Annotated in this window: 89 protein-coding genes, 5 tRNA genes and 5 pseudogenes (2 of these 99 cut by a window edge); 36 read left to right on the top strand and 63 right to left on the bottom strand. The window is 63.5% G+C overall.

Annotated features, from left to right (window positions below; all coding sequences use genetic code 11):
- The 3 genes from K8374_RS16380 to K8374_RS16390 form a co-directional block, all read left to right on the top strand.
- On the top strand, positions 1–154 hold the 3' portion of the coding sequence (locus K8374_RS16380; RefSeq protein ID WP_224456411.1) for a GAD-like domain-containing protein. It extends 464 nt beyond the left edge of the window; only the last 154 of its 618 coding nucleotides appear in the window; the start codon falls outside the window, past its left edge; its stop codon occupies positions 152–154.
- Positions 155–301: 147 nt separating this feature from the next.
- Complete coding sequence (locus tag K8374_RS16385; RefSeq protein ID WP_224459337.1) at positions 302–925, top strand: GAD-like domain-containing protein; 624 nt, start codon at positions 302–304, stop codon at positions 923–925.
- 159 nt (positions 926–1,084) lie between these two features.
- A complete protein-coding gene (locus K8374_RS16390) occupies positions 1,085–1,708 on the top strand; it encodes a GAD-like domain-containing protein (protein ID WP_224459338.1) in 624 nt (207 codons plus the stop codon).
- A gap of 329 nt (positions 1,709–2,037) precedes the next feature.
- Here the strand turns inward: K8374_RS16390 and K8374_RS26460 are convergent, their stop codons facing one another.
- On the bottom strand, positions 2,038–2,214 hold the full coding sequence (locus K8374_RS26460; RefSeq protein WP_411969538.1) for a hypothetical protein: 177 nt from the start codon (positions 2,212–2,214) through the stop codon (positions 2,038–2,040).
- 193 nt (positions 2,215–2,407) lie between these two features.
- Here K8374_RS26460 and K8374_RS26465 point away from each other — a divergent pair, with 193 nt between their 5' ends.
- Positions 2,408–2,701, top strand: a complete 294-nt coding sequence (locus K8374_RS26465; RefSeq protein ID WP_411969645.1) for a DUF6861 domain-containing protein — start codon at positions 2,408–2,410, stop codon at positions 2,699–2,701.
- A gap of 52 nt (positions 2,702–2,753) precedes the next feature.
- The gene (locus K8374_RS16400) at positions 2,754–3,371 is read left to right on the top strand and encodes a GAD-like domain-containing protein (RefSeq protein WP_224456412.1); all 618 of its coding nucleotides are present in this window, start codon (positions 2,754–2,756) and stop codon (positions 3,369–3,371) included.
- A 27-nt stretch (positions 3,372–3,398) separates the two neighbouring features.
- Here K8374_RS16400 and cheR read toward each other — a convergent pair whose 3' ends face one another.
- Positions 3,399–4,226 carry a protein-glutamate O-methyltransferase CheR gene (gene cheR / locus K8374_RS16405; RefSeq protein WP_084858256.1) on the bottom strand — a complete coding sequence of 276 codons (828 nt, stop codon included), beginning with the start codon at positions 4,224–4,226 and terminating at the stop codon, positions 3,399–3,401.
- A 52-nt stretch (positions 4,227–4,278) separates the two neighbouring features.
- Positions 4,279–5,208: a chemotaxis protein CheV gene (locus K8374_RS16410; protein ID WP_224456413.1), complete on the bottom strand. Its 930-nt coding sequence runs from the start codon at positions 5,206–5,208 to the stop codon at positions 4,279–4,281.
- A 63-nt stretch (positions 5,209–5,271) separates the two neighbouring features.
- On the opposite strand from K8374_RS16410, the gene flgA reads away from it, so the two are divergent.
- The 4 genes from flgA (at position 5,272) to K8374_RS16430 (ending at position 7,910) form a co-directional block, all read left to right on the top strand.
- Positions 5,272–6,024 (top strand): flagellar basal body P-ring formation chaperone FlgA, encoded by a 753-nt coding sequence (flgA, locus tag K8374_RS16415; protein ID WP_224456414.1) that lies wholly within the window; start codon positions 5,272–5,274, stop codon positions 6,022–6,024.
- Positions 6,025–6,258: 234 nt separating this feature from the next.
- The gene (gene flgM / locus K8374_RS16420) at positions 6,259–6,570 is read left to right on the top strand and encodes a flagellar biosynthesis anti-sigma factor FlgM (protein ID WP_224456415.1); all 312 of its coding nucleotides are present in this window, start codon (positions 6,259–6,261) and stop codon (positions 6,568–6,570) included.
- Positions 6,571–6,618: 48 nt separating this feature from the next.
- On the top strand, positions 6,619–7,086 hold the full coding sequence (locus K8374_RS16425; RefSeq protein ID WP_084858260.1) for a flagella synthesis protein FlgN: 468 nt from the start codon (positions 6,619–6,621) through the stop codon (positions 7,084–7,086).
- Between the two features lie 80 nt (positions 7,087–7,166).
- Entirely contained in the window at positions 7,167–7,910 is a 744-nt protein-coding gene (locus tag K8374_RS16430) for a flagellar brake protein (protein WP_224456416.1), read from the top strand.
- Positions 7,911–8,017: 107 nt separating this feature from the next.
- Here the strand turns inward: K8374_RS16430 and K8374_RS16435 are convergent, their stop codons facing one another.
- From K8374_RS16435 to bkdR, 3 genes are all read right to left on the bottom strand, one after another.
- Positions 8,018–9,361 (bottom strand): MFS transporter, encoded by a 1,344-nt coding sequence (locus tag K8374_RS16435; RefSeq protein ID WP_224456417.1) that lies wholly within the window; start codon positions 9,359–9,361, stop codon positions 8,018–8,020.
- A 131-nt stretch (positions 9,362–9,492) separates the two neighbouring features.
- Complete coding sequence (locus tag K8374_RS16440; RefSeq protein ID WP_224459339.1) at positions 9,493–10,734, bottom strand: glutamine synthetase family protein; 1,242 nt, start codon at positions 10,732–10,734, stop codon at positions 9,493–9,495.
- 414 nt (positions 10,735–11,148) lie between these two features.
- Positions 11,149–11,637, bottom strand: a complete 489-nt coding sequence (bkdR, locus tag K8374_RS16445) for a Bkd operon transcriptional regulator BkdR (protein ID WP_196146849.1) — start codon at positions 11,635–11,637, stop codon at positions 11,149–11,151.
- A 197-nt stretch (positions 11,638–11,834) separates the two neighbouring features.
- Here bkdR and K8374_RS16450 point away from each other — a divergent pair, with 197 nt between their 5' ends.
- Genes K8374_RS16450 through lpdA form a run of 4 tightly spaced genes read left to right on the top strand, consistent with a single transcriptional unit; the run spans position 11,835 to position 16,787 of the window.
- Entirely contained in the window at positions 11,835–13,067 is a 1,233-nt protein-coding gene (locus K8374_RS16450; RefSeq protein WP_084858264.1) for a 3-methyl-2-oxobutanoate dehydrogenase (2-methylpropanoyl-transferring) subunit alpha, read from the top strand.
- A 1-nt stretch (position 13,068) separates the two neighbouring features.
- Positions 13,069–14,127 carry an alpha-ketoacid dehydrogenase subunit beta gene (locus tag K8374_RS16455; RefSeq protein WP_084858265.1) on the top strand — a complete coding sequence of 353 codons (1,059 nt, stop codon included), beginning with the start codon at positions 13,069–13,071 and terminating at the stop codon, positions 14,125–14,127.
- Positions 14,128–15,405 (top strand): dihydrolipoamide acetyltransferase family protein, encoded by a 1,278-nt coding sequence (locus K8374_RS16460; RefSeq protein WP_224456418.1) that lies wholly within the window; start codon positions 14,128–14,130, stop codon positions 15,403–15,405.
- A 2-nt stretch (positions 15,406–15,407) separates the two neighbouring features.
- The gene (gene lpdA, locus K8374_RS16465; protein WP_224456419.1) at positions 15,408–16,787 is read left to right on the top strand and encodes a dihydrolipoyl dehydrogenase; all 1,380 of its coding nucleotides are present in this window, start codon (positions 15,408–15,410) and stop codon (positions 16,785–16,787) included.
- A 130-nt stretch (positions 16,788–16,917) separates the two neighbouring features.
- Here lpdA and K8374_RS16470 read toward each other — a convergent pair whose 3' ends face one another.
- From K8374_RS16470 to phnN, 19 genes and pseudogenes are all read right to left on the bottom strand, one after another.
- Positions 16,918–17,916, bottom strand: coding sequence for a sensor domain-containing diguanylate cyclase (locus tag K8374_RS16470; RefSeq protein WP_224456420.1), 999 nt, complete (start codon positions 17,914–17,916; stop codon positions 16,918–16,920).
- Positions 17,917–18,118: 202 nt separating this feature from the next.
- Positions 18,119–19,432 carry a cytochrome c gene (locus K8374_RS16475; protein ID WP_224456421.1) on the bottom strand — a complete coding sequence of 438 codons (1,314 nt, stop codon included), beginning with the start codon at positions 19,430–19,432 and terminating at the stop codon, positions 18,119–18,121.
- 10 nt (positions 19,433–19,442) lie between these two features.
- Entirely contained in the window at positions 19,443–19,922 is a 480-nt protein-coding gene (locus tag K8374_RS26470; protein WP_411969646.1) for a GMC oxidoreductase, read from the bottom strand.
- A gap of 242 nt (positions 19,923–20,164) precedes the next feature.
- Positions 20,165–20,209 (bottom strand): annotated as a pseudogene (locus tag K8374_RS26475) (hypothetical protein); the annotation flags it as partial.
- A 37-nt stretch (positions 20,210–20,246) separates the two neighbouring features.
- A pseudogene (locus K8374_RS26480) lies at positions 20,247–21,230 on the bottom strand (GMC family oxidoreductase); the annotation flags it as partial.
- 3 nt (positions 21,231–21,233) lie between these two features.
- On the bottom strand, positions 21,234–21,986 hold the full coding sequence (locus tag K8374_RS16495) for a gluconate 2-dehydrogenase subunit 3 family protein (RefSeq protein WP_224456422.1): 753 nt from the start codon (positions 21,984–21,986) through the stop codon (positions 21,234–21,236).
- Positions 21,987–22,175: 189 nt separating this feature from the next.
- Positions 22,176–23,162, bottom strand: a complete 987-nt coding sequence (locus K8374_RS16500) for a 2-hydroxyacid dehydrogenase (RefSeq protein ID WP_224456423.1) — start codon at positions 23,160–23,162, stop codon at positions 22,176–22,178.
- A 9-nt stretch (positions 23,163–23,171) separates the two neighbouring features.
- Positions 23,172–24,449 (bottom strand): MFS transporter, encoded by a 1,278-nt coding sequence (locus K8374_RS16505; RefSeq protein ID WP_224456424.1) that lies wholly within the window; start codon positions 24,447–24,449, stop codon positions 23,172–23,174.
- A 64-nt stretch (positions 24,450–24,513) separates the two neighbouring features.
- Positions 24,514–25,467 (bottom strand): sugar kinase, encoded by a 954-nt coding sequence (locus K8374_RS16510; protein ID WP_224456425.1) that lies wholly within the window; start codon positions 25,465–25,467, stop codon positions 24,514–24,516.
- Complete coding sequence (locus K8374_RS16515; protein WP_224456426.1) at positions 25,460–26,230, bottom strand: sugar phosphate isomerase/epimerase family protein; 771 nt, start codon at positions 26,228–26,230, stop codon at positions 25,460–25,462. The genes K8374_RS16510 and K8374_RS16515 overlap by 8 nt, the downstream gene beginning before the upstream one ends.
- An 81-nt stretch (positions 26,231–26,311) precedes the next feature.
- Positions 26,312–27,334, bottom strand: a complete 1,023-nt coding sequence (locus K8374_RS16520; RefSeq protein WP_224456427.1) for a LacI family DNA-binding transcriptional regulator — start codon at positions 27,332–27,334, stop codon at positions 26,312–26,314.
- 157 nt (positions 27,335–27,491) lie between these two features.
- Complete coding sequence (locus K8374_RS16525; RefSeq protein WP_224456428.1) at positions 27,492–28,679, bottom strand: HlyD family efflux transporter periplasmic adaptor subunit; 1,188 nt, start codon at positions 28,677–28,679, stop codon at positions 27,492–27,494.
- Positions 28,669–30,840, bottom strand: a complete 2,172-nt coding sequence (locus K8374_RS16530; protein WP_224456429.1) for a type I secretion system permease/ATPase — start codon at positions 30,838–30,840, stop codon at positions 28,669–28,671. The genes K8374_RS16525 and K8374_RS16530 overlap by 11 nt, the downstream gene beginning before the upstream one ends.
- Positions 30,836–32,104 (bottom strand): annotated as a pseudogene (locus K8374_RS16535) (TolC family protein); the annotation flags it as partial. The pseudogene K8374_RS16535 and the gene K8374_RS16530, both read right to left, overlap by 5 nt.
- Positions 32,104–37,980, bottom strand: coding sequence for an Ig-like domain-containing protein (locus tag K8374_RS16540; RefSeq protein ID WP_411969647.1), 5,877 nt, complete (start codon positions 37,978–37,980; stop codon positions 32,104–32,106). The pseudogene K8374_RS16535 and the gene K8374_RS16540, both read right to left, overlap by 1 nt.
- Positions 37,963–40,224 (bottom strand): annotated as a pseudogene (locus tag K8374_RS26485) (Ig-like domain-containing protein); the annotation flags it as partial. The pseudogene K8374_RS26485 and the gene K8374_RS16540, both read right to left, overlap by 18 nt.
- 216 nt (positions 40,225–40,440) lie before the next feature.
- A pseudogene (locus tag K8374_RS26490) lies at positions 40,441–40,716 on the bottom strand (BapA prefix-like domain-containing protein); the annotation flags it as partial.
- Between the two features lie 879 nt (positions 40,717–41,595).
- Positions 41,596–41,670, bottom strand: a tRNA-Arg gene (locus K8374_RS16545).
- A 176-nt stretch (positions 41,671–41,846) separates the two neighbouring features.
- Positions 41,847–42,458 (bottom strand): phosphonate metabolism protein/1,5-bisphosphokinase (PRPP-forming) PhnN, encoded by a 612-nt coding sequence (gene phnN / locus K8374_RS16550; protein ID WP_224456431.1) that lies wholly within the window; start codon positions 42,456–42,458, stop codon positions 41,847–41,849.
- Between the two features lie 347 nt (positions 42,459–42,805).
- Between phnN and K8374_RS16555 the strand changes: the two genes are divergently transcribed.
- On the top strand, positions 42,806–43,132 hold the full coding sequence (locus tag K8374_RS16555; protein ID WP_003254499.1) for an Arc family DNA-binding protein: 327 nt from the start codon (positions 42,806–42,808) through the stop codon (positions 43,130–43,132).
- Positions 43,133–43,229: 97 nt separating this feature from the next.
- Here K8374_RS16555 and mgtE read toward each other — a convergent pair whose 3' ends face one another.
- The 8 genes from mgtE to alaS form a co-directional block, all read right to left on the bottom strand.
- Complete coding sequence (mgtE, locus tag K8374_RS16560; RefSeq protein ID WP_084858280.1) at positions 43,230–44,672, bottom strand: magnesium transporter; 1,443 nt, start codon at positions 44,670–44,672, stop codon at positions 43,230–43,232.
- Between the two features lie 378 nt (positions 44,673–45,050).
- Positions 45,051–45,127: transfer RNA gene (locus tag K8374_RS16565), tRNA-Arg, on the bottom strand.
- A gap of 74 nt (positions 45,128–45,201) precedes the next feature.
- Positions 45,202–45,278: transfer RNA gene (locus K8374_RS16570), tRNA-Arg, on the bottom strand.
- Between the two features lie 73 nt (positions 45,279–45,351).
- Positions 45,352–45,428 (bottom strand) — tRNA-Arg (locus tag K8374_RS16575).
- Between the two features lie 107 nt (positions 45,429–45,535).
- Positions 45,536–45,626 (bottom strand) — tRNA-Ser (locus K8374_RS16580).
- 72 nt (positions 45,627–45,698) lie between these two features.
- On the bottom strand, positions 45,699–45,887 hold the full coding sequence (gene csrA / locus K8374_RS16585) for a carbon storage regulator CsrA (RefSeq protein WP_003254503.1): 189 nt from the start codon (positions 45,885–45,887) through the stop codon (positions 45,699–45,701).
- A gap of 167 nt (positions 45,888–46,054) precedes the next feature.
- Complete coding sequence (locus K8374_RS16590) at positions 46,055–47,290, bottom strand: aspartate kinase (RefSeq protein ID WP_084858281.1); 1,236 nt, start codon at positions 47,288–47,290, stop codon at positions 46,055–46,057.
- Positions 47,291–47,371: 81 nt separating this feature from the next.
- The gene (gene alaS, locus K8374_RS16595; protein ID WP_224456432.1) at positions 47,372–49,996 is read right to left on the bottom strand and encodes an alanine--tRNA ligase; all 2,625 of its coding nucleotides are present in this window, start codon (positions 49,994–49,996) and stop codon (positions 47,372–47,374) included.
- 302 nt (positions 49,997–50,298) lie between these two features.
- Between alaS and K8374_RS16600 the strand changes: the two genes are divergently transcribed.
- On the top strand, positions 50,299–51,471 hold the full coding sequence (locus tag K8374_RS16600) for a M91 family zinc metallopeptidase (protein WP_224456433.1): 1,173 nt from the start codon (positions 50,299–50,301) through the stop codon (positions 51,469–51,471).
- 49 nt (positions 51,472–51,520) lie between these two features.
- On the opposite strand, the gene astE is transcribed toward K8374_RS16600, so the two are convergent.
- The 13 genes from astE to acs form a co-directional block, all read right to left on the bottom strand.
- Positions 51,521–52,531, bottom strand: coding sequence for a succinylglutamate desuccinylase (gene astE / locus K8374_RS16605; protein WP_224456434.1), 1,011 nt, complete (start codon positions 52,529–52,531; stop codon positions 51,521–51,523).
- Positions 52,532–52,542: 11 nt separating this feature from the next.
- The gene (locus K8374_RS16610; protein ID WP_224456435.1) at positions 52,543–52,830 is read right to left on the bottom strand and encodes a topoisomerase II; all 288 of its coding nucleotides are present in this window, start codon (positions 52,828–52,830) and stop codon (positions 52,543–52,545) included.
- 14 nt (positions 52,831–52,844) lie between these two features.
- Positions 52,845–54,194 carry an N-succinylarginine dihydrolase gene (astB, locus tag K8374_RS16615; protein WP_224456436.1) on the bottom strand — a complete coding sequence of 450 codons (1,350 nt, stop codon included), beginning with the start codon at positions 54,192–54,194 and terminating at the stop codon, positions 52,845–52,847.
- 23 nt (positions 54,195–54,217) lie between these two features.
- Positions 54,218–55,681, bottom strand: a complete 1,464-nt coding sequence (gene astD / locus K8374_RS16620; RefSeq protein WP_224456437.1) for a succinylglutamate-semialdehyde dehydrogenase — start codon at positions 55,679–55,681, stop codon at positions 54,218–54,220.
- Positions 55,682–56,707: an arginine N-succinyltransferase gene (gene astA, locus K8374_RS16625; RefSeq protein ID WP_084858288.1), complete on the bottom strand. Its 1,026-nt coding sequence runs from the start codon at positions 56,705–56,707 to the stop codon at positions 55,682–55,684.
- A gap of 60 nt (positions 56,708–56,767) precedes the next feature.
- Positions 56,768–57,787 carry an arginine/ornithine succinyltransferase subunit alpha gene (aruF, locus tag K8374_RS16630; RefSeq protein WP_224456438.1) on the bottom strand — a complete coding sequence of 340 codons (1,020 nt, stop codon included), beginning with the start codon at positions 57,785–57,787 and terminating at the stop codon, positions 56,768–56,770.
- 140 nt (positions 57,788–57,927) lie between these two features.
- Positions 57,928–59,148, bottom strand: a complete 1,221-nt coding sequence (locus K8374_RS16635; RefSeq protein WP_224456439.1) for an aspartate aminotransferase family protein — start codon at positions 59,146–59,148, stop codon at positions 57,928–57,930.
- A 529-nt stretch (positions 59,149–59,677) separates the two neighbouring features.
- A complete protein-coding gene (gene argR, locus K8374_RS16640; RefSeq protein WP_224456440.1) occupies positions 59,678–60,658 on the bottom strand; it encodes a transcriptional regulator ArgR in 981 nt (326 codons plus the stop codon).
- A 100-nt stretch (positions 60,659–60,758) separates the two neighbouring features.
- A complete protein-coding gene (locus K8374_RS16645; protein WP_084858292.1) occupies positions 60,759–61,523 on the bottom strand; it encodes an ABC transporter ATP-binding protein in 765 nt (254 codons plus the stop codon).
- 22 nt (positions 61,524–61,545) lie between these two features.
- Positions 61,546–62,244 carry an ABC transporter permease gene (locus K8374_RS16650; RefSeq protein ID WP_224456441.1) on the bottom strand — a complete coding sequence of 233 codons (699 nt, stop codon included), beginning with the start codon at positions 62,242–62,244 and terminating at the stop codon, positions 61,546–61,548.
- Complete coding sequence (locus K8374_RS16655; protein WP_084858294.1) at positions 62,241–62,930, bottom strand: ABC transporter permease; 690 nt, start codon at positions 62,928–62,930, stop codon at positions 62,241–62,243. The genes K8374_RS16650 and K8374_RS16655 overlap by 4 nt, the downstream gene beginning before the upstream one ends.
- 90 nt (positions 62,931–63,020) lie before the next feature.
- A complete protein-coding gene (locus K8374_RS16660) occupies positions 63,021–63,806 on the bottom strand; it encodes an ABC transporter substrate-binding protein (RefSeq protein WP_224456442.1) in 786 nt (261 codons plus the stop codon).
- 586 nt (positions 63,807–64,392) lie between these two features.
- Positions 64,393–66,354 carry an acetate--CoA ligase gene (gene acs / locus K8374_RS16665; protein WP_196156393.1) on the bottom strand — a complete coding sequence of 654 codons (1,962 nt, stop codon included), beginning with the start codon at positions 66,352–66,354 and terminating at the stop codon, positions 64,393–64,395.
- 421 nt (positions 66,355–66,775) lie between these two features.
- Here acs and K8374_RS16670 point away from each other — a divergent pair, with 421 nt between their 5' ends.
- On the top strand, positions 66,776–67,033 hold the full coding sequence (locus K8374_RS16670; protein WP_224456443.1) for a DUF2790 domain-containing protein: 258 nt from the start codon (positions 66,776–66,778) through the stop codon (positions 67,031–67,033).
- 47 nt (positions 67,034–67,080) lie between these two features.
- Here the strand turns inward: K8374_RS16670 and K8374_RS16675 are convergent, their stop codons facing one another.
- Positions 67,081–68,640 carry a sigma-54-dependent transcriptional regulator gene (locus K8374_RS16675; RefSeq protein ID WP_224456444.1) on the bottom strand — a complete coding sequence of 520 codons (1,560 nt, stop codon included), beginning with the start codon at positions 68,638–68,640 and terminating at the stop codon, positions 67,081–67,083.
- Between the two features lie 258 nt (positions 68,641–68,898).
- Between K8374_RS16675 and phhA the strand changes: the two genes are divergently transcribed.
- From phhA to K8374_RS26245, 4 genes are all read left to right on the top strand, one after another.
- On the top strand, positions 68,899–69,687 hold the full coding sequence (gene phhA, locus K8374_RS16680) for a phenylalanine 4-monooxygenase (RefSeq protein WP_084858299.1): 789 nt from the start codon (positions 68,899–68,901) through the stop codon (positions 69,685–69,687).
- A 41-nt stretch (positions 69,688–69,728) separates the two neighbouring features.
- The gene (locus tag K8374_RS16685) at positions 69,729–70,085 is read left to right on the top strand and encodes a 4a-hydroxytetrahydrobiopterin dehydratase (RefSeq protein WP_196145548.1); all 357 of its coding nucleotides are present in this window, start codon (positions 69,729–69,731) and stop codon (positions 70,083–70,085) included.
- Entirely contained in the window at positions 70,082–71,278 is a 1,197-nt protein-coding gene (locus K8374_RS16690) for an amino acid aminotransferase (protein ID WP_224456445.1), read from the top strand. Before K8374_RS16685 ends, K8374_RS16690 begins: the two co-directional genes overlap by 4 nt.
- A gap of 237 nt (positions 71,279–71,515) precedes the next feature.
- On the top strand, positions 71,516–71,644 hold the full coding sequence (locus tag K8374_RS26245; RefSeq protein ID WP_263498516.1) for a hypothetical protein: 129 nt from the start codon (positions 71,516–71,518) through the stop codon (positions 71,642–71,644).
- Positions 71,645–71,737: 93 nt separating this feature from the next.
- Here K8374_RS26245 and K8374_RS16695 read toward each other — a convergent pair whose 3' ends face one another.
- Positions 71,738–74,758 (bottom strand): FAD-binding and (Fe-S)-binding domain-containing protein, encoded by a 3,021-nt coding sequence (locus K8374_RS16695; protein WP_224456446.1) that lies wholly within the window; start codon positions 74,756–74,758, stop codon positions 71,738–71,740.
- A gap of 150 nt (positions 74,759–74,908) precedes the next feature.
- On the opposite strand from K8374_RS16695, the gene K8374_RS16700 reads away from it, so the two are divergent.
- Positions 74,909–75,793, top strand: a complete 885-nt coding sequence (locus K8374_RS16700) for a LysR substrate-binding domain-containing protein (RefSeq protein ID WP_224456447.1) — start codon at positions 74,909–74,911, stop codon at positions 75,791–75,793.
- Positions 75,794–75,909: 116 nt separating this feature from the next.
- Here the strand turns inward: K8374_RS16700 and K8374_RS16705 are convergent, their stop codons facing one another.
- The 6 genes from K8374_RS16705 to K8374_RS16730 form a co-directional block, all read right to left on the bottom strand.
- Positions 75,910–77,328 (bottom strand): amino acid permease, encoded by a 1,419-nt coding sequence (locus tag K8374_RS16705; RefSeq protein WP_224456448.1) that lies wholly within the window; start codon positions 77,326–77,328, stop codon positions 75,910–75,912.
- A gap of 703 nt (positions 77,329–78,031) precedes the next feature.
- Positions 78,032–79,087: a 23S rRNA pseudouridine(2605) synthase RluB gene (gene rluB / locus K8374_RS16710; protein ID WP_224456449.1), complete on the bottom strand. Its 1,056-nt coding sequence runs from the start codon at positions 79,085–79,087 to the stop codon at positions 78,032–78,034.
- Positions 79,088–79,263: 176 nt separating this feature from the next.
- Positions 79,264–80,028, bottom strand: coding sequence for an SMC-Scp complex subunit ScpB (scpB, locus tag K8374_RS16715; RefSeq protein WP_224456450.1), 765 nt, complete (start codon positions 80,026–80,028; stop codon positions 79,264–79,266).
- A gap of 23 nt (positions 80,029–80,051) precedes the next feature.
- Entirely contained in the window at positions 80,052–80,750 is a 699-nt protein-coding gene (locus K8374_RS16720) for a segregation and condensation protein A (RefSeq protein ID WP_224459341.1), read from the bottom strand.
- Between the two features lie 125 nt (positions 80,751–80,875).
- Positions 80,876–81,505, bottom strand: coding sequence for an L-threonylcarbamoyladenylate synthase (locus K8374_RS16725; protein ID WP_224456451.1), 630 nt, complete (start codon positions 81,503–81,505; stop codon positions 80,876–80,878).
- Positions 81,506–81,518: 13 nt separating this feature from the next.
- Positions 81,519–82,379, bottom strand: a complete 861-nt coding sequence (locus tag K8374_RS16730; RefSeq protein ID WP_224456452.1) for a PHP domain-containing protein — start codon at positions 82,377–82,379, stop codon at positions 81,519–81,521.
- A 67-nt stretch (positions 82,380–82,446) separates the two neighbouring features.
- On the opposite strand from K8374_RS16730, the gene K8374_RS16735 reads away from it, so the two are divergent.
- The 5 genes from K8374_RS16735 (at position 82,447) to K8374_RS16755 (ending at position 86,120) form a co-directional block, all read left to right on the top strand.
- Complete coding sequence (locus tag K8374_RS16735; protein ID WP_084858307.1) at positions 82,447–83,043, top strand: septation protein A; 597 nt, start codon at positions 82,447–82,449, stop codon at positions 83,041–83,043.
- 1 nt (position 83,044) lies between these two features.
- A complete protein-coding gene (locus K8374_RS16740; RefSeq protein WP_070092114.1) occupies positions 83,045–83,344 on the top strand; it encodes a YciI family protein in 300 nt (99 codons plus the stop codon).
- 149 nt (positions 83,345–83,493) lie between these two features.
- Positions 83,494–84,171, top strand: coding sequence for a response regulator transcription factor (locus K8374_RS16745; protein ID WP_084858308.1), 678 nt, complete (start codon positions 83,494–83,496; stop codon positions 84,169–84,171).
- A 132-nt stretch (positions 84,172–84,303) separates the two neighbouring features.
- Positions 84,304–84,720 (top strand): Spy/CpxP family protein refolding chaperone, encoded by a 417-nt coding sequence (locus K8374_RS16750; RefSeq protein WP_084858309.1) that lies wholly within the window; start codon positions 84,304–84,306, stop codon positions 84,718–84,720.
- A gap of 62 nt (positions 84,721–84,782) precedes the next feature.
- Complete coding sequence (locus K8374_RS16755; protein ID WP_224456453.1) at positions 84,783–86,120, top strand: sensor histidine kinase; 1,338 nt, start codon at positions 84,783–84,785, stop codon at positions 86,118–86,120.
- Positions 86,121–86,205: 85 nt separating this feature from the next.
- On the opposite strand, the gene K8374_RS16760 is transcribed toward K8374_RS16755, so the two are convergent.
- Positions 86,206–86,763: an NAD(P)H nitroreductase gene (locus K8374_RS16760; RefSeq protein ID WP_224456454.1), complete on the bottom strand. Its 558-nt coding sequence runs from the start codon at positions 86,761–86,763 to the stop codon at positions 86,206–86,208.
- A gap of 165 nt (positions 86,764–86,928) precedes the next feature.
- On the opposite strand from K8374_RS16760, the gene K8374_RS16765 reads away from it, so the two are divergent.
- On the top strand, positions 86,929–88,383 hold the full coding sequence (locus K8374_RS16765) for a TrkH family potassium uptake protein (RefSeq protein WP_084858312.1): 1,455 nt from the start codon (positions 86,929–86,931) through the stop codon (positions 88,381–88,383).
- Here K8374_RS16765 and K8374_RS16770 read toward each other — a convergent pair.
- Positions 88,340–89,395 (bottom strand): AraC family transcriptional regulator, encoded by a 1,056-nt coding sequence (locus tag K8374_RS16770; RefSeq protein ID WP_224456455.1) that lies wholly within the window; start codon positions 89,393–89,395, stop codon positions 88,340–88,342. The two genes, K8374_RS16765 and K8374_RS16770, sit on opposite strands and share 44 nt — an antisense overlap.
- A gap of 156 nt (positions 89,396–89,551) precedes the next feature.
- On the opposite strand from K8374_RS16770, the gene K8374_RS16775 reads away from it, so the two are divergent.
- The gene (locus tag K8374_RS16775; protein ID WP_084858314.1) at positions 89,552–89,863 is read left to right on the top strand and encodes a DUF962 domain-containing protein; all 312 of its coding nucleotides are present in this window, start codon (positions 89,552–89,554) and stop codon (positions 89,861–89,863) included.
- Positions 89,864–89,870: 7 nt separating this feature from the next.
- Here K8374_RS16775 and K8374_RS16780 read toward each other — a convergent pair whose 3' ends face one another.
- On the bottom strand, positions 89,871–90,683 hold the full coding sequence (locus tag K8374_RS16780; RefSeq protein ID WP_084858315.1) for a UDP-2,3-diacylglucosamine diphosphatase: 813 nt from the start codon (positions 90,681–90,683) through the stop codon (positions 89,871–89,873).
- 217 nt (positions 90,684–90,900) lie between these two features.
- Here K8374_RS16780 and K8374_RS16785 point away from each other — a divergent pair, with 217 nt between their 5' ends.
- Together K8374_RS16785 and K8374_RS16790 are read left to right on the top strand one after the other, a co-directional pair.
- Entirely contained in the window at positions 90,901–91,662 is a 762-nt protein-coding gene (locus K8374_RS16785) for an AraC family transcriptional regulator (RefSeq protein ID WP_224456456.1), read from the top strand.
- Between the two features lie 206 nt (positions 91,663–91,868).
- Positions 91,869–92,759 carry a DMT family transporter gene (locus tag K8374_RS16790; protein ID WP_224456457.1) on the top strand — a complete coding sequence of 297 codons (891 nt, stop codon included), beginning with the start codon at positions 91,869–91,871 and terminating at the stop codon, positions 92,757–92,759.
- Here the strand turns inward: K8374_RS16790 and K8374_RS16795 are convergent, their stop codons facing one another.
- Entirely contained in the window at positions 92,760–93,041 is a 282-nt protein-coding gene (locus K8374_RS16795; protein WP_224456458.1) for a SelT/SelW/SelH family protein, read from the bottom strand.
- Between the two features lie 69 nt (positions 93,042–93,110).
- Between K8374_RS16795 and K8374_RS16800 the strand changes: the two genes are divergently transcribed.
- A complete protein-coding gene (locus K8374_RS16800; protein ID WP_224456459.1) occupies positions 93,111–95,297 on the top strand; it encodes a patatin-like phospholipase family protein in 2,187 nt (728 codons plus the stop codon).
- Between the two features lie 39 nt (positions 95,298–95,336).
- Here K8374_RS16800 and K8374_RS16805 read toward each other — a convergent pair whose 3' ends face one another.
- Positions 95,337–95,774 (bottom strand): MarR family transcriptional regulator, encoded by a 438-nt coding sequence (locus K8374_RS16805; protein ID WP_084858319.1) that lies wholly within the window; start codon positions 95,772–95,774, stop codon positions 95,337–95,339.
- A 116-nt stretch (positions 95,775–95,890) separates the two neighbouring features.
- A complete protein-coding gene (gene recQ, locus K8374_RS16810; RefSeq protein ID WP_224456460.1) occupies positions 95,891–98,029 on the bottom strand; it encodes a DNA helicase RecQ in 2,139 nt (712 codons plus the stop codon).
- Between the two features lie 255 nt (positions 98,030–98,284).
- On the opposite strand from recQ, the gene K8374_RS16815 reads away from it, so the two are divergent.
- Together K8374_RS16815 and K8374_RS16820 are read left to right on the top strand one after the other, a co-directional pair.
- Complete coding sequence (locus K8374_RS16815; protein WP_224456461.1) at positions 98,285–98,872, top strand: YecA family protein; 588 nt, start codon at positions 98,285–98,287, stop codon at positions 98,870–98,872.
- Between the two features lie 7 nt (positions 98,873–98,879).
- Positions 98,880–99,245, top strand: coding sequence for a YbaN family protein (locus K8374_RS16820; protein WP_224456462.1), 366 nt, complete (start codon positions 98,880–98,882; stop codon positions 99,243–99,245).
- A gap of 3 nt (positions 99,246–99,248) precedes the next feature.
- Here K8374_RS16820 and K8374_RS16825 read toward each other — a convergent pair whose 3' ends face one another.
- Together K8374_RS16825 and K8374_RS16830 are read right to left on the bottom strand one after the other, a co-directional pair.
- Positions 99,249–99,590 carry a cupin domain-containing protein gene (locus K8374_RS16825; RefSeq protein ID WP_224456463.1) on the bottom strand — a complete coding sequence of 114 codons (342 nt, stop codon included), beginning with the start codon at positions 99,588–99,590 and terminating at the stop codon, positions 99,249–99,251.
- 191 nt (positions 99,591–99,781) lie between these two features.
- Positions 99,782–108,370: a retention module-containing protein gene (locus K8374_RS16830; protein ID WP_224456464.1), complete on the bottom strand. Its 8,589-nt coding sequence runs from the start codon at positions 108,368–108,370 to the stop codon at positions 99,782–99,784.
- Between the two features lie 484 nt (positions 108,371–108,854).
- Here K8374_RS16830 and K8374_RS16835 point away from each other — a divergent pair, with 484 nt between their 5' ends.
- The 3 genes from K8374_RS16835 (at position 108,855) to K8374_RS16845 (ending at position 113,803) form a co-directional block, all read left to right on the top strand.
- Complete coding sequence (locus tag K8374_RS16835; protein ID WP_084857438.1) at positions 108,855–110,228, top strand: TolC family outer membrane protein; 1,374 nt, start codon at positions 108,855–108,857, stop codon at positions 110,226–110,228.
- Positions 110,229–110,302: 74 nt separating this feature from the next.
- The gene (locus K8374_RS16840) at positions 110,303–112,438 is read left to right on the top strand and encodes a type I secretion system permease/ATPase (protein WP_224459342.1); all 2,136 of its coding nucleotides are present in this window, start codon (positions 110,303–110,305) and stop codon (positions 112,436–112,438) included.
- Positions 112,439–112,447: 9 nt separating this feature from the next.
- The gene (locus tag K8374_RS16845) at positions 112,448–113,803 is read left to right on the top strand and encodes an HlyD family type I secretion periplasmic adaptor subunit (protein ID WP_224456465.1); all 1,356 of its coding nucleotides are present in this window, start codon (positions 112,448–112,450) and stop codon (positions 113,801–113,803) included.
- Positions 113,804–113,933: 130 nt separating this feature from the next.
- Here K8374_RS16845 and K8374_RS16850 read toward each other — a convergent pair.
- Positions 113,934–115,343, bottom strand: a protein-coding gene (locus K8374_RS16850) for an IS3 family transposase (protein WP_411969648.1) whose coding sequence is annotated in 2 segments (ribosomal slippage) — positions 113,934–115,006 and positions 115,006–115,343 — 1,479 coding nt in all; it runs 68 nt beyond the window's last position. Because the reading frame shifts where the segments join, the coding sequence is not laid out codon by codon here.

Consider the following 115,343-nt stretch of genomic DNA (forward strand, 5'->3'; position numbering starts at 1 on the left):
GCTAGGCCCTGACGAGATGTATGGTTTCATCCCCGCTATCATGCTTGGCGGCCCTGATAATCTTGAACACTTGGCGAAAGTAAAAATTGTGGAGCACTTGATGCTTCTATCGCAAATATCCGAACTCAAGCCATTCGCCCTTCCCGACTTTTAGGCAATTTATCTTCAAGCACAGCCTTCCCGTATCGACCAACAATGGACCAAGCGCCATCAGGCGCTTGGCACCTATACATGACGGGATTCCCCCCTGCACATGCTGCCAGGGAGGCACCTCATGTACCGCTAACGCGAGGCAACCAAAATAGATAGAATATTTGCCAAATTCATTAAAAACTTCGGCCTACCGATTGACCGCCGGGAAGTACCTACCTCCACAATCGAAAGATACAGAGACAAGCTTCCTCCCAAGCTTCTGGAGTACTGGTCCGAACATGGATGGTCGGGCTATGGCGAAGGTATATTCTGGCTGGTCAATCCACAAGAATATGACGCCGTGGTCTCCTACTGGATCGCAGGCACGACACTTGACTCGTACGACAACTACCACTTGATTGCACGGAGCGCGTTCGGCGACCTGTATCTATGGGGCGAAAAGTCTGGCTTTTCATTAAAAATCACGAGCATTAGCTCTCGATACGTTTTTCATAAGACCGACTTTACAAAAGAACAGCTCAACACTGAACTTCAAGGCTTTATCCTATCAAGAAAGGTCGACTCAAATGATTTCAACGACCTTTTCAAACCCGCCAAAAAGAAGCTTGGCAGACTTAGACATGACGAAATGTACGGCTTTTTCCCCGCGCTCACGCTGGGTGGCTCCGACTCCCTGCAGCACCTTCAAAAGGTCAGTGCTGTTGAGCACTTGGTCTTTCTCGCCCAGCTGACAGATCTGCAACCTTACTCCTTCTCCAAGCAACCAGATTGATGCTGCAGCCATTCACTTATCCTTTCTCAACGAACAATGAAGTAGCACCATCACGGACCAAGCGCCGCCAGGCGCTTGGGACCTATGCATGATGGGATCCCCCCCCTGCACACGCTACCAGGGAGGCACCTCATGTACCGCTAACGCGAGGCAACCAAAATAGATAGAATATTTGCCAAATTCATTAAAAACTTCGGCCTACCGATTGACCGCCGGGAAGTACCTACCTCCACAATCGAAAGATACAGAGACAAGCTTCCTTCCAAGCTCTTGGAATATTGGTCCGAACATGGATGGGGAGGCTATGGAGAGGGCATATTCTGGCTGGTCAACCCACAAGAGTATGACGCCGTAGTTTCCTGCTGGATTGCAGGCACCGCATTTGACTCACATGACAACTATCACTTGATTGCAAGAAGCGCTTTTGGAGACTTATATCTATGGGGCGAAAAAACCGGATTTTCACTGGAAATAGCAAGCTTTAGCTCTCAGTACGTCTTCTATAAAACTGATTTTACAAAAGAACAGCTCAACTCCGAACTTCAAGGTTTTATCCTGTCAAGAAATATCGACTCAAATGATTTCAATGACCTTTTCAATCCCGCCAGAGAAAAGCTTGGCAGACTTAAACATGATGAGATGTACGGCTTTTTCCCCGCACTCATGCTGGGTGGCTCCGACTCCCTGCAGCACCTTCAAAAAGTCAGCGCCATTGAGCACTTGGTCTTTCTTGCACAACTAGCAGACCTGCAACCTTATCCCTTCTCCGAGCAACCCGATTGATGCTGCAGCCATTCACTTATCTTTTCTCAATGAACAATGAAGTAGCACTATCACGGACCAAGCGCCGTCAGGCGCTTGGTACCTGCGAGCATCGAGGAGAATCATGTCGCGACTATTCAATCATTACCCTCCATTGACGCCGCCCCACTTATTCGCCGCCATGCTCACATGAACTTCGCCGAACATGCCGGAAACAAAGTCGCTTTTTCCTACGGCTGACTCAGAAACCTCCGATCCGGATCCATGATGGGATTTCCCCCTGAAGCACGCTGTCAGGGAGACACCTCATGTACCTGGATTACCTCGTGCCCTCCTGGCACGAGATCGAGTCACGTGTCATCGCCATGATGGGCTACCAAAGCGGTGACCAGTTCCGCACCAACCTCAATGAAGAAGTCGCCTCGCGGGGCCTCAACCTGCGCCGGATCGAAGCCGTCCGTACCGCCTTTTACCACGCCGAATGGCAGGCCGCGCACGTGCTGCGCCAGCGCTTCGCTACCCTCCATCGCCGAGTTTCTTCATCGGGGGCTTGCCGCGTATCGGCGAGTACTACGTCGACGGCATTCGCTTCGCCTGGGAAGGCACCTGCGGCAATGAAGGCACAGGCCCGTTCTGCCGGGACGCCCCCCTATGCGATAGGCCACGCATCAGATTGCCCAAGGCCACGTGGAAGTCGTGCTGCTGTTGTTGGGGGCAATCGTGTCGTACCTCACCCGCGGCCGTGGCGACGCCCGAGTGCTGGCGCAGGAGATGGCGGCGAGCAGCAAGGGGGCGAGACTGGGGCAATGGATGCTCAAGCATGAGGAGGGATTGAAGCTGCGGCCGGATCTACACGCTCCAGAACGACGCAAAGGAGCATCGATCGCTCAAGAGCCGGGGCAACCCAATCTCCCCCCCCGAAAGACAAGGAGCCTTCCTCGCGCAAGCCCGATGGAAAAGCAAAACAGGAAACCTCACTCGCGCAGCAGAGTCCGTACCCAAAGCTATGCGTGACACTACTTTTATCAACGTAAAGCTCCACAAATGCTAGGTGATGGAAAACACGATGGACAAGATCTTTGCAAGATTCATAGAGAAAGTTGGACCACCCCATGACCGCCAAGAGGTTCCCTTCTCTAGCATTGAGCGCTACACAGGAAGGCTACCCCGCTTACTTCTCGAATACTGGAAAGAGCACGGCTGGTGCGGTTATGGCGATGGTATTTTTTGGATGGTCAACCCCCAGGAGTTCGAACCGGTCATATCATCTTGGTTGGAGAACACGAAATATTCGAACATTGACACCTACCACTTGATTGGTCGGAGCGCATTTGGCGACCTGTACCTGTGGGGAGAAAGAACAGGGGCCTCCCTAGAGATCTGCAGCATTCTATCTAGAAGCGTAACCCGCACATCGATATTCACAGGAGATCAGCTGGAAAAAGGCTTCCCAACCTTCCTTCTCTCCATCGACTATGACACCAATGACTATGGCGAGCTCTTCAAACCGGCCAAGAAAAAACTTGGCACTCTCCGTCATGATGAAATGTATGGATTCGTGCCCGCCCTAATGCTGGGCGGGCCTAGCCAAGTGGAGCATCTCGAAAAGGTCAAGGCCGTAGAGCACCTACTTTTCCTTTCACAACTCACTGAACTCGAGCCTTACAGCTTCTCTGACTTCTGAAGCTGAACCTCACAGCCTCCACCTACCTCACTTGGCCTGGTAGATGATCCCCGGGCTGCACTGGACCATCTGGTAGTGGTCCGGCAAGCCGTTGAGCGCCTCGGATGCGCCGAGGAACAGGTAGCCACCGGGCTTGAGGGTGCTGTGGATGCGCAGCAGGATGTCCTTCTTGACCTGGGCCGAGAAGTAGATCAGCACGTTGCGGCAGAACACGATGTCGAACTTGCCCAACGCCGCGTAGCTGTCGAGCAGGTTGAAGGAGCGGAACTCCACCCGACTGCGGATCGGCGCCTTGACCGCCCAGCGCCCCGGGCCCTTGGTGTCGAAGTAGCGCTGCAGGCGCTCCTGGGACAGGCCACGGCCGATGGCCAGGCTGTCGTATTCGCCGGTCTTGCAGTTGGTCAGCATCGACCCGGACAGGTCGGTGGCGACAATCTGCGCGCCCATCTTCAACTGGCCCAGGTTGCTGCGCTCGAACTCATCGATGGCCATGGAGATCGAGTACGGCTCCTGCCCTGAGGAGCAGGCCGCCGACCAGATGCGCAGGCGCTGGCCGGGGTTGTTCTTGATGAACTCCGGAATGACCTTGTTCTTGAGCACCTCGAAGGGGTAAGTGTCGCGGAACCACAGGGTTTCGTTGGTCGTCATGGCGTCGACCACCTGCTCGCGCAAACCGCCCCGTGGCTGGCTCTGGATACGCTGCACCAGTTCGCCCAACGACTTGATGCCCTGCTGCTCCATCAACTTGTTGAGACGGCTGGAGACCAGGTACTGCTTATTCTCGCCCAGCAAGATGCCACAGGCTTTCTCCAGGAAGACCCGGAACTGTTCGAAATCCAAATTACCCGTAGACAATGCTGCCGCCTCTTTCCAATCACTGGTGCCGGGGGGCAGGCCCCCGGCGGTTTCAATGCGTCGCCTTGATCCGGTCGACCACCCGCTGGGCCAGGTCGTCCGGCTTGAACTTGGCCAGGAAGTCGTCGGCACCGACCTTCTTGACCATCGCCTGGTTGAAGACGCCGGACAGCGAAGTATGCAGCACGATGTGCAACTTTTGCATGCGTGGATCGCTGCGAATCTCCGCGGTCAGGGTATAGCCGTCCATCTCCGGCATTTCAATGTCGGAGATCATCATCAGGAATTCTTCATCCGGGCGCTTGCCCTCTTCCAACAGCCTGTGCAGGTAATCCAGGGCCTGGCGACCGTCGTTGAGCGCCACCACCTCGACACCCACCGCCTGCAGGCAGCGGCTGACCTGCTTGCGCGCAACCGACGAGTCGTCGACCGTTAGCACCCGCAGCATCACTGCCTTGTCTTGCACTTCGGCATCGATCACCCCGGCAGAAATGGTCTCCGAGGCCGGCGACACCTCGGCCAGCACCTTCTCTACGTCGACGATCTCCACCATGCGGTTGTCCACGCGGGTGACCGCCGTCAGGTAATGATCGCGGCCGGTACCCTTGGGTGGCGGGTGGATCTCTTCCCAGTTCATGTTGACGATGCGTTCGACCGAATGCACCAGAAAGCCCTGGGTCTTGGTGTTGTACTCGGTGATGATCACGAAGCTGTTGCGTGTTTCTTCCCGCAGGCCGGGCAAGCCGGTCGCCATCGACAGGTCGAGGATGGGAATGGTCGCCCCGCGGATGTTCGCCACGCCACGCACCACCGGGTGGGACTTGGGCATCACGGTCAGCTCCGGGCACTGCAGCACTTCCCGCACCTTGAATACGTTGATGCCATACAGCTGTTCGCCATTGAGGCGGAACAGCAACAGCTCCAGGCGATTCTGCCCCACCAGCTGCGTACGCTGGTTGACCGAATCCATGACTCCAGCCATGCCAGACTCCTCTAGTTCTCGCCTATGTACCGAATCGGCACGGGCTTTGCTTTTTTGAGCGCCATGTATATGAAAACGACATTTTTCCGACGTCTGACGCGCCTGCTGGGCGGCTCGCTGGCCATGATCTGCCTGCTGGCCCCCGGCAACCGAGCGCTGGCCGATGCGGTTACCTTGCCTGAACAGCTTATCGGCGTCACCCAAGGGTTTCTTGAATTCACCGTGGAGGACTACCTGGCCACCAGCCAGACACCGGGCCGCTACGAGATCCAGGTCAACACCCTCGACCCGCGCCTGCGCATGCCGGCATGCAGCCAACCGCTGGACGCTTCGCTGGAGAGCCCGGCACAGCCGCTGGGCAGGGTCACGGTACGGGTGCGCTGCGCCGGCAGCGCGCCGTGGACGGTATTCGTGCCGGCCCAGGTGCGCTTGTTCCGCGACGTGGTGGTGATGGCGCGCCCGCTCAAGCGCGAAAGCGTCATCGGCGAAGGCGATGTGAGCCTGCGGGAACGGGACGTGGGCACGCTCAACCAAGGCTTTCTCACCGACCTGGACCAGGCCGTGGGCATGAAGCTGCTGCGCCCGACCGTGCTCGACCAGGTGCTCACGCCACAGCACCTGGAACAAGCCGAGGTGGTGCGCAAGGGCGACCACGTGGTGATCATCGCCCGCAGCGGCAGCCTGAGCGTGCGCATGCCGGGCGAAGCCTTGAGCAAAGGCGGCCTGTCGGAGCAGATCCGCGTGCGCAACCTCAACTCCAAGCGGGTGGTCAAGGCACGGGTGACCGGGCCAGGCCAGGTCGAGGTGGCCATGTAGTAGCTGCAGTGCCTGCCAGTGCCCCAATCCTTGTAGGAGCGGGCTTGCCCCGCGATTAGGCCCTGACAGGAAAACACCATGAAAGCTGGCGACAAGGAACTGCTTTTCCTAGACTGTGTCAGAAAACGGGTTATGTGAACTTGCGCACAGGCGCCGACAAATTCGCGCCTAAAGTTTTTTTCGGGTTGGCCGAAAACAAGGCAAGCGTCCAAATTCCCAGAGGTTTCTACAATCATGGTCATCGACTTCAGTCGTTTGAATAACTCTCCGTCCATCACGGGCGGCGTTCGCGGCAATGCCGCGGCCGGTGATGCCGAGAAAACCGGCGAAACCAGCCAGGCAGCCAAGCCCAGCGCCAGCGGAGAAGCGGTACACCTCAGCCAAGAGGCCCAGCAGTTGCAGAAGATCAGCGACAAGCTGCGCGACCAGCCAGCAGTCGACAGCGCTCGCGTGGCGCAGTTGAAGCAGGCCATCGCAGACGGCAGCTACAAGGTCGATGCCGAGCGGGTCGCCAGCAAACTGCTTGATTTCGAAGCCCAGCGCTAACCCTTTGGGGCGCTGACTTCAAAAGACGTAACGAGCCAAGAGCCAGCCATGCACGACACTACCCTGCTGCAATTGATCGAAAACGACATCGCGCCCACCCAGGAGCTGCTCGAACTGCTCCAGAAGGAAGCCGTCGCCCTGCATGGCCGTGACATGGCACTGCTGGAGCATATCCTGGCGCGCAAACAGTCGTTGATCGTCTTGCTCGAGCAGCAGGGCATGCGACGCAACCAGCTGCTCACCGGGCTCGGCCTTTCCGCTGACCGCGAAGGCGTGAAGGCCTTGGCGGAACAATCAACGGTAGGCGAGGTCTTGCTGCAACGTTTGGACGCGCTCTCCCAATTGATGGATGCCTGCCAGGCCGCCAACGCGACCAACGGCCGGATCATCCAGGTGCAACAGCTCGCCACCGCCAACCAGATCCGCATCCTCAACGGCGGCGACTCTCCCTCGCTCTACGACAGCCGTGGCACCACCTCGCCCATGGCCAAGGCACGGGCTATCAGCCAAGTGTGATTACCGCTATCAAGGCACGGAACATACTGGCAAAATGCCGTTACTTGCGTGTGTCGTTTTTGCCTGGAGATTGAAAACCCGTGTTCAATGAAACCGATGCCCCGCAACCGCCGAAGGTGCTGACCACGCCTTTGGAGATCGCGGCCAACCTGCGCCAGCTGCAAGATAGCCATGATCCCTTGATTATCACCTTCCACGAGCGCAGCCAGCGGTTCCAGAGCTACGTGGTACACGTGGACCGTGACAGCAATACCCTGGCGCTGGACGAGATGATTCCGCGCGACGGGGAAAAATACATCGAGAACGGCGAACCGTTCCGCATCGAAGGTTTCCATGACGGGGTGCGCATCGCCTGGGATTGCGATGACGCACCGACCATCACCGAGATCAACGGCCACCGCTGCTACCGCAGCGCCCTGCCCAGCGAAGTGACCTACCACCAACGGCGCAACGCCTTCCGCGCCGCGCTCAAGCTGTCGCAGCTGGTCGATATCGTGCTCGACGGCGAAAAGCTCAAGGGCAAGGGCGCCCTGCGCGGCAAGCTGCTGGACATCTCCGCCACCGGTTGCAAGCTGCGCTTCGAGGGCAATGTCGAAGAGCGCCTGCAACTGGGCCAGGTCTACGAGCGCTTTGCCGCCGCGGCCCCGCTGAGTATCCCGCAAGCGATGGTGGAGCTGCGCCACCTGCACTTCGAGGAGCGCGCCAATACCACGTTCGCCGGGGTACGCTTTCACAACCTCAACGGCCAACTGCAGCGCAAGGTCGAGAGCTTCGTGTACCAATTGCAGCGTGAGGCACGGCGGTTCGACAAAGACGACTATTGAGCCTTGCTGGGCCATGAAAAACGCCACCCGACCGGGTGGCGTTTTCGTTTTTACAGCTCCAGGGGAAGAATCGCGGGACAAGCCCGCGATGAGGCCGACCCTGCCACCTAGATCGACTTATCGACCTCCGCCTGCGGCTCGACCTCTTCGGCCTTGGCCTTCTGTTCCTCAGCCTCGGTATCCTCTGCGGCCACCGGCGCCTGCATCACCTCCTGCACCGTCTGCTCATCCACCCGCGGGTCGAGCGCCGCCGACAACGGCGAACCGGCCGCTGGCATGGCCACGTGGCCCAGTGGCGCGTCCTGCACCTGGTGCAACCCGGTGACCGCCTTCGGCCGGATACGCCACACCAGCACCAAGGCGAAGAACAGGAAGAAGGCGTACAGCATCTGCGGCCCCAACGCTTTCATCAGCACGCCAGCCGCCAACGGCCCGATACAGGCCCCCACGCCGTAGGTCACCAGCAACATGGCCGTCAGCGAGACACGCCGCTCGCTTTCGACATGGTCGTTGGAAAACGCGACCGCCAGCGGATACAGGCAGAACTGCAGCAGCGAAATCACGAAACCGATGGCGAACAGCAACTCCAGCGGCACGCTGGACAGCACCGCCAGCGGCAATGCAGCCAGCGCCAGGCCGATCGAGACGCTACGGATCAGCACAGCTCGGTCGTAGCGGTCCGACAGCCAACCCAGCGGCCACTGCACCACCAACCCCGCGAAAATGCAGCTACCCATGAACAGACCGATCTGCTCGGTGGTCAGCCCCTGTTTGGCCGCATACAACGGCGCCAGGCCGTAGAACGAACCCACGATCAGGCCCGAGCCCAGCACCGTGGACAGGGACTGGGGTACCCGTTTGAGGAAGAACTTCGGCTCCATCGGCGCCGGACGCAACGGTGCCGGGTGGATGCGCCGGGTCATCGCCACCGGCACCAGGCATAAGGCAAAACACATGGCCACCAGCATAAGCAGTTCAGGGCCGAGCTCCGGATGTACCACCAGGATCAACTGGCCGAGCACCAGGCCCAGGTAGGAGGCGATCATGTAGCCACTGAACACCGCCCCGCGGTGCTTCACATCGGCCTGCTCGTTGAGCCAGCTCTCGATGACCATGTACTGGCACATCATCCCCAGGCCGACGATCATCCGCAGCCCTACCCAGACCGGCAACCAGTTGGTCATGCCATGCCCGAGCACGGCGGCGCACACAATGCCGGCGCATGTGGCATAGGCGCGGATGTGCCCGACCCGGCCGATCAGCCGGTGGCCGATTTTGCCGCCCACCGCCAGGCCGAAATAGTTGGCGGCCATCAAGGCGCCGACCCAGAGGCTGTCCACATGGTCGGCGGCCAGGCGCAGGGCCAGGTAGGTACTGAGCAGGCCCGAGCCGATCAGCATCATCAAGGCAGCGAAATACAGCGACTGAAACGGCTTCCAGATGTTGCGCATACGTCCCGTCGAACTCCTTGGGTCAGATGGCGTTGGCTTGCAGGCAAGCATAAAAGCAAAATTGCCGCGGCGCAGGCCCCTGGCAGCGAAATAGCGCAACAGGGGCGCGTCCAGTGCCGGTCGTGTCGCGATCAGGCCTGTGCCGCCAGCACCCGTCGTTCCCAGGGTGTGATTTCGTCGAGGAAATCGGTCAGCTCCAGGGCCTTGGTGGCAATGTAGCCTTCGATGAACTCGCCGCCGAACAGTTCCCGCGCCAATGCGCTGCGCTTGAGCCGCTCCAGCGCGGCGTGCAGCGTGCACGGCAGGCTCAGGTGCTCCGGCACGTCGAACTCGCCCTGGATCGCGGGCGTTGGCTGCAGGCCTTGCTCGATGCCGTGCAGGCCAGCAGCCAGGCTCGCGGCGATGGCCAGGTACGGGTTGGCATCGGCGCCTGGCAAGCGGTTCTCCACCCGCCGCGCCACAGGCGAACTGGCCGGGATGCGCAGGCCGGCTGCACGGTTGTCTTCGGACCAGCAGGCATTGTTGGGCGAGGCGTATGGGTGACACAGGCGCTGATAGGAATTGACGTTGGGGGCGAACAACGCGGTGAAGTCGGCCATGCACGCCTGAAGTCCGCCGATGAACTGATAGAAGGTCGCCGTTGGCTGCCCCGCTTCGTCGCTGAACACGTTCCGGCCGCTGCCGATCTCCACCAGGCTCTGGTGGATGTGCATGGAGCTGCCCGGGGTCCGCGCCAGCGGCTTGGCCATGCACACCACCGTCAGGCCGTGCCTGAGCGCCACCTCCTTGAGCAGGTGCTTGAACAGGAAGGTCTGGTCGGCCAGCAACAGCGGGTCGCCATGCAACAGGTTGATCTCGAACTGGCTGACACCCATCTCGTGCATGAAGGTGTCACGGGGCAGGCCAAGCGCGGCCATGCACTGGTAGACCTCGCTGAAGAACGGGCGCAGGCCATTGTTGGAGCTGACGCTGAAGGCCGAGTGGCCGAGCTCGCGGCGGCCGTCCTTGCCCACCGGCGGCTGGAACGCCTGGCCTGGGTCGGCATTGGGCGCGAAGACAAAGAATTCGAGCTCCGTGGCCACCACCGGGGCCAGGCCAAGGGCAGCATAGCGGGCGATCACCGCCTTGAGTTGGCCGCGGGTGGAAAGCCCGGATGGCACGCCATCGAGCTCGACCGCATCGCAGATGGCCAGGGCCCGGGGCTCGTCGCTCCAGGGCAGGCGGTGAATCTGCGCAGGGTCGGCCACCAGGGCCAGGTCGCCGTCGTCGCTGCCATAGAAGCGCGCCGGCGGGTAGCCGCCCATGATGCATTGCAGCAATACACCCCGCGCCATCTGCAGGCGACGCCCCTCGAGAAAGCCTTCGGCGGTCATCACCTTGCCGCGGGGTACGCCGTTGAGGTCGGGGGTGACGCATTCGATCTCATCGATGCCGGTCAAGCGCTCGGCGAATGAGCGCGGGGCTTCGGTCTTCATGACGCTGTCCTTGTTGTTGTGTGCTCGTCGGGCACAACATAGGCGCTGGATGTTGAAAATATCAAGCAAGGCGCAGCATCAATGTAGAAATTTATTAACACCTCACGATGTTCGCTGCCTGCGCGGACCACTCGCGGGGCAAGCCCGCCCACAGGGATTTCGCAAGTCTTGAGGCGGCGCAATCTCGGTGGGGGCGACAGCCTGCGATGGGCCGCAAAGCGGCCCCTTAAGTCTGGAGGGCTCCACCGTTTGAAGGCTTGGGGCTGCTTTGCAGCCCATCGCAGGCTGTCGCCACACAGGCCGGTGCAGATCTCACGACTCGCGCAAGGTCATGCCATTGGCCGGCAGCGGCAGCGCGGTCTTGTAGCGCACCTGCTTGAGGGCGAAGCTCGAGCGGATATTGGCTACCCCTGGCAGCCGCGTCAGGTAGTCGAGGAACCGCTCCAGCGCCTGGATGCTCGGCAGCAGCACGCGCAGCAGGTAGTCGGGGTCACCGGTCATCAGGTAGCACTCCATCACCTCGGGCCGCTCGGCAATTTCTTCCTCGAAGCGGTGCAGCGATTGCTCCACCTGCTTCTCCAGGCTCACATGGATGAACACGTTCACGTCCAGCCCCAGCACCTCGGGCGCCAGCAGGGTCACTTGCTGACGGATCACCCCCAGCTCCTCCATGGCCTTGACCCGGTTGAAGCAAGGCGTCGGCGACAGGTTCACCGAGCGGGCCAGCTCTGCGTTGGTGATGCGGGCGTTTTCCTGAAGGCTGTTGAGAATGCCGATATCCGTACGATCGAGTTTGCGCATGAGACAAATTCACCGGTTTTTTGTGTTTATGCGGAATGTTTATCTGGCCCGTCAGGCAAAGGCAATCAACTTGAGAGAAAAATTCTCTGGCCATCCCCCTATGATGTATTTAGCGCTGACTTACCAGTCACAAGCCGGTACTCAGCGGCGACCGCTTCAAAGCTCACAAAAACAACATTCGAGCGAGCGTAAAAGGCATGAACGAGTACGCCCCCCTGCAGCTGCATGTGCCCGAGCCTACCGGCCGGCCAGGCTGCCAGACCGATTTTTCCTACCTGCGTCTGAACGACGCCGGTCTTGTCCGTAAACCTCCTGTCGATGTGGAGCCCGCCGACACCGCGGACCTCTCCTATAGCCTGATTCGCGTCCTGGACGAGCATGGCAACGCCGTCGGTCCCTGGGCCGAGGACATCGACCCGCAGGTCCTGCGCCAAGGCATGCGCGCCATGCTCAAGACGCGGATCTTCGACAACCGCATGGTCGTCGCCCAGCGCCAGAAGAAGATGTCCTTCTACATGCAGAGCCTGGGCGAGGAAGCCATCGGCAGTGCCCAGGCCCTGGCGCTGCAATACACCGACATGTGCTTCCCGACCTACCGCCAGCAGAGCATCCTGATGGCCCGGGACGTCTCCCTGGTCGAGATGATCTGCCAGCTGCTGTCCAACGAGCGCGACCCGCTCAAGGGCCGCCAGTTGCCGATCATGTACTCGGTGCGCGAAGCCGGCTTCTTCACCATCAGCGGCAACCTGGCCACCCAATTCGTCCAGGCGGTCGGCTGGGCCATGGCCTCGGCGATCAAGGGCGACACCAAGATCGCCTCGGCCTGGATCGGCGATGGCGCCACCGCCGAGTCGGACTTCCACACCGCCCTGACCTTCGCCCACGTCTACCGCGCCCCGGTGATCCTCAACGTGGTCAACAACCAATGGGCCATCTCCACCTTCCAGGCCATCGCCGGTGGTGAGTCGACCACCTTCGCCGGCCGTGGCGTGGGGTGCGGCATCGCCTCGCTGCGGGTCGACGGCAACGACTTCATCGCCGTCTACGCCGCCTCGCGCTGGGCCGCCGAACGCGCCCGTCGAGGCCTGGGCCCGACCTTGATCGAATGGGTCACCTACCGCGCAGGCCCGCACTCGACCTCCGACGACCCGTCCAAGTACCGCCCGGCCGATGACTGGAGCCACTTCCCGCTGGGCGACCCGATCGCGCGCCTGAAGCAGCACCTGATCGCCAGCGGCCATTGGTCCGAGGAAGAACACCAGGCGGTCACTGCCGAGCTCGAGGCCGAGATCCTCAAGGCCCAGAAGGAAGCCGAGCAGTACGGCACCCTGGGCAATGGCCACATCCCGAGTGCCGCCTCGATGTTCGAGGACGTGTACAAGGAAATGCCCGAACACCTGCGCCGCCAGCGCCAGGAACTGGGGGTCTGAGATGAACGATCACAACAACAGCATCCATCTGGAATCCGCCATGTCCACCACCACCATGACCATGATCCAGGCCCTGCGCTCGGCCATGGACATCATGCTCGAGCGCGACGACAACGTGGTGATTTACGGCCAGGACGTCGGCTACTTCGGCGGCGTGTTCCGTTGCACCGAAGGCCTGCAGGCCAAGTACGGCAAGTCGCGGGTGTTCGACGCGCCGATTTCCGAGAGCGGTATCGTCGGCACCGCCGTGGGCATGGGCGCCTATGGCCTGCGCCCGGTGGTGGAGATCCAGTTCGCCGACTACTTCTACCCGGCCTCCGACCAGATCGTCTCGGAGATGGCCCGCTTGCGCTACCGCTCGGCCGGCCAGTTCACCGCCCCGCTGACCCTGCGCATGCCCTGTGGCGGCGGTATCTACGGCGGCCAGACCCACAGCCAGAGCCCGGAGGCGATGTTCACCCAGGTTTGCGGCCTGCGTACGGTGATGCCATCCAATCCTTATGACGCCAAGGGCTTGCTGATCGCCGCCATCGAATGCGACGACCCGGTGATCTTCCTGGAGCCCAAGCGCCTGTACAACGGCCCGTTCGACGGCCACCACGATCGCCCGGTGACGCCGTGGTCCAAGCACCCGCAGAGCGCGGTGCCCGACGGCTACTACCAGGTCCCGCTGGACAAGGCGGCCATTGCCCGCCCGGGCAACGACGTAACCGTGCTCACCTACGGCACCACGGTGTACGTGTCCCAGGTGGCTGCCGAGGAAACCGGCGTCGACGCCGAGGTCATCGACTTGCGCAGCCTATGGCCGCTGGACCTGGATACCATCGTCGAGTCGGTCAAGAAGACCGGCCGCTGCGTGGTGGTCCACGAGGCCACCCGTACCTGCGGCTTCGGCGCCGAACTGGTGTCGCTGGTCCAGGAGCATTGCTTCCATCACCTCGAGGCGCCCATCGAGCGCGTCACCGGCTGGGACACCCCCTACCCTCACGCACAGGAATGGGCCTACTTCCCCGGCCCTTCGCGGGTAGGTGCGGCATTGAAACGGGTCATGGAGGTCTGAATGGGCACGCACGTCATCAAGATGCCGGACATCGGCGAAGGCATCGCACAGGTCGAGTTGGTGGAGTGGTTCGTCAAGGTCGGCGATGTGATCGCCGAGGACCAGGTGGTGGCCGATGTCATGACCGACAAAGCCACCGTGGAAATCCCTTCGCCGGTCAGCGGCAAGGTGTTGGCCCTGGGCGGCCAGCCAGGTGAGGTGATGGCGGTCGGCAGCGAGCTGATCCGCATCGAAGTCGAAGGCGGCGGCAACCACGTGGATGCGCCGCAGGCCAAGCCGGTCGAAGCCGTCGCGGCCCCTGCGCCGGCGCCGGTCGTCGAGCCACCGCGCAGCGAACCTCAAGTGGTGGCCAGCCAGCCTGCCAGCACCAGCGCCGCCGCGCCTATCGTGCCGCGCCAGGCCAGCGATAAGCCGCTGGCCTCCCCGGCCGTGCGCAAGCGCGCCCTGGATGCCGGTATCGAGCTGCGCTACGTGCATGGCAGCGGCCCGGCCGGGCGCATCCTGCATGAAGACCTCGATGCCTTCATCAGCAAGCCCCACAGCAGCGCCGGCCAGGCGCCGAGCGGCTACGCCAGGCGTACCGACAGCGAGCAGGTCCCGGTCATCGGCCTGCGCCGCAAGATCGCCCAGCGCATGCAGGACGCCAAGCGCCGCGTCGCCCATTTCAGCTACGTCGAGGAAATCGACGTCACCGCCCTGGAAGCCCTGCGCCAACAGCTCAACCAGAAGTACGGCGAAAGCCGCGGCAAGCTGACCCTGCTGCCGTTCATCGTGCGCGCCATGGTCGTGGCCCTGCGCGATTTCCCGCAGATCAACGCCACCTATGACGACGAAGCCCAGGTCATCACCCGCCATGGTGCGGTGCATGTAGGCATCGCCACCCAGGGCGACAATGGCCTGATGGTGCCGGTGCTGCGCCATGCCGAAGCCGGCAGCCTGTGGAGCAACGCCGCCGAGATCGCCCGCCTGGCCAACGCCGCGCGCACCAACAAGGCCAGCCGCGACGAGCTGTCGGGCTCGACTATCACCTTGACCAGCCTCGGCGCACTGGGCGGTATCGCCAGCACGCCAGTGGTCAACACGCCGGAAGTGGCCATCGTCGGGGTCAACCGCATGGTCGAACGGCCGGTGGTGATCGACGGCCAGATCGTCGTGCGCAAGATGATGAACCTGTCCAGTTCCTTCGACCACCGTGTGGTCGATGGCATGGATGCCGCCCTGTTCATCCAGGCCGTACGTGGCCTGCTGGAACAGCCCGCCTGCCTGTTCGTGGAGTGAGCATGCAACAGATCCTCAATACCACCCTGCTGATCATCGGTGGCGGCCCTGGCGGCTACATCGCCGCCATTCGCGCCGGCCAGCTGGGCATCCCCACCGTGCTGGTCGAAGGCCAGGCGCTGGGCGGCACCTGCCTGAACATCGGCTGCATCCCGTCCAAGGCGCTGATCCATGTGGCCGAGCAGTACCATCAGGCCAGCCGCCTCGATGACACCTCGCCCCTGGGCATCAGCGTGTCCGCACCGCGCCTGGACATCACCCGCAGCGTGGCCTGGAAGGACGGCATCGTCGATCGCCTGACCAGCGGCGTCGCTGCGCTGCTGAAGAAGAACGGCGTGAAGGTGATCCACGGCTGGGCCAGGATTCTCGACGGCAAGAACGTCGAGGTCGATGGCCAGCGTATCCAGTGCGAACACCTGCTGCTGGCCACCGGCTCCACCAGCGTGGAACTGCCGATGCTGCCGTTGGGCGGCCCGGTGATCTCCTCCACCGAGGCCCTGGCGCCCAAAGCCCTGCCCCAGCATCTGGTGGTGGTTGGCGGCGGCTATATCGGCCTGGAGCTGGGCATTGCCTACCGCAAGCTGGGTGTACAGGTCAGCGTGGTGGAAGCCCGCGAGCGCATCCTGCCGACCTACGACGCCGAGCTGACCCAGCCGGTGGCCGAGTCGGTGAAGAAACTGGGCATCGCCCTGTACCTGGGCCACAGCGTCGAAGGCTACGAGAACGGTTGCCTGCTGGCCAACGACGGCCAGGGCGGGCAACTGCGCCTGGAGGCCGACCAGGTGCTGGTCGCGGTCGGCCGCCGTCCGCGCACCCAGGGCTTCAACCTCGAATGCCTGGACCTGAAGATGAACGGCGCGGCAGTGGCCATCGATGAACGCTGCCAGACCAGCATGCGCAACGTCTGGGCCATTGGCGATGTGGCCGGCGAGCCGATGCTGGCCCACCGGGCCATGGCCCAGGGCGAAATGGTGGCGGAAATCATCGCCGGCAAGGCGCGGCGTTTCGAGCCGGCCGCAATTGCCGCGGTGTGCTTCACCGACCCGGAAGTGGTGGTAGTCGGCAAGACCCCGGAGCAAGCCAGCCAGCAAGGCCTGGACTGCATCGTCGCGCAGTTCCCCTTCGCCGCCAATGGCCGGGCCATGACCCTGGAAGCGAAAAGCGGCTTCGTGCGCGTGGTGGCCCGTCGTGACAACCACTTGATCCTCGGCTGGCAGGCCGTAGGGGTGGCGGTTTCGGAGCTGTCCACTGCCTTTGCCCAGTCCCTGGAGATGGGCGCACGGCTGGAGGATGTCGCCGGCACCATCCATGCCCACCCGACCCTGGGCGAAACGGTCCAGGAGGCGGCCCTGCGAGCCCTGGGCCACGCCCTGCATATCTGACACTGAAGCGGCGACGGCCGATTTTACCCGCTGCGCCCCAGGCGCCGCGGGTCTTTTTTGTCCGGCTTTGCAAGGCTTGCCCCCCCTGTAGGAGCGGGCTTGCCCCGCTCCTACAGGGGCCGCCTGCAGCTCATTCGAAAATGGTGTTCTTGCCCGCCGCCTTGGCCCGGTACAGCGCCTGGTCGGCCCGCGCCAGCAGGTCGTGCTGGTCTTCATCGTCCTGCCAGCGCACCACCCCGAAACTCATGGTCAGCCGGCAGTCGCCGATCGGCTCTACCGCCTCCATGGCCTGGCGGATCGCGCCTGAAATCTCCAATGCCTGCTCCACCGGCGTTTGCGGCAACACGGCGACGAATTCGTCGCCTCCCCAGCGCGCCAGCAGGTCCTGGGGGCGCAGACAACCCCGGATGCATTCGACCACCTCCACCAGCGCCGCATCGCCCCGGGCATGGCCGTGGCGGTCGTTGATCGGCTTGAAGTCGTCCACGTCCATGACGATCAGCGACAACGGCTGGCGGAAACGCCGGGCCCGTTCGCATTCCTGCTGCAGGGTCTTCTCCAGGCGATAGCGGTTGGCAGTGCGGGTCAGCGCGTCGCGCTCAGCCAGCTCCAGGTTCTCCTCGAGCTGGCGTTGCAGTTGCTGGTTGACCCACGACAGCTCCCGGGTGCGCTCGGCCACCAGGGTTTCCAGGGACTGGTTCTTCTGCTGCAGCTCGATCACCAGGCGCTTGCCGGCATCGATGTTGCGGTGCGCGCCGAGCATGCGCGCCACCGAACCATCCTCGTTGCGGGCGATGATATGGCCGCTGTCCTCGATCCACAGGTAACTGCCGTCCTGGCAACGGCAACGGTATTCGATGCGGTAGCGCTCGTTGCGCTGGTTGATGTAGGCCTCGAAGTGGGCCATTACCCGGGGGTAGTCCTCCGGGTGGATGACGCTTTCCCAGGTGAGCACGGTGTTGGCCATGGAATGGCTTTCGTAGCCGAGCATGGCGTACCAGCCGGGGTTGCGGTAGACGTACCCGGAATTGGCATGCCAATCCCAGATACCGTCGCTGATCAGCTCGAACAAGGTATGCAGCTGCTGCTCGCTGAAACCGGCGGGCACCGGCTTGGACTCCTGACTCATGACGCGCTCCCTTGGGCTCCCCTCGGTGGCAAGCATAGCTGCACTGCACAGCCCTGCGGATAGCCCAGCAGGCCGCTTTCGTGCCTTTGCAAGCCCAAGCCTGTACACCTGTAACGTTCATGGAACTGCGGCCCAGGCCACTCCCCACCCTGTGTAGGAGCGGCCTTGTGCCGCGAAAGGGCCGCGCAGCGGCCCTCAAGGTTCAAGGTTCCTCGATCCCCGTGGTATCACCGATCAACGACTCGGCCTTGAGCACAGGCGCCGGCTGCTTGCGCAGGCTCGCCACCTGGGCTGCGGTCACCGCACCGGCCTGGTTGCCCCAGCTGCTGCGGATGAAGTTGACCACATCGGCCACTTGCTGGTCGTTCATCCGCCAGGCGAAGGCCGGCATGGTGAAGGTCGACGGCGCCGTCTGCGTGGCAGGCAGGGTGCCGCCTTCGAGGACGATGTGGATCAGCGAGGTGGCATCTTCGCCCTGCAACACCGGGTTGCCGGCAAGGGCCGGGAACACCCGCGCGTAACCTTTGCCATCGGTGCGGTGGCAGGCGGCGCAGTTGTCCACGTAGAGCGCGGCACCGGGCTTGGCGTCGTCGCCCTTCCACAACGCATCGGCGACCTGGCGGTCCTCCTGGAACGGCTTGTCGTCCGGGTTCACCGGCGGCAAGGTCTTCAAGTAGCGGGCGATGGCGCTGAGGTCGGCGTCGCTCATGTACTGCATGCTGTGCTCGACCACATCGCTCATGCCGCCGAAGACCGCCGTGCGCTCGTTGCGCCCGGTCTTGAGGAAGGCCACGATCTGCGCCTCGCTCCAGCTGCCCAGGCCATCTTTGTGATCGCCCCGCAGGCTCTTGGCGATCCAGCCTTCCAGCGGCGCACTGCCGGCCAGGTAGGCATCGCCGTCGTCGGCATCCAGCGCTTTTTCCTGCATGGTCAGCGCTCGCGGCGTATGGCAGGCGCCACAGTGGCCCAGGCCCTCGACCAAGTAGGCCCCACGGGCCACCACCGGGTCGCGCCCACCGGCCTCGAACGGCTTGACCTCAGGCGCGAACAGCCCGCGCCAGAACGCCAGCGGCCAGCGCATGCTCAGCGGCCAGGGGATGTCGCTGTCCTTGTTGGCCTGCTCCACCGGCTGCACGCCATGCATGAAGTAGGCATAGAGCGCCTGCATGTCCTCGTCGCTGACCCGCGCATAGGATGGGTATGGCATGGCCGGATACAGAGTGCTCCCATCGAGCCCGATGCCCTGGCGTACGGCACGCTCGAAGTCCTCGTAGCTGTAGTCGCCGATGCCGCTCGGGTCCGGGGTGATGTTGGTCGAATAGAGCGTGCCGATGGGCGTCTCCATGGGCAGGCCGCCGGCGAACGGCTTGCCGCCCTTGGCGGTATGGCAGGCCACGCAGTCGCCGGCGCGAGCCAGGTATTCGCCCTTCTTGACCAGGGCCGGGTCAGCCGCATCGGCGGCGTGCAACAGGGTACTGGCGCCCAGGCAGAGGGCGGCGGTCAACAGTCGTTTCATGGTCGGCCTCCTATGCCTGCACCAGTGGACCTGGGTTCTTCAGGTACTGCTCGCGAATGGCCCGTGCCGACCAGTAGGTCAGCGCCGCCACCAACCCGGTGGGGTTGTAGCCCAGCCCCTGGGGAAACGCCGAGGCGCCTGGCACGAAGACGTTGTGCACGTCCCAGCTCTGCAGGTAGCGGTTGATGGCACTGGTCTTGGGGTCGGTGCCCATGATCGCGCCGCCGTTGAGGTGGGTGGTCTGGTACACGGTGGCATCGAAGTGCTGACCGAACGCCTTCATCGACGCGGCGATCGCCTTGGGCCCCATGGCCTCGGCGATCTTGCGCATCTGTTCGACCATGAAGCGGTTCATCTTCACGTCGTTGTCCTTCCAGTCGAAGGTCATGCGCAGCAGCGGCAGGCCATAGGCGTCCTTGTACACCGGGTCCAGGTCCAGGTAGTTGTCGCGGTAGGACTGGTGCGCGCCATGGGCATCCATCGACAGCATATGACTGTAGCTGTCAGCCACCGCGGCCTTCCAGGCACTGCCCCACTTGGGCGTGCCCGGCGGCGTCTTGGTGCCGGAGATGGGCTTGGTGCCCGCCTGGTTGACCCAGAACGGCGAGCCGCCAACGAAGCCGAGCGGGCCATGGTCGAAGTTGTCGGCGTTGAAGTCGTCCACCGCCACGCCATTGCCGCCAGCGCCAATGAAGGGGTTGGTGTGGTGGCTGTTCTTGTCGAAGAAGGCGCTCACCGTGGACAGGTTCTGGAAGGCGAAGTTACGCCCCACCACGCCCTGGTTGCTGACCGGGTCGTAGGGTTTGCCGATGCCCGAGAGCAGCATCAGGCGCACGTTGTTGAACTGGAAGGCACCGAGGATCACCAGGTCCGCCGGCTGTTCCACCTCGCGTCCCTGGGCATCGACGTAGGTCACGCCGGTGGCCAGGTTCTTCTCGGCATTGAGGTTGACCCGCAACACATGGGCATTGTTGCGCAGCTCGAAGTTCGGCACCTGGCGCAGGGCCGGCAGGATGTTCACGTTGGGCGAGGCCTTGGAGTACATGTAGCAGGCATAGCCGCTGCAGTAGCCGCAGAAATTGCACGGGCCCATCTGTGCCCCGTAGGGGTTGGTGTAGGGCCCGGAGGTGTTGGCCGACGGTAAATTGTAGGGGTGGTAGCCGACCTCGCGGGCCGCCTTTTCGAACAGCTGCGCCGAGACGGTGTTCTTCTGCGCCGGCAACGGGAAGTCATCGGAGCGGTCCGGGGAGAACGGGTTGCCGCCCTTGTCGCGGCCCACCACCTGCCCCTTGATCGACCAGGCGGTGCCGGAGGTGCCGAAGACCTTTTCGGCAAAATCGAAGTAGGGCTCCAGCTCTTCGTAGCTGACGCCGAAATCCTGGATGGTCATGCCTTCGGGGATGAAGGCCTTGCCATAGCGCTCTTCATAGTGGCTGCGCATGCGCAGCTCCATCGGGTCGACGCGAAAATGCACGCCCGACCAATGCAGCCCGGCCCCGCCGGTACCCGTGCCGGGCAGGAAGGCACCGAACTGGCGGTACGGCACGGCCACATCGTTCAGGCTGTGGCGCAGGGTCACGGTCTCGCGGGAGATGTCCATGAACAGTTTCTTGCGCGAGTTATAGGTCAGTTCGTCCATGGTCTGCGGGTAGACACCGTCCGGGTAGGTGTCACGCGCCGGGCCTCGCTCCAGGGCGACCACCTGCAGGCCTGCCTCGGTCAGTTCCTTGGCCATGATCGCGCCGGTCCAGCCGAACCCGACGATGACCGCATCGACTTTCTTCATCACCTGGGCCATCGCTCAACCTCGCTCGCCACTGATGGATACCGGAGGGAAGGGATAGCGCTCGTCGCGTTCCACCCAATCCATGAAATCGGCGCGCGCGCCGGGGAAGCCGATCAGCTTCCAGCCGGCCAGGCCTTGGTTGCCGCCGTGCAGCGGGTCGCTGAAGAACCCTTCGCGGGTGTTGAGCCAGAGCATGGCGAAGAAGGTGACGGCAGGCACCGAGGCCAGGGCCGCCTTGCCGCTGTCCAGGGCCTCCAGGGCTTGCTGCTGCTGGGCTGGGTCCAGCTGGGCGAACGGCTTGCTCCACTGCGCCTTGCACCAGGCGTCGGTTTCCTGGATGCCCAGCCGGTAGATCTCCTGGGGGCTGAGCTTGAGCTGGTAGCCGAGCTCGGCCGGTGCGTCTGGATGGAAGGGACCCTGCATGTACCACAGGCCGCCGCTGCCATAGCGGGTATTGAGCTGGCGGTCGATGAATTCGGGGACACCGGCTTCGACCGCGCCAGGGCCGAGTGCATCGGCGGGAATGAGCACCGCCACCGCAGCCGAGATGAACGCCCATTCTTCGGCGGTGAAGAAGGTCGGCTGGTAGGCTCGGGCAGGCGCCCTGCCCTGTTCAGGGTCCTTGGCAGGTGCGGGGGTGGTGGTTTCGGCAAGCACCGCGCTGCCCATACCGGTGCTGGCGAGGGTCGCCACCGGAATGAGGGTCAGTGACTTGCGCAGGAACTCGCGGCGCGCCGGGTGCGCGAAGGCAGGTTCGTCGTTGGACATGGTTTTGGCCTCTTCTTTGACAGGTCAATCAGGTCATACATGGCATTCGCTCCGTTCGTGCGGGGCTGTTGTTGTAATGTCGGAAAGCATAGACAGCGCTGCCTCCATCGCGGGACAAGCCCGCTGCCACAGGACGGCGCATCGAGACTTGTGGGAGCGGGCTTGTCCCGCGATGGCGTCTGGCGCGGCTTAACTGGCCCTGCGCTCCCAAGCAATGGGATTGACCAGGTTGGCCGGTTTTTCACCCGCCAGGGCGGCGAGCAGGTTGTCCACCGCGCAACGGGCCATGGCCTCACGGGTTTCGTGGGTGGCCGAGCCGATGTGCGGGGTTACCACCAGGTTGTCCAGTTGCAGCAGTGGCGAGTTGGCCGGCAGCGGTTCCTGGACGAACACGTCCAGGGCCGCGCCACGGATACGCCGCTCGCGCAAGGCCTGCAACAAGGCCGGCTCGTCCACCACACGGCCCCGGGAGATGTTCACCAGGATGGCGCTGGGTTTCATCAGCGCCAGTTCAGGCGCGCCGATGAGGTTTTGTGTCTGCGCGCTCAGGGGCACGCACAGGCAGACGAAATCGGACTCGGCCAGCAAGGCCTCGAGGCTGCGGTGACGCGCCCCGTAGCGAGCTTCCACTTCAGGCCGTGGCTGGCGCGTGTGATACAGCACCTGCATGCCGAACCCTGCGTGGGCCCGACGGGCCAGGGCCTCGCCGATGCGCCCCAGGCCGACGATGCCCAGCGTCTTGCCGTGCACATCGCAACCGAACTGGGCCGGGCCGATGCCGGCCTGCCAGTGGCCGTTGCGAATCCAGCCGTCGAGTTCCACCACCCGCCGGGCACAGGCCATCAGCAGGGCGAATCCGGTGTCGGCAGTGGTTTCGGTGAGCACGTCGGGGGTATTGGTCAGCAGCACACCGCGGCGGTCGAATTCGCCGATGTCGTAGTTGTCCACGCCCACCGAGACACTGGAGACCACCTCCAGCTGCGGCGCCAGGCCCAGCAGCTCACCATCCAGACGCAGGCTGGCGCCGAGCAGGCCATGGGCGCCCGGCAGTGCCGCACGCAGGCGCGCCAGGCCATCGGCCGCTGGCGCCTCGACCAGGGTCACCTCGGCATGGGCTTGCAGGCGCTGCATGAGTTCATCGGACAAACGTTTGTAGAGGACGATGCGTTTTTTCATGGTCGATACCTATTGGCTCGGCGCCAGATGTTGGCGCCGCGCCTGTTGCGAAGGATTGAGCACGGCAGTCAGGGCCACCGCCACCAGCAGCGCGCCGGACATGAACAAGTAGGAAGCGCCCGGGCCGCCGGTGGCACCGTTGAGGTAGCCCACCAGCCAGGAGCCGGAGAACGAGCCCAGCGCGCCCATGCTGTTGATCAGGGCCATGGCGCCGCCGGCGACGTTGCTGGGCAGCAGCTCAGGCACGATGGCGAAGAACGGGCCATAGGGGGCGTACATGCAGGCGCCGGCGATCACCAGCAGGGTGTATGACCACCAGAAGTGCTCGGTGCCCAGGACGTAGGAGCCGTAGAAAGCCAACGCGGCGATCAGCAGGGGCGGCCAGACGAAGCGCTTGCGCTTTTGCATCCGGTCGGACGCCCAGGACACCCCGAGCATGGCCAGCACCGCGCCCAGGTACGGCACCGCCGACAGCCAGCCGGCGGTGACGATGTCCAGCGCCGCGGCCTGCTTGAGGATCGACGGCAGCCAGAGCACGAAGCCGTAGACCCCGATGCTCCAGCAGAAGTACTGCAGCGAGAGGATGATTACTTTGGGCGAACGGAACGCCTCGCGGTAGTTCTTCACCGGCTTGATGCCCTGTTGCTCGGCGGCCAGGGCCTCGCGCAGTGCGGTTTTCTCCTGTGCCTTGAGCCAGGTGGCCTGCTCCGGACGGTCATCGACCAGGCGCCACCAGATGAATGCCCACAGCACCGCCGGCAGGCCTTCGATGATGAACATCCAGCGCCAGTCGAAATGCTTGACCAGGTACCCGGACACCACTGACATCCACAGGATGGTCACCGGGTTGCCAAGGATCAGGAAGGTGTTGGCCCGCGAGCGCTCGGCGCGGGTGAACCAGTGGCAGAGGTAGATCAGCATGGCCGGCATCACTGCAGCCTCCACCACCCCCAGCAGGAAGCGGATGGCGATCAGCAGCGACACGTTCTGCACCATGCCGGTGAGCGTGGCCAGGCCGCCCCAGAGGATCAGGCTGACGAAGATCAGCTTCTTGACGCTGCGTTTTTCGGCATAGATGGCACCGGGTACCTGGAAGAAGAAATAGCCCAGGAAGAACAGCGCCCCGAGCAGGGACGACAGGGCCGGGGTGATGTGCAGGTCATCGGCCATGCCCGAAGCGGCGGCAAAGCCGTAGTTGGCACGGTCGAGGTAGGCCAGGCTGTAGGTGATGAAGACGATGGGCATGATGTACCACCAGCGTCTTGGGGCAAGTCGGTCGATCTGCATGGTTGAATCTCCTGAGCTTGTTGTTCTTGTTGCAACAGGTACCGGCCAGGCCGGCAGGTTCGGTTCAACCGCCGAAGCGGTCTTCGTAGGCATCCAATTCATGGCGCTGCGGCAGGCCTTCCATGTCGCCGCGCGATTGCACCGCGCGGCTGCCGCACCAGTTGCCGCGAGCCACGGCGCGGCGCAGGTCGTGGCCTTCGAGCAAGGCGCTGACCACGCCCACGGCGAAGGCATCGCCCGCCCCTACCGTGTCCACCACCTGTGCCACGGGACAGGGCGCGACCACCCCTTCGGCACCGCGGGCATCACGCAGGTACGCCCCCTCGGCGCCCAGCTTGATGGCCACGCATTGCACGCCGTGCTCCAGGTAGAAGCCGGCAATGGCTTCAGGGGTTTGCCGGCCGGTGAGCAGGCGCCCCTCTTCCAGCCCTGGCAGCACCCAGTCGGCCTTGACCGCCAGGGCATTGATTTCCTGGACCATGGTTTGCCGGTTGGGCCACAGCGACGGGCGCAGGTTGGGGTCGAAGGAGATGCTGCGGCCGTTGGCGCGCATGGCCTCGAGCAACTGCAGAGAAAGGTCGCGGCACGATGCCGACAAGGCCGGCACGATGCCTGTGGCATGCAGGTGGCGGGCATCCAGCAACTCCGGGCACAGCTGCGCCGGTGACAGGCGGCTGGCGGCCGAGCCTCGGCGGAAGTATTCCACTTGCGGGTCGCTGCCATCGTCGCAACGTGCCTTGAGCTGGAAGCCCGTGGGGTATGCGGGGTCGATTTCGACACGGGAACAGTCCAGGCCTTCGCCACGCAGGCTGGCGAGCACGAAGGCACCCAGCGAATCGTCGCCCACCCGGCTCAGCCAGTTCACCCGCAGGCCCAGGCGGGCCAGGCCAATGGCCACATTGCTGTCGGCACCAGCGATACGTTTGCCGAAACCGGCCACCTGGGCCAGGTCGCCGCACTGCTCGGCCACGAACATGGCCATGGTTTCGCCGAAGCAGAGCACGTCATGTTCAGCCATGATGGACCTCCGCCTCGAGCACAGCCAGGTGCTGGACCTGCTGGCGGGTATAGGCCAGCAAATCGTCGTCGACCAGGGGATATTCGATGGCACGCGGCACGCCGGATACGAAGTGGGTCATCAGTCGTCGCCAGAACACCAGGTCCGATGCCTGAGGCGGCACCGCCACCAGGCGCCCGTCATCACGGCGGGTGACGGCCTTGCAATGCACGTAACGCACCCAGCGGCCCAGCGCTTGTGCGGCCTGTACCGGCGACTCGTCCTGCCAGTACCAGTTGCCGATGTCGAAGGTCATGCCCGGCGCCAGGTCGAGGGCGGCGGCACGCTGGAAGAAACGCAGCATCGGCTCCAGGCGGCCGCCCTGGGCAGTCTGGTCGTTCTCCACGAACAATGCCGCCCTACGCCCGAGCAACGGCCGCAGGGCCTGGAGGTCGCAGGTGTCGCGATAATGGCCAAGGGATACCTTCAGGGCCACCGCACCGATCTGCTCAGCCAGTTGCAGCCGCTCGGCCACCGCCGGCTCCAGGCTACCGTCCTCGCGCCACAACTCCAGGGGCGTCGAGAACAGGCTTTCCAGCCCCAGTTCATCACTGGCCTTGGCCAGGGTGGCAGCATCGGGCCAAGCCTCGAACAGCTCTTCGCGCCATTCCACGCGACGCGCCCCGGCTTGCGCCAACAGCGGCAGGTAGGCGATCTGGCCACGGCGCTTCACAGTATCGGCGCCGAAGCTCGACAGGCTGATGGAAACAGGGTTCGCATGCATCGTCGTTGTCCTTGTTCTTGTCAGGTGAAACCGGTTTCATTTCCGCGCAAAAAACAGCGCGACTCGCGAGCCGCGCTGCATTCAATTGCGTATCGGGGTGGAGCCTCGCACGATGAGCTGGGCGCGCAGGTCAAGCCGACGCGCCGGCAACTGGCTGCCTTGCAGCCGTTCCAGCAGGCACTGGACCGCTGCGGCAGCGATGCGTTCGGTGGGCTGAGCCAAGGCAGTGATACCGCCGCCGACCAAGGGGTACCAGTCCAGGTCGTCGAGGGCCACCAGGCCCAGCTGCTGGAACAGCTGTTCACCACGTCCATGCAGGTGACGCATGACCTCCAGGGTCGCCACGCCGTTGCAGCTGAACAGGGCCTGGGGACCATGGCCAGCGCTGGCCAGGAACGCCGCCAGCTGCACAGGCAGGTTGGCGCTCACTTCCAGTATCTGGCCGCGCAGCCCGGGCCTTCGGGCGATGGCGGCCTGGAAAGCGGCCACCCGCTCCTGACGCGAGCTGGTGCCGTCGAGGGGTTCGCTGACGGCAAGAATGTCGCGGTAACCGCAGGTGTGCAGATGGTCCAGGGCCTGCTCGACAGCATCGGCATTGTCCAGGCCCACCAAGTCGGTCTGCAGCTCGGCCAGTTGGCGATCCACCAATACCATGGGCAGTTCCTGAGCCAGGCTGGCCAGCTCGCCGGCGTGGTGGCCGAGGGTATTCACGATCAGGCCGTCGACGTTGTAGGCCTGCAGCGCCTGCAGGTGCTGGCGCTCCTGGGCATCGTCGCAGTCGGTGTTGCACACCACCAGGCTGTAGCCATGCTCGCGGCAGGCCGTCTCGACGCCGTGCATCACGGCCACTGAATAGGGGTTGCGGATATCGGCCAGGAGCATGCCGATCAGGCGCGTACGGCCGCGCTTGAGGGCGCTGGCCATGCGGTTCGGGCGGTAGCCGAGCTGCTCGATCACCGCCTCTATGCGCTGGGCGGTGGCATCGGCCAACAGTTGCCGGTCGCCGCCGATATAGCGCGACACCGTGGCCTTGGAAACGCCGGCAGCCTGGGCCACTTCACTGATGGTGACCCGCGTGCGGGCTTGGGAAAGCGTCTTGTCCACCCGATGACCTTCTTGTATTCGCTTATGTGGGCAGGGTTATGAAAACGGTTTCAATAAAACAGGGAACCAGGGGCTTCGTCAAGAGTGGCAGTGTTCGTCGAGACAGCTTCGGTGTGTGTGATCGAGCGCCGCCCGCGCGGCGCTCGATCTCAAAGGCTCAGTACAACCGCGCCTTGATCAACGGCCGCAACAGGTAGTTGAGCACGGTACGCTTACCGCTGAGGATGTCCACTTCGGCGACCATCCCCGGGATGATCGGCAACACCTCCGAGCCTCGGGTCAACTGGCTGCCATCGGTACGGATCAGCACCTGGTAGAACGATTCCTTGCCATGGGGCGTGTCCTCCTCGATGGTGTCGGCGCTGATCTGCTCCAGGGTGCCGCTGAGGTCGCCATAGATGCTGTAGTCATAGGCGGTGATCTTCACCTTGGCTTCCATGCCCGGCACCAGGAAAGCCACGTCCCTCGGTTTGATCTTCGCCTCGACCAGTAGCCGGTCCTCCACCGGGATGATCTCCATGATCGGGTCACCCGGCTTGATCACACCGCCACGGGTGTTGATCAGCACCGTGTTCACCCTCCCCCGCACCGGCGACAGGATCTGCGTGCGGCGCAACTGGTCATGCCGCTGCTGCACGATCGGCTCCACCTGGGCCAGCTGGGCCTTCTTGTCGGCGCGCTCGGTGTAGGCCTCCTGGAAGTAGGTGTTCTTGAGCTCGGTGAGCTTGCCCGTCAGGGTGGCGATGTCCTGGCTGAGCTTGAGCGCCTCCATCTGGCTGACCGCGCGTTTTTCCACCAAGGGCCGCACCAGGTTCAGCTGCCGCTGGGCCAGGCCGATCTGCTGCTGCACGGCACGGGTGCCTTCGTGCAGCTTGGCCCGGCGCGAGGCGAACAGCTCCTGCTCCGAACGCGCCAGCGGGCTCTTGCTGTCGATGTCGCTGGGGAATTCGATGCGGTCCTTGCCCAGCACTTCGGCATCCAGCCGGGCGATCGCCGCACGCAGGACCTGGGACTGGTTGGCCGACTCCTGGTAGTTGGTCAGGAAGTGCGTTTCATCCAGCTGCACCACCGGCTGCCCCACTTCCACGAGGTCACCCTCGTTGACCAGCAGGCGGTCGAGGATGCCCCCTTCGAGGCTCTGGATCTTCTGGATGCGGCTGAACGGCACCACGCGACCATCGCCCCGGGTCACCTCGTCCAGCTCAGCCCAGGCCGCCCAGGCGATGAACAGCACCAACGTGCCCAGCAACGTCCACAACAGCGGCCTGTAGGTCGGGTGGGTGGTGGCCAGCAAAGGGTCTTCCAGCTGCCTGCGCAACGGCAGGTTCTTCGTTTCAACGCCCATGGGCACGCTCCTCGACGACCGGTGAGACCTGGACCTGGTTACCCTGCACCACCTGCTGCACGGCGCCGTCCATTACGACCTGCCCCTGGCGCAGCACCACGGCACGCTCCACCAGGGCCAGCATGCTTTTCTTGTGGGTAGTCAGGATCAGCGTGCGGCTGCCCAGCCAGCGCTGCAGGTAGTTGACCACCTGCAGTTCACTGGCCTGGTCGAAGGCCGCTGTGGGCTCGTCGAGCAGCACGATCGAAGGGTCCTGCAGCAGTACCCGGGCCAGCCCTACGGCCTGGCGCTGACCACCCGAAAGGCTGGCATTGCCCTGGATCGGCATGTCCAGCCCCAGGGCATGGCCGCGCACGAATGGGCCAAGCCCGACACCGTCCAGGGCCTCCAGCAGGTCCTCGTCAGGCAGGGCGGCATTGGCCAGGTTGAGGTTGTCGCGCAAGGTGCCGTGGAACAGCGCCACGTCCTGGGGCAGGTAGCCGATGCCGCGCTGGCGGTCGGCCGGGTCGATCTGCCCCAGGCTCACGTCGTCGAGCAGCAAGCGCCCCGACTGCGGGCTGGTCAGGCCGCTGAGCAGGCGCAGCAGCGAAGACTTGCCCGCACCGTTGCCGCCCAGCAAGGCCACGCGCTCGCCGGCCTTGATGGTCAGTGCCTGGACATTCACCACCGGAGGGCTGTCGCCATGAGCCAGGCGCACGCCTTCGAGCTGGTAGTGCCCGGCCAGGCGTTCCTTGTGCACGAAGCGTTGCCCGCTGGGGCGCTCCTGGTCCGCCGACATCAGCTGGTCCAGGCCTTCCATGGCCACCTTGGTGTGCTGCCAACGGCCCAGAATGCCAGCCACCTGGGACAACGGCGCAATCGCCCGGGAGGCCAGGATCGAGCACGCCACCAGGGCACCGACGGTCATCGCCCCGTCGTTGATCCGGTACACGCCGAACACCACCACGCCCACGTAGCACAACTGCTGGATGATGCTCGAGGTGTAGCTCAAGACACTGACCAGGGCCTGGGTCCGCAGGGCCGTGGTCGACAATTCGCCGGTCAGGGTTTCCCACTGGTGCAGGCAGCGCCCTTCGGCGCGGGTGGCCTTGACGGTTTCCAGGTGCTCGAAAGCCTCCAGCAGCACACCGTTTTTCATTGCCCCCTCACGCAGGTTCTGCCGCGACAGCGAGCCGAGCACGCGTTGGGTCAACAGCCCCGGCAACACCATCAACACACAGGCCACCAGCGGCACCCAGACCACATGCCCACCCACCAGGGCGATGATCAACAGGAAGATCGCCACGAAGGGAATGTCGCTGATCAACGCAGCGCTGGAGGAGGTGAAGAACTCACGCACCGATTCGAACTCCCGCACTTGCGTGCTGAACGCCCCCATCGAGGCCGGCTTGGCCGCCAGGCGCGTACTCAGCACACGGGAGAACAGCAGGGTCGACAGTTGCAGGTCCAGGCGCTTGCCCAGCACTGTCAGCAGGTGCCCGCGCAGGATCCGCAACACACCGTCCAGGACGATCGCCGCCATCACGCCACTGGCCAGGATCCACAAGGTGTCGAAGGCACCGTTGGGCACCACCCGGTCGTACACCTGCATGGCGAACAAGGCCGACGCGATGGCCAGCAGGTTGGCCGCGAAGGCGGCGAACGCCACCTCGGTGTAGGAGCGCCATAGACGCCGCAGCGGACCGAAGAACCAGTGTTCACCCGGCGCCTTGGCGTAGTCGCCGATGCGACCGTCGGGGCGAAACCGACACTTGGCGAACACCACCGTACCGCTGTACAGCGCCTCAAGTTCGGCCAAGGCCATGCGCTCGGCACCGCCATTGCTCTGTGGCACCAGCACCCGCGCATGCTCACCGTCCAGCCCGACCAACAGCACGGTCTGGCCGTTGCCCAGCAGCAACAGCGCCGGGAGCAGGTAATCGTCGATCTGGCGCAAGGGCTGTTCGACCACCTGGGCGACGATGTCGGCACGGCGCAGCGCCCGTACCACTTTGTTCAGTGGCAACTGCCCTTGTTCCAGGGCGATGCCGTCGACCAGTTCGGCATCACCGAGTGGACGACCGAGTTGCCGGCACAGCAGTAGCAATCCCTGACGCAACGGATCCTGGTGGTTGTCCACCGGCAACGTCACGACCTTCGCTTGGCTGGTATCGATGTCCATGATTCAAACGCCCCTCCACTAATGGGCCCAGCCAACCGACCTGGGCGGCGGCCCGATACTCGACTCGCTTTTGTTCGAAATGCAGGTTGATCAACTGGCGTTCGGCCTCGAAGCGCTCGCGCTGCACGTTGAGCAGGTCGATCACGTCACGCCGACCGACCTCGAACTGCTCGCGGTACAACCCCGCGACCTGCTCCGCTTCCGTCACCTGCTGGCTGAGCGACTGCTCGCGCCAGCGCAGGGTCTCGCCTGTGTCGAACAAGGTCTGCAACTGCCTGCGGATGTCGCGTTGCATGGCATCGGCGGTCCAGCGCGCCGACTCCAGGCGCTGTTGCGCCGCGGTCGGACGCTGGAAGTTGGAAAGCCCTTGGAAGGTGTCCATGCGAAAGCGCAGGGATACCACCGAGTCGTTTTCCAGATGCCCGCCCACCTCACGGCGCAAGGCCGATGCCTCCAGGTTCAGTTGTGGTAAAAGCGAGGCCTTGGCCTCACGCACTTGGGCCTCGGCCACATTGGCGTCCTCGACGGCCTTGCGCTGCAAGGGCGAGTCGCGGATGACCTGCTTCAGGTCGCTGGCAGCCAGGTACCGCTGCATGGACATCGGTTGCGGCTCCTCCAGGTCCGCCGGGGGTTGTCCGACCAGAAGGTCGTACTGGTTGCGGGCGTCCTGCAGGGTGCCCTTCTCCAGCGACAACTGCTCCTGGGCCCGGGCCAGCTCAAGGTTGGCACGGTCCAGTTCGCTGCGGTCGGCATAGCCGTCGCCGCCACGGTCCTGGGTCATCTGGCGGACGCCATCCAGGCGCTGGATATGCTGGCGCACGGCCTCCACCCGTTGAGTGGCGGCCAATACGTCCAGGTAGGTCTCGATGATATCCAGGGCCGCATCGTCCTGGGCTACCCGCACCGCCTCCAACTGCTTGCGCTCGGTGGCGCTGGCACCGTCCACCTTGCTGTTCACGCGGCCCCAGTCGTAGAGCATCTGGGACACGGTGACGTCATACACGACCTCACCGAAATCGAATTCCTGTGGCCCGCCGGACATCGACAGGGCCGGGTAATAGCCTCCCTTGGCAATCTTCACCTCGGTGCCGGCGCGTTCGGCCTCGGCGATGGCCGAACGCACATCCGGGTGGATGGCCAGCCCCGACCGTACCGCCTGGTCGAGGGACATGGCCGACGTCAACACCGGCAGGCCGAGTGAAAGGAGCCAGACGGCCCCTTTCACGATCTGCCGCCCCTTGCGGGACTGCGCGGCACGTTTCATCAGACCACGACCTGAACGGTGTTTTCCTCGATCAACAGGGTGCTGCTACCGAACGTGTAGACGTCGTAGGTCACACCGTCGATCAACTGGGTGGTGCCGGTATCGACCGCCCCCGCCACGTTCAGGGTGTCGTTGCTTTCACCGGTGATCTGCAACGTGTTGTTGGCATCGGTGATGACATCGACCTCAGCGGCGGTCAGGGTCAACACACTACCGTCGTCGCCCTTGCCCAGGTCGATGCGCTCGATGTTGCTGAGCGTGCCGACGCTTGCGCCGTTGTAGTCCAGGTCGATGCCGTTGGCGAGCAACAGCGTGTCGAACCCGGCGCCACCGTCGATGCTGACGAAGTTGTTCGCCGTGATCTGGAGGGTGTCGTTGCCGTCACCGCCCTGGACTTGGTCACCGGTACCTACATTGAAGATCAGGTCATGACCCGCCCCGCCGTTGATGTGCTCGGAGCTGCCGTCGGCGCCGGACATCACGTCGCTACCGGCCGTACCGTTGACATCGATCTGGCCGATGTTCAGCGCCAGCCCCGAACCGTTCAAGGTGACGCCGTAGGAGGCACTGTCGTTGCCGTTGCTGTCGATGGCCACGACATTGAGCGACAGTTCCGACCCCAGGTTCAGCAGATCGGTGATGCTCAAGCCCCCCAGTTGCAGCAACACGTTCGGATCGAGCAGGTTCAGCACGAAGTGGCCGGACGAATCGGCCACCAGCGGCAGTGTCACATCGAACAATGGGCTGATCAGACGCACTTCGAGACCCGCGTTCGGCGCGGTGTCGCCGCTGAAGCCGAAGGTCGGCGGCAGCAGCCCCACGGCCAGGCCGAAGTTACCGACGGTCAACGGCTGGGTGATGCTCGTTCCCACGCCGATGGACGCCACCGGGCTCGGGTTGCCGGCCTGGTCTGTTCCTTGCGCCGAGACCTGGGCATTGAGCAACTGGTCCCATCTGAAGTCGACATCCAGGCCGGTGAGCAAGTCGAGCGAAGCGATACCCGAGTTGTCTGCCGTCAGGGTCACGCTGGCATTAACGCCACCGACATCGACCTGTACCGTGACCTCGCTGTTCGGCTCGGTGGAAACGGTGAGCAGGTTGCCGACCAGCGACAGTACCGGTGCAGCAGGCGGTACGGTGTCGATGGTGAAGGCTACCGGCGTCGACGACGCCCCGTTGAGCTCGGCCGTGATGGTCGAGGCCCCTTCCGGGAACGGCCCCTGGCCGCCGGGTGGCGTCAGGGTCACGGTGACATTGCCCGCCAGGATGTCGCCTGCGGTAAGGGTATAGTCGATCGAGGCCTCGTAGCCGTTCTGCCCGGCGAACGTGACGGTGACTACCTGCCCGGCCTGCATGCTCGGGCGCAGGGCCATGTCGACCTGGATACCGTCGCCGATTTCGGCGGCATTGATCCAGGTGTCGGCGGCCTCTGGCACGCTGAGGGTCGGCGGCGCCAGATCCGGTGCGTTGATCGTGGCTGGGCCGCTGACATTGCCCGCAGCGTCCACGGCAACGCCGGAGAGCAGCTCACCGGTGATCAGCGGTGGCGCGAACGGCAAGCTGAAGTCGCCATTGCCATCGACGTTCACGGTGATCGGATTGGCAGTATCGCCAGCGATCACGATGCGCACCTGGCTGTTGGGCTCGGCGGTACCGGTCAACAACGCACCATCGGCGCTGATGCTCAACAGCGGCGCAGGTGGTGCCACCGCATCGACGGTCGTGCTGGCCGGGCCACTGGTGTTGCCGGCGGCGTCTTCGGCCACCACGTTGATCACGGTGCCGTCCGGCAGCGACGTGCCAGGCGTGAAACTCCAGTTGCCGCTGCCATCGGCGGTGGTTTCACCAATCGGGTTGCCATTGCCATCGGTGAGTATCACCGTTGCACCGATTTCGGCGGTGCCGCTGATGACGCTGCCATTGCTCGGGTTGACCACGGGTGTTGGCGGCGCCACCGCGTCGACGGTGGTGCTGACCGGACCGCTGGTATTGCCGGCCGGGTCCTGGGCCACCGCATTGACCACGGTGCCGTTGAGCAACGGCGTGGTCGGGGTGAACGTCCAGTTGCCGCTGCCGTCGGCAGTGGCCTCGCCAATCGGGTTGCCGTTGCCATCGGTGAGGACGACAGTCGCACCCGCTTCAGCGGTACCCACGATAACGGTGCCATTGGTTGGCTCGATCGAGGGGGCCGACGGTGCCACGGCGTCAATCGTGGTGCTGGCCGGGCCACTGGTATTGCCAGCCGCATCCTGGGCCACCGCATTGACCACGGTGCCATTGGGCAGCGGCGTGCCTGGCGTGAAGCTCCAGTTGCCGGAACCATCGGCAGTTACCTGGGCGATTGGGTTGCCGTTGCCGTCGGTGAGGATCACCGTCGCCCCTGCTTCGGCGGTACCGCTGAGTTCCACGCCGTTGCTCGGCTCGATGATCGGTGCGTCAGGCGCCACGGCATCGATCGTGACGACGGCCGGAGCACTTTCTCGACCATTGCTGTCGGTGGCAGTGACGTTGACCACGGTGCCATCCGGCAATGGCGTGGTCGGGGTGAACGTCCAATTGCCGCTGCCATCGGCAGTGGTCTGCCCAATAGGATTGCCGTTGCCATCGGTGAGAGTAATGGTGTTACCCGCATCGGCGCTGCCGCTGATCGCGACCCCATTGCTTGGATCCACCTGCGGGATCGAGGGCAGCGAAGTGTCCACGGTGGCAGTGCCCTGTGGGCCGGTATTACCCGCAGCGTCAGTGGCGGTAGCGTTCACCACGGTGCCGTTTGGCAGCTGCGTTGCCGGAGTGAATGTCCAGTTGCCACTGCCGTCGGCGATCACTTCACCAATCGGGTTGCCGTTGCCATCGGTCAAAGTCACGGTGCTGCCAGACTCGGCCGTGCCGTTGATCACAACGCCATTGGTCGGGTTGACCAGCGGTGCTGCAGGCGCGATGCCATCCACGGTGACGCTGGCTTGTGGGCCAGTATTGCCCGCCGGGTCGGTCGCGGTGGCACTGATCACGGTACCATCAGGCAGCGGGCTGCTTGGGGTGAACGTCCAGTTGCCGCTGCCATCGGCGTTGGCTTCGCCGATTGGATTGCCATTGCCGTCGGTCAGGGTCACGGTGCTGCCCGGCTCGGCAGTGCCAGTGATGAGGCTGCCATTGCTCGGGTTGACTACCGGTGCCGCAGGCGCAACCGAATCGACCGTCATGGAAGTCGGCAAACTGCTGTTGCCGGCCAGGTCCTGAGCCACGGCATTGACCACGGTGCCGTTGGGCAGCGGAGTGCCTGGGGTGAACGACCAGTTGCCACTGCCATCGGCAGTGGTCTGGCCGATCGGGTTGCCGTTACCGTCAGTGAGGAGGATGGTCGCACCGGCTTCGGCGGTACCGGTGATGTCCACGCCGTTGCTCGGCTCGATGACCGGAGCATCGGGCGCCACGCCGTCCACGGTGATGATGGCCGGGGCGCTGTCGATGTTGGCAGGATTACGCGCCACCACATTGATGACAGTGCCATCGGGCAGCGGTATGCCTGGGGTGAACGACCAATTGCCACTGCCATCGGCGGTGACCTGGCCGATCGGGTTGCCAGTGCCGTCGGTGATGATGATGGTGTTGCCCGCATCGGCAGTGCCGCTGATCACCGAGCCATTGCTCGGGTCGACCTGCGGGATCGACGGCAGCGAACTGTCCACGGTGGCGGTGCCTTGAGGGCTGATGTTGCCAGCCGCATCGGTGGCCGTGGCATTCACCACGGTGCCGTTTGGCAACTGCGTGGCCGGAGTGAATGTCCAGTTGCCACTGCCATCAGCGGTCACTTCGCCAACCGGGTTGCCGTCGCCATCGGTCAAGGTCACGGTGCTGCCAGGCTCGGCGGTGCCGTTGATCACGTTGCCGTTGGTTGGGTTGATCACAGGTGCCGCAGGCGCGATGCCATCGACCGTGGTGCTGGCTTGCGGGCCGGTATTGCCCGACGGGTCGGTGGCGGTGGCATTGACCACGGTGCCGTCAGGCAGCGCGACGCCTGGCGTGAACGACCAATTGCCGCTGCCATCGGCGGTGGCCTCGCCAATCGGGTTGCCATTGCCGTCGCTCAGGGTCACGGTGCTGCCAGGCTCGGCGGTGCCGCTGATGGTGCTGCCATTGCTCGGGTTGACCACTGGCGCTGCCGGTGCCACGGCATCGATCGTGACAGTTGTTGGCAGGCTGGTATTGCCGGCCTCGTCCAACGCCACCGCTTCGACCACAGCACCATCGGGCAATGGAGTGCCCGGGGTGAACGACCAATTGCCACTGCCGTCGGCGATCGCCTGACCGATCGCGTCACCGTTGCCATCCAAGAGCAGTACGGTGGCGCCAGGTTCGGCGGTACCGCTGAGCTCTACACCATTGCTCGGCTCGATGACCGGCGCGTCGGGCGCCACGGCGTCCACGATGATGCTGGCCGGGGCACTGTCGATATTGTTGCCCGGATTGCGCGCCACGACATTGACGACCGTGCCATCGGGCAGCGCCGCGCTCGGGGTAAACGTCCAGTTGCCGCTGCCGTCGGCGGTGGTCTGGCCGATCGGGTTACCGCTACCGTCGGTGATGATAATCACGCTACCTGCATCGGCCGTACCACTGATCATCGCGCCATTGCTGGCGTCGACCTGCGGAACGTTCGGCACCGAGGTATCCACGGTGGTGCTGCCCGGGCCGCTGACGTTGCCGGCAGCATCGGTGGCCGTGGCATTGATCACGGTACCGTTGGGCAGCGGTGTAGCCGGGGTGAAGCTCCAGTTGCCGGTGCCGTCGGCGGTAACCTGACCGATCGGGCTGCCATTGCCATCGGTCAGGGTGATGGTGCTGTTCGGTTCCGCGGTACCGCTGACCAGGACGCCATTGGTCGGGCTGACCACAGGCGCCGCAGGCGCGACCGAGTCCACCGTGGTGGAACCTTGCGGGCTGGTGTTGCCCGTCGGGTCGGTGGCCGTGGCGTTGACCACGGTGCCGTTGGGCAACGGGCTGCTCGGGGTGAACGACCAGTTGCCACTGCCATCGGCGGTGGTCTGGCCAATCGGGTTGCCGTTGCCATCGGTCAGGGTCACGGTGCTGCCCGGCTCGGCAGTACCGCTCAAGGTATCGCCCTGGCTCGGCGCGATAACCGGTGCGTCAGGCGCCACGCTGTCCACGGTGACCGAGGTTGGGACGCTGCTGTTGCCGGCCGGATCCTGGGCCACGGCATTGACCACGGTGCCGTTGGGCAGCGGAGTGCCTGGGGTGAACGACCAGTTGCCACTGCCATCGGCAGTGGTCTGGCCGATCGGATTGCCGTTACCGTCAGTGAGGAGGATGGTCGCACCGGCTTCGGCGGTACCGGTGATGTCCACGCCGTTGCTCGGCTCGATGACCGGAGCATCAGGCGCCACGCCGTCCACGGTGATGATGGCCGGGGCGCTGTCGATATTGGCAGGATTACGCGCCACCACATTGATGACAGTGCCATCGGGCAGCGGAGTGCCCGGCGTGAATGACCAATTGCCACTGCCATCGGCGGTGACTTGGCCGATCGGGTTGCCGTTGCCGTCGGTGATGATGATGGTGTTGCCCGCATCGGCGGTACCACTGATCACCGAACCATTGCTAGGGTCGACCTGCGGGATCGACGGCAGCGAACTGTCCACGGTAGTCGTGCCTTGCGGGCCGGTGTTGCCGGCCGCATCGGTGGCCGTGGCATTCACCACGGTGCCGTTTGGCAACTGCGTGGCCGGAGTGAATGTCCAGTTGCCACTGCCATCAGCGGTCACTTCACCAACCGGGTTGCCGTCGCCATCGGTCAAGGTCACGGTGCTGCCAGGCTCGGCGGTGCCGTTGATCACGTTGCCGTTGGTTGGGTTGATCACAGGTGCCGCAGGCGCGATGCCATCGACTGTGGTGCTGGCTTGCGGGCCGGTGTTGCCCGACGGATCTGTGGCGGTGGCATTGACCACGGTGCCGTCAGGCAGTGCAGTGGCTGGAGTGAACGACCAGTTGCCGCTGCCGTCGGCAGTGGCCTGGCCGATCGGGTTGCCGTTGCCATCGGTCAAAGTCACCGTGCTGCCCGGCTCGGCGGTGCCGCTCAGGGTGGCGCCGTTGCTTGGGTTGAGGACGGGTGCGCTTGGGGCCACTGCGTCGACCGTGACACTGGCCGGCGCGCTGGTGTTGCCGGTCGGGTCGGTGGCCGTGGCGTTGACCACGGTGCCGTTGGGCAGCGGGCTGCTCGGAGTGAACGACCAGTTGCCACTGCCATCGGCGGTGGCCTGGCCAATCGGGTTGCCGCCACCATCGGTCAAGGTCACCGTGCTGCCCGGCTCGGCGGTGCCGCTGATGGTCGTGCCATTGCTCGGGTTGACCACCGGTGCGGCAGGTGCGCTGGAGTCGATGGTGACCGTGGCTGCAGGGCTGGTATTGCCTGCAGCGTCCTGGGTCACCACATTGACAGCCGTACCGTTGGGCAGTGGTGAGCTTGGGGTATAGGTCCAGTTGCCACTGCCGTCGGCGGTGGTTTCGCCGATGGGGTTGCCGTTGCCGTCGGTGAGGATCACCTTGGCGCCCGGTTCAGCGGTGCCAGTGAGCGTAGAGCCATTGCTCAGGTTCACGGTTGGCGTGGCCGGTGCGATGCCATCGACCGTGGTGCTGGCTTGCGGGCCGGTGTTGCCCGACGGATCGGTGGCGGTGGCATTGACCACGGTGCCGTCAGGCAGTGCAGTGGCTGGAGTGAACGACCAGTTGCCGCTGCCGTCGGCAGTGGCCTGGCCGATCGGGTTGCCGTTGCCATCGGTCAAAGTCACCGTGCTGCCCGGCTCGGCGGTGCCGCTCAGGGTGGCGCCATTGCTTGGGTTGAGGACGGGTGCGCTTGGGGCCACTGCGTCGACCGTGACACTGGCCGGCGCGCTGGTGTTGCCGGTCGGGTCGGTGGCCGTGGCGTTGACCACGGTGCCGTTGGGCAGCGGGCTGCTCGGAGTGAACGACCAGTTGCCACTGCCATCGGCGGTGGCCTGGCCAATCGGGTTGCCGCCACCATCGGTCAAGGTCACCGTGCTGCCCGGCTCGGCGGTGCCACTGATGGTCGTGCCATTGCTCGGGTTGACCACCGGTGCGGCAGGTGCGCTGGAGTCGATGGTGACCGTGGCTGCAGGGCTGGTATTGCCTGCAGCGTCCTGGGTCACCACATTGACAGCCGTACCGTTGGGCAGTGGTGAGCTTGGGGTATAGGTCCAGTTGCCACTGCCGTCGGCGGTGGTTTCGCCGATGGGGTTGCCGTTGCCGTCGGTGAGGATCACCTTGGCGCCCGGTTCAGCGGTGCCAGTGAGCGTAGAGCCATTGCTCAGGTTCACGGTTGGCGTGGCCGGTGCGATGCCATCGACGGTAACACTGCCCTGCCCGCTGGTATTACCGGCGGGATCCTTGGTCACGACATTCACCACGGTGCCGTCCGGCAGTGGAGTGCTTGGCGTATAGGTCCAGTTGCCACTGCCATCGGTGGTGGTCTCCCCGATGGGGTTGCCGTTGCCATCGGTAATCACCACGGTGCTGCCTGGTTCGGCGGTACCGCTGATGGTGCTGCCATTGCTCGGGTTGACGACCGGCGCTGCTGGAGCCACCGCGTCGACGGTCGTGGTGCCCTGCCCGCTGGTATTTCCGGCAGGGTCAGTGGCTACGACATTGATGACGGTACCGTCGGGCAATGGTGTAGCCGGCGTGAAAGTCCAGTTGCCATCGGCATCGGCAGTGACCTGGCCGATCGGGTTGCCGTTGCCATCGGTCAAGGTCACGGTGCTACCCGGCTCGGCGGTGCCGCTGATGGTCGTGCCATTGCTCGGGTTGACCACCGGTGCGTCGGGGGCGACGGCATCGACGGTGACCGTTGCGACAGGGCTGGTGTTTCCGGCGGCATCCTGGACGACTACGTTGACCACCGTACCGTCCGGCAGTGGTGTGTCAGGCTTGAAAGTCCAGTTGCCGTTGGCATCGGCGGTGGTCTGGCCGATGGGGTTACCGTTGCTGTCAGTGAGAATCACCTTGGCGCCCGGTTCAGCGGTGCCGCTGAAGCTCGTGCCATTGCTTGGGTTGATCGTCGCAACACCTGGGGCAACGGTATCCGGGGTACTGTCACTGCCGCCACCACCACCGCCACCGCCACCGCTGTTATCGGCAATGGCGATCCCGCCACCGACGATCGCCACTCCAGCGAGCAGCGCCGCGCCGGTGCTCATCCCAGCGATGCCAGAAGCTGCCGTCAGGGACTCAAAACCGGCAAGGCTTTCCTGGGGGGTGTAGGTGGCCGCTACCACCCCGTCAGTCTCTGCAGCGGCAAGGTCGACCGCCACCAGCTTGTCGTCCTCACCGATCAGGAACAGTTCGCTAGGCGCCTGGCCTTCTGCGTAGAAGTTGGCGATCCGCACGGTTTCGCCATTTTTAAGGTGAACGAGAAGGTCAGAGCCTTGACGAGAATATTCGGCGACCGCATCCGGTGACAGACCGAGTGCAACGTGACTGCTCTGGGTGAGGGCGAGATGGCCGTCCACCGTTATTGCCGGAGCATCGGCAAGGGTGTGTGAGGGTTGGGTGGAAGCAATTACTTTCGCTTGAATCGACATTCAAACTTCTCCTTGTATTGACGCGACTTGGCAAGGGCCAATCGGCATCCATTGCGAACCTTCAAGCGGTAGAGCCGTAGCGGGAATGAGCCTGCACCCTGTGCCCGTTGCGGAAAATCCTCTGACGTACCGGTATATCCGGGCAGGCAAGAAACAGCCGGCAAACGGACACGGTCACGCCCCGCGTTGAAACGTTCAAACAGTCGCTCTATATAAAAACCGGATCACACAACAGGTCACGCTTTGCCATCAAAAGCCTGGTAAGCATGGACCCGAACGCCAAGCAACCAGAGCGAGATCAATGCTCGCCAAACCCAACAATATTCAAACGTCCCATTCACCTCCTGCACGAACCGGGTGTAATCGGTTATATATAGGATTAACCTTTTCTATATACAACCTTCTTCCACTGCAAACTTCGATACCCATAAGAAAGAGCAAACAGGGCAAAACGTCAAGGCGCAAGTAGAAAAACCTTACAACTCGGGAAGTAGGTCTCGAACGCCTTGAAACCCGCAGGCGGCACAGGCATACCCGGCACGAGAAAACGACTCTCGATTGGTGTTAGTCGGAAGGGCATAGCTAACTTTTGAACTATCCCAGAAGACGAATAGTTATGACGCCACCCCATGAACTAGAACGTATTGAGACGTCACCGGCATTGTTCGCGGCCAGCGCGACGTATATTCAACACCGACTTGCCAGCACCTAAGAAAAAGTGATATCCCACTAATACGCAGGACGGAGGTTAAGGTTTAACTTGAATAAACCCCATAAATACAGAGGGTTTTGCGGTAGGCTTAATCTGTCCGTATAAGGCGGCGACGTGAAAACGGACAATGGAACAGGGATTGATAAGACGTGATACATGGAAGAAGATGGCGTCCCCGGCAGGAATCGAACCTGCACCAAGGCCTTAGGAGGGCCCCGTTCTATCCATTAAACTACGAGGACGGATAGTGCGACTCCCTGTGAACATGGCATGCCTGGGAGCTTTGATGTGGCGTCCCGCGGGCAAGGCTGCATGCGAGACGGCGAGCATCTTAACCAGCGACCGACCGTTTGTCATGCCTCAATCCATGTTTTACCTGTAATCCTTTTCGGCATTTCCCGGGCTCATCGCGGCACCGCTAACCACCCGGTACGTGGGCAGCCCTGGCGATCAACCCCTCGTCGGCCAGAAGCTCAAGCAATGCGCCCACGGTAGTGGTCAGCGAAAGCGAATTATCCAACACATGCACATCCGGTGCGTCGTGACGCTGCAATCGTGCATTGCGCTCGAGCCGCTGCTCGATCTCCTCGGCTGTTTCTCGCCCTCTGGCAAGCAGGCGCAGCCTCAATACCTGCGGCGCAACGTCCAGCCGAATCGCCAGCAGGCCGGGATAACGTCGCCGTGCCTCGGGCAGGTAACCGCGAGAACCATTCACCAGCACATGGCGACCGGCCGCCAACCATTCATCGACGTGCGCAGGGATACCGTACTGCAGCGCATTGGCCTGCCAATGCATGGCAAACGCACCCGCCTCGCGCATTGCCTCGAACTGCTCAAAACTCACCCCGTGAGCCGCCTCCCCCTTGGATTCGGCCGAACGCGTGATCACGCGCCTGGCGATTTCGATGCCGTGGGCCAGCAATTGCGCGCGCGCTGCATCGATCAGGGAATCTTTTCCTGATCCGGAAGGTCCAATCAGAAATATCAGGCGACCTGCCGTGTGGGGCGTGCTGCTTGCGTCATATCGCATAGCCACTATGCTCAAGTGAGGGAACCTGCATATTTTAGGGATTTTCCATGGCCTTTGCTGATTTTTTACAGCTTTTGACGGCAATCAGCGGACAGCTTGGTGAGGCGAAAAAAGGTAAAACTTTTCCAACCAGTGCTCATTTCTGATAATTGGTACTGGCAAAAAGCCTTTATTCAGATCACTATTTGTCACAGAATTGACGCCAAGGAAACGCCGGCCTTAGGGCAAGATGAGCACCCAAATGAGATCCCGGTTGAACATTTTGATGCCGCCACGGTCGTACCACCACCACCGTGCGGCCAATTTGAGAACCGCTTCCCCTGAACCAGAAAAACCGGTCAATGTATATGCGCCCAATGAAACAGGCTATCTATTCAAGCCGCACCGCTGACAAGTTCGTCGTCCGCCTGCCAGACGGAATGCGTGAGCGCATTGCCGAGGTAGCGCGCAACCACCATCGCAGCATGAACTCCGAGATCATTGCACGCCTGGAGCAAAGCCTTATCCAGGAAGGTGCACTGGGCGACGAGCTCAGCATGCGCCTGGACAGCCCTGAGCTGAGCCTGCACGAGCGGGAGCTGCTGCAACGCTTCCGCCAACTCTCCCACCGCCAGCAGAACGCGCTGGTTGCCCTGATCGCCCATGACGTGGAAATGGCTGCAGACGCTTCCTGAGGTCTGCACCACGAAAAAAAGCCAGCTGATGCTGGCTTTTTTTGTGCCGAAACATTCTGGAACGGCTTTGTGCCGCTCCATACAGAAGACCGCCGGTTCAGAGCAGGAACAGCGTGGCCAACCCCAGGAAGATGAAGAAACCACCGCTGTCGGTCACGGCGGTGATCATCACACTCGACCCCATCGCCGGGTCGCGCCCCAAACGCGTCAGCGTCATCGGAATCAACACCCCCATCAACGCGGCCAACAGCAGGTTCAGGGTCATCGCGGCGGTCATTACCAGGCCCAGCGACCAACTGCCATACAACCAGAAGGCCACGGCGCCGATCACCCCACCCCAGATCAGACCATTGAGCAACGACACCGCCAATTCCTTGCGCATCAGGCGGCTGGTATTGCCGGGCGATACCTGGTCCAGGGCCATGGCGCGGACGATCATGGTGATGGTCTGGTTACCCGAGTTGCCACCAATACCCGCCACGATCGGCATCAACGCCGCCAGCGCGACCAGTTTTTCGATGGAGCCTTCGAACAGGCCGATCACCCGGGACGCCACGAAGGCAGTGATCAGGTTGATGGCCAGCCAGGCCCAACGGTTACGCAGCGAACGCCAGACCGAGGCGAAGATGTCCTCTTCCTCGCGCAAGCCTGCCATGTTGAGCACTTCGCTCTCACTCTCCTCGCGAATCAGGTCGACCATCTCATCGATGGTCAAACGGCCGATCAGGCGATCGCTTTTGTCGACCACCGGCGCGGATACCAGGTCATAACGCTCGAACGCCTGGGCAGCATCGTAGGCATCTTCCTCGGGGTGGAAAGTGACCGGGTCGTTGGCCATGACCTCGGCGACTTTCTTCTCGGGGTCGTTGACCAGCAGACGCTTGATGGGCAATACGCCCTTGAGGATACCGTCGTAGTCGACCACGAACAGCTTGTCGGTGTGGCCAGGCAGCTCCTTGAGCCGCCGCAGGTAACGCAATACCACTTCCAGGCTGACGTCCTCACGGATAGTCACCATCTCGAAGTCCATCAGCGCACCGACCTGCTCTTCGTCGTAGCTCAGGGCCGAGCGGACTCGCTCGCGCTGCTGGGCATCGAGGCTTTCCATCAGCTCATGGATGACGTCACGCGGCAGTTCCGGCGCCAGGTCTGCCAGTTCGTCGGCGTCCATTTCCTTGGCGGCGGCGAGCAGCTCATGATCGTCCATGTCGGCGATCAGCGTCTGACGCACGGCGTCGGACACTTCCAGCAGGATGTCGCCGTCGCGTTCGGAACGCACCAGCTGCCAAACCGTCAGACGGTCGTCCAGCGGCAAGGCTTCAAGGATGTAGGCAATATCGGCGGGGTGCAGATCGTCGAGCTTGCGCTGCAGCTCGACCAGGTTCTGGCGGTGGACAAGATTCTCCACCAGGTCGTGATGATGACCTTCCTGACGATGGGTCAGGTCCTCGACCACCCGTTGGCGCTGCAACAGTTCGATCACCTGGGCCAGGCGATCCTGCAGGCTCTCTTGGGCTTTCTTTACTTCGACTTCGGTCATAGGCGAACTCCACTCCCAGCAGCGGAGCACGCCGGGAGAATCAATCGGTCAGATCTAGCTTGGCAAATCGTGTTATCGAGTAACTACTGGGTAAGTCCATGGTGGTATTCCACAAGCCCCGGCGGGGCTGACGGGCGCAATCATACACTGCATCAGCTGTCAGATCGCTTAAAATTTTGGCCAGAACAATCGTTTGCGCGTTAAAGCTATGACAACGCTCGAAGCCATCCGTGCGGCGACGGAACGAAGCACATCGCGTGCGCCAGGCATGCCTGGCTGTTCATGCAACGGTTATAGCTGAGCTTAGTTCGACATCACTGACAAAATAGTGAAATGCCGAAAAGAAAAAAGCCCGCTCATTGAGCGGGCTTTCTTGTGTGGCGGACTCAGGAGGATTCGAACCTCCGACCGCTCGGTTCGTAGCCGAGTACTCTATCCAGCTGAGCTATGAGTCCGTAGGTGGTATTTTTTAGACCAGATTACCACTGGTTGATGAAGCTGCCTTGATTCACAAAACCGCCTCATTAAATGGCGGACTCAGGAGGATTCGAACCTCCGACCGCTCGGTTCGTAGCCGAGTACTCTATCCAGCTGAGCTATGAGTCCGTAGGTGGTATTTTTAGACCAGGTTACCACTGGTTGATGAAGCTGCCTTGATTAACAAAACCGCCCCATTAAATGGCGGACTCAGGAGGATTCGAACCTCCGACCGCTCGGTTCGTAGCCGAGTACTCTATCCAGCTGAGCTATGAGTCCGTGTCTTGCCGCGCATTATAGTTCGCTTAATCGTTTTGCCAAGCACTTTTTCGTTTATTTTCAACGACTTAAGTGATTCGGCCAATTACAGCGCCCTACACGAAAAATGGCGGTGAAGGGGGGATTCGAACCCCCGATACCCTTATGAGGTATACTCCCTTAGCAGGGGAGCGCCTTCGGCCACTCGGCCACCTCACCGCAACACGGGGCGTATAATAACCAGAGCCTTCCCCGTTTGCAAACCCTTTTTTGAAAAAAAATCGAGAAAAATTAAAGGCTTGGTTCTTCGTCCTTCTCTTTCTTGATCCGCAGGTAGATTTCCTCGCGGTGAACGGCCACCTCCTTGGGCGCACTCACGCCGATACGCACCTGGTTGCCTTTGACACCCAGGACCGTGACGGTGATCTCGCCGTCACCAATGATCAGGCTCTCGGCGCACCGACGAGTCAGAATCAACATAGCTTTCTCCTCAAGCAATTCAATCAGGGACAACAGTCTGTAGTTGGCTGGGTCGGGCCATACATGGCACCAGGCCCTGGTAAGCCATTGCACGAGGCAGGACAGGCGCCTGCGCAACGACCAGAAACGCGAAGGGCGCGGCAAGCCGCGCCCCTCCAGGCAGCGAGTTACTCGCCCTGTCGGGCAGGAGCGTCGAGCTCGAACGCAGTGTGCAGCGCGCGAACGGCCAGCTCCAGGTACTTCTCCTCGATGACCACAGAGACCTTGATCTCGGAGGTGGAAATCATCTGGATGTTGATGCTCTCCTTGGCCAGGGCTTCGAACATGCGGCTGGCCACACCTGCATGGGAACGCATGCCGACACCGACGATGGAAACCTTGGCGATGTTGGTGTCGCCGATCACTTCACGGGCACCGATCTCGCGCGCGGTGTTTTCCAGCACGCTGTGCGCCTTCTCGTACTCGTTGCGGTGTACGGTGAAGGTGAAGTCGGTGGTGTTATCGTGCGAGACGTTCTGCACGATCATGTCGACTTCGATGTTCGCCGCGCTGATCGGGCCGAGGATCTTGAAGGCAACGCCCGGGGTATCCGGCACGCCGCGAATGGTCAGCTTGGCCTCATCACGGTTGAAGGCGATACCGGAAATGATCGGCTGTTCCATGGATTCCTCTTCATCAATGGTAATGAGGGTACCCGGACCCTCCTTGAAGCTGTGCAGCACGCGCAGCGGGACGTTGTACTTGCCGGCGAACTCCACCGAGCGGATCTGCAGCACCTTGGAGCCGAGGCTGGCCATTTCCAGCATTTCCTCGAAGGTGATCTTCTCCAGGCGCTGGGCCTGGGGCACTACCCGCGGGTCGGTGGTGTAGACGCCATCGACATCGGTATAGATCTGGCATTCGTCGGCCTTGAGCGCCGCCGCCAGTGCCACACCGGTGGTGTCGGAACCACCACGACCGAGGGTGGTGATATTGCCGTGCTCGTCGACACCCTGGAAGCCCGCCACCACGACCACCCGGCCGGCCTTGAGGTCGGCACGGATCTTCTGGTCATCGATCTGCAGGATCCGCGCCTTGTTGTGCGCGCTGTCGGTGAGAATCCGCACCTGGTTGCCGGTGTAGGACACCGCCGGCACGCCACGCTTGATCAGGGCCATGGCCAGCAAGGCGATGGTCACCTGCTCGCCGGTCGAGACGATCACATCCAGCTCGCGAGGAACCGGCTGGTCGGTGATCTGCTTGGCCAGGTCGATCAGGCGATTGGTTTCTCCGCTCATGGCCGACAGCACCACCACCAGGTCGGTGCCTTGCTCGCGGAATTTCTTGACCTTGTCGGCAACCTGCTCGATCCGCTCGATGGAACCGACAGAGGTACCGCCAAATTTCTGTACGATCAACGCCATTTCAAAGGTGCCTCAGCCCTCAAGGGCCCCAAAAAACCATCCAACATGAAGGGGCAGCGACTAGACCGCTGCCCCCTCATCTCAAAGTCCCTGCTCGGCGAACGGCACGGCCAGGGCCAGGGCCTTGTCCAACGCAGCGACGTCGACGCCACCACCCTGGGCCATGTCCGGGCGACCACCGCCCTTGCCACCTACCGCAGCAGCGGCTTGCTTCATCAGATCGCCAGCCTTGAGTTGGCCGGAGAGGTCCTTGGTCACGCCGGCCACCAGCACGACCTTGCCCTCATGCTCGCTGCCCAGCAGGATCACTGCGTGGCCGAGCTTGTTCTTCAGCTGATCGACCAGGGCCAACAGGGCCTTGCCATCCTGACCATCCAGGCGTGCGGCAAGAACCTTGGCACCCTTGACCTCAACGGCCGCGTTGGAGAGATCATCCCCGGCGGCGCTGGCGGCCTTGGCCTGCAGCTGCTCGAGCTGCTTTTCCAGCTGGCGGTTGCGCTCGAGCACAGCCGACAGCTTGTCGATCAGGTTGTCGCGATTACCCTTGACCAGTTGCGCGGCTTCCTTGACCTGCTCTTCGGCAGCGTTCAGGTAGGCCAGCGCCGCAGCCCCGGTAACCGCTTCGATACGGCGCACACCAGAGGCCACGCCGCCTTCGCTGATGATCTTGAACACGCTGATATCGCCGGTGCGCTTGGCATGGATGCCACCGCACAGCTCCACCGAGAAATCGCCGCCCATGCTCAGCACACGCACGGTGTCGCCGTACTTCTCGCCGAACAACGCCATGGCACCCTTGGCCTTGGCGGTTTCGATGTCGGTCAGTTCGGTTTCCACTGCAGTGTTCTTGCGCACTTCGCGATTGACGATGTCTTCCAGGGCCTTGATCTGCTCCGGTTTCACCGCCTCGAAGTGGCTGAAGTCGAAACGCAGGCGCTGGCTGTCGACCAGCGAACCCTTCTGCTGTACGTGCTCGCCCAGCACCTGGCGCAGCGCTTCGTGCAGCAGGTGGGTGGCGGAATGGTTCAGCGAGGTGGCGTGCTGCACTTCGGCATCGACCTTGGCCTCGACGGGCGAGCCGATGACCAGTGCACCGCTGGCAACCACACCGTGATGCAGGAAGGCACCACCGGTCTTGGTGGTGTCGCGCACGTCGAAGCGCGCAGCGCCAGCCTGCAAGTAGCCGGTGTCACCCACCTGACCACCGGATTCGGCGTAGAACGGTGTGCGATCGAGCACGACCACGCCCTGCTCGCCTTCACCCAGCTGGTCGACGGCCTGGCCGTCCTTGTACAGGGCAACGATCTTGCCCTGGCCTTCGGTGGCGTCGTAGCCGAGGAACTCGGTGGCGACGTCGACCTTGACCAGGCTGTTGTAGTCCATGCCGAAGGCGCTGGCGGAACGGGCACGCTCGCGCTGGGCCTCCATCTCGCGCTCGAAGCCGGCTTCGTCGATGCTCAGCTCGCGCTCACGGGCGATATCGGCGGTCAGGTCCATGGGGAAGCCGTAGGTGTCGTACAACTTGAACACCACGTCCCCCGGCACCACGTCGCCCTTGAGCTGGGCCAGGTCCTGCTCGAGGATGCGCAGGCCTTGCTCGAGGGTCTTGGCGAACTGCTCTTCCTCGGTCTTGAGCACGCGCTCGATGTGCGCCTGCTGGGCCTTGAGCTCGGGGAAGGCCTCGCCCATCTCGGCCACCAGGGCGGCGACGATCTGGTAGAAGAAGCTGCCCTTGGCGCCCAGCTTGTTACCGTGACGGCAGGCGCGACGGATGATGCGGCGCAGCACGTAGCCACGGCCTTCGTTGGACGGCAGCACGCCATCGGCGATCAGGAAGCCGCAGGAACGGATGTGGTCGGCGACGACCTTCAGCGAAGGTTGGTCGTCGTTGCTGCAGCCGATGGCCTTGGCCGCAGCCGACAGCAGGTTGCGGAACAGGTCGATCTCGTAGTTCGAGTGCACATGCTGCATGACCGCACTGATGCGCTCCAGACCCATGCCGGTGTCCACCGACGGTGCTGGCAGCGGGTGCAGGACGCCATCGGCAGTGCGGTTGAACTGCATGAAGACGTTGTTCCAGATCTCGATGTAGCGGTCGCCGTCTTCTTCTGGCGAGCCGGGTGGGCCGCCCCAGATGTCCGGGCCGTGGTCGTAGAAGATCTCGGTGCAGGGGCCGCACGGGCCGGTGTCGCCCATGGTCCAGAAGTTGTCGGACGCGTACGGGGCGCCTTTGTTGTCGCCGATGCGCACCATGCGCTCGGCCGGCACGCCGATTTCCTTGGTCCAGATATCGTAGGCTTCGTCGTCGCTGGCGTAGACGGTGACCCAGAGCTTTTCCTTCGGCAGGTTCAGCCACTTGTCGGAGGTCAGGAAGGTCCAGGCGAAGGTGATCGCATCGCGCTTGAAGTAGTCACCGAAGCTGAAGTTACCCAGCATTTCGAAGAAGGTGTGGTGGCGGGCGGTGTAACCGACGTTTTCCAGGTCGTTGTGCTTGCCGCCGGCGCGTACGCACTTCTGGCTGCTGACAGCCCGGGTGTAGGCGCGCTTTTCCTGGCCGAGGAAGCAGTCCTTGAACTGGTTCATGCCGGCATTGGTAAACAGCAGGGTCGGGTCATTGCCCGGAATCAGGGAGCTGGAGGCGACGCGAGTATGTCCCTGCTCTTCGAAGAAGCGGAGGAAGGCTTCACGGATTTCTGCGCTTTTCATAGGTTCTTCCACGGAAACGGCGGCCACACGTCGAATCGACGAAACGACGGCAAAGGGCGCCATTATATCCAGCCTGAACGGCGGATGCAGTGTGTTTGTACGTCGAGATGCCCAATCTGGGTGAAATTGTCATGCAAATAGCCCTTCGCAGGCTATACGGTTCATTGCCCGACGACAACGCCTCGCCCAACGCCCCTCCACCGTCATGCATTAGATAGCTACCACTCCGATGCCCAAGCAGCCCCATAGGCTGGCCAACGCAACACCCGTTGCGTCAGTCCACCCCTTAACGAGGCAAGCGCATGCATCCCAATCCCTCTTATTTCATTTCAGGAAGAGTCAGTGGCTTCCAGCAATGGGCCGATACGTCGACCCCGGGCAAAACCATCCATCAACTGTTCGAATACCGGGACGATACGCTGGATATCTTCCTGGAGCAGGTGTGGCTCGACGAAAGCAAGGCTCCCCACAAGCACCATATGGTCATCCAGGTCCTCGCACCAGATGCACGCATCGATATCTCGGCCTACGATTGCCATGTGCTGGCCGTCCTCGGAAACCAGCGCTTCATCCTGGCACCGACGCCCAGGCAGACCCTCATCGTCAATGCCCCCAATGGAAACACCCAGGTTCACGTGTCGAACGATGTGAAGACGCCCATGATCATCCGAACCGGAGCCGGCAGCAGCCGGATCACCACCGGCGGCGGTATCACGGAAGTCTTCACAGGCACGGGCGATGCCCGGATCACCGTGGGCCAGGGCCTGGCCTTTCTCGAAAGCGGCTCGGACAAGAGCCGTATCGACGGCCATATCCTGGTGGACGACCCGCATACCATGGGCGTCTATGCCCGCAACCAGGCCGGTGACGCCCGCTTCGAGCATCCCCTCGGCGCACCTTTCGATACGCTCGCCAGCGATAATTTCGAACTGGAAGGCAGCGACACCTTCAAGCAGACCGTGAACAACCACCTGGTTTTCCTTCGCCATACCGATTGCGGGCAACACCTGTTGACCGAACTGGCCCGAAGGGCACGGATCCGGGTCACCGAAACACGAGCCGCCACCCAGTTCTACCCAGAAGATTCAGACCCTAACGAAGCCGACCATCACATCCGGCAGGACAGCCGCCTGGAATGGGTATCGGGCTTCCCTGCCGAACGCGGCAACCTGGCCTTCAACCCGACCCGCTCACAAAGCGAGAACCTGCCGCTGTTCGACTTCTACCGCTGTCTTTGCGAGGCATACAACGCGTTCAATGGCACGACCCTGCCAGGTGAGGCAGCCATACGCACCCTTGACCGTAGGACTATCCGGGTCGCAAGAGCCCAGCTGCAGGCAATCGGCCTGCCGACCGGCATTTTCTTCGACCTCGACCAGGACATGACGACGCCGCAGAGCGATACCAATCCGGCGCCCTTCAACGAAAATGCCTTGAGGCTCGAACTCGGCGTGCCACTGCGCACCCACTATTGAAGGCAGCTGCGCATGACGAGCGTTGCGCTTGTCATGCGCAACGCTCACGTCATGAGCCCAGCCGTTGCCCAGAGTCCGGCACGATCAGTATCCCGGCCCGCAATCCGTTCCTGACCTTGGGGTTGGGGAAGATGATACGCGCCCCCTCCTCCTCGACGATCCAGCGCATCTCGGCCAGGTCTTCGGCCAGCAGGTAGCCCTTGCTCAGCTCGGAGAAGTTCTCGATATCCGCGGGCAGGTGCAGGTGGAAGCTGTCGCTGTGCTTGATGATTTCCCGGGCGACGCTGAACAATTGCAGGCCATCGAGGTTGTCGTCCCCCTCTGGCTCGGTACCTTCGATGATCTGCACCAGACGCGCCTGCAGGCGGTCGAGATTGACCTGCTGGTTCTGTCCGAAGGGCCGCGCCTTGCCCAGCTCCAGGGTGAACGCCTCGGCTTCCAACTGCTCGTAGGTGAAGGCACTGAAGGTGATCGACGACTTGCTCTGCAACAGCACCGCCTCCATGCCTGCAGCGCGCAAGCGCGCCAGTTCGCGCCGGGAATGCTGGCGCCCTTCTTTATAGGGATACAGGGCGAACTGTTCGATCTTCGAACCACGAATCGCCGTATGCAGGTCGTAGTGCAGGCGGGTGCGCCCGGGCAGGCTGAAGAACACCCGGGCGAACTGTTCCAGCTCCGCCGCGCGCAAGGCCTCGGCACCGCTGGACAACTCATGCCGGCCATTGAACAGGCGGTTGATGTCCTGCTCGACGAAACGCTCGCCCTTGCGGATGGCCTCTGGGTTGCCGAACAGGAACAAGACCCGTGCCCGCGGCTTGATCTCGCCCCGGGCCACGCCATGCAACAGGTCGTCGAGCAACTCGATGGGCGCGGTCTCGTTGCCGTGGATACCTGCCGAGAGCAGCAGGTCCAGCCCCGTGTCCTTGCCCTCGGGCGGGCGCACCTCGAGGGCGCCCTCGCCCAGCCAGCGCAAGCGCACGCCCCCGACGGTCACTTGCGTCTTCTCGGCCGGCTCATGGTCGGCCAGGGTCAGGTCAAGCAGTTTTCCGAGGGCGAGCATAGGGCGTTTCCTTAGTGATCGTGACCGCAGTCCGGGCCATGCACGTGGTCGTCGTCACCGACGTCGGCGGGTTCCATTTCCAGCTGCAGGCTGACCAGGTTGGTGGCCATGGGGCGCAGCAGCAGGTTGGCGTACTCGGTGTCGCCTTCCTCGACGTCGACGCCGATCAGCAGCTGGCCGCGGCCGTCCTGCTGGATCCATACCTCCTTGCCTTGCCAGACCACCGCAAAGCGGGTGCAGGAGGTTTCCAGCTGGGTGCCGTCGTTGTCTTCAAGGATCAGCCGCAGGGCATCGGACATTACAAGTTCTCTCTTCAAGGTTGGCGTTGGAACGGATAGACCGAGCCCAGCTTCAGGATCTGGGTCAGTTCATCCAGGGCCGTACGGCATTCGTCCAGCAGCTGCGGGTCGGCCAGGTCCGCCTCGCCCAGGCGATCGCGGTAGTGCTTGTCGACCCACTGGACCAAGGTGTCGTACAGCGGCGCGGTCATGATAACGCCTTGGTTGACCGCCGCCAGTTCATTGTCCTTCAAGGCCACGCGCAAACGCAGGCAGGCCGGGCCGCCACCGTTCTGCATGCTCTGCTTGAGGTCGAACACCTTGACCTCCTTGACCGGGCCGCCCTGGCTGGTCAACTGCCCCAGGTAGGACCAGACGCGCTCGTTGTTGCGGCACTCCTCCGGCACCACCAACAGCATGGAGCCGTCGTCGCGGCTGAGCAGTTGGCTGTTGAACAGGTAGGAGCGCACCGCGTCTTCCACCGTCACCGCCGCGCGAGGCACACGGATCGCCTGGAAGCTGCCGCCCTTGCTGGCCAGTTTAGCCTGCAACTGGCCAAGCACCGCGTCGGTCTCGAGGAAGGCATCCTCGTGGTAGAACAGCACTTCGCCGTTGCCCACCGAGATCACGTCGTTGTGAAACACGCCCTGGTCGATCACCGCCGGGTTCTGTTGAGCGTAGACCACACCGTCGTCGGCAAGCCCATGCAGGCGCGCCACGGCCTGGGAGGCTTCGAGGGTCTGGCGTGCCGGATACTTCTGTGGTGCGGGGTAGCGACTGTCGAAGGCGCTGCGGCCATAGACGAAGAACTCCACTCCAGGCTCGCCGTAGGCGCGGCAGAAGCGCGTGTGGTTGGCCGCGCCTTCGTCACCGAACTGGGCCACGGCTGGCAGGGCTTCGTGGTGGGCGAAATGCTGTTCGTTGGCGAACATGGCGCCCAGCACACGGCTGGTGGTCGGGTGCTCGATGCTGCGGTGGTATTTGCAGTTGAGGTTGGCGGCGGTGAAATGCACCCGGCCATCGGCAGTATCGGCGCTCGGGCTGACCGTGGCGGCATTGGCCACCCACATGCTCGAGGCCGAACAGCTGGCCACCAGCAGCGGCATGGCGTCCTTGGCAGCGCGGCGGATCACCTCGGCATCGCTGCCGGTGAAGCCCAGGCGACGCAGCGCGGCCACATCCGGGCGCTCCTGCGGCGCCAGCACGCCCTGTTTGAAGCCCATGTCGGCCAGGGCTTTCATTTTCGCCAGGCCCTGGCGCGCCGCCTCACGCGGGTTGGACTGCTGCTGGCTGTTGCTCTGCGAAGCTACGTTGCCGTAGGACAGGCCACCGTAGTTGTGGGTCGGCCCCACCAGGCCATCAAAATTCACTTCGTAGGATTTCATCGGCAAGGCTCCGAGACCTGTTGTTATAGGGTGACGCCCGGCGTCAGGGTCGCCGGCAGGGTGAGGCTGGCGGTTTCCAACGAGGCCACCGGATAGGCGCAGTAGTCGGCCGCGTAGTAAGCACTGGCGCGATGGTTGCCACTGGCGCCCACGCCGCCGAACGGTGCGCTGCTGGCAGCACCGGTCAGTTGCTTGTTCCAGTTGACGATGCCCGCGCGGCTGCGCAGCCAGAAGTACTGGTAGCGCGCACGCGAATCCGACAGCAGCCCGGCGGCCAGGCCGTATTGGGTGTTGTTGGCCTCGTCGATGGCCGCATCGAAGTCGGCGTAGCGGATCACCTGCAGCAGCGGGCCGAAGAATTCTTCGTCCGGGCGCTCGCCCACGGCGGTCACATCGAGGATGCCAGGGGTCAGCAAGGCGGCATCGGCCTGGGGCTGGGTCATCTCCAGCAGCGCCACGGCGCCCTTGCCCACCAGCTCAGCCTGGGCGGCCATGAGCGCGCGGGCGGCCTGCAGGGAAATCACTGACCCCATGAAGGGCGCCGGTTGCTGGTCGAACGCGCCGACACTGATACTGCGGCTGACCTCGACCAGGCGCTGGACCAGCGCGTCGCCCCAGGCGCCTTGCGGCACCAGCAGACGGCGGGCGCAGGTGCAGCGCTGGCCTGCGGAAATGAATGCCGACTGGATGATGGTGTAGACCGCCGCATCCACGTCTTGGACTTCGTCCACCACCAGGGGGTTGTTGCCGCCCATCTCCAGCGCCAGGATCTTGTCCGGGCGCCCGGCGAACTGCTGGTGCAGCAGGTTGCCGGTCCGGCTGGACCCGGTGAAGAACAGGCCATCGATGCCCGGGTTGGCGGCCAGGGCTACGCCCGTCTCGCGGGCACCCTGGACCAGGTTCAGCACACCGGCCGGCAGGCCGGCCTCGACCCAGCACTTGACGGTCAGTTCGGCCACCTTGGGCGTCAGCTCGCTGGGCTTGAATACCACGCAATTGCCCGCCAACAACGCCGGGACGATATGCCCGTTGGGCAGGTGGCCCGGGAAGTTGTAGGGGCCGAACACCGCCACCACACCATGGGGCTTGTGCCGCAGCACGGCGGTGGCGTCGGCCAGCGGCCCGCTCTTTTCGCCGGTGCGCTCGCGGTAGCTCTGCACCGAAATGGCGACCTTGTTGACCATGCTGGTGACTTCGGTGGCCGATTCCCACAGGGGCTTGCCGGTTTCCTCACCGATGCAGTGGGCCAGTGCATCTGCATTGGCCTTGAGCTTTTCGGCGAAGGCTTCCAGCACGCTGATGCGTGCATCCAGGCTCAGTTGCGCCCAGGCCGGGAAGGCCTGACGCGCCGCCTGCACGGCAGCCTGTACCTGGGCCTCGTCGGCGCCCTGCCCCTCCCAGACCACAGCCTGGGTGACGGGGTTGAGCGATTGCAGGGCCTGGCCCTGCCCGGCCTGCCACTGGCCGGCGATGTAATGGGTCGTCATTTACTGGGCCTCCCGGCTGGCGGACAGCGGCACGGCGCGCACATTGTCGCCGGCGCCCAGGCGCAGGCGCTTGGCGGTCTGAGGATCGACCACCAGGGTGCCGGCTGCCAGGCGCGCAGGCGCTGCGGTGATGCGGCAGTCCTCGCGCTTGCGGTTATGAATGAGATAAGGGGTGGCGTCGTCGCCCGGCGTGCCGACGGCCAACACCAGGGTCTGGCTTTCACGCACGGCGCGGATCTTCGACGTTTCGCACTCGATGGCCGGGCCTGCGTCGAAGATGTCGACGTAGCCCTGGTAGCTGAAGCCTTCGCGCTTGAGCATGGCCAGGGCAGGCTCGGTATCGGTGTGCACGCGGCCAATGACGTTGCGCGCAGCCTCCGAGAGGAAGCAGGTGTACAACGGGAACTTGGGCATCAGTTCGGCAATGAACGACTTGTTGCCCACGCCGGTCAGGTAGTCGGCCTGGCTGAACTCCATCTTGAAAAAATGCCGGCCCAGGCTCTCCCAGAACGGCGAGCGGCCATGCTCGTCGGACATGCCGCGCATCTCGGCGATGATCTTGTTGCCGAACAGCTCGGGGAACTCGGCGATGAACAGCATACGCGCCTTGGACAACAGTCGGCCGTTGAGGCCGGTGCGGTAGTCGCTGCGCAGGAACAGCGAGCACAGCTCAGAGTTGCCGGTCAGGTCGTTGGCCAGGAACAGGGTGGGGATCTCGCGGTAGATCTTCAGTTCCTGGGAAGCGCTGACAGTCAGGCCGACCCGGTAGTTGTACCAAGGCTCGCGCAGGCCGACGGCGCCGGCAATGGCGCAGATGCCGACCACCAGGCCCTCGTCGTTTTCCAATACGAACAGGTAGTCGGTATCGGCGCGCTCGGCTTCGCCACGGAAGCTTTTCTCGGCCCAGCCGACACGGTGCCCGAGGCGGTCTTCGTTGGCCGGCAAGGTGGTCAGGCCGGTGCCGGTGCTGCGTGCCAATTCGATCAGCGCGGGTAGGTCGCTGCTGCGTACGGGACGAACGATCATGCTATCTCCTTGTGCGGCGGTCTTTGCCTGCCGCGAATCTCTCGATACCGACCCTGGGGTTCAGACGGCGACCAGGCGGACGCTGCCACCTTCACCGACGCCCAGGGCGTCGGCAGCTTCACGGGTCAGGCTGACCGGCTTGCCCGGCACCCAGTCCAGCTCCAGCAACACCGCGCGGTAGTCCTGCAATTGGCCGTTGCACACCAGGTAGGCGCGCCCGCCCTTGATCGGGCTGTCATCGAGCTTGACCGGCACCACCCGGCTCTGGGCGATCGAGCGAATGCCCGAGGTGCGTGCGTGCAGGGTTGGGCCACCATCGAAGATGTCGATGTAGTGCTCGGTCTCGAAGCCTTCGCGCATGAGGATGTCGAACGTGATCTGCGCCCGTGGGTGGACCTGGCCCATGGCTTCCTGGGCTTCGTCCGGCAACAGCGGCACATAGATCGGGTAATGAGGCATCAACTCGGCGAGGAAGGTGCGGCTCTTCAGGCCGCACAGGCGCTCGGCATCGGCATAGTTGAGGTCGAAGAAGTTGCGGCCGATGGCGTCCCAGAACGGCGACTCGCCCTGCTCGTCGCTGTAGCCGACGATCTCGGTGACCACCGAATCGGCGAAACGCTCAGGGTGCGAGGCCATGAACAGCAGGCGGCCACGGGAGTTGAGTTCGGCCCAGCTACTGTTCACCAGCTCCGGCAAGACATAGAAGCTGGTCAGCAGGCTGTTGCCGGTCAGGTCGTGACACAACGACAACACATGGATCTTGTTGTGGATCTTCAACTCGCGCGAGGCGTGCACGAAGGTCTCGTTGCGAAAACTGTAGAACGGCTCGGAGTAGCCTGCCGAGGCGACGATCGCCGAGCAGCCGGCGAGCTTGCCGGTCTCGCTGTCTTCGAGCACGAAGAAATAGCTCTCTTCACCGTTGAAGCTCACTTCGGCAGCGAAGGAGGTTTCCGAGGCAGCGATCTTGTCGCCCAGGCGACCGGCGTCGTCCGGCAGCGAGGTGACACCAATGGGGCTGTCGGCAGCCATACGCTGCACTTCGTTCAGGTCCGCCATTTGCGCGGGGCGCATCACCAGCATGGTGTCACTCCTTTGGGAAAACAGGCCGACAGGTCGGCACGGAAAAACGACGGGCGCGGTGTTCAACGCGCGCCCGCTCTGGAATTCAGGTATCGCCGGCCCTGGCCAGGGTCAGGGCCGGCGAAGGGACCGCAGCGCTGTCAGCTCTGGGTCAGCTTGGCCGCGGCACGCTCGAAGCGCGCCAGGCCTTCGTCGATGTCGGCATCCTCGACCACCAGGCTCGGGGCGAAACGCACCACGTCCGGGCCGGCCTGCAGGACCATCACGCCCTCCTTCTCGGCGGCATTGAGGATGTCCTTGGCCTTGCCCTTCCAGGCGTCGGCGAGTACGCAACCGATCAGCAGGCCGACGCCACGCACCTGGGTGAACAGGCCGGACTGCTGGCCGATCTTCTCCAGACGCGCCTTGAAGCGCTCGTGCTTGGCCTTGATGCCCGCGAGGGTTTCCGGGGTGTTGACCACGTCCAGCACGGCGCAGGCCACGGCACAGGCCAGCGGGTTGCCGCCATAGGTGGTGCCGTGGGTACCGACGGCCAGGTGCTTGGCAAGGTCGGTGGTGGTCAGCATGGCGCCGATCGGGAAGCCGCCGCCCAGGCTCTTGGCGCTGGTCAGGATGTCCGGAGTGACGCCGTAGTGCTGGTAGGCGTACAGCGAACCGGTACGGCCCACGCCAGTCTGCACTTCATCGAAGATCAGCAGGGCGTTGTGCTCGTCGCACAGTTTGCGGGCGCCTTCCAGGTAGGCCTTGTCGGCCGGCACCACGCCGCTCTCGCCCTGGATCGGCTCGATCACCACGGCGCAGGTCTTGTCGGAAATCTGTGCCTTGAGTGCTTCCAGGTCGTTGTACGGCACGTGGCTGATGCCGGTGATCTTCGGACCGAAGCCGTCGGAATACTTGGGCTGGCCACCGACGCTGACGGTAAACAGGGTGCGACCGTGGAAGCTGTTCACGGTGGCGATGATCTCGTGCTTCTCGGGGCCGAAGCGGTCATGGGCAACGCGACGGGCCAGCTTGAAGGCGGCCTCGTTGGCCTCGGCGCCGGAGTTGCAGAAAAAGGCGCGCTCGGCGAAGGTCGCGTCCACCAGCTTGTGGGCCAGGCGCAGGGCCGGCTCGTTGGTGAAGACGTTGGATACGTGCCAGAGGGTATTGGCCTGTTCGGTCAGGGCCTTGACCAGCGCAGGGTGGCAATGGCCCAGGGCGTTGACCGCGATACCGCCGGCGAAGTCGATCAGCTCGCGCCCGGACTGGTCCCAGACGCGGGAGCCCTCGCCTCGCACAGGAATGAAGGCCGCCGGAGAATAGTTGGGAACCATGACCTGGTCGAAATCGGCACGTTGCACCGGGGCTTGCTCAACGGACATCTGAGTCTCCTGAAGAGGAACGCTGGCCTGGAAGTGGCGAGCGATGAGGGGATTGTAAGGACTGATCGGCGCCTGTCCTTGCTGCCAGGCGACAACTTGTTACAGCGCTAAACCTTGTTTTACAGAGGTTTTCGGCAATGCGACAAACACTGTCGCAATCGCGCAGTGTAACGGGAGAGAGGGATTGGGTGAACGGCTGTTCACACAGGGAAGAAGAACACGTGTACCGCCCTCGCTGGCAAGCCAGCTCTCAAAGAACAACGCATGACCATTTGATTCGCGGCATCCTGTGGGAGCGGGCTTGTCCCGCGATTAGGCCGGGCCCGATATCACCGTCGCCTGGCAAGGGCTTCGCCCTTGATCGCGGGACAAGTCGGACCGCCGCACCGCCGCTCCCACAGGGGCAGCATTGGCCGCTTGTTCTCTGCGCGACAGCGCAGCCCGAAGGGCTGGGTGATTTCCCACAGTGATTTCGCAAGTCTTGAGAGTGGCGCAATCTCGGTGGAAGCTGATACGAGCAGCTTCGGACTCAGCCTTTCTCCGCCGGCGCCGAGCTCAACTCGAACGGGCTGCTGCTGCGTCGCTGGTTGCGGTCTTCCCGTGGCGTTGCGCCAAAGAAATTGCGGTAGGCACTGGAAAAATGCGGCCCCGAGGAGAAGCCGCACGACAAGCCGATCTGGATGATCGACTTGCTGGTCTGCATCAACATCTGCCGCGCCTTGTTCAAGCGCAGCTCCAGGTAGTACTGGCTCGGCACCCGGTTGAGGTATTGCTTGAAGATTCGCTCCAACTGGCGACGGGACACGCAGACATGCTGGGCGATCTCGTCGGTGGTCAGCGGCTCTTCGATGTTCGCCTCCATCAGCAGCACCGCCTGGGTCAGCTTCGGATGGCTGGAGCCCAGGCGATTCTGCAGCGGAATACGCTGGCGCTCGCCACCTTCGCGGATACGCTCGACCACCAACTCCTCGGACACCGCCCCCGCCAGCTCCGCCCCGTGGTCACGGGCCAGCACCGCCAGCAGCAGGTCGGTCACGGCCATGCCGCCACAGGCGGTCAGGCGATCACGATCCCAGTCGAACAGGTGGCTGGTGGCGATGACCTTGGGGAAACGTTCGGCGAAGTCGTCCTGCCAACGCCAGTGCACCGCCGCCCGATAGCCATCCAGCAAGCCCAGCGCCGCCAGCGGGTACACCCCGGCGGACAACCCGCCGATCATGCAGCCACTGCGCGCCAGTTGCTTGAGCGCAGCGGACAACGCCGAGCCCATGGCGGATGGCGGCTCGTCCGCCAGCAGAAACAACTTGTGACAACCTTCCAGGCGGCCATTCCACGGCTCGCCAGGCAAGCGCCAGTCACCATCCGGGCTGGCATCGGCTTGAAGGAAGGCCAGTTCGTAGACCACATCCGGGTGAACCCGCTGGGCCACCCGCAACACTTCCTCGGCCAACGCCAGGGTCAGCGGCCGGGTGCTCGGCCAGATGAGAAATCCGATTCGCTGGGTGGTCATAGGGCGTGGTCCGAAACCTGGGTTCGTTCGAGTCTGTGGCGCCGGGTCAGGCTGCGCTTCGCTGCGCAGCATGCCCTATTCTGGTGCAAAGGTGCAGCCTTTACTTCAGGCTGCCGGAGAGAAACTGCTTGAGTCGCTCCGACTGCGGGTTGACCAGCACTTCGCGCGGGCAGCCCCGCTCCTCCACCAGGCCCTTGTGCAGGAACACCAGCTGGTTCGATACCTCACGGGCAAAGCCCATTTCGTGGGTCACCACGACCATGGTCCGGCCTTCCTGGGCCAGCGACTGCATGACCTTGAGCACATCGCCGACCAGCTCCGGGTCGAGGGCCGAGGTCGGCTCATCGAACAGCATCACCTCAGGCTCCATGGCCAAGGCACGGGCGATCGCCACGCGCTGCTGCTCACCGCCGGACATATGCCCGGGGAAGGCATCCTTGCGGTGGGCCACGCCGACCTTGTTCAGGTAGTGCTCGGCCTTTTCCAACGCTTCCTTCCTGTTCACGCCCAGCACATGCACCGGCGCTTCGATCACGTTCTCCAGCGCGGTCATGTGCGACCACAGGTTGAAGTGCTGGAACACCATCGACAGGCGCGAACGCATGCGTTGCAGTTGCTTGGGGTCGGCGGCCTTCAGCGCACCGTCCTTGCCAGCCACCAGCTTGAGCTCTTCGTTGTTGAGCAGGATCTTGCCGGCATGGGGCTGCTCGAGCAGGTTGATGCAGCGCAGGAAGGTCGACTTGCCCGAACCACTGGAGCCGATGATGCTGATCACATCGCCCGCCTTGGCCTCGAGCGAGACGCCCTTGAGCACCTCATGGCTGCCGTAGCGCTTGTGCAGGTCTTGGACTTGGAGTTTGTACATGCTGTCGGTTCTCACAGAGCGTTCAGTGCTTGCGCGGCGCCAGGTAGCTGAGCCAGCGGCGTTCGGCCATCTTGAACAGGCGCACGAGGATGAAGGTTAGGCACAGGTAGAACGCGCCCGCCGTGATGTAGGCCTCGAAAGGCAGGTAGTACTGGGCATTGACGGTACGCGCCGCGCCCGTGATGTCGATCAGGGTGACGATCGACGCCAGGCTGGTGGTCTGCAGCATCATGATCACCTCGTTGCTGTACTGCGGCAGCGCTCGACGCAGGGCCGAGGGCAACAGGATGCGCCGGTACATCTTCATGCGCGACATGCCCATCGCCTTGGCCGCCTCGATCTCGCCATGGGGCGTGGCCCGCAGGCTGCCGGCAATGATCTCGGCGGTGTAGGCGCTGGTGTTCACCGCGAACGCAAGGCAAGCGCAGAAAGTCGCACTGGACAACCAAGGCCAGAGCACGCTTTCACGCACCGCTTCGAACTGGGCCAGGCCGTAGTAGATCAGGAACAGCTGCACCAGCATCGGCGTGCCACGGATGACGTAGGTATACAGCCATGCGAGCAGGTTCACCACGGGCTGCTTGGACACGCGCATCAGGCCCAGCGGGATGGCCGCCAACAGGCCGAAGAACAGCGACAGCGCCAGCAGCTTCAGGGTGGTCAGCAGGCCGCCCAGGTACAGCGGCATGGCCTCCCAGATGACGTTGTAGTCGAAGATCATAGTTCAGCCGCCTTTACGCCCACCGAGTAGCGTCGTTCGAGGTACTTCAGGGCCACCAGCGAGATGCTGGTGAGCACCAGGTACAAGGCCGCCACCGCCAGGAAGAAGGTGAAGGGTTCGCGGGTGGCATCGGCCGCCTGCTTGGCCTTGAACATCATGTCCTGCAGCCCGACCACCGAGATCAGTGCCGTGGCCTTGGTCAACACCAGCCAGTTGTTGGTGAAACCCGGGATCGCCAGGCGAATCATCTGCGGCACCATGATGCGGAAGAACACCTGGCGGCTGCTCATGCCATAGGCCACCCCCGCCTCGGCCTGCCCCTTGGGAATACCCAGGAAGGCGCCGCGGAAGGTTTCCGACAGGTATGCACCGAAGATGAAGCCCAGGGTGCCGACACCCGCCACGAACGGGTTCAGGTCGATGTAATCTTCATAACCTACCAGTGGCGCGATACGGTTGATCACATCCTGGCCGCCATAGAAGATCAGCAGGATCAGCACCAGGTCAGGGATACCACGGATCACCGTGGCATACATATCGCCCAGCCAGGCCAGCCAGCGCACGGGCGACAAGCGCAGCGCCACACCGATCAGGCCGAGCACGATGGCCAGGGCCATCGACGACAGGGCGAGCTGCAGCGTCAGCCACGCCCCATCGAGGATGACTGCCCCGTAGCCTTTCAACATGATTGGGATTCCTCGGGACTTGGAATGAAAAATGGTGCAAACCTCAGAGCCTCTGCTGTTTGCACCATTGCACAGGTGAAACCCGACGTCTTACTGAGCTTCAGGCCCGTAGATGTCGAAGTTGAAGTACTTATCCTGGATCTGCTTGTACTTGCCGTTGGCACGGATCGCATCGATCGCGGCATTGATACGCTCACGATTGGCGTTGTCGCCCTTGCGCACGGCGATGCCGACGCCATCACCGAAGTACTTCACGTCGGTGAACGATGGGCCCACGAAGGCAAAGCCCTTGCCAGCGTCGGTCTTGAGGAAACCATCTTCGAGCAGGGTGGCATCGGCCACGGTGCCATCCAGGCGACCGGCAGCGACGTCCAGGTAGATTTCGTTCTGGGTGCCGTAAGGCACGACGGTGGCGCCCTTCGGTGCCAGGACCTCCTTGGCGAAGCGGTCGTGGATCGAACCGCGCTGCACGCCGATCTTCTTGCCCTGGAGCTCGGTCAGGCTGTCGCTGACGGCGGTGCCTTCCTTCATGACCAGGCGTGCCGGGGTCAGGTAGTAGCGCTTGGTGAAGTCGACCGACTTCTTGCGGTCGTCAGTGATCGACATGGACGACAGGATGGCGTCGATCTTGCGCACCTTCAGCGCCGGGATCAGGCCGTCGAATTCCTGCTCGACCCAGGTGCACTTGGCTTTCATCTCTTCGCACAGGGCGTTGCCGATGTCGTAGTCGAAGCCGGCGATGCTGCCGTCGGGTTGCTTGAAGGCGAAGGGTGGGTAGGCGGCCTCGATACCGATCTTCAACGGTTTTTCATCGGCCTGCGATACCAGGGAAAACACGGACAGCGCCAGGGCGCCAAGCAGTGCGAGCTTCTTCATCAGGTAACTCCATCGGTACAGGGCAATACAAGGCAGTTGTAACGGCTGCCCGACATGCGAATGGGTACAACGCGAGCCGCGGGGGTATCGACCAAGGTCGCAGACCACGAGCGAGTGAGTGGCATTTTAACGACAGCCCGGTGGCCGATATTTCTTCAAAGCGACAACTACTTACAGAAGCGCCTGAAACCGCGGCGGGCGATGTTGACAGCTCCAGCAAAATATGCAAGAGCAAAAGAAAAATAACCTATAAGCGAAGCAATAACTGGGCCTATTATTGGCAAAGCCTTGTACTCCGGCAAGTCCAGCGTGCCGGAATGCAAAAAATCCTACAGATTCGAACTGAAATAGCACATGAATGTTTCGGCTCGCCCCGCTTCTGTGCGAAACGGGTGACAGGAAAGGTTACCGATGTAAGTCGAGGTAACAGAATGTAAGTAAAGCAAAACCCCGGCGGTTGCCCGGCGGGGTTCAAGGGAGAACTTGGATTGCCTTGCGGGCCCGATCGCGGGATAAATCCGCTCCCACAGGATACGAATCGTGGAAGCGGGCTTGTCCCGCAATCAAGGCGCCCAGCGGACTCGACTCAGGCCGAAGCCAGGCTCATCGCCTTGTGGGTATCGATCAGGTGCTGCACCACACCCGGGTCGGCCAGCGTCGAGATATCGCCCAGCGCATCGTATTCGCCGGTAGCGATCTTGCGCAGGATACGCCGCATGATCTTGCCCGAACGGGTCTTCGGCAGCCCCGGCGCCCACTGGATGACATCCGGCGACGCGATCGGGCCGATCTCCTTGCGCACCCAGTTCTTCAGCTCCAGGCGCAGCGCCTCGCTCGGCTCCACACCGGCATTGAGGGTGACATAGACATAGATGCCCTGCCCCTTGATGTCGTGCGGCACGCCCACCACTGCCGCCTCGGCGACCTTGGCATGGGCGACCATGGCACTTTCGATCTCGGCGGTGCCCATGCGGTGGCCGGACACGTTGAGCACATCGTCGACACGGCCAGTGATCCAGTAGTAGCCATCCTCGTCGCGACGGGCACCGTCACCGGTGAAGTACATGCCACGGAAGGTCTTGAAGTAGGTGTCGACGAAACGGTCATGGTCGCCGTACAGCGAGCGCGACTGGCCCGGCCAGGAGTCCAGGATCACCAGGTTGCCTTCGGCCGCGCCTTCGATCAGGTTGCCCAAGTTGTCTACCAGCGCCGGCACCACGCCAAAGAACGGACGGGTCGCCGAGCCTGGCTTGAGGCCCGTGGCCCCTGGCAGCGGACTGATCAGGATGCCGCCGGTCTCGGTCTGCCACCAGGTATCGACGATCGGGCAGCGCGCCTTGCCCACGGTCTGGTAGTACCAGTTCCAGGCCTCGGGGTTGATCGGCTCGCCGACCGAACCCAGCAGACGCAGGCTGGAGCCGTCGGCACCTTCGACCGCGGCCTGCCCTTCGGCCATCATGGCGCGGATGGCGGTTGGCGCGGTGTAGAGGATATTGACCTGGTGCTTGTCGATGATCTTCGACACGCGAGTGATGTCCGGGTAGTTCGGCACGCCCTCGAACAGCAGCGTGGTGGCGCCATTGGCCAGCGGGCCGTAGACGATGTAGCTATGGCCGGTGACCCAGCCCACGTCGGCGGTGCACCAGTAGACTTCGCCGGGGCGGTAGTCGAATACGCGCTCATGGGTCAGCGCGGCATAGACCAGGTAGCCGCCGGTGGTGTGCAGCACGCCCTTGGGCTTGCCAGTGGAACCGGAGGTATAAAGGATGAACAGCGGCTCCTCGGCCCCCATCTCCTTCGGCGCGCAGTGGCTGGAGGCCACTTTCATCAGGTCTTCGTACCAGATGTCGCGGTGCTGGTGCCAGGCGATATCGCCACCGGTGCGCTTGCACACGATGATCTTCTGCACGCTGCTGGTTTCAGGGTTGGTCAGGGCCAGGTCGACGTTGGCCTTGAGCGGGGTACGACGGCCACCGCGCACGCCTTCATCGGCGGTGATCACTACCTTGGAACGGCAATCGATGATGCGCCCAGCCAGGGCTTCGGGCGAGAAGCCACCGAACACCACCGAGTGGATCGCACCGATGCGCGCGCAGGCCAGCATGGCCACCACGGCTTCCGGGATCATCGGCATGTAGATGGTCACCACGTCGCCACGGTGCACGTCCTGGCCACGCAGGGCGTTGGCGAACTTGCAGACCTGCTCGTGGAGCTCGCGGTAGGTGATGTTGCGGCTTTCGGAAGGGTCGTCGCCTTCCCAGATGATGGCGACCTGGTCGCCACGCTCTGCCAGGTGACGGTCCAGGCAGTTATAGGAAACGTTCAGAGTGCCATCAGCGAACCACTTGATATCGACATGGTGATCGTCGAAGGAGGTCTGCTTGACCTTGGTGAAGGGCTTGATCCAGTCCAGGCGCTGGGCCTGCTCGCGCCAGAAACCGTCCGGGTTGATCACCGACTGCTGGTACATGGCCTTGTAGGTGGCCTCGTCGGTCAGCGTATTGGCCGCTACCTCGGGACGAACGGGATACAGTGGAGCCGCACTCATCTGTTTTACCTCGGTGTAATAGTTGTTTTTGTATGGAAACGTTTGTAACTGTACCAGAGCGTGAAAAGCCATTCGACGTTGGTAGTAGCGAAACGCGGGCTTTTCTACAAAACCTTACACAATGGCTCTAGCCCAAGGCTTACAGGGTATCGGTACGTAAATTCGAGCACGTGGCCGAAGGGGATTGTTACCGATTCTGTCAAAAGGCGAAAAAACTTTATCAAAACGCCATCTGTTTCCCGCCCCTGCCCCGCCCTAGAATTCACCACGCCACAACGGCAAGGCGATTAACTTCTGAAACAGCAGCCCCCACGAAGGCAAAGTTGATCCCTCTCTCAATGTGATAGTTGAAAACCCTGATGTACTCGCGGCGCCACAAGCGCCGCGTGCCCCCTCACGACCTTAGACAGGTAAATTGAAAATGAAAGCGTTACTGGTATTGGTACTTGGCGGTTTTTGCAGCGCGGCGATGGCCGACGACGTTGCAAAGGATGCCGAGCAGATTCCGGTTGAACAGTACAGTTATTCGCAGCACCTGGACATCGCCCGGGTACTCTCCATGAGCGAAGTGCCCAACGTCTGCGAAGTGGTGCCAGCCCGCATGACCTATGAGGATTCGCAGGGCCAGAAGCACATTCTCGAATACCGCGTGATGGGGAACGGTTGTTCCAACGGCTGATAATGCTCGATGGGGCTGCGCTGCAGCCCCATTTAAATACCCTTTAATTATTCCACTGTTTTATTGAGCGAATATTCTCGCAACTTATTGGCGATCGTCGTATGGGAAACCCCCAGTCGTTTGCCCAATGCACGACTGCTGGTATATTCCGGCATCAAGGATTCCAATACGGCCTTTTCAAAACGCCCGACTATTTGCGCAAGATCCCCCTCCAGCGAAAACTCACCCAAGGGTTGTCGCGCACCATAATCCGGCAAACGGATATGCTCCCCTTTCACCACCCCGCCCTCGCACAACGACACGGCCTGGAACAACACGTTCTCCAGTTGGCGCACATTGCCCGGCCAATGGTACTGGCTGAGCTTTTCCATCGCCGCCGGCGCCAGGCGCGGCAGCGGACAGCCGATCTGCCGGCTGGCCTGGTCGAGGAAGTGCTGCACCAGCCCTTCCAGGCCATCCATGCATTCGCGCAGGGGCGGGATGTGCAATGACAGCACATTGAGGCGGTGGTAGAGGTCCTGGCGGAACTCACCGCGGGCGCACAGCTCGGAAAGGTCGACCTGGGTGGCGCAAATGACCCGCACGTCCAGGTAGACCTCTTCATCGCTGCCCACCCGCCGGAAGCACCCATCCTGCAGGAAGCGCAGCAGCTTGACCTGCAGGCGCGGGCTCATCTCCCCCACACCATCGAGGAACAAGGTCCCGCCTGCGGTCAGCTCCAGCAGCCCCAGCTTGCCCTCGGCGCGGGCACCCTCGAAGGCGCCCGGGCCATAGCCGAACAGTTCGGTCTCGGCCATCGACTCCGGCAGGCCGGCGCAGTTGAGCGCCATCAGCGGCGCCTGGCCGCGGGGGCTTGCCAGGTGGCAGGCACGGGCGAGCAGCTCCTTGCCGGTGCCGGTTTCTCCCTCGATCAGCAACGGGGCATCCAGCGGCGCCATGCGCCTGGCCTCGCGCACTACCGCCGCCATCACCCGCGAGCTTTGGAAGATGCTGTCGAAGCCACGCAGCTCCTGCTTGCGCACGTTATAGATGCGCTCACCGATGCGATCGGCCCGGTGCAGGGTCAACACGGCCCCGGCCAACGCTTCGCTGTCATCGTGCTCGGACTGCAGCGGCGCGATATCGGCCAGGAAGACGTCGCCCTTGACCTTGATCCGCAGGCCATTGATGCGCGACTTGTTGGCCCGCACCAGTTCCGGCAGGTCGAAATCCTCGACGTAGCGGTCAAGCGGGATGCCCGGCACCTCGTCGACCCGCACACCCAGCAATTGAGCGGCACTGCGGTTGGCGGCGACGATACTGCCGCCCATGTCGATCGACAGCACCGGGAAATCCAGGGCACCGAGCAACGCATTGAGCTCCATGTGCCGCCGCTCGCTGGGCATCAGGCCGACCCGCTTGACCCCGAACACACCGGCGATCGACTCGAACTTGGGCCGCAACGCCTGAAACTGCAGGTTGATCAGGTTCGGGCAGTGCAGGTAGATGGCATTGCCATGGTCGCCGCCTACCTCCCCGCGCAAGACGTTGATGCCGTATTCCACCAACAGGTTGAGGATGTCCCGCAGGATGCCGATGCGGTTCTGGCAATGCACTTTGATACGCATGGAAAAGCCCCGAGGCGCGCGGATTTTTTTCAGCGGCCGATGGAAAAGTCGTAAAGATAAGCTGACAAAAACAGCATAGTCGCCAGCTGGATGTGCGTGATTTTCCGGGATACCAGGCTTTTTGTAAAATTATCGTTACAAAAATAGGGTATGGGCTACTGCCACCACAGGCCCACACCCCGTGCAAATGTGCCAACAGGGGGATATTCCTAGGGCATGTCCTGAACATAACAAGAATGCACTCACCAGGAGAGCCACATGAAACAGACGCAATACGTGGCACGCGAGCCCGATGCGCATGGTTTTATCGACTACCCGCAACAGGAACACGCGGTGTGGAATACCCTGATCACCCGTCAGCTGAAGGTGATCGAAGGCCGCGCCTGCCAGGAGTACCTGGACGGCATCGACCAGCTCAAGCTGCCCCACGACCGCATCCCCCAGCTCGGTGAGATTAACAAGGTGCTCGGCGCCACCACCGGTTGGCAGGTCGCCCGCGTCCCGGCCCTGATTCCCTTCCAGACCTTCTTCGAACTGCTGGCCAGCAAGCGCTTCCCGGTGGCCACCTTCATCCGCACCCCAGAAGAGCTGGACTACCTGCAAGAGCCGGACATCTTCCATGAGATCTTCGGCCACTGCCCGCTGCTGACCAACCCCTGGTTCGCCGAGTTCACCCACACCTACGGCAAGCTGGGCCTGGCGGCCACCAAGGAAGAGCGCGTCTACCTGGCCCGCCTGTACTGGATGACCATCGAGTTCGGCCTGATGGAAACCCCGCAAGGCCGCAAGATCTACGGTGGCGGTATCCTGTCCTCGCCGAAGGAAACGGTCTACAGCCTGTCCGGCGAGCCTGAGCACCAGGCCTTCGACCCGATCGAAGCCATGCGCACCCCGTATCGGATCGACATCCTGCAGCCGCTCTACTTCGTCCTGCCCGACCTCAAGCGCCTGTTCGACCTGGCCCACGAAGACATCATGGGCATGGTTCACCAGGCCATGAAACTGGGCCTGCACGCACCGAAGTTTCCACCCAAGGCAGCCGCCTGAGCCGCCTTGCCGATAACAACTCAAAACGGAAAAAGACACCCATGAATGCCTTGAACCAAGCCCACTGCGAAGCCTGCCGTGCCGACGCGCCAAAAGTCTCCGACGAGGAGCTGGCCGAACTGATCCGCGAAATCCCGGACTGGAACATCGAAGTCCGCGACGGCCACATGGAGCTGGAACGCGTCTTCCTGTTCAAGAACTTCAAGCATGCCCTGGCGTTCACCAACGCCATCGGTGAAATCGCCGAAGCCGAAGGCCACCACCCAGGCCTGCTGACCGAATGGGGCAAGGTCACCGTCACCTGGTGGAGCCACTCGATCAAGGGCCTGCACCGCAACGACTTCATCATGTGCGCGCGCACCGACGAAGTCGCCAAGACCGCCGAAGGGCGCAAGTGATGCATTTCGCAGCCATTGGCCGGGTCCCTGGCGACCCGATTCTCGGGCTGATGGAAGCCTATGCCCGTGACAACAACCCGGCGAAGTTCGACCTGGGCGTTGGCGTGTTCAAGGATGCCCAAGGCCTGACGCCAATCCCCGCAGCGGTCAAACAGGCCGAACAGCGTCTGGTGGAGCAGCAAGCCACCAAGAGCTACGTCGGCGGCCATGGCGACGCTGCGTTCGGCCGCCTGGTCAGCGAGCTGGTGCTGGGCAGCGCCTCGCCACTGCTTGCCAGCCAACGCGCCGGCGCCACCCAGACCCCAGGCGGCACCGGCGCCCTGCGCCTGGCGGCGGAATTCATCGCCCATTGCCTGCCCGGGCGCGGCATCTGGCTGAGCGACCCGACCTGGCCGATCCACGAGACCATTTTCGCCGGCGCCAAGCTGAAGGTGTCCCACTACCCCTACGTGGGTGCGGACAACCGCCTGGATGTGGCGGGCATGCTGGCGGCCCTGGAACAGGCACCGGAAGGCGACGTGGTACTGCTGCATGCCTGCTGCCACAACCCCACCGGTTTCGACCTGAGTCAGGACGACTGGCGCGCCGTGCTCGAAGTCGTGCGCAAGCGCAACCTGCTACCGTTGATCGATTTCGCCTACCAGGGCTTCGGCGACGGGCTGGAGGAAGACGCCTGGGCAGTGCGCCTGTTCGCCGCTGAGCTGCCGGAACTGCTGATCACCAGTTCCTGCTCGAAGAACTTCGGCCTCTACCGCGACCGCACCGGCGCCCTGCTGGTGTGCAGCCATGATGCCGAGAAACTGCAGGATGTACGCAGCCAGCTGGCCCTGTTGGCCCGTAACCTGTGGTCCACGCCGCCCGACCACGGTGCCGCAGTGGTCGCCCAGATCCTCGGCGACCCAACCCTCAAGGCCTTGTGGATCGAGGAAGTGGACGCCATGCGCCAGCGCATCGCCGAGCTGCGCCTGGGCCTGGTAAAGGCACTGGAACCCCACGGCCTGGCCGAGCGCTTCGCCCACATCGCCGCGCAGCGCGGGATGTTCTCCTACACCGGGCTGAGCCCGGAGCAGGTCCGCCTGTTGCGCGAGAAGCACAGTGTGTACATGGTCGGCACAGGCCGGGCGAATATCGCCGGGGCCGATGCCCAGCGCCTGGAACAGTTGGCAGCGGCGATCGCTGACGTCTGCCAGTAGTCCTGCGCTTGCCTGACCTACCTCATCGCAGGACAAGCCCGCTCCCACAAGGTTATCGACGATCCTGTGGGAACGGGCTTGTCCCGCGATTTGGCCGGCACTGGCACCCCGCGAACGGCGCCGCAGGGCGGAAAAAACTCAAACTGTCATCCAGACTCCTGTATCCTGCCCGAGCTTTTCGAAGCCTCACACGCGCCTGGCGCAGTCTTTTCACTCACACTTGCGAGGAACGACGAGATGCATGAAATCCCGAATCTTCCCTTCCCAAGCCTGAACCCCGAAGAGCAAACCGTTGCCGCCCACGCCGAACCGGCGCCTGCTGTCGAGCAGGACGGTGACGATCAATCCAGCGCCGACCAGGAATAACCGCGCACACCCTCCGACAGTGTGAAAACGGCTGACTCGCGGGACCTTGCCCGTCATCGCGTTTTCACACCGTCCAGAATCCGGCTTCACGCCTCAGCTTCGGGCGTACTGCAACACCACTTCCAGCGGATGGCGCAGTTGCCGCTCGGTCATGCGCTTGACCTGGCTGCGGCAGGAATAGCCGGTCGCCAACGCCTCCCCTTCCTTGTCCAACTTGGTCGCCCAGGACTGCTCGAAGATGGTCCGCGAGGTCTGCTGGTTGCGCGCCTCGTGACCGTAGGTACCCGACATGCCGCAGCAACCGGTGGCCTCGGTGACCAGCTTCAGACCCAGGCGGGCGAACACCTGCTCCCACTGGCGGGTGCTGGCCGGCACGTTGGTCTTCTCGGTGCAATGGGCCATCAGGCGGAAGTGGCCGGCGTCGGCCGCAGGCTGCTCGGGCAATACGTCCATCAACCACTCCTGGGGGAGCAGCACCTTGGGGCAACCCTCCAGGCCATCGACCTTCTGGTACTCCTGGCGATACACCAGGGTCATCGCCGGGTCCAGGCCCACCAGCGGCACGCCGCACTCAGCCAGGGCCTTGAGTTGTGTGGCGTTGCGGATCGCGGCCTTGGCGAAGGCGCCGAGGAAGCCCTGTACATGCAGTGGCTTGCCATTGGCACTGTACGGGGCCAGGAACACGCGATGGCCCAAGCGATGGGCCAGTTCGATGAACGAGGCCAGCAAGGGCGTCTCGAAGTAGCGAGTGAAGGCATCCTGCACCAGCACGATGCTGCGCTCGCGTTGGGCCGGGGTCAGTTCGCGCAGCGCCGGTACGCTGGCCATGCCGACGCGGCAACGGCTCAGGGTCGACTGGAAGTTGAAACGGCTGATCAACGGGCTGTCGACCATACCCACCTTGTCGGCCAGCAATTTGCTCACCCACTTCGAACCCATCACCGCGTTGTACACCCCCGGCGCATGGGCCAGGTAGGGAATGGTGAACTCCAGCGAGCCGATCAGGTAGTCGCGCAATGGACGCTGGTAGCGGCCGTGGTACAGCTCGAGGAACCGCGAGCGGAAGTCAGGCACATTGACCTTGATCGGGCACTGCCCCGCGCACGACTTGCACGCCAGGCAGCCGGCCATGGCGTCGTACACCTCGTGGGAGAAATCCTCCTGGCCCTGCTGGCGTGCCCGGGCGTTGCGCAGCCGTGCCGGCAGGCCTTTGAGCCAGCTTCCCTTGTTGCGCGCTGCGGCCAGCACGTCGATGTCCGATTCGCCCTGCAGGCGCAGCCACTCGCGGATCAGCGAGGCTCGGCCCTTGGGCGAATGCTGGCGCTCGCGGGTGGCCTTCCAGGATGGGCACATCGCGTCGTTGGGGTCGTAGTTGTAGCAGGCGCCATTGCCGTTGCAGTGCACGGCGCTGCCGAAACTCTGCCAGACGCGCTCGTCGATGCTGCGATCGAGGTCGCCGCGCAGGGTCACGCCATCGACCGGGGTCAATCCCTCGGCGCTGTCCGGCGGGGTGCAGATCTTGCCCGGGTTGAGTTGGTTGTGCGGGTCGAACGCCCCCTTGAGACGTTGTAGCGCCGGGTACAGCTCACCGAAGTATTCCGGAACGTATTCCGAGCGCAGGCCCTTGCCATGCTCGCCCCACAGCAGGCCGCCGTAACGCTGGGTGAGCGCCGCCACGGCGTCGGAAATCGGTTTGACCAGCGCGGCCTGCGCCGGGTCCTTCATGTCCAGCGCAGGGCGCACGTGCAACACGCCGGCATCGACATGGCCGAACATGCCATAGGCCAGGCCATAGCCATCGAGCAAGGCGCGGAAGTCGGCGATGTAGTCGGCCAACTGCTCCGGCGGCACCGCGGTATCCTCGACGAACGGCTGCGGGCGCACCTCTCCTTCGACGTTGCCCAGCAGGCCCACCGAACGCTTGCGCATGGCATAGACCTTGGTCACCGCCTCGGCGCCCTCGGCCAGGGTATGGCCCAGGCGCTCGACGCTGGTATCGGCCTGCAGATGGTCGATAAAGGCTTGCACCCGGGCGTTGACCTCGGCCGGCTCGTCACCGCAGAACTCGACGAGGTTGATGCCCAGGGTCGGGCGCTCGGCGTCGGCCGGGAAATACTCGGCCACGCTGTGCCAGACGATATCCTGCATCGCCAGCATCAGCACCTTGGAGTCCACGGTCTCGATCGACAGCGGCTTGTGCGCCATCAACGCGTTGGCATCACGCAGGGCATCCATGAAGCTGCTGTAGCGCACGTTGACCAGTACTGCGTATTTCGGGATCGGCAGCACATTGAGCTTCGCCTCGACGACATAACCCAGCGACCCTTCGGCCCCGCACAGCACGCTGTTGAGGTTGAAGCGGCCCTGCTCGTCACGCAGGTGCGCCAGGTCGTAGCCGGTCAGGCAGCGGTTGAGCTTGGGAAAGGTGCTTTCGATCAGTTCGGCCTGGGTCTGCTGGATCTCCCGGGCCGTGCGGTACACCTCGCCCACCCGGCCAGGCGCGGCGCAAGCCTGCTCCAGCGCCGCCTCGTCGAGCGGCAGGCTGTGCAGGCGTTCGCCGCCGAGCAAGACGCTGTGCAGCTCCAGCACGTGGTCGCGGGTCTTGCCGTAGGTGCAGCTGCCCTGGCCACTGGCATCAGTGTTGATCATGCCGCCGACGGTGGCACGGTTGGAGGTGGACAGCTCAGGGGCGAAGAACAGCCCGTGGGGCTTGAGCGCCGCGTTGAGCTGGTCCTTGACCACCCCGGCCTGGACCCGCACCCAGCGCTGCTCGACGTTGATCTCGAGGATCGTGTTCATGTGCCGCGACAGGTCGACGACGATACCATCGGTCAGCGACTGGCCATTGGTGCCGGTGCCACCGCCACGCGGGGTCAGCTTGATCTCGCGATAACGCGGCTCGGCCATCAACGCAGCCACTCGCGCCACATCGTCGGCATCCATCGGGAACACAGCCGCCTGAGGCAGGCGTTGGTAGATGGAGTTGTCGGTGGCCAGCACGGTGCGGGTGCCGTAGTCGGCGCTGATCTGGCCACGGAAGCCGCTGGCGCGCAGGGCTTCGAGGAATTCGGGGTAGTGGGCGGCAGGCGCACGGGTCGGCAGCTGGGCGATCATCGAAAGATGGCCTCTTGATAGGGCTAATTCACGGAAATCCTGTCGTCCTGGCATGGGTTGTTCAGGCCAGGATGACGAATGTGCCAATGTTCCTGTAGTTTGCGGCTAGGGGCAAACGGATATTCCTGCCGCTATCGATGAGTTTTATGAATGAATTACCGCCACCTGACGCCATCGATGTCGTTGCTGCTGGCCTTCGAGGCTGCCGCCCGGCATGAAAGCTACACCCGCGCCGCCGCCGAACTGTCGCTGACCCAGAGCGCGGTCAGCCGCCAGGTCCAGGCACTGGAACAGCAGCTTGGCCTGACGCTGTTCCGGCGCGAGGGCCGCCAGGTGCAACTGACCGATGTCGGGCGCCTGTACCAGCGCGAACTCAGCGAGGCGCTGGGACGTATCCGCAGCGCGACGCTGCAGGCGTTGGCGTATCAGTCCGGCGTCGGTACCTTGCGCCTGGCCACCTTGCCCACGTTCGGCTCCAAATGGCTGCTACCGCGGCTGCATGCGTTCTATGCGGCGCACCCGGGGATGCTGGTGCACATCCATTCACGGATCGAAGCGATCAACTTCGAGACCAGCGAGATCGATGCGGCCATCGGCGTGGCGACCCATGACCTGCCCGGGTTGATCTGCCATCGGCTGCATGCCGAGGAGCTGGTGGTCATCCTGCCGCCGCAGGCCGCGACCGATGCTCAAGCCTGGGGGCCGGGGCGTATCAGCGAGCAGGTGCTACTCAATGTGGCCAACAATCCCCATGCGTGGGGCGAATGGTTTTCGCACCATGGCCTGCCCCATCGAGGGATGCGACTGGGGCCGAGCTTCGAATTGACGTCGCACTTGATCCAGGCGGTGCGGGCAGGCATCGGGATTGGCCTGGTGCCGCGGATCCTGGTGGAAGAAGAGCTGGCCAGCGGGGAGCTGTTCAGCGCCGGGGAGGCCTTTGCCAGCCAGCGTAGCTACTACCTGATCTACCCGCCGCGCAATGAGGCACTGCCTTCGCTGCGGGCGTTTCGCGGGTGGCTGCTGGGGCAGATTTGAAGCGCCTGGCTCTCAGGCCGCTTGAACGTTCAGATGTAATAGGGCAGCGCGCCGAGGCAACAAAAAACCCGATGCCAGTCACCTGGCATCGGGTTTCGATACAGCCCAATGGACGCTTACTTGGCCACGGACCCGGCAGCCGAGGTCACAGCCCCACTGCGCTTGCTCTTTAGCACGTAGAACGCATACATCACCACCAGCCAGACTGGAATCGCGTACACCGACACCTGGATACCTGGGATCTGCAGCATGATCCCCAGGATCAGCACCACGAAGGCCAGGCAGATGTAGTTGCCATACGGATACCACAGGGCCTTGAACAGCGGCTTCTGGCCAGTGCGGTCCAGGTGCTGGCGGAACTTCAGGTGCGAATAGCTGATCATCGCCCAGTTGATAACCAGGGCTGCGACCACCAGCGACATCAGCAGCTCCAGGGCGTGCTGCGGCATGAAGTAGTTGAGCAGCACGGCGACCAGGGTCACGCCGGCCGAGGCCAGGATCGAACGCACCGGCACGCCACGCTTGTCGATCTTCGCCAGGCTCGCCGGGGCATCGCCCTGTTCGGCCATGCCGTAGAGCATACGGGCGTTGCAGTAGGTGCCGCTGTTGTACACCGACAGCGCCGCGGTCAGGACCACGAAGTTCAGCAGGTGGGCTGCTACATCGCTACCGAGCAGCGAGAAGACCTGCACGAACGGGCTGCTGCCATAGCTGCCGCCGGAAGCGTCGATGCTGGCGACCAGGCTGTCCCATGGCGTGAGCGACAGCAGGATGACCAGGGCGCCGATGTAGAAGATCAGGATACGGTAGATGACCTGGTTGATCGCCTTCGGGATCACGGTCTTGGGCTTGTCGGCCTCGGCTGCGGTGAAGCCCAGCATTTCCAGGCCACCGAAGGAGAACATGATGATCGCCAACGCCATCACCAGGCCGCTCACGCCGTTGGGGAAGAAGCCGCCATGGGCCCACAGGTTGGTCACCGAGGCTTCAGGGCCGCCGCTGCCGCTGGTCAGCAGGTAGGCACCCAGGCCGATCATGCCGACGATGGCCAGTACCTTGATGATCGCGAACCAGAACTCGGCTTCGCCGAAGACCTTGACGTTCATCAGGTTGATCGCGTTGATCAGGATGAAGAAGCCTGCTGCCGTGACCCAGGTCGGGATCTCCGGCCACCAGTAATGGATGTACTTGCCGACTGCGGACAATTCCGACATGCCGACCAGAATGTACAGCACCCAGCAGTTCCAGCCGGACAGGAAGCCGGCGAAACCGCCCCAGTACTTATGGGCGAAATGGCTGAAGGAGCCAGCGACAGGCTCTTCGACGATCATCTCGCCCAGCTGGCGCATGATCATGAACGCGATGAAGCCGCAGATGGCGTAGCCGAGAATCATCGACGGGCCAGCGGACTTCATCACGCCGGCCGAGCCCAGGAACAATCCGGTACCGATGGCCCCACCCAGGGCGATCAGTTGGATATGGCGGTTTTTCAGGCCACGCTTGAGCTCGCCTGAAGGCATGTTTTGTCCACTCATGAACGAAGTCACCTGCTTGTTTTTATCTGTGACGAAATCGGACCCACCGCGCTCGTGGCGCAGCGGAATGGGCAAGGTGGTTACCTTGGGTTTCTTGGACGAGGTGATACACCGAGGGCCCAGGCCCTGGGCGGTTCAACCAGGCGTCAGCAAGAGTGCGCGGTACGCATTGGGGTCACAGGTAAAACGCGGCGCATTGTATACCCCTGCGAGCGCGCAGGCGTCAACGCGTTGCGTCATTTCCTGATGAAAAAACGCACCGGTCCTGGGGTGAAGGCCTGGAAAGGCGGAGAGATCGGCGTACATGGCGCCTCCATTTGTTGTTCTCGATGCCCGGCTCTGCGGCCCGGCTTCTGCACACGGCATGGGCGCTATATCACCGTGGGGCCGGGGCTTGAGCAAGGGGGTGAGCGGCGGCGAAGCGGCTCTGCGATGCGGCTCTTGGCAAAATCTGTTTACAGGAGGAGGCGTGACGGGAAAAAGCGCGGGATTTCGTAAAATAATCGTTACAAGATGGTTCAAAAACGTGCCAAACGTTCGAAAAAACTTCGGTAGCTCAGTGGGTTGAAAAACAAACGGCAAAAAAAGGGCCGCTGCGCAGCCCATCGCGGGGCAAGCCCGCTCCTACAGGGACGGTGTCATTCCTATAGGAGCGGGCTTGCCCCGCGATGGGCCGCACAGCGGCCCCTTTCAACGTCAGTCGTCAGCCGCGCGGCTTGCCGCGGCCACGGCCCGCCGGCTTGTCACCCTCAGGCTTGCCCGGACGCTTGCGCATCTCGCTCGGACGCTCGGCCACGGTACTGCCGCGCACGGCCTTGCGAGGCGCAGCCTCTTCGCGCACCGGGCGCTCGGCCTGGCCGTCCTGGGCAGGGCGCAAGGTGCGCACGCGCTCGCCACGCCCCAGCGGGCGGGTGGACTTGCGCTGCATACGCTCGAGCTTGTCCTTGGCCTTGAGGTTCAGCGCCGGCAGCGCAACAGGCTGCAGGCCGACCTCGGCGGCAAGGATGTCGATCTCGCCCTGGGTCATTTCGCGCCAACGGCCCATCGGCAGGTCGGAGTTGAGGAACACCGGGCCGAAGCGCACGCGCTTGAGGCGGCTGACCACCACGCCCTGGGACTCCCACAGGCGGCGCACCTCACGGTTGCGGCCTTCCATCACCACGCAGTGGTACCAGTGGTTGAAGCCTTCGCCACCCGGTGCCTTCTGGATATCGGTGAACTTGGCCGGACCGTCCTCGAGCATCACACCCGCCTTGAGCCGGTCGACCATGTCGTCGTCGACCTCACCCCGTACACGTACGGCGTACTCACGGTCCATTTCATAGGACGGGTGCATCAGGCGGTTGGCCAATTCACCATCGGTGGTGAACAGCAACAGGCCGGTGGTATTGATGTCCAGGCGGCCGATATTGATCCAGCGGCCCTCTTTCGGGCGCGGCAGGCGGTCGAACACGGTCGGGCGACCTTCGGGGTCGTCGCGGGTGCAGATCTCGCCATCAGGCTTGTTGTACATGATCACCCGACGGGTGGCCTCGGCGGCCTCCACGCGCTTGATCAGCTTGCCGTCGACGGCGATGGCGTCATGCAGGTCGACGCGCTGGCCGAGGGTGGCCTCGACGCCGTTGACCTTGATACGGCCCTGGCTGATCCAGGCCTCGACGTCACGACGCGAACCGACGCCGATACGCGCCAGCACCTTCTGCAGCTTCTCGCCGGACGGTGGGGTGGTTTGGGTTTCTTGCAGGTCTTGGTCACTCATCTGGGCACCTCCCGGTGTATGTAGTGAAAGCGGTTCGTGGCGACGGATGCGCCAACGGGGCGCGCATCATACGCGGTTCGGTGGGCGAACGCACTGCAGCGTAGAAGGTTTTCATCAGCAGGCCACGGCTTTCTGCCCGGCGGTGCTGCTGTTGTAGGAGCGGGCAGTCACCTATTTCAAGGTTTGGGCTCCTGGACCTCGGACTCCGGCGCCTCGTCCCGCAAGTCATCGAAATCGGTCTTGAGCCCCACTTCCATGGCATCCAGCTCCACCAGCAAGCTCCGGAAACTGGTCTCTTCCCTCGGCGGCGCCTCGTCTTCCTCGGTCTGATCCAGGCTGGCATCGGCCAAGGCCTGCAGGTGTGCCGGCACCGGCGCGTCATCCGGGTCCAGCAGCGGCTCGGGCTCGAGTTCGCGCAACTCGGCCAGGGCCGGCAGCTCGTCCAGGCTCTTGAGGTTGAAATGGTCGAGAAACGCCTTGGTGGTGGCGAACATCGCCGGCCTGCCGGGCACCTCGCGGTAGCCGACGATGCGGATCCACTCGCGCTCCATCAGGGTCTTGATGATATTGCTGTTCACCGCCACGCCACGCACATCTTCGATTTCGCCGCGGGTGATCGGTTGGCGGTAGGCGATCAGCGCCATGGTCTCGAGCAAGGCGCGCGAGTATCGCTGCGGCCGCTCTTCCCACAGGCGCCCGACCCAGGGTGCATAGTCTTCGCGGATCTGCAGGCGATAACCGCTCGCCACCTCCTTGAGTTCGAAGGCACGGCCGTTGCAAGACTTGCCCAGCAGCTCCAGAGCTTTCTTGAAGACAGCCGGCGCCGGGCGTTCGGCTTCCTCGAACAGTTCGTACAACCGCTCCAGAGACTGCGCCTTGCCAGACGCCAGCAGGAAGGCTTCGATCAGCGACGCCAGGTCGCGCGGTTCATTCAGGTTCATCGTCAGAAAAGGCCAGTTCGTTGTCACTCGGCCCGGGCACGGACATGGATCGGGGCGAAAGGCTCATTCTGCACCAGTTCGATGAGCGATTCCTTCACCAGTTCGAGAATCGCCATGAACGTGACCACTACGCCGAGCTTGCCCTCCTCAAGCGTGAACAGCTCGACGAAAGGCACGAAACCACCCCCCTTGAGCCGCTCCAGCACCTCGCTCATACGCTCGCGGGTCGACAGCGTCTCGCGGGTGATCTGGTGGCTTTCGAACAGGTCGTTGCGGCGCATCACCTCGGCCATCGAAAGCAGGATCTCCTCCAGCGCAACGTCCGGAAGCAGCTTGCGCACCTTGGCTTGGGGGGCCTCCAGGCGCGGCACGACCACCTCACGCCCCACCCGAGGCAGCTCGTCGATGCCCTCGGCGGCGGCCTTGAAGCGTTCGTACTCCTGCAACCGGCGAATCAGTTCGGCGCGCGGGTCGCCTTCCTCCTCCTCGACCTCGCTGGAACGCGGCAACAACATGCGCGACTTGATCTCGGCAAGCATGGCAGCCATCACCAGGTACTCAGCGGCCAATTCCAGGCGCACGCTCTTCATCAACTCGACGTAGGACATGTATTGGCGGGTAATTTCCGCCACCGGGATGTCGAGGATATCGATGTTCTGCTTGCGGATCAGGTACAGCAGCAGGTCCAAAGGCCCCTCGAAGGCCTCCAGGAATACTTCCAAGGCATCCGGTGGGATGTACAGGTCCACCGGCAGTTCGGTCACGGCCTCGCCATAGACCAGCGCCAATTGCAGCTGCTGCGGCGATTCGCTGTCGCTGACCGGTGCCGCGGCCTCTTGAACCTGGCTCACGCAGGCGCCAGGAAAGGCGCGGGGTCGCCACAGCCGACACGGACCACTTCCGGGTCGTCGCCGGACAGGTCGATGACCGTCGAAGCCTTCAGGTCGCCGAAGCCCCCATCGATGATCAGGTCGACGTGATGCTCCAGGCGCTGGCGGATTTCGTACGGGTCGGTCATCGGGTCTTCATCGCCCGGCAGGATGAGGCTCACGCTCATCAACGGCTCGCCCAGCTCTTCGAGCAATGCCAGGACGATCGGGTTGGAGGGCACGCGCAGGCCGATGGTGCGCCGCTTCTCGTGCATCAGCAGGCGCGGTACTTCGCGCGTGGCATTGAGGATGAAGGTGTACGGGCCGGGTATATGCGCCTTGAGCAGGCGGAAGGTCGCCGTGTCGATCTTGGCGAACGTGCCCATCTGCGACAGGTCGCAGCACAGCAGCGTGAAGTTGTGGTTCTTGTCCAGCTGGCGCAGGCGTCGAACCCGCTCCACGGCGGTCTTGTCGCCGATCTGGCAGCCCATCGCGTAGGCCGAGTCGGTGGGGTACACCACCACCCCGCCCTTGCGGATGATCTCGACGGCCTGCTTGATCAGGCGCGCCTGCGGGTTTTCCGCATGGATCTGGAAAAATTGGCTCACGTAGTCGTCCTGTTCATACCGCCATAGGCTGTTCATGGCTGAATCGGCGCCACAGAGGTGGCAGGTCCTCGGGCAATGGCCGATAGGCACCGATCTCGCCCCAGGTGCCGGGGCCGTGGAAGTCACTGCCAGCGCTTGCCAGCAGGCCGAACTCACGGGTAAGGATGGACATCGTGCCCACCTGCTCGGCCGGCATCATCCCGTTGACCACCTCCAACGCCTGCCCGCCTGCCTGAATATAGTCGGCAATCAGCCTTCTGCGCTTGCTGCGGGTCAGTTCGTAGTGCATGGGATGGGCCAGGCTCACCCATGCGTTGGACTGGCGCAGCGTCGCGACAGTTTCCTCCAGGGTCGGCCAGTGCAGCTTGACGTCACCGAGCTTGCCGGCACCCAGCCACTTGCGAAAGGCCTCGCCGCGGTCCTTGACGTGGCCTGCGCGCACCAGGTACTCGGCGAAATGCGGCCGTGCCGGGGCGTTGCCGCTGTCGCCCAACGCCTGTTGAACGGCGCGGGCACCATCGAGCGTGCCAGGCATGCCCTTGGCCGCCAACCGTCGGTCGATTTCCTCGGCGCGCAGCCATCGCCCCCGGTGCAGGGCCTCGATGGCGGCGAGCAAGGGCGGTGCGTCTAGCGGGAAGTCATAGCCCAACACATGGATGGTCGCGCCACCCCAGGTGCATGAAAGCTCCACGCCGCTGACCCACTGCATGCCGTTGTCCTGGCAGGCCTGGCGGGCTTCGGCCAGGCCTTCGATGGTGTCGTGGTCGGTCAGGGCCAGTGTCCGCACCCCGTGCTCGTGGGCCCGGGCGACCAGGGCCGAGGGCGACAGGGCGCCGTCGGAGGCCGTGCTGTGACAGTGCAGATCAACATTCATGGAGGAGCGCTTTCGCTGGAATCGATGTTTGATATTATGCCGTCACATCCCGCTTCTGGCTGCCACTGTGAAACAATTCATCGATTTCATCCCGCTTCTGCTGTTCTTCATCGTCTACAAGCTCGACCCACGCCCCGTCGAAATCGCCGGCCACAGCTTCGAGTTCGGCGGTATCTACAGCGCCACCGCCATGCTGATCATCAGCTCCCTGGTGGTGTATGGCGCGCTGTTCCTGCGCCACGGCAAGCTGGAAAAAGGCCAGTTGCTGACCCTCGTCGCCTGCCTGGTGTTCGGCGGCCTGACCCTCGCCTTCCACAGCGAGACCTTCCTCAAATGGAAGGCGCCAGTGGTCAACTGGCTGTTCGCCCTGGGCTTCGCCGCCAGTCACTTCATCGGCGACCGGGTGCTGATCAAACGCATCATGGGCCACGCCCTGACCCTGCCGGACACCATCTGGACCCGCCTGAACCTGGCGTGGATCGGTTTCTTCCTGGTCTGCGGTGCGGCCAACCTGTTCGTCGCCTTCACCTTCCAGGACATCTGGGTCGACTTCAAGGTGTTCGGCAGCCTGGGCATGACCGTGATCTTCCTGGTGGCCCAGGGCGTGTACCTGTCGCGTCACCTGCACGACAACGACCCCTCCACCTCCAAACCCAAGGATTGACATGCTCTACGCCATTATCGCAAGCGACGTCGAAGGTTCCCTGGAAAAACGCCTGGCCGCCCGCCCCGCCCACATCGAGCGCCTGCAGCAGCTCAAGGCCGAAGGCCGCGTGGTACTGGCCGGCCCGCACCCGGCCATCGACAGCAACGACCCAGGCGCCGCCGGCTTCACCGGCAGCCTGATCGTCGCCGAGTTCGACTCCCTGGCCGCAGCCCAGGCCTGGGCCGATGCCGACCCCTACATCGCCGCCGGCGTGTATGACAAGGTCGTGGTCAAGCCGTTCAAGCAAGTCCTGCCCTGACCCTTCCCGCCGCTCCCTTGGCGAACACGCCAGCGCCCCGCTGTCGCGGGGCCTGGCCGCCCCGGCCAGTACACCCTTTGCCGCAGCTTGCGGTATCTTGGCCGCTGGCGGGCATCGAGAACGCCGTCAAAGGTTGAATTGAGTGAGTCATGAGCGAGCTGTTACTGATTGATGATGACCAGGAACTCTGCGAGCTGCTTGCCAGCTGGCTGAGCCAGGAAGGCTTTACCGTACGCGCCTGCCATGATGGCCAGAGCGCACGCCAGGCCCTGGCCGCCCAAGCGCCCTCGGCCGTGGTGCTGGATGTGATGTTGCCCGACGGCAGTGGCCTGGAACTGCTCAAGCAACTGCGAACCGAACATGCCGAGTTGCCGGTACTGATGCTCTCGGCCCGGGGCGAGCCCCTGGACCGCATCCTGGGCCTGGAACTGGGTGCCGACGACTACCTGGCCAAGCCCTGCGACCCACGAGAACTCACCGCCCGCCTGCGTGCCGTGCTGCGGCGCAGCCACCCGGCGGCCAGCAGCAGCCAGCTGGAGGTAGGTGACCTGACCTTCAGCCCCGCACGCGGCGTGGCCAGCATCGACGAGCGGGAAATGAGCCTGACCCTCTCCGAGAGCCGTATCCTCGAGGCGTTGCTGCGCCAGCCTGGCGAGCCCTTGGACAAGCAGGAACTGGCGCAGCTCGCCCTGGGCCGCAAGCTCACCCTGTACGACCGCAGCCTGGACATGCACGTGAGCAACCTGCGCAAGAAGATCGGCCCCCACCCCGATGGCCGACCGCGCATCGTTGCCCTGCGCAGCCGCGGCTATTACTACAGCCTCTGAACCGCTATCGCCGGCAAGCCATTTACCCGACCGACCTTTACCGAGTCTTTACGCTCGGCTGACCGCCCTTGACCTTGCGTTCCCTAGACTGGGCTCATCCGGTAACCACCGGCCCATGAAAGGAGAAACACCATGCGCAAGACCCTTATCGCCCTGATGTTCGCCGCCGCCCTGCCGACCGTGGCCATGGCCATGCCCGAAGGCGGCCACCAGCATGGCGGCCCGCATCATCGCGGTGACGCGGCTTTCGCCCAACTGGACCTGAGCCGCGACCAGCGCCAGCAGATCGGCAAGCTGATGGGCGAGCAGATGAAACAACGCCGCGATATCACCGAACGCTACATCGCCAAGCTGCCCGCCGCCGACCAGAAGGCCATGAAGGACGAAATCAAGGCCAGCCACGACAAGACCCAGGCCAGCATCCGCGGCCTGCTCAAACCCGAGCAGCAGAAGAAGTTCGACGAACTGCAGAAGGAACGCGCCGCGCGCAAGGCCGAGTGGCAGGAGTTCCAGGCCTGGAAAGCTGAAAAAGCCGGCAAGGCCCAGTAAGCTGTCCGCCCAACGCCCGGCCCGCCTCAGCGCGGGCCGGGCTTTTCATGCTTTCAGGAGGTTTGCTCTTGCGTTCACTGTTCTGGCGCATCCTGGCCAGCTTCTGGCTGGCCATCGCCCTGGTCGCCGGCTTGTCGATCCTGCTCGGCCACATGCTCAACCAGGACGCCTGGATCCTCAGCCGCCACCCTGGCCTCAACACCCTGGCCAGCCACTGGGCCCAGCACTACGAGCAGGAAGGCCTGGAGTCCGCCCAACGCTTTCTGGAGCGACGTAAGCACCGTTACAAGATCGATGTGCAGGTTCTGGACGAGAATGGCCAGGCCGTGGTGCCGGGCACCTTCCCACGTCGCGCCGCCGCCTTCGAGGCGCGCCAGCACAACGACCAGCGCCGCCTGCCCTGGCGCCGTCTGACCGAGGAATACACCAGCCCCCAGACCGGTGAAACCTACCTGCTGATCTATCGCATCCCCCACCCAGAGCTCAATGCCTGGCACCGCGAGAGCCTGCTATGGCCGCTAAGCGCCCTGGGCATCGCCCTGGTGGTGCTGACCCTGTTCAGCCTGCTGGTGACACTCTCCATCACCCGCCCCTTGAGCCGCCTGCGCGGCGCCGTGCATGACCTGGGGCAAACCAGCTACCAGCAGAACAGCCTGGCGCGCCTGGCCGCCCGACGCGACGAGTTCGGTGTGCTGGCCAACGACTTCAACAAAATGGGCGCACGGCTGCAGAGCCTGATCGGCAGCCAGCGGCAACTGTTGCGCGATGTCTCCCACGAACTGCGCTCGCCCCTGGCGCGGCTGCGCATCGCCCTGGCCCTGGCCGAGCGGGCCGAGCCGGAACAGCGCCAGGCGTTGTGGCCTCGCCTGACGCGCGAATGCGACCGGCTCGAGGACCTGATCAGCGAGATCCTCGCCCTGGCCCGCGTCGACGCCGAACAATCCCATGCCGAGCCCGTGGACCTGAACGCCGTGCTTGGCAGCGTGCGCAAGGATGCCCAGCTCAGCGCCCCGGAACAGGAGCTGCGCCTGGAGGCCACGCCAGGCCTGACCCTGCAGGGCTGGCCGACGCTGATCGAGCGTGCCGTGGACAACCTGGTGCGCAATGCGTTGCGCTTCAACCCCGCAGGGCAACCGATCGAGCTGCGCGCCGAGCGCGATCAGGACCGTATCGTGCTGAGCGTGCGCGACCATGGGCCGGGCGTGGCCGAGGAACACTTGGCCCAGTTGGGCGAGCCGTTCTTCCGTGCCCCAGGGCAGGAGGCGCCGGGGCATGGGCTGGGGCTGGCGATTGCCCGGCGCGCGGCGGAGCGTCATGGGGGCAGCTTGAAGCTTGGGAACCATCCGCAGGGTGGGTTCGTCGCGACCTTGGAGCTGCCCTGCGAGATCGTTGCGGGATGACGGGGGCTGCTGCGCAGCCCTTTCGCGGCACAAGGCCGCTCAATAGGCCTTGCGCCGTGAAAGGGCCGCAAAGCGGCCCTGCCCCTCACTCGCCCCAGGCGCTGACGAAATCGGCGGTCTCCAGCACCGGCGCGGTACGCGGCTCGGTGGCAGGGGTGCCGACATACAGGTAGCCGATCAGTTCTTCGTTTTCGGCAAGCCCCAGCCCTTGGTGCACATGGGCATCGAACGCCATGTCGCCGGTGCGCCATACCGCCCCGATGCCTTGGGCATGGGCCGCGATCAGGATGCCATGGGCCGCACAGCCCGCCGCCAGGCGCTGCTCGGACTTGGGAATCTTGAAGTGGTCCTGTAGCCGGGCCACCACCACGATCAGCAGCGGGGCCCGCATCGGCATGGCCCGGGCCTTGTCCAGGGCCGCCTGACTGGCATCGCCCTTCTGGCGCAGCGCTTCGGCGAACAGCTCACCGAGTTTCTCGCGGCCCTGGCCTTCGATGGTCAGGAAGCGCCATGGGCGCAGCTGGCCGTGGTCAGGGGCGCGCAGTGCGGCCTGGAACAGCGCTTCGCGCTGGGCGGCATTGGGCGCCGGGTCGGTCAGGCGTGGCACGGAAACACGGTTGAGCAATGCGTCGAGAGCCTCCATGGGCTACCCTCCTGGCAGAGAAATGTGCGGGCATTCTCAAGCGCCAAGCCCCAAGCTGCAAGCCACAAGAGCAGCCCATGCACTACCCCGTCCACGCTTGCCACTTGCAGCTTGCCGCCCGCCGCTTAAAATGGCGCCCTTCCGTTTCGAGTCAGAGCAGATCACATGGCGTTGCCGACCTTAAGGATCATTGGTTTCATCATCGGCATCTTCCTGATCACCCTGGCCGTCAGCATGGTCGTGCCCATGACGACGCTGGTCGTCTTCGAGCGTACCGGCGACATGCCGTCGTTCCTCTGGTCGAGCCTGATCACCTTCGTCGCTGGCCTGGCCCTGGTCGTCCAGGGGCGGCCGGAGCATGTGCACCTGCGCCCCCGTGACATGTACCTGCTGACCGTCAGCAGTTGGCTGGTGGTGTGCGTGTTCGCCGCCCTGCCGTTCCTGCTGACCCAGCACATCAGCTACACCGACGCGTTCTTCGAAAGCATGTCCGGCATCACCGCCACCGGTGCCACGGTACTCAGCGGGCTGGACAACATGTCCCCGGGCATCCTCATGTGGCGCTCGATGCTGCACTGGCTCGGCGGCATCGGCTTCATCGGCATGGCAGTGGCGATCCTGCCGCTGCTGCGCATCGGTGGTATGCGCCTGTTCCAGACCGAATCCTCGGACCGTTCGGAAAAGGTCATGCCGCGCTCGCACATGGTCGCCAAGTCGATCGTGCTGGTGTACATCGGCATCACCCTGGTCGGCAGCCTGGCCTTCTGGTGGGCTGGCATGCGCCCGTTCGACGCTATCAACCATGCCATGTCGGCGATTTCCACGGGCGGGTTCTCCACCTCCGACCAGTCCCTGGCCAAGTGGGACATCCCGGCGGTGCACTGGGTCGCTGTGGTGGTGATGATCCTCGGCAGCGTCCCCTTCACCCTGTACGTGGCAACGCTGCGCGGCAACCGCAAGGCGCTGTTCCGCGACCAGCAGGTGCAGGGCCTGCTCGGCCTGCTGGTGACCACCTGGCTGGTGCTGGGCACCTGGTACTGGGCCACCACCGACCTGCACTGGCTCGACGCCTTGCGTCACGTGGCGCTGAACGTCACCTCGGTGGTCACCACCACCGGCTTCGCCCTGGGCGACTACAGCCTGTGGGGCAATTTCTCGTTGATGCTGTTCTTCTACCTGGGTTTCATCGGCGGCTGCTCCGGCTCGACCGCCGGCGGCATCAAGATCTTCCGTTTCCAGGTGGCCTATATCCTGCTCAAGGCCAGCCTCAACCAGCTGATCCACCCCCGTGCGGTGATCAAGCAGAAGTACAACGGCCACCGCCTCGACGAAGAAATCGTGCGTTCGATCCTGACGTTCTCGTTCTTCTTCGCCATCACCATCTGCGTCATTGCCCTGCTGCTGTCGTTGCTGGGCGTGGACTGGATGACGGCCCTCACCGGCGCGGCCGGTACCGTATCGGGCGTAGGCCCTGGCCTGGGCGAGGTGATCGGCCCATCGGGCAACTATGCGACCCTGCCGGATGCGGCCAAGTGGATCCTGGCCGGCGGCATGCTGCTGGGGCGGCTGGAGATCATCACGGTGCTGGTGTTGTGCATGCCGGCGTTCTGGCGTCACTGACCGGCGCAGCCTCCAGGCGCGCCCGGTATTCGCTGGGCGTGACATCGAACCAGCGGCGGAACGCCCGGTAGAAATTGCTCGGGTCGGCAAAACCGAGCAGGTAGGCGGTCTCGAGCAAGGTCATGCCCGGCTGGGCCAGGTACTGCTCGGCCAGCTCCCGGCGGGTATCGTCCAGCAAGGTCTGGAAACTCGTCCCCTCTTCCTGCAGCCGACGCTGGAGAGTGCGCTGGGAAAGATGCAGGGCCTGGGCGAGTGTCTCGCGCTTGGGCTCGCCCTGGGGCAGAACACGGCACAGCACCTGGCGTACTCGATGGGTCACCCGGCTTTCCGAGAAGCGTGCCAGGTACTCCCCCGCGAAACGATCGTGCAGCACGGCCATGGCCTCGTTGGCGGTGGGCAGCGGTGCTTCCATGTCGGCACGCTCGAACACCAGCGCATCATATGGCGCGCCGAATACCAACGGAGCATGGAAGGCAACCTTGTACGGTTCCACGTTCTTCGGCTGCGGCCCCTGGATCAGCACGCGCCGGGGCTGGATCGGCCGGCCGCTGAGCCAGGTGCATAGTGACAATGCGCAGGCCAGCGAGGCCTCGCCACTGTGCCGCGTCGGCGGCAGGTGGTCGCCATGGACCGTCAGGCCCAGGGTATAGCCCTCCGGGTCCAGGCGAAGGCTCAGGTCGGCACTCTCAGCGATGATCCGCTGGTAGCGCACCAGACGCTCGAAACCTTCGGCCAGGGTGCGGCTGGACATCAATGCATAGCCGACCACATGGAAGGAGGCCGGTCGCACGACCCGTGCCATGTTCAGGCCGATGGCCTCGTTGCCGGAAAGGTCCACCGCCAACTGCCAGAGCCGGGTCATGGAGTCCTGGGTGAAGCGCGCGTCGGGGTCGTCCAGGGCGGCGAAGTCCAGCCCGAGCTGTTTGAACATGGCCCGACAATCGAGGCCTTCCAGTTCCAGCGCCTTGACGATCCCTGATGCCCAGCTGGCCGACGTGGTTCTTTCGCTCATGGCAGGCTTCTTGTGCTGACCGCAGTAGGCGGCGAATCGAAAAGATATTCATTTGGCGCCAATTGTCACTGGCCGCCCCCGACAATGACTCTAGACTCAATTCAGGCTCCACGCCGTGCAACCTGCCCACTTCGCGCATCAACGGGGAGCGCCGCCATGCATTCAACCACGCAGTTTCGCAGTTTTGCCGAGTTCTACCCGTACTACCTGGGCGAACACAGCAACCCCACCTGCCGTCGGCTGCACTTCGTCGGCACCAGCCTGGTCATCGCGCTGCTCGCCTACACCATCGCCAGCGGCAAGTGGCTGCTGCTGTTGGCCGTGCCGCTCGCAGGCTACGGCTTTGCCTGGGTTGGCCACTTCTTCTTCGAGAAGAACCGCCCCGCCACCTTTTCCTATCCGCTGTACAGCCTGATCGGCGACTTCGCCATGTTCCGCGACATCCTGCGCGGTAAGGTCAGCCTGTAGGCATCGATTAGACCGGCTCGCGCACCCTCGCTGGCCGCTCGGCCTCGTGCGCCTGGGCGTCGGCCAGGCGATAGAGCTCGATCTGCCCGTCCCAGTGCTCGATCAGTGCGGTGCAGGACTCCACCCAATCGCCGCAGTTGAAATACTCGACCTCGCCCACCCGGCGGATCTCGGCATGGTGGATATGCCCGCAGACCACGCCATGAAAACCACGCCGGGTGCATTCATGGGCGATGGCGTCTTCGAAGTCGCTGATGAAGTTCACCGCGCCCTTGACCTTGTGCTTGAGGTACGCCGACAGCGACCAGTAGCCATAGCCGTAGCGGGCGCGCCAGTGGTTGAGCCAACGGTTGAGCACAAGGGTGAATTCGTAGGCACGGTCGCCCAGGAACGCCAACCATCGGTGGTAGCGGGTGATCACGTCGAACTGGTCGCCGTGGATGACCAATAGCCGCCGGCCATCGGCGGTCAGGTGCTCGGCCTCGTCCACCAGGTGGATATTGCCCAGGATCAACCGGGAATAGCGGCGCAGGAATTCGTCATGGTTGCCGGTGACATAGATCACTTCGGTACCGCGTTTGCTCAAGGTGAGCAGGCGGCGGATGACGTTGGTATGGGCCTGGGGCCAGTAGATCCCACCGCGCAGCTTCCAGCCGTCGATGATGTCGCCGACCAGGTAGATGCGGTCGGCATGGTAGCGCTTGAGAAAGTGCGCCAGGTGCTCGGCCTGGCAGTCCCGGGTCCCCAGGTGCACGTCGGAAATCCACAGGGTGCGCACGCGCTGCTTGCGTGACGGGCGGGCGAGTTCTACATGGGTCATGGGCAGGCTCCGGCACTGTTTGCTGGAGCCTGGCAGTTGTGGATGACAGGTTGGTGGCAAGCGTGTGACGACCGATCGGTGACGGCTGGACCGGCCCTGGCGCGGCAGGTCGCAGCGTGGCACGAAGCCGCACAGCGCAGGCCTCGTGGGAGCGGGCTTGTCCCGCGATGAGGGCGTTGCAGGTGTACACTTGCCCTCTGCACTGCGAGGAACCCCCATGACCGCCGGCCCGATCCTTTCCCTTCGCCATTACCGTCACGACCTGATTGCCCACAGCCACGAGCACCCGCAGTTGGTGTTCGGCCTGGGCGGGCGCCTGGATTTCGAAGTCCAGGGCCGCGGCGCGCAAGTCGACCGGCAAGGTTTGATGGTGGTGCCGGCCGGTGCCCATCACGCCTGTGGCAGCCCCTCGGGCAGCCACTGCCTGGTGCTGGATGTCCCGGGCGAACACTGGCTACACGAGCAACTGGGCAACCATGCCGATGCCAGCCGCCGACTGCTCGACAGGCCTGGCGCCCTGAGCCTGGACAACCGCCAGCAGCAACTGGTCGACTGGCTCGCCAGCAGCCCGGTGGATGATCCGCTGATCGCCCGGCAGGGCGCGGTCCTGCTGCTGGCCAGCCTCAATGCGCAGAGCACCTGCCCTACCCTGCGGCGCCTGCCCTATGCCGCGTTCGATGCCCATATCGAGCAGCATGCCGCCCACCCATTGCAGGTCGCCGACTTGGCGCGCCTGGCCGGCCTGTCCAATGCCCGTTTGCATGCACGCTTCGTCAGCGAATGCGGCATCACGCCCATGGACTACATTCGCCAACGTCGTTTGCTCAAAGCCCGACGGTTGCTCAAGCAAAGCGGCTTGCCGATCGGCGAAATCGCCGCCCAGGTCGGCTACAGCTCCCAGAGTGCCTTTTCGGCAGCCGTCCTACGGGACTTTGGCTGCTCGCCGATGGCCTTGCGCCGCGAGCCTGACGACAACTGACGCGAGAATCGCGACAGACAGTGGGCCGCAGCCCTCGTAGACTGGTCCCTCAGGATTTCGAAAACAGGTGGGAGATCACCCAGCCCTTCGGGCTGCGCGCTGCTCCCTGTAGGAGCGGGCTTGTCCCGCGATTGGGCCGCTAGGCGGCCCGAGGACTCTAGGGGCTCCACCTACTGCAGGTGCCCCCTGTTATCACAAGGACCAGCATGAACCACCGCACCGCCCTCGGCGCCTTGCACATCGGCGCCCTTTTCTTTGGCCTCACTGGGGTCTTCGGTAAGCTGGCTACCAGCGCCAGCCCTACGATCATCGTGTTCGGCCGCGCGGCCTTCGCCGTACTCGCCCTGGCGCTGTTCGCCAGCCTGGCACGCCAGGGCTGGCAGCGCCTGCAGGCCCAGGACCTGCGCCGCCTGTTGCTCGGCGGCGTGTTGCTGGCCGGCCACTGGGTGACCTTCTTCATCGCCGTCAAGGTCGGCGGCGTGGCTATCGCCACCTTGGGTTTCGCCAGCTTCCCGGCGTTCACGGTGATCCTCGAGGGTCTGCTGTTCCGTGAGCGCATCCGCCGTAACGAAGCCGTGCTGGTGCTGCTGGTGAGCATCGGCCTGGTGCTGGTCACGCCCGCCTTCGACCTGGCCAGCGAGGCCACCGGCGGGCTGCTCTGGGCCTTGCTCTCCGGCCTGCTGTTCTCATTGCTGTCGCTGACCAACCGGGCCGGCTCCGGGCGCCTGCCGGCCGTGCAGGCCGCCTTGTGGCAAAACCTGGTGGTCGCTCTGTGCCTGCTGCCGGTGGCCGCGCCGGGGCTTGGCGAGGTGACACCCATGGACTGGCTGTGGATCGCCCTGCTGGGCATTTTCTGTACCGGCATCGCCCATAGCCTGTTCGTCGCCAGCCTGTCGGTGATCAAGGCGCGCACGGCAGCGGTGGTGTTCGGCATGGAGCCGGTCTATGGCATCGCCGTGGCCTGGGTGGTGTTCGCCGAAACACCGACCCTGCGCATGCTGGCGGGCGGCGCGCTGATCATCTTCGCCATCGTGCTGTCCAGCCGCATGGCCGCCGAGCAGCCGCCCCGGCAGCGCCCCGTGGCCGAGGGCACCTGATCAGCGATCGTTGTGGCCAAGGTCGCGCTGTGGGTCGATCTGGTCGCGAACCCGTTGCTTGAGCACCTTGGCCTCGGGGAAGCCGCCATCGGCCTTGCGCTCCCAGAGCTGCTTGCCGTCGCAGGTGATGCGGAACACCCCACCGGTGCCCGGCTCCAGGGCCACGCGGCCCAGGTCGTCGGCGAAGGTGCTGAGCAGTTCCTGGGCCAGCCAGGCAGCCCGCAGCAGCCACTGGCACTGGGTGCAATACGTGATGACGATTTCGGGCTTGGCCTTGGGCATGGCAGCGCGTCTCCTTTGGGGATGAGCCGCTTATACTAGCGGTCTTTGCCCACGGTTTTGAGACTCACGATGTGCCGCCTGCTGTTCTGCCTTTTACTGACGCTCACCTCCTTCGCCACCCTGGCCGCCGAGACGGCCAGGCCCAAGGTCGGCCTGGTGTTGTCCGGTGGCGCAGCCCGGGGCCTGGCCCATATCGGCGTGCTCAAGGCCCTGGAAGAACAAGGGGTGCACATCGATGCCATCGCCGGCACCAGCATGGGGGCGGTGGTCGGCGGGCTGTATGCCTCCGGCTACAGTGTCGAGGAATTGGAGAAACTCGCCACCACCCTCGACTGGCAACAGGCGCTCTCCGACGCCCCACCGCGCAAGGACGTCCCCTTCCGGCGCAAGCAGGACGACCGCGATTTCCTGGTCAAGCAGAAGCTGAGCTTTCGCGACGATGGCAGCCTTGGCCTGCCGCTGGGCGTGATCCAGGGCCAGAACCTGTCCTTGCTGCTGGAAAGCAAGCTGGCCCATACCGCCGACACCCGCGACTTCGACAAGCTGCCGATCCCCTTCCGCGCCGTGGCCACTGATATCGCCAGCGGCGAGAAGGTGGTGTTCCGCCGGGGCCACCTGCCCCAGGTGATCCGCGCCAGTATGTCGATCCCGGCGGTGTTCGCCCCGGTCGAGCTGGACGGCCGCCTGCTGGTGGACGGTGGCATGGTCGACAATATCCCGCTGGACGTTGCCCGGGACATGGGCGTGGACCTGGCCATCGTGGTCGACATCGGCAGCCCGCTGCGTGACCGCAAGCAACTGGCCACGGTGGTCGATGTCCTCAACCAGTCGATCACCCTGATGACCCGGCGCAATTCCGAGGAGCAACTGGCCAGCCTGCATCAGGACGACATCCTCATCCAACCGCCCCTGGCAGCCTTCGGCGTGACCGACTTTGGCCGTGCCCAGGACATGATCGATGCTGGCTACCGCGCCACCCGAGCCCTCGACACCCGCCTGGCCGGCTTGCGCCATGCCGAAGGCGACAGCGGCCTGGCCGTGGCTCGCTCGCCGCGTCAGCGCCGGCCGGTGATCACCGCGATCAAGGTGGAGAACGACTCGAAGGTCAGTGATGACGTGATCCGCTACTACATCCGCCAACCCCTGGGCGAACCCTTGGAGCTGGACCGCCTGCAGACCGACATGGGCACCCTTTATGGCCTGGACTACTTCGACCGGGTGCAGTACCGGGTGGTGCACAAGGGCGACGACAATACCCTGGTGATCAATGCCCGTGGCAAACGCGGCGGCACCGACTACCTGCGCCTGGGCCTGAACCTGTCGGACGACATGCGCGGCGACAGCGCCTTCAACCTCGGCGCCAGCTACCGAGTCAACGGCATCAACCAGCTGGGCGCCGAATGGCTGACCCGCGCCCAGATCGGTGACCAACAGGAGCTCTACAGCGAGTTCTACCAGCCACTGGACGTAGGCTCGCGCTATTTCATCGCGCCCTACCTGGACCTCGGCTCGCAGAACATCGAGGCCACCCTGGACAATGACCCGGTGGCCGAATACCGCCTGGAGCGCTACGGCTTCGGCCTGAATCTGGGCCGGCAGATCGGCACCTATGGCGAAGTCCGCCTGGGTGTGGGCAAGGCGTGGGGTGAAGCCGAGGTACGCATCGGCGACCAGGACCTGCCCAAGGTCAGCTTCAATGAAGGTTTCTACGAACTGAAGTATTCCTTCGACACCTTCGACAACGTGTACTTTCCCCACAGCGGCGAGGACATCGGCCTGACCCTACGCAAGTACGACAAGTCGCTGGACTCGGACCACGACTACCGCCAATGGCAGTTCAAGCTCGACAAGGCCTTCAGCAGCGGGCCCAATTCCTGGGTCCTGGGGGGGCGCTACGGGCGCACGCTGGACGATACGGAAGTGGTGACGTCAAGCTTCGTGTTCGGCGGCGCCCGGCAGTTGTCGGGCTTTCGCCAGGACTCGGTCTCGGGCCAGAACATCAGCCTGATGCGCATGGTCTACTACCGCCGCCTGACACCGCGCGCCTACCTGCCCCTGGATTTCCCGCTGTACCTGGGCGGCTCGTTGGAGCGGGGTCGGGCGTGGAACAACGACAATGAGTTCGACAGTGGGTATATCAACGCGGCGAGCATCTTCCTGGGCCTGGAAACGCCGCTTGGGCCGTTGAATATCAGCTACGGGGCCAACAGCGAGCACCAGAAGGCGGTATACCTGAACCTGGGCCATACCTTCTGAAGGTACAGGGGCCGCTTTGCGGCCCCTGGGATGGAAGGCTCAGGACTTCTCGAGGTTGGCCAGAATCTTCGCATGCACTCGCATGCAGACTTCCAGGTCAGCCTCATCGACACCGGTGAACAGCTCCTGACGCAAGGCATTGGCGATGGTCTCGATCTGGTCGATCAAGGGCTTGGCCGGTGGGCACAACACGATCTTCTTGGCCCGACGATCTTCCATCACCGCCTGGCGCCGCACCAGGCCCTGGCTTTCCAGGCTGTCGAGCAGGCGCGCCAGGGTCGGCCCTTCGACGCCCACGCTTTGCGCCAGTTCACGCTGGGTAGGCGCGTCGTCGAATCGGGCCAGGTGCAGCAGCACCAGCCAGCGGGCCTGGGACAGGTTGAGGCCGGCCAGGCGGCGGTCCAGTTCGGCGCGCCAGCCACGGGACATCTGGGCCAGCTGCATGCCGAAGCGGTGTTGGTTGTCGGTCAAGGGCATAAGTGACTCTATGAACAGAACTAATTATTAGTCAGCTAACCATGGCCCGCGGTAACAGGCAAGGCTCCTGGCCACGGGAGTGTCCGTTAATCGTGAAAAAACGTGACAAGGGTCAGCTACAGTTCGAATTCGGCAGCCAACGCCGCACGAACGCAGTACAACACGCCTTCCGGCACGCGCTGGCCAAACAGCGCCGACACTGCGGCCACCGGCGGCAGTTCGCCCTCGCCATCGAGGAAGGCGTCCTGCACCTCCATCAACAGCTCCTCCGGCAGATCCAGCGCCTGCTCCAGGCTCAGCTCCTGGCGGCCGAGGGCCTCGGCCAACAGGCTGTAGACGTTCTTCTCGGTGCAATTGAGCTGGCCGGCGATCTGTGCCGGGGTCATGCCGGCGCGGGCCAGGCTGACCAGCTCGTGGCGCAGGTCCAGTACCACTTTCGGCGCTTGCTCGCCCTTCCCGCCGTTGAGCACATCGAGGAAAGCCTCGCCATAGCGCTCCAGCTTGCGTGCCCCCACGCCGCTGACCTGGGCCATCTCGCTGAGGCTGGTCGGCTGGCTGCGCAGCATTTCCAGCAGGGTCGAATCGGGGAAGATGACATAGGGCGGCACACTGTGTTCGGCGGCCAACTTGCGGCGCAGGGCGCGCAGGGCTTCCCACAGCTCGCGCTCCTCGGCACGCACCAGCTGGCTGGCGGGGCTGCCGCCGCCGGATGTCTTGGCCACGGTCTGGGGTTTGAGGTCGCGGCGAAGTTGCAGGTTCACCTCGCCGCGCAGCAACGGCCGGCAGCTGTCGGACAGACGCAGGCCGCCGTAGCCTTCCAGGTCGATATCCACCAGGCCGCGCGCCACCAACTGGCGGAACAGCGAGCGCCACTCGTGCTCGCTCAACGCCTTGCCGACGCCGAAGACCGACAGTTTCTCGTGGCCGAAATTGCGTACCTTCTCGGTGTCCTTGCCCACCAGCACATCGACCAGATGGCCCACGCCATAGCGCTGGCCGGTGCGGTACACCGCCGACAAGGCCTGGCGCGCCGGCTCGGTCGCGTCCCAGGTCTGCACCTGGTCGACGCAGTTGTCGCAATGCCCGCACGGCTGCTCGAGCACTTCATCGAAATAGGCCAGCAGGGATTGGCGACGACAGCGGGTTTCCTCGCACAGCGCCAGCATGGCATCGAGCTTGTGCTGCTCGATGCGCTTGTGGCGCTCGTCGCCCTCGGAGTTCTGCAGCATCTGCTTGAGCATCACCATGTCCTGCAGGCCATAGGCCATCCAGGCGTCGGACGGCAGGCCGTCACGGCCGGCACGGCCGGTTTCCTGGTAATAGGCCTCCATCGACTTGGGCAGGTCCAGGTGGGCGACGAAGCGTACGTTGGGCTTGTCGATGCCCATGCCGAAGGCAATGGTGGCAACCATGATCAGGCCTTCCTCGTTGAGGAAGCGGTGCTGGTTGGCCGAGCGGGTCTCGGCGGCAAGGCCGGCGTGGTACGGCAAGGCCGGGAACCCCTGTTCGCAGAGGAAGGCCGCGGTTTCGTCGACCTTCTTGCGCGACAGGCAATAGACGATGCCGGCGTTGCCCCGGCGCTCACCGAGGAACGCCATCAATTGCTTGCGCGGCGACTCCTTGGGCACGATGCGGTAGAAGATGTTCGGCCGATCGAAACTCGACAGGAAGCGCTCGGCGCCCTGCAAGTGCAGGCGCTGGACGATCTCCTCGCGAGTGCGCATGTCGGCGGTGGCGGTCAGGGCGATGCGCGGCACATGGGGGAACAGCTCGGCCAACTGGCCCAATTGCAGGTATTCCGGCCGGAAGTCATGGCCCCATTGCGAGACGCAGTGGGCCTCGTCGATGGCGAACAAGGCGATGTCCAGGGTGCGCAGGAATTCCAGCATGCGCGGCTGCACCAGGCGCTCGGGGGCCAGGTAGAGCATCTTCACCTCGCCGCGGCGCAGGCGCCCGGCCAGCTCACGCTGCTGCTCGGGGCTCAGGGTGGAGTTCAGCGCGGCGGCGGCCACGCCCAGCTCGTCGAGGGTGGCGACCTGGTCGTCCATCAACGCGATCAAGGGCGAGACCACCACCGCCAGGCCCGGGCGCAGCAGGGCCGGAACCTGGAAGCACAGCGACTTGCCGCCGCCGGTGGGCATCAGCACCAAGGCATCGCCGCCACTGGCCACGCATTCGATGATCGCTGCCTGGCGCCCCCGGAAACTGTCGTAGCCGAAGATGTCCTTGAGGACGCGCTGAGCCTGTTCGAGCATTGAAAACTCCAAAATCGCCATACCATCCTGGACACAGGCTGGACGAAAAATCCGCGGTGCACACTCACGAATGCGTAAGCGGCTTTTGCCGGTGGGCCGGGAAACAGCCCCCTGGATGAAAAATCGCGGATTATACCCCAGTGCTCGGCCATGCAGGGGGCCTGGGCGCCTTCCTGCGACAGACGTTCCCTTTGCCCCCCAGCCGCCGCAAGGTGCTAGAATTCGTTATCGTTTATTCCCCAAGGTAGCCCTGTAATGTCCTTCGCCGAGCAACTGACCCGCCTGCAAGCCTTCCTCGACGCTGACGAGCTGCACGAAGAAGCGCTGGACTACGTCGCCGCCCACGGCTACCTGACCGCGCTGTCGATCTGCTCCGAGGAGGTTCCCGAACGCGAATGGATCGACGCCCTGTTCGCCGAAGAGCCCCATTACGCCAGCGAGGCCCAGCGCACCGAGATCGAGGCCACCCTGGTCGCGCTCAAGGCGCACATCGGCCGTCAGCTGGCCAGCGACGACGAGTTCGAGCTGCCCTGCGACCTGGACCTGGGCGACGAGCCGGACGACTCCGACCTGCGCGGCTGGTGCATCGGCTTCATGGAAGGCGTGTTCCTGCGTGAAGAGGCCTGGTTCGAGAACGCCGAGGAAGAAGTCAGCGAGATGCTCCTGCCGATCATGGTCGGCTCGGGCCTGTTCGACGAGCAGCCGGAGTTCGAAGACATCGCCAAGAACGCCAGCCTGCAGGACGACATGATCGTGCAGATCCCCGAGGCGCTGACCGCGCTGTTCCTGCTGCTGCACGCACCGGACGAGAAGCCTGCCCTGCTCAAGCCGCGCCACCACTAAGCCGGCCATGCGCTACCTGCTGCTGGCCATCGGCTGGCTCAGCGTCGCGCTGGGGGTGCTGGGGATCTTCCTCCCGGTGTTGCCCACCACCCCGTTCCTGCTGCTGGCGGCGGCTTGCTTCGCCCGTAGCTCGCCACGTTTTCACCACTGGCTGGTGAACCATCCCACGCTCGGGCCCTGGATCCGCGACTACCTGAGCGGCCAGGGTATCCCGCTGCGGGGCAAGGTCTACGCCATCGGCCTGATGTGGGCCAGCATCGGGCTGTCGTGCTATCTGGTGCCGCTGTTCTGGGCACGGGTTTTCATGCTGTCCAGCGCGGTACTGGTCAGCCTGTACATCCTCAAGCAGAAGACCTTGCACCGGCCCGGCTGAGCGTCACTCGCCAAGGGTCGAGGGTTCGGATTCCACCACCAGCAACAAGCAGCCCTGGGGTGAACGCAGCCAGTGTTCGGAGCCGGGTGCATAGACCAGGCTGTCGCCGGCACGGAACAGCTGGCCGTCGACGTCCATCACCTCTCCTTCCAGTACCTGCAGCAGCTCGACGGCCGCGTGGCGGTGCGGTATCGAACGGCTGCCAGGGGACATCTTCATCCAGTAGGCCTGCCAGGGGCCGGCATCGGTCAGGGCTTTCCAGGACACGCCCGCCAGGCGCTGGCCACCCAGGAGCATGGGTTGCCAAAGGGCCTGGGCCGGGCTGTGGACTTCGCGCTGGGGCATTGGTCTGATTCCGAAAGGGCTTTAGCCCAGTCTAGGAGACGGCCGATTGCCCCGCGCCACAAGTGCGACCCGCGCATATGCCCAAGCGTCGCTCATCGCGGGTCTCACATGATCGTTCGTCGCTGCAGCTTCAGTGCTTGTGGGATCGAGCGCCGCCCGCGCGGCGCTCGATATCCCAGGCAACACCCACCTCAAACCGTATCCACCTTCAACGAATGGTCATTGAGCATTCCGTTGATGATGGTCGCCGTGTCTTGCCCTGCCGCCACCACCCCACCCGCACCGGCCGTCACACCGTAATGCTGCGCCAAGTCTACCCCGGCCAGGTCGATGGTCTGGGTTGGCGCGGCGCCGGCCACGCTGCTGACCTCGATGGTCGAGACCACATTGACACCGGAACCTGTGACCTTGAAGTGCAGGTAGTCATCCAGCGAGGCAGTGGTGCCGTTTTCGCCCTGGAGCAGTTGCGACAGGTCGAGACGATCGCTTCCCGGGGTGAACGCCAGCACAGTGTCGTGCCCCACTTCGCCCTTCTGCCAGACGAAGGTGTCGTTGCCGCTGCCACCGTTGAGCGTATCGTTGCCCAGCCCGCCACGCAGCACATCGTTGCCTGCGCCACCGTTCAGGGTGTCGTTGCCCAGCCCACCGATCAGCAGGTTGTCGCCACCGTTGCCGATCAAAGTGTCGTTGTAGTCCGAGCCGATCAGGTTCTCGATGCCGTTCAGGGTATCGGTGCCGGCACCGCCCGTGTTCTGGGCAGTGGCCAGGTTCAGGTTGACGGTCACACCGCTGGTGGCCGAGGCGTAGCTGGCCGTGTCGATGCCCGCACCGCCATCGAGCAGGTCATTGCCCGAGCCGCCGATCAGCAGGTCGTCGCCGTCACCGCCGTACAGCAAGTCATCGCCTCCACCGCCGACCAACACATCGTGGCCAAGGCCGCCCTGCAGGGTATCGTTGCCGGCACCGGCCAGCAGGGTGTTGTCGCCATCGGTGCCGGTGAGCACGCTGCCGTCCTGGTAGGTGATATCCACATTGCCCGTGGCCGTGCCGCCATGGCCATCACTGGTGGTGTAGGTGCCGTTGTACACGTCGTTCTGGGCGTTGCTGTAGTCGACCGTCATGGTCAGCTTGTAGAACTCGGCGCCCGAGCCAACGTTGCTGTCGGTCACGTTGCGCACCAGGATGCTGTAGGTCCCGCTGTGGCTGGCCGTGAAAGAGCTGCCATCGGTGATGGGTTGGTAGTCGCCCACGTCGTCCTTCCAGAACATTTGCAAGTTGCCGGTCGGCACGTCGTGGTCGAGGGTCAGGGTCTCGCCTTTTTTCAAGTGGACCGTCATGACATCCTGGTCATTGGCATTGCTGGCACCGACGCTCCGTACGAAGGCATCGACGATCAGCGCTGCGACCATGCTGTTGGCCGTGCCCCTGAAGGCGCTGCGCGGCAGGTCCTTGAAGCGGTTTGTGTCGCTCCCCCCCGTGCCATTGAAAGCGATGACCGGGGTGCCGTTGCCGACGCTGAAGCCTCCGCCCTTCACGGAGAAATCGGTGTCGAAGGTGATCGGCGAAGCCGTGAGCTTGTCGTTATCCGCGTCGCTGTCGTTGGCCAGCAATACCTCGGCCGGCACGGTGATGCTGGCCCCGGTGATGTTGGTGATGATGTGATCGGCCCCGGCCACCGGCGCGGTATTGGTGTAGATGTTCACCGTCAGGGTGGCACTGGCGAGGTCGCCGTCGTTGTCGCTGACGGTGAAGCCGAAGCTTTCCTGCTGGGTCACACCGTTATCCTTGGGCGGGGTGTAGATGAAGTCACCAGTGTCCATGTCCACCAGCAGCGTGCCGCCCAGGTTGGTCTTGATATTGAAGGTATTGGTAGCCGTATCGAAGGTGCCGTGGTCCGCACCGCCGCTGGCTGTGTAGGAACCGTCCCCGCCATTGGCCTTCGGATCGTAGGTGTACGCGGTGCCATCGACCACCAGCGTCTTGATGAAACCGCCATCGGCCCCCAGCTCGCCGCCACTGAGCAGGCTGCCGGTGATCGGCGCGCCGAGCACCGTGCCGGACAGCACATTGCTCAGTTGGCTGAGGTCGGTTACCACCACTGCGTTGGTATCGGTGTGAGTGCTGCCATCGTAGGCCAGCGGGTTGAGGTTGCTCTCGTTCACGCCACTGCCGAGGCCAATGGCGTAGGACTTGATGCCATTGTCGTCGAGGAACGTTTCCCAGCTGGCTTCCCGGTCGGCGGTGATGCTGTGGCCGCTGGTCGGTTCGCCATCGGAGAAGAAGTACGAGATGTTCTGGGCACCGGCCAGTTTGCCGCTGGCCACGAAGGCGTTCTTGGCGACATTGACAGCCGAATCGTAGTAGGTCGCGCCATCGGCGCTCAGGCCGTTGACGATGTTCTTGGCCTGGGTGAGCGATACCCACACCGAGGACTCCTGCGTTGCGCCATCGGAGAAGGTGACGATCTGCACCTTGATGTCGCCCATCTCGTCGTACTTATCGAGCAAAGCGTTGATCGCCTGCTTGGCCAACTGCAGGCGGGTCAGGCCTGGTACGCCTGAGGCGAAGTTCATGCTGCCGGAAACATCGATCACCAACAGCAGGTTGGAGTCCACCTGGCCTGGGGAAACGGCGCGTTCGGCATCGACGGCCGAAGGCACGTCATCGACGATGGTGATGTCGATACTGCCATTGGCGATGCTGCCGTCGGTGTCGGTCGCACTGACGGCGAGGCTTTCACTCAGGTTGTTGGTGCCATTGGCATCTGGGTGGGTAGCGTTGTCGGCCAGGGTATAGCTGTAGTTCACCACCCCAGTGCTGGGGTTGTAGCCGGTGATGGTCAGGGTGTTGCCGAGCCCCGTCGTGACCGACTGCGGGAAGCCTGCCACCACACCGCCGCTGACCACGGTAATGCCGCCTACGGTCAGGGTTTGCAGACCATCCAGGGCCGTCACGGTGAAGCTGCCGCTCTGGGTGAGTTCGCCCGCGTCAGGGCTGGTGCCGTCGGCAAGATGCTTCTCGTAGACGATCAGTTCGCCGTCGGTGATGTCCAGGCCTGTGAGGGTGACTGGGTTGTCGAGGTTGGTAACGTTCAACTCCAGTACCGCGGTGCGCACATCGCCATCGGCATCGGTCAGCGTATAGGTGAACTGCTCGATCCCGCTGCCACCGCCGTGCAAGTTGAAGAAGTCTGGGTCGCTGGTATTGAGCGTGTAGGTGTACGCACCATTGGCCGACAGCACCAGGGTGCCGTAGGTACCGACGAAGGTGCCAGCGGTGATCGGGCCACTCGGGACGCGGTCGGCGCCCTGGGTGTCGTTGCCCAGCACATTGCCGGTCAGCGTGGTGTGCTGCTCGGTGGCCGTTTCGACGTTGCTGTCGCCTACGGCAGTCGGCAGGTCGTCGATGATGTTCACATCGATGTTGCCGGTGGCTGTACTGCCGTCGGTATCGGTCGCCGTGACCGTGAAGCTTTCGCTCAGGCTGTTGGCTTCGTTGCCATTTGGATGAGCTTCGTTGTCAGTCAGCGTGTAGCTGTAGCTCACCACGCCGGTACTGGCGTTGTAGCCGGTGATGGTCAAGGTATTGCCCAGTCCCGTCAGGACCGACTGCGGGAAGCCCGCGACCACACCGCCGCTCACGACGGTGATGCCGCCTACGGTCAGGGTTTGCAGGCCATCCAGTGCCGTGACGGTAAAGCTGCCGGTTTGGGTCAAGGCTGGTGTATCCGGTGCACTGCCGTCGGCCAGGTTTTTCTCGTAGACCGTCAGCTCTCCGCCTTGCACGCCCAGGCCGGTGAGCGTCACTGGATCGTTGAGGTTGGTGACGTTCAGTTCCAGCACAGCGGTGCGCACATCGCCATCGGCATCGGTCAGCGTATAGGTGAACTGCTCGATCCCGCTGCCACCGCCGTGCAAGTTGAAGAAGTCTGGGTCGCTGGTATTGAGCGTGTAGGTGTACGCACCATTGGCCGACAGCACCAGGGTGCCGTAGGTGCCGACGAAGGTACCAGCGGTGATCGGGCCACTCGGGACGCGGTCGGCGCCCTGGGTGTCGTTGCCCAGCACATTGCCGGTCAGCGTGGTGTGCTGTTCGGTGGCCGTTTCGACATTGCTGTCACCTACGGCAGTCGGCAGATCGTCGATGATGTTCACATCGATGTTGCCGGTGGCTGTACTGCCGTCGGTATCGGTCGCCGTGACCGTGAAGCTTTCGCTCAGACTGTTGGCTTCGTTGGCGTTCGGGTGGGCTTCGTTGTCCGTCAGCGTGTAGCTGTAGCTCACCACGCCTGTGCTGGCGTTGTAGCCGGTGATGGTCAACGTATTGCCCAGTCCCGTCAGGACCGACTGCGGGAAGCCTGCCACCACTCCGCCGCTGATGATGGTAATGCCACCTACGGTCAGGGTTTGCAAACCATCCAGGGCGGTGACCGTGAAGGACCCCGTCTGGGTCAGCTCTCCAGCATCAGGGCTGCTACCGTCGCCCAGATGCTTCTCGTAAACGGTCAGCTCTCCGCCTTGTACGCCCAGGCCATCCAGGGTGACCGAGTCGTTGAGGTTGGTGACGTTCAGTTCCAGCACAGCGGTGCGCACATCGCCGTCGGCATCGGTCAGCGTATAGGTGAACTGCTCGATCCCGCTGCCACCACCATGCAGGTTGAAGAAGTCCGGATCGCTGGTGTTGAGCGTGTAGGTGTACGCACCATTGGCCGACAGCACCAGGGTGCCGTAGGTGCCGACGAAGGTGCCAGCGGTGATCGGGCCACTCGGGACGCGGTCGGCGCCCTGGGTGTCGTTGCCCAGCACATTGCCGGTCAGCGTGGTGTGCTGCTCGGTTGCCGTTTCGACGTTGCTGTCGCCTACGGCAGTCGGCAGGTCGTCGATGATGTTCACATCGATGTTGCCGGTGGCTGTACTGCCGTCGGTATCGGTCGCCGTGACCGTGAAGCTTTCGCTCAGACTGTTGGCTTCGTTGGCGTTCGGGTGGGCTTCGTTGTCCGTCAGCGTGTAGCTGTAGCTCACGACGCCCGTGCTGGCGTTGTAGCCGGTGATGGTCAACGTATTGCCCAGTCCCGTCAGGACCGACTGCGGGAAGCCCGCGACCACGCCGCCGCTGATGACGGTAATGCCACCTACGGTCAGGGTTTGCAAACCATCCAGGGCGGTGACCGTGAAGGACCCCGTCTGGGTCAGCTCTCCAGCATCAGGGCTGCTACCGTCGCCCAGATGCTTCTCGTAAACGGTCAGCTCTCCGCCTTGTACGCCCAGGCCATCCAGGGTGACCGAGTCGTTGAGGTTGGTGACGTTCAGTTCCAGCACAGCGGTGCGCACATCGCCATCGGCATCAGTCAGCGTATAGGTGAACTGCTCGATCCCGCTGCCACCGCCGTGCAAGTTGAAGAAGTCCGGATCGCTGGTGTTGAGCGTGTAGGTGTACGAACCATTGGCCGACAGCACCAGGGTGCCGTAGGTGCCGACGAAGGTGCCAGCGGTGATCGGGCCACTCGGGACGCGGTCGGCGCCCTGGGTGTCGTTGCCCAGCACATTGCCGGTCAGCGTGGTGTGCTGCTCGGTGGCCGTTTCGACGTTGCTGTCGCCTACGGCAGTCGGCAGGTCGTCGATGATGTTCACATCGATGTTGCCGGTGGCTGTACTGCCGTCGGTATCGGTCGCCGTGACCGTGAAGCTTTCGCTCAGACTGTTGGCTTCGTTGGCGTTCGGGTGGGCTTCGTTGTCCGTCAGCGTGTAGCTGTAGCTCACCACGCCGGTACTGGCGTTGTAGCCGGTGATGGTCAAGGTATTGCCCAGTCCCGTCAGGACCGACTGCGGGAAGCCTGCCACCACGCCGCCGCTGACGACGGTAATGCCACCTACGCTCAGGGTTTGCAAACCATCCAGGGCGGTGACCGTGAAGGACCCCGTCTGGGTCAGCTCTCCAGCATCAGGGCTGCTACCGTCGCCCAGATGCTTCTCGTAAACGGTCAGCTCTCCACCTTGCACGCCCAGGCCGGTGAGCGTCACTGGATCGTTGAGGTTGGTGACGTTCAGTTCCAGCACAGCGGTGCGCACATCGCCATCGGCATCGGTCAGCGTATAGGTGAACTGCTCGATCCCGCTGCCATCGCCGTGCAAGTTGAAGAAGTCCGGATCGCTGGTGTTGAGCGTGTAGGTGTACGCACCATTGGCCGACAGCACCAAGGTGCCGTAGGTACCGACGAAGGTGCCGGCGGTGATCGGACCGGACACCACACGGTCCGCACCCTGCACGTCATTGCCCAATACATTGCCCGTCAGCGCCAGCTGGTTTTCAGTGGCCGTCGTGGCATTGGTATCGCCAACCGCCGTGGGCACATCGTCCACGATGCTGACATCGAGGTTACCCGTGGCGCTGCTGCCGTCGGTATCCGTCGCAACGACCGTGAAGCTCTCTCCGAGGCTGTTGGCTCCATTGCCATCCGGGTGCGCCTCGTTGTCGAGGAGGGTATAGCTGTAGCTCACCACGCCAGTGCCGGGGTTGTAGCCGGTGATGGTCAGTGTATTGCCTAGCGGTGTGGTGATCGACTGCGGGAAACCTGCCGCCACGCCACCGCTGATCACGCTGATGCCGCCTACGGTCAGGCTCTGCAAGCCGTCAGGTGCGGTGATGGTGAACGAACCGCCTTGCGTCAGCGCACCGGCGTCAGGGCTGCTTCCATCGCCAAGGTGCCGTTCCTGGACGACCAGTTCGCCACCGTTCACACCAAGGCCATCAAGAGAGACCGAGTCGTTGAGGTTGGCGACATTCAACTGCAATGTGGCCGTACTGAGATCGCCATCGGCATCGGTGAGGGTGTAGATAAATTGTTCTACAGCGCTGCCACCGCCGTGCAGGTTGAAGAAGTCCGGGTCGCTCGTGTTCAGCGTATAGGTGTAGGAACCATCGGCCGACAGCACCAGGGTGCCATAGGTGCCGACGAAGGTGCCGGCCGTGATCGGGCCGCCAGGCACACGGTCCGCGCCCTGCACGTCGTTGCCCAACACATTGCCGGTCAGGGTGGTGTGCTGCTCGGTGGCCGTGGTCGCATTGCTGTCGGGCGCAGCGGACGGCACATCGTCGACGATATTGACCTGGATGTCTCCCGAAGCGCTGCTGCCATCGGTATCGGTCGCGACGACCGTGAAACGCTCGCCCAGGCTGTTGGCACCATTGGCGTTAGGGTGGGCTTCGTTATCGGTGAGCGTGTAGGTGTAGCTCACAACGCCCGTACTGGGGTTGTACCCCGTGATGGTCAGCGTATTACCCAGCGCCGTGGTCAGCGACTGCGGGAAACCTGCCGTCACGCCACCACTGACCACGGCGATGCCACCCACGGTCAGGCTTTGCAGGCCATCGGGCGCGGCCACGGTGAAGCTACCGCCTTGCGTCAGTGCGCCAGCGTCCGGGCTGCTGCCATCGCCCAGGTTGCGCTCGTGGACGGTGAGTTCGCCGCCGCTCACATCCAGGCCACCCAAAGTGACCGGATCATCGAGGTTGGTGACGTTGAGCACCAGCGTTGCCGTGCTGGTATCGCCGTCCGCATCGGTCAGGGTGTAGGTGAACTGCTCCACCCCTGTGCCACCGCCATGCAGCTGGGTGAAATCCGGGTCGCTGCTGTTGAGCGTATAGGTGTAGGAACCATCAGCCTTCAGCACCAGAGTGCCGTAGGTCCCGACGAACGTACCCGGCGTGATCGGCCCCTGCGGCACGCGATCGGCGCCTTGTATATCGTTGGCCAGCACATTGCCGGTGAGCACCTGTTGGCTTTCGCTGGCACTGGCCAGGTTACCGTCATCCACGGCTCGCGGCACATCGTCGACGATGCGCACATCGAGGCTGCCGCTGGCCACATCGCCATCGGCATCGCTGGCCTGCACGGTGAACTGCTCCGCCAACACATTGGCCCCACCCGCCGAAGGATGCCCCTGGGTGCCCACCAGGGTATAGCTGTAGCTCACCGTGCCGGTGGCCGGGTCGTAGCCGGTGATGGTCAACACATTGCCCAGCCCGGTGGTCAGCGATTGGCCTACCCCGGTCACAACACCACCGGTGACGACGTTGATACCGCCGACATTGAGGTTGAACACACCGTCCGGGGCCAACACGGTGAACGTCCCGGCCTGGGTCAACAAGCCAGCATTGCTGGCCGACCCTTCGGGCAAGTTGGCCTCGTTCAGGGTCAGTTCGCTGCCGGCCACGTCCAGCCCCTGCAGGCTCACCGGGTTGTCCACAACCGGGGGCAAGTCGTCGTCGAAGCGGATGTCGCCGACATCGAGGTCTTCGAACTCAGGGATACCGTTGAACCCGGCCGTGGGGAAACCGATCACCGGGTCCACGCGGCCGGCCACTTCAGTGAGCAACACGAAACTGTGACCACCGCCCAATGCCCCGGGCGCGCTGCCGCTGTTGGGCCCGGCTGCGGTCGCTTCGGCTTCCTGGGTCGGGTCGGCGCCGGCGGCGATCGCTTTTTGCAGGCGCTCCACGTCGCTGAGCTGGGCCTGGGAGGGTGTCATCGCTTCGGGGGTGTGCACATGGCCTGCGTGGTCGGCCAGCAACTGCGGCGTCAACGCCAGGCTGCTGTCGCGCCCCAAGGTCAGTTCGGCACCGTTGTTCAGGCGCACGGCCACAGCTCCGGCGGCGCCGGTTTCCAGCTGCTCCCCGGCAAACACGCGGTCGCCTTCGACCAACAGGCGGCGGGTGCCGTCGCTACCGACCGCAAACACCTGACCGACAATCTTGCTGACCACACCGAGTGATTTAGCCATGAATCCACGCCTCCATTGCTGCCGACGGGTTCCTGCAACCGAGGCCTGTAACGGAAGGTGCGGATCGGCCCGCCAGGCGCGTGATTCCAGAGCGAATCACTACCGTTGCCCGACGCTCGACGAGGAAGGCGGCAAAACGAGATGGCCAGATGACATATGTCAATAAACTGTCGCCAAATATCATTTTGCCTGTATCCCTTCGCCACTCCCCTGCCCTAAGCTGCAAGATAAACGGGAACTTTTCTGAGATGCCCGAAAAACAACGCGTAGCGCTGATTCAGCGGACGACTTTGAATAGAACAATGTCCGGTATTTCTTAGACCGCATAAGTTTTTTTTCGCATAACGCTTATGAAGAAATCTTCTTAGCTCGGTCAGTAAATGTTCTTAGCTGTGTTGTTACAAACCTGAAACGGTTTGAACCTCATTTTTCGTCATTTTTTTGGCGATTGCGGGACCTTTTCAAGATCAGGGAGATGTACCCCATGCGCGTCCTAACCCCCATCACCAGTGCAATCCTGTTGGCCATGGCATGTACCAACGCTCAGGCGATGTCGATCACCGAAGCCGTCCAGAATGCCGTGGACCAGCACCCGGAGATCAGCGCCAGCCGTAACAGCCGGCTGTCGGCCGACGAGGATGTGAAGTTCGCGCGCGGGGGCTACTACCCGACCGTCGATCTGGTCGCAGGTTACGGTCGGCAACGCTCGGACAACACCAATACCCGCGGCTTCAATGCCGACGGCTCGCGCAACCACAACAAGGAAACCCTGACCTACACCCAGTCGGAGCTGCGCCTGCGGCAGATGCTGTTCGATGGCTTCAACACCGCCAACGAAGTGGGCCGTACCGAAGCGGTAGCCAACTCACGTGCCTACTACACCCAGGCCACGGCCGAGACCGTCGCCCTGCGCGCCATCGAGGTGTATCTGGAAGTGCTCAAGCGCCGCGAACTGGTGACCCTGGCCAAGAACAACCTGCAGGCCCACCTGCGCGTCAACGACCAGATCGGTCTGCGCAGCGAGCGCGGCGTGGGCAGCACCGCCGACCTGGACCAGTCCCGCGCCCGTCGTGCCCTGGCCGAGAACAACCTGGACACCGCAGAAGTCGACCTGGCCGACGCCGAGGCCAACTTCTACAGCGTGGTCGGGCGCATGCCCGACGAGCTGGAAACCCCCGTGACCATCAAGGGCGAAGTGCCTACCACCCTGGAGCAGGCGCGCCAGGGCATGCTGGAGAACAACCCCTACCTGAAATCGGCCCAGGCCGACGTGAATGCGGCCGAGCAGCAGTACGAAGTGGCCAAGTCGCCCTTCTACCCTCGCCTGGACGCAGTACTGGCCACCGGCGCGAACAACAACACCGCCGGCCAGCGCGGCCACGACAACAATGACTGGCAGGCTGGCGTGGAGCTGAACTACAACCTGTTCCGCGGCGGCAGCGACAAGGCACGCCTGCAGTCCGACGCGCACAAGATCAACCAGGCCATGGACATCCGCAACAATGCCCTGCGCGAACTCAACGAGAACCTGAGCCTGGCCTGGAACGCCATGAACAACGCACGCAAGCAGACCCCGACCGCCCGCGAATACGCCGAGACCACCCAGCGGGTACGCGCGGCCTACCAGGACCAGTTCGGCCTCGGCCAGCGCACCCTGCTCGACCTGCTCGACAGCGAGAACGAGCTGTACAACGCCAACCGCCGCTACACCGAGGTGCGCTACACCGAGGAATTCTCGATGTACCGGGTGCTGGCGAACATGGGCGAGCTGCTGAGCAAGCAACGTGTCTCGTTGCCACCGGAAGCCATTGCCAAGAGCGAAGTACGCAACGAAGCCCGGTTGCCTGACATGCGGTAGCGTTCGCACGCGCCAGGCTGTTCGTCCGGAACGGATTCCTCCCCCTGTGGCAGGAGTAGGCCATCGTGACCAGTATGCAAAGCGCGCAACCGCGCCTGGATGTTGATGATCCGTTGCTCGATGGCCTGCTGATCCTGTGCAGGTTGCATGGCTGCCCGGCCAGCCGTGCCGGCCTGTGCAGCGGCCTGCCCCTGGCCGACCAGCGCCTGCCCCTGGCGCTGTTGCCCCGCGCCGCCGCGCGCGCGGGCTTGCAGGCCAGGGTGCTGCAGCGCGACCTGGCCGCCATTTCAGCGCTCAACCTGCCGGTGCTGCTGCTGTTGAATGACGGCCGCAGCACGGTATTGCAGCGCTGGGGCGAGGATGGCCGGGCATTGCTGTTGCCCTGCGAGGCCGATGGCGGTGAACAATGGGTCGAACGTGACGCGCTGGAACACGCCTATGCCGGCCAGGCGCTGTTCGCCCGCCCACGGCATACCCTGGAAAACCTGCGCACGCCGCTCATGCCGCGGGTCGATGCCTGGTTTCGCGACACGCTCAGGCATTCACGCTGGCTATACGGCGACGCCCTGCTGGCGAGTCTGCTGATCAACCTGTTGGGGCTGATGGTGCCGCTGTTCGTCATGCAGACTTACGACCGGGTGGTGCCCAACCAGGCCCTTTCCACCCTCTGGGTCCTGGTGGGCGGGTTGTTCGTCGGTACCGCGTTCGAACTGGTGCTGCGCATGGTGCGTGCCCACCTGCTGGACCAGGCCGGCAAGAAGACCGACCTGATCCTCTCGGCGACCCTCTTCGAACGCATCACCGGCATGGCCATGAAAGCGCGGCCAGCCACCATCGGCGGCTTCGCCCAGAGCATCCATGACTTCCAGGGCCTGCGTGAATTCCTCACCGCGGTGACCCTGACCAGCATCATCGACCTGCCGTTCGTGGTGCTGATGCTGCTGGTGATCGGCCTGATCGGCGGCTGGCTGGTGCTGATCCCACTGGTGGCCTTCCCGCTCGCCGTGGGCTTCGCCCTGCTCATCCAGGCGCGCCTGCGCGACACGGTGCAGAAAAGCCTGAGCCTGGGCTCGGTACGCCAGGCCCTGCTGATCGAGACCCTGGGGGGGCTTGAAACCCTCAAGGCCTGCGGTGCCGAGAGCGAGCGTCAATACCAGTGGGAACACACCAACGGCGCCATCGCCCGCCTCGACGTCCATGCCCGCAACCTGTCGTCCCTGGCCAGCAACGGTACGCTGTTCATCCAGCAATTCTGCGGCATGGCCACCATCGTCGCCGGGGTCTACAGCATCATCGCCGGCAACCTCAGCGTCGGGGCCCTGGTCGCCAGCTACATGCTCGGCAGCCGCGTGCTGGCGCCCCTGGGCCAGATCGCCGGGCTGATCACTCGCTATCAACAGGCCCAGCTGACCATGCGCAGCACCGATGCGCTGATGGCCCTGCCCCAGGAACGCCAGGCCGAGCACCAGGCGCTGGCACACACCACCCTGCAGGGTGGCCTGGCGTTCAACCATGTCAACTTCCGCTACCCAGGGCAGAGCGCCCTGGCCCTGCAGGACGTGCGGCTGAGCATCCAGCCAGGCGAGCGCATCGGCATCATCGGCCGCAGCGGCTCGGGCAAGAGCACCCTTGCCCGCCTGCTGATGGGCTTTCACCAGCCGGACGAAGGCCAGGTGTTGCTCGACAACCTGGACCTGCGCCAGCTGGACATCGCCGACCTGCGCAGCCAGATGGGCTATGTGGCCCACGACCTGCCGCTCTTGGCGGGCAGCCTGCGCGACAACCTCACCCTCGGCGCACGTCACGTGAGCGATGCGCGCATGCTGGAGGTGGCCGAACTGACCGGCGTCAGCGAGCTGGCGCGCCTGCACCCGATGGGCTTCGACCGCCCGGTCGGCGAACGCGGCCAGCTGCTTTCCGGCGGCCAGCGCCAGGCCGTGCTGCTGGCCCGCGCCTTGCTGCTGGAGCCGCCGATCCTGATCCTCGACGAGCCCACCAGCCACATGGACAACAGCAGCGAAGAGCAACTGCGCCAACGCCTGCTGGCCTGGGTGCCAGGCAAGACCGTGCTGTTGGTCACCCACCGCACGTCCATGCTCAGCCTGGTGGACCGCCTGCTGGTGCTGGACAACGGCAAGATCGTTGCCGACGGGCCGAAGGATGCGGTCATAGACGCCCTGCGCAAGGGCCGCATCGGCGCAGCGCTCTAGGAGGCTCCCATGGCAATCGGGCACAGTGTACGCAGCTACACCCAGAGCGCCGGCAAGAGCGCCGAGCGCGACTACATGCCGGAACTGGCCGGCGCGACCTTGCAGGACGCCCCGCGCCTGTCTCGCCTGACGGTGTGGCTGGCCGCCGTGTTGCTGCTGGTGGCCTTGGCCTGGGCCAAGTTCGCGGTGATCGACGAAGTCACGGTGGGCGAAGGCAAGGCCATTCCCTCGAGCAAGGTGCAGGTGGTGCAGAACCTGGAAGGCGGCATCGTCACCGAGATCTTCGTGCGCGAGGGGCAGATGGTCGACAAGGGCGCGACGCTGCTGCGCCTGGACGATACGCGGTTCCTGTCCAACAAGGGTGAGAGCGAGGCCGATCGCTACGCCCTGACCGCGCAGGTCGAACGCTTGTCGGCCGAAGCCGAGGGGCACCCGCTGGCGCTGTCGGACGAAGTCCGCGCCAAGGCCCCGCAAGTGGCCGAAGACGAGGTCGCCTTGTACGAATCGCGCCAGCGTCGCCTGGCCAGCGAGAAACAGACCCTGAACGAGCAACTGCGGCAGAAGACCCAGGAACTGGCCGAGTTCCGCTCCAAGGTCGAGCAGTATCGTTCGGCTTTGGGGCTGTTGCAGCAGGAGCTGAACATGTCGACGCCGCTGGTGGGCACCGGGGCGATTTCGCCGGTGGAGATCCTGCGCCTGAAACAGCGCACGGTGGAAGCGCGCGGCCAGCTCAACGCGACCAGCCTGGCGATACCGCGGGCGGAGGCGGCAGTGGCGGAGATCAAGAGCAAGATCCAGGAGTCCGACGCGACCTTCCGCTCCGAGGCGGCCAAGGAACTCAACGACAAGCGGACGGAGTTGTCGAAGATCACGGCTTCCAGCATCGCCATCGATGATCGGGTGAACCGTACCACGGTGGTGTCGCCGGTGCGTGGGATCGTCAAATTGCTGAAGGTCAATACCATCGGTGGGGTGGTCCAGCCGGGCAGCGACCTGGTGGAGATCGTGCCGATCGAGGACAACCTGCTGATCGAGGCCAAAGTCCGCCCGCAGGATGTGGCGTTCCTGCATCCGGGACAGACGGCGATGGTCAAGGTTACGGCGTACGACTACACGATCTATGGAGGGCTCAAGGGCACGCTCGAATTGATCGGCGCGGATACGGTGACCGATGACAAGGGCAATGCGTTCTACCTGATCCAGGTGAGGACCGAGAAGAACCACCTTGGCGGGGACAAGAAGCCTTTGTTGATCATTCCGGGGATGGTGGCGACGGTGGATATCATCACGGGGCAGAAGAGTGTGTTGGATTATTTGTTGAAGCCGGTGCTCAAGGCGCGGACGGAGGCGCTTCGGGAACGGTGAGGGGGCTTGGGCTTGGGCTTTTAGATCGTGACAACATTCGTTTTGGGTGGTGGCGCCACTGGCGCTTTTCGCCTTTACGGCGACCTACTTTTGCTCTTCGGTGCGCGTCAAGGTAGTTGTCGTGTCTGGTTTAGCCGGTTCGCTTTTGCTCTGGATCTCGCTCGCGATTCAGGTACACATGGTTAGGCAATTTCCAGTTACGGACTTCTCGAACCCATCGTCCTGGATTCTGACGCCGCGCTGCTTCGTATAACTGTTCACGCTGCCTAAGTGACGCGCCATCTTGACCTTGATGTCGCTGCGAAGGGGTGACGTATTTGAGCGCGCTATGACGGTGTTCATTGTTGTACCAGGCAGCAAACTGCATTACCCACATACGAGCTTCATCGAGCGACCCAAAAGGCAAGCTGGGCCACCGTGAGCAGTATTTAGCCGTGCGAAATAGCGCCTCGGCATAGGCGTTGTCATTACTGACCCGTGGGCGACTGAAGGATGGCAGAACACCAAGGTTACGCAGCGCGGCGAGCATCGTCGCGCCTTTCATCGCGCTGCCATTGTCTGAATGAAGCACCAATGTATCCGGGCGAATCCCTTCACGTAAGCAGGCACGCTCCAGCAGGATACTGGCATGCTCAGCACTTTCTGCTTCGTGTACTTCATTCATGACCAGCTTGCGACTGTAGATATCTTTGACCATATACCAATAGAAAAAACGGCCTTTGACCGTACTCGGTAACCAAGTGATGTCCCAACACCAAACCTGATTGGGCCCACTCGCCCTATGGGTCGTGAGCGGTCTGGCTTGTGGTCTTCGACTCCGCCCACGTCTGTGTGCTTGGCCCGCTGACTTGAGCACTCGGTAAAAGGTCGATTCCGAGGCTAGGTAGAGGCCTTCATCTGCTAACTTCGGCACGATTTCATGCGGTGTGAGGTCGGCACAATCAGGGCGATTGGCTGCTTCCAAAATGGCCAAGCGTTCGCACTCGCTGAGCTTGTTGGCTGGTTCAGGACGGGCCGCTCCAGGCCGCCCATCCTCAGGTTGATGGCGCCACCGTTGCACAGTTCGCTCAGTGAGCCCCAACTCCTCACAGGCTGCACTTTGACGAGCGCCTGCTCTTACTGCGGCGTCAATCAACTGAAGGGCTGCTGTGCGATCTGCAGCACTGGTCATTCGTCCTCGTCCTTGCCCCAGATCGCATCGGCCTTTTTTCGCAGTACCAACAACGCTGCCGTTTCTGCCAAAGCCGCTTCTTTACGCCGTAACTCACGCTCCAATTGCTCGATCCGTTTGACCGATGCGATATCTTTGACGGGCTCTTGCTGGGTCGGAGTATTAGCCTGCTCACAAGCTACACGCCACAGCACCAGATCCGCCGGCAAGATACCTGCACTACGGCAGTATTCCGAGATCTCCGCTTCACTCATCGCGGCTGTCTGAAGCACTGCTCTGAACTTGTCAGCGCTGCTCCAGCGCCCGTTGCGTTTACCTGTTCCTGCCATCTGTGCTCCCTGGGTCTTGGCCTCATTGCGCCAAACCCGA

Source organism: Pseudomonas sp. p1(2021b) (assembly GCF_020151015.1).
Lineage (GTDB): Bacteria > Pseudomonadota > Gammaproteobacteria > Pseudomonadales > Pseudomonadaceae > Aquipseudomonas > Aquipseudomonas putida_K.

What these genes read in the sequence shown, in the direction of transcription:
- K8374_RS26460 (WP_411969538.1), bottom strand. Translation starts at nt 2,214, where the DNA reads ATGGAGGGTAGCGAAGCGCTGGCGCAGCACGTGCGCGGCCTGCCATTC.
- K8374_RS16400 (WP_224456412.1), top strand. Translation starts at nt 2,754, where the DNA reads ATGGACAAGATCTTTGCAAGATTCATAGAGAAAGTTGGACCACCCCAT.
- K8374_RS16410 (WP_224456413.1), bottom strand. Translation starts at nt 5,208, where the DNA reads ATGGCTGGAGTCATGGATTCGGTCAACCAGCGTACGCAGCTGGTGGGG.
- flgA (WP_224456414.1), top strand. Translation starts at nt 5,272, where the DNA reads ATGTATATGAAAACGACATTTTTCCGACGTCTGACGCGCCTGCTGGGC.
- flgM (WP_224456415.1), top strand. Translation starts at nt 6,259, where the DNA reads ATGGTCATCGACTTCAGTCGTTTGAATAACTCTCCGTCCATCACGGGC.
- K8374_RS16425 (WP_084858260.1), top strand. Translation starts at nt 6,619, where the DNA reads ATGCACGACACTACCCTGCTGCAATTGATCGAAAACGACATCGCGCCC.
- K8374_RS16435 (WP_224456417.1), bottom strand. Translation starts at nt 9,361, where the DNA reads ATGCGCAACATCTGGAAGCCGTTTCAGTCGCTGTATTTCGCTGCCTTG.
- K8374_RS16440 (WP_224459339.1), bottom strand. Translation starts at nt 10,734, where the DNA reads ATGACCGCCGAAGGCTTTCTCGAGGGGCGTCGCCTGCAGATGGCGCGG.
- bkdR (WP_196146849.1), bottom strand. Translation starts at nt 11,637, where the DNA reads ATGCGCAAACTCGATCGTACGGATATCGGCATTCTCAACAGCCTTCAG.
- K8374_RS16450 (WP_084858264.1), top strand. Translation starts at nt 11,835, where the DNA reads ATGAACGAGTACGCCCCCCTGCAGCTGCATGTGCCCGAGCCTACCGGC.
- K8374_RS16455 (WP_084858265.1), top strand. Translation starts at nt 13,069, where the DNA reads ATGAACGATCACAACAACAGCATCCATCTGGAATCCGCCATGTCCACC.
- K8374_RS16460 (WP_224456418.1), top strand. Translation starts at nt 14,128, where the DNA reads ATGGGCACGCACGTCATCAAGATGCCGGACATCGGCGAAGGCATCGCA.
- lpdA (WP_224456419.1), top strand. Translation starts at nt 15,408, where the DNA reads ATGCAACAGATCCTCAATACCACCCTGCTGATCATCGGTGGCGGCCCT.
- K8374_RS16470 (WP_224456420.1), bottom strand. Translation starts at nt 17,916, where the DNA reads ATGAGTCAGGAGTCCAAGCCGGTGCCCGCCGGTTTCAGCGAGCAGCAG.
- K8374_RS16475 (WP_224456421.1), bottom strand. Translation starts at nt 19,432, where the DNA reads ATGAAACGACTGTTGACCGCCGCCCTCTGCCTGGGCGCCAGTACCCTG.
- K8374_RS26470 (WP_411969646.1), bottom strand. Translation starts at nt 19,922, where the DNA reads ATGCTGTCGATGGATGCCCATGGCGCGCACCAGTCCTACCGCGACAAC.
- K8374_RS16495 (WP_224456422.1), bottom strand. Translation starts at nt 21,986, where the DNA reads ATGTCCAACGACGAACCTGCCTTCGCGCACCCGGCGCGCCGCGAGTTC.
- K8374_RS16500 (WP_224456423.1), bottom strand. Translation starts at nt 23,162, where the DNA reads ATGAAAAAACGCATCGTCCTCTACAAACGTTTGTCCGATGAACTCATG.
- K8374_RS16505 (WP_224456424.1), bottom strand. Translation starts at nt 24,449, where the DNA reads ATGCAGATCGACCGACTTGCCCCAAGACGCTGGTGGTACATCATGCCC.
- K8374_RS16510 (WP_224456425.1), bottom strand. Translation starts at nt 25,467, where the DNA reads ATGGCTGAACATGACGTGCTCTGCTTCGGCGAAACCATGGCCATGTTC.
- K8374_RS16515 (WP_224456426.1), bottom strand. Translation starts at nt 26,230, where the DNA reads ATGCATGCGAACCCTGTTTCCATCAGCCTGTCGAGCTTCGGCGCCGAT.
- K8374_RS16525 (WP_224456428.1), bottom strand. Translation starts at nt 28,679, where the DNA reads ATGGGCGTTGAAACGAAGAACCTGCCGTTGCGCAGGCAGCTGGAAGAC.
- K8374_RS16530 (WP_224456429.1), bottom strand. Translation starts at nt 30,840, where the DNA reads ATGGACATCGATACCAGCCAAGCGAAGGTCGTGACGTTGCCGGTGGAC.
- phnN (WP_224456431.1), bottom strand. Translation starts at nt 42,458, where the DNA reads ATGCGATATGACGCAAGCAGCACGCCCCACACGGCAGGTCGCCTGATA.
- K8374_RS16555 (WP_003254499.1), top strand. Translation starts at nt 42,806, where the DNA reads ATGCGCCCAATGAAACAGGCTATCTATTCAAGCCGCACCGCTGACAAG.
- mgtE (WP_084858280.1), bottom strand. Translation starts at nt 44,672, where the DNA reads ATGACCGAAGTCGAAGTAAAGAAAGCCCAAGAGAGCCTGCAGGATCGC.
- csrA (WP_003254503.1), bottom strand. Translation starts at nt 45,887, where the DNA reads ATGTTGATTCTGACTCGTCGGTGCGCCGAGAGCCTGATCATTGGTGAC.
- K8374_RS16590 (WP_084858281.1), bottom strand. Translation starts at nt 47,290, where the DNA reads ATGGCGTTGATCGTACAGAAATTTGGCGGTACCTCTGTCGGTTCCATC.
- alaS (WP_224456432.1), bottom strand. Translation starts at nt 49,996, where the DNA reads ATGAAAAGCGCAGAAATCCGTGAAGCCTTCCTCCGCTTCTTCGAAGAG.
- K8374_RS16600 (WP_224456433.1), top strand. Translation starts at nt 50,299, where the DNA reads ATGCATCCCAATCCCTCTTATTTCATTTCAGGAAGAGTCAGTGGCTTC.
- astE (WP_224456434.1), bottom strand. Translation starts at nt 52,531, where the DNA reads ATGCTCGCCCTCGGAAAACTGCTTGACCTGACCCTGGCCGACCATGAG.
- K8374_RS16610 (WP_224456435.1), bottom strand. Translation starts at nt 52,830, where the DNA reads ATGTCCGATGCCCTGCGGCTGATCCTTGAAGACAACGACGGCACCCAG.
- astB (WP_224456436.1), bottom strand. Translation starts at nt 54,194, where the DNA reads ATGAAATCCTACGAAGTGAATTTTGATGGCCTGGTGGGGCCGACCCAC.
- astD (WP_224456437.1), bottom strand. Translation starts at nt 55,681, where the DNA reads ATGACGACCCATTACATCGCCGGCCAGTGGCAGGCCGGGCAGGGCCAG.
- astA (WP_084858288.1), bottom strand. Translation starts at nt 56,707, where the DNA reads ATGATCGTTCGTCCCGTACGCAGCAGCGACCTACCCGCGCTGATCGAA.
- aruF (WP_224456438.1), bottom strand. Translation starts at nt 57,787, where the DNA reads ATGCTGGTGATGCGCCCCGCGCAAATGGCGGACCTGAACGAAGTGCAG.
- K8374_RS16635 (WP_224456439.1), bottom strand. Translation starts at nt 59,148, where the DNA reads ATGTCCGTTGAGCAAGCCCCGGTGCAACGTGCCGATTTCGACCAGGTC.
- argR (WP_224456440.1), bottom strand. Translation starts at nt 60,658, where the DNA reads ATGACCACCCAGCGAATCGGATTTCTCATCTGGCCGAGCACCCGGCCG.
- K8374_RS16645 (WP_084858292.1), bottom strand. Translation starts at nt 61,523, where the DNA reads ATGTACAAACTCCAAGTCCAAGACCTGCACAAGCGCTACGGCAGCCAT.
- K8374_RS16650 (WP_224456441.1), bottom strand. Translation starts at nt 62,244, where the DNA reads ATGATCTTCGACTACAACGTCATCTGGGAGGCCATGCCGCTGTACCTG.
- K8374_RS16655 (WP_084858294.1), bottom strand. Translation starts at nt 62,930, where the DNA reads ATGTTGAAAGGCTACGGGGCAGTCATCCTCGATGGGGCGTGGCTGACG.
- K8374_RS16660 (WP_224456442.1), bottom strand. Translation starts at nt 63,806, where the DNA reads ATGAAGAAGCTCGCACTGCTTGGCGCCCTGGCGCTGTCCGTGTTTTCC.
- acs (WP_196156393.1), bottom strand. Translation starts at nt 66,354, where the DNA reads ATGAGTGCGGCTCCACTGTATCCCGTTCGTCCCGAGGTAGCGGCCAAT.
- K8374_RS16670 (WP_224456443.1), top strand. Translation starts at nt 66,776, where the DNA reads ATGAAAGCGTTACTGGTATTGGTACTTGGCGGTTTTTGCAGCGCGGCG.
- K8374_RS16675 (WP_224456444.1), bottom strand. Translation starts at nt 68,640, where the DNA reads ATGCGTATCAAAGTGCATTGCCAGAACCGCATCGGCATCCTGCGGGAC.
- phhA (WP_084858299.1), top strand. Translation starts at nt 68,899, where the DNA reads ATGAAACAGACGCAATACGTGGCACGCGAGCCCGATGCGCATGGTTTT.
- K8374_RS16685 (WP_196145548.1), top strand. Translation starts at nt 69,729, where the DNA reads ATGAATGCCTTGAACCAAGCCCACTGCGAAGCCTGCCGTGCCGACGCG.
- K8374_RS26245 (WP_263498516.1), top strand. Translation starts at nt 71,516, where the DNA reads ATGCATGAAATCCCGAATCTTCCCTTCCCAAGCCTGAACCCCGAAGAG.
- K8374_RS16695 (WP_224456446.1), bottom strand. Translation starts at nt 74,758, where the DNA reads ATGATCGCCCAGCTGCCGACCCGTGCGCCTGCCGCCCACTACCCCGAA.
- K8374_RS16700 (WP_224456447.1), top strand. Translation starts at nt 74,909, where the DNA reads ATGAATTACCGCCACCTGACGCCATCGATGTCGTTGCTGCTGGCCTTC.
- K8374_RS16705 (WP_224456448.1), bottom strand. Translation starts at nt 77,328, where the DNA reads ATGAGTGGACAAAACATGCCTTCAGGCGAGCTCAAGCGTGGCCTGAAA.
- rluB (WP_224456449.1), bottom strand. Translation starts at nt 79,087, where the DNA reads ATGAGTGACCAAGACCTGCAAGAAACCCAAACCACCCCACCGTCCGGC.
- scpB (WP_224456450.1), bottom strand. Translation starts at nt 80,028, where the DNA reads ATGAACCTGAATGAACCGCGCGACCTGGCGTCGCTGATCGAAGCCTTC.
- K8374_RS16730 (WP_224456452.1), bottom strand. Translation starts at nt 82,379, where the DNA reads ATGAATGTTGATCTGCACTGTCACAGCACGGCCTCCGACGGCGCCCTG.
- K8374_RS16740 (WP_070092114.1), top strand. Translation starts at nt 83,045, where the DNA reads ATGCTCTACGCCATTATCGCAAGCGACGTCGAAGGTTCCCTGGAAAAA.
- K8374_RS16745 (WP_084858308.1), top strand. Translation starts at nt 83,494, where the DNA reads ATGAGCGAGCTGTTACTGATTGATGATGACCAGGAACTCTGCGAGCTG.
- K8374_RS16750 (WP_084858309.1), top strand. Translation starts at nt 84,304, where the DNA reads ATGCGCAAGACCCTTATCGCCCTGATGTTCGCCGCCGCCCTGCCGACC.
- K8374_RS16760 (WP_224456454.1), bottom strand. Translation starts at nt 86,763, where the DNA reads ATGGAGGCTCTCGACGCATTGCTCAACCGTGTTTCCGTGCCACGCCTG.
- K8374_RS16765 (WP_084858312.1), top strand. Translation starts at nt 86,929, where the DNA reads ATGGCGTTGCCGACCTTAAGGATCATTGGTTTCATCATCGGCATCTTC.
- K8374_RS16770 (WP_224456455.1), bottom strand. Translation starts at nt 89,395, where the DNA reads ATGAGCGAAAGAACCACGTCGGCCAGCTGGGCATCAGGGATCGTCAAG.
- K8374_RS16775 (WP_084858314.1), top strand. Translation starts at nt 89,552, where the DNA reads ATGCATTCAACCACGCAGTTTCGCAGTTTTGCCGAGTTCTACCCGTAC.
- K8374_RS16780 (WP_084858315.1), bottom strand. Translation starts at nt 90,683, where the DNA reads ATGACCCATGTAGAACTCGCCCGCCCGTCACGCAAGCAGCGCGTGCGC.
- K8374_RS16785 (WP_224456456.1), top strand. Translation starts at nt 90,901, where the DNA reads ATGACCGCCGGCCCGATCCTTTCCCTTCGCCATTACCGTCACGACCTG.
- K8374_RS16790 (WP_224456457.1), top strand. Translation starts at nt 91,869, where the DNA reads ATGAACCACCGCACCGCCCTCGGCGCCTTGCACATCGGCGCCCTTTTC.
- K8374_RS16795 (WP_224456458.1), bottom strand. Translation starts at nt 93,041, where the DNA reads ATGCCCAAGGCCAAGCCCGAAATCGTCATCACGTATTGCACCCAGTGC.
- K8374_RS16800 (WP_224456459.1), top strand. Translation starts at nt 93,111, where the DNA reads ATGTGCCGCCTGCTGTTCTGCCTTTTACTGACGCTCACCTCCTTCGCC.
- K8374_RS16805 (WP_084858319.1), bottom strand. Translation starts at nt 95,774, where the DNA reads ATGCCCTTGACCGACAACCAACACCGCTTCGGCATGCAGCTGGCCCAG.
- recQ (WP_224456460.1), bottom strand. Translation starts at nt 98,029, where the DNA reads ATGCTCGAACAGGCTCAGCGCGTCCTCAAGGACATCTTCGGCTACGAC.
- K8374_RS16815 (WP_224456461.1), top strand. Translation starts at nt 98,285, where the DNA reads ATGTCCTTCGCCGAGCAACTGACCCGCCTGCAAGCCTTCCTCGACGCT.
- K8374_RS16820 (WP_224456462.1), top strand. Translation starts at nt 98,880, where the DNA reads ATGCGCTACCTGCTGCTGGCCATCGGCTGGCTCAGCGTCGCGCTGGGG.
- K8374_RS16825 (WP_224456463.1), bottom strand. Translation starts at nt 99,590, where the DNA reads ATGCCCCAGCGCGAAGTCCACAGCCCGGCCCAGGCCCTTTGGCAACCC.
- K8374_RS16830 (WP_224456464.1), bottom strand. Translation starts at nt 108,370, where the DNA reads ATGGCTAAATCACTCGGTGTGGTCAGCAAGATTGTCGGTCAGGTGTTT.
- K8374_RS16835 (WP_084857438.1), top strand. Translation starts at nt 108,855, where the DNA reads ATGCGCGTCCTAACCCCCATCACCAGTGCAATCCTGTTGGCCATGGCA.
- K8374_RS16840 (WP_224459342.1), top strand. Translation starts at nt 110,303, where the DNA reads ATGCAAAGCGCGCAACCGCGCCTGGATGTTGATGATCCGTTGCTCGAT.
- K8374_RS16845 (WP_224456465.1), top strand. Translation starts at nt 112,448, where the DNA reads ATGGCAATCGGGCACAGTGTACGCAGCTACACCCAGAGCGCCGGCAAG.